At 71.7% G+C, this 113,801-nt stretch carries 109 protein-coding genes and 2 tRNA genes (2 of these 111 running past the window's edge); 65 read left to right on the top strand and 46 right to left on the bottom strand.

Annotated elements, in window-relative coordinates; all coding sequences use genetic code 11:
• The 5 genes in view from nuoK to Q6348_RS10515 are tightly spaced (each overlapping or abutting the next) and all read right to left on the bottom strand, a layout consistent with a single transcriptional unit that may run on beyond the window.
• Window positions 1–45, bottom strand: partial view of an NADH-quinone oxidoreductase subunit NuoK gene (gene nuoK, locus Q6348_RS10495; protein WP_304601242.1) — the 5' end (the start) only. It extends 258 nt beyond the left edge of the window; the window shows 45 of its 303 coding nt (coding positions 1–45); the start codon lies at window positions 43–45; the stop codon falls past the left edge of the window.
• The gene (locus Q6348_RS10500; RefSeq protein WP_304601243.1) at window positions 42–605 is read right to left on the bottom strand and encodes an NADH-quinone oxidoreductase subunit J; all 564 of its coding nucleotides are present in this window, start codon (window positions 603–605) and stop codon (window positions 42–44) included. Before Q6348_RS10500 ends, nuoK begins: the two co-directional genes overlap by 4 nt.
• Window positions 602–1,528, bottom strand: a complete 927-nt coding sequence (locus Q6348_RS10505; protein WP_304601244.1) for an NADH-quinone oxidoreductase subunit H — start codon at window positions 1,526–1,528, stop codon at window positions 602–604. The genes Q6348_RS10500 and Q6348_RS10505 overlap by 4 nt, the downstream gene beginning before the upstream one ends.
• Window positions 1,521–2,615, bottom strand: coding sequence for a hypothetical protein (locus Q6348_RS10510; RefSeq protein WP_304601245.1), 1,095 nt, complete (start codon window positions 2,613–2,615; stop codon window positions 1,521–1,523). Before Q6348_RS10510 ends, Q6348_RS10505 begins: the two co-directional genes overlap by 8 nt.
• Window positions 2,606–2,953 (bottom strand): NADH-quinone oxidoreductase subunit A, encoded by a 348-nt coding sequence (locus Q6348_RS10515; protein ID WP_304601246.1) that lies wholly within the window; start codon window positions 2,951–2,953, stop codon window positions 2,606–2,608. Before Q6348_RS10515 ends, Q6348_RS10510 begins: the two co-directional genes overlap by 10 nt.
• A 181-nt stretch (window positions 2,954–3,134) precedes the next feature.
• Between Q6348_RS10515 and Q6348_RS10520 the strand changes: the two genes are divergently transcribed.
• The 3 genes from Q6348_RS10520 to Q6348_RS10530 all read left to right on the top strand — a co-directional run bounded on the left by Q6348_RS10520 (window position 3,135) and on the right by Q6348_RS10530 (window position 4,857).
• Window positions 3,135–3,395, top strand: coding sequence for an SHOCT domain-containing protein (locus tag Q6348_RS10520; protein WP_304601247.1), 261 nt, complete (start codon window positions 3,135–3,137; stop codon window positions 3,393–3,395).
• 239 nt (window positions 3,396–3,634) lie between these two features.
• A complete protein-coding gene (locus Q6348_RS10525; protein ID WP_304601248.1) occupies window positions 3,635–4,063 on the top strand; it encodes a multicopper oxidase domain-containing protein in 429 nt (142 codons plus the stop codon).
• The gene (locus Q6348_RS10530) at window positions 3,976–4,857 is read left to right on the top strand and encodes a multicopper oxidase family protein (RefSeq protein ID WP_304601249.1); all 882 of its coding nucleotides are present in this window, start codon (window positions 3,976–3,978) and stop codon (window positions 4,855–4,857) included. Before Q6348_RS10525 ends, Q6348_RS10530 begins: the two co-directional genes overlap by 88 nt.
• A gap of 36 nt (window positions 4,858–4,893) precedes the next feature.
• Here the strand turns inward: Q6348_RS10530 and Q6348_RS10535 are convergent, their stop codons facing one another.
• Entirely contained in the window at window positions 4,894–5,574 is a 681-nt protein-coding gene (locus Q6348_RS10535; RefSeq protein WP_304601250.1) for a vitamin K epoxide reductase family protein, read from the bottom strand.
• 221 nt (window positions 5,575–5,795) lie between these two features.
• On the opposite strand from Q6348_RS10535, the gene Q6348_RS10540 reads away from it, so the two are divergent.
• Both Q6348_RS10540 and Q6348_RS10545 read left to right on the top strand, forming a co-directional pair.
• Window positions 5,796–6,077 carry an SHOCT domain-containing protein gene (locus Q6348_RS10540; RefSeq protein WP_304601251.1) on the top strand — a complete coding sequence of 94 codons (282 nt, stop codon included), beginning with the start codon at window positions 5,796–5,798 and terminating at the stop codon, window positions 6,075–6,077.
• Window positions 6,074–6,679 (top strand): sulfocyanin-like copper-binding protein, encoded by a 606-nt coding sequence (locus tag Q6348_RS10545; RefSeq protein WP_304601252.1) that lies wholly within the window; start codon window positions 6,074–6,076, stop codon window positions 6,677–6,679. Before Q6348_RS10540 ends, Q6348_RS10545 begins: the two co-directional genes overlap by 4 nt.
• Window positions 6,680–6,716: 37 nt before the next feature.
• Here Q6348_RS10545 and gad read toward each other — a convergent pair whose 3' ends face one another.
• The 3 genes from gad to Q6348_RS10560 all read right to left on the bottom strand — a co-directional run bounded on the left by gad (window position 6,717) and on the right by Q6348_RS10560 (window position 9,139).
• A complete protein-coding gene (gad, locus tag Q6348_RS10550; RefSeq protein ID WP_304601253.1) occupies window positions 6,717–8,090 on the bottom strand; it encodes a glutamate decarboxylase in 1,374 nt (457 codons plus the stop codon).
• Between the two features lie 66 nt (window positions 8,091–8,156).
• Complete coding sequence (locus Q6348_RS10555) at window positions 8,157–8,486, bottom strand: YciI family protein (protein WP_304601254.1); 330 nt, start codon at window positions 8,484–8,486, stop codon at window positions 8,157–8,159.
• 44 nt (window positions 8,487–8,530) lie between these two features.
• Complete coding sequence (locus tag Q6348_RS10560; protein ID WP_304601255.1) at window positions 8,531–9,139, bottom strand: dihydrofolate reductase family protein; 609 nt, start codon at window positions 9,137–9,139, stop codon at window positions 8,531–8,533.
• A gap of 166 nt (window positions 9,140–9,305) precedes the next feature.
• Here Q6348_RS10560 and Q6348_RS10565 point away from each other — a divergent pair, with 166 nt between their 5' ends.
• Complete coding sequence (locus tag Q6348_RS10565) at window positions 9,306–10,220, top strand: polysaccharide deacetylase family protein (RefSeq protein ID WP_304601256.1); 915 nt, start codon at window positions 9,306–9,308, stop codon at window positions 10,218–10,220.
• Between the two features lie 68 nt (window positions 10,221–10,288).
• Here Q6348_RS10565 and Q6348_RS10570 read toward each other — a convergent pair whose 3' ends face one another.
• Complete coding sequence (locus Q6348_RS10570; RefSeq protein WP_304601257.1) at window positions 10,289–10,933, bottom strand: Pr6Pr family membrane protein; 645 nt, start codon at window positions 10,931–10,933, stop codon at window positions 10,289–10,291.
• 302 nt (window positions 10,934–11,235) lie between these two features.
• Between Q6348_RS10570 and Q6348_RS10575 the strand changes: the two genes are divergently transcribed.
• From Q6348_RS10575 to Q6348_RS10585, 3 genes are all read left to right on the top strand, one after another.
• Window positions 11,236–11,442, top strand: coding sequence for a hypothetical protein (locus Q6348_RS10575; protein WP_304601258.1), 207 nt, complete (start codon window positions 11,236–11,238; stop codon window positions 11,440–11,442).
• A gap of 102 nt (window positions 11,443–11,544) precedes the next feature.
• Window positions 11,545–12,096 (top strand): methyltransferase family protein, encoded by a 552-nt coding sequence (locus Q6348_RS10580; RefSeq protein WP_304601259.1) that lies wholly within the window; start codon window positions 11,545–11,547, stop codon window positions 12,094–12,096.
• Window positions 12,097–12,333: 237 nt separating this feature from the next.
• Entirely contained in the window at window positions 12,334–12,579 is a 246-nt protein-coding gene (locus tag Q6348_RS10585; RefSeq protein ID WP_304601260.1) for a hypothetical protein, read from the top strand.
• A 26-nt stretch (window positions 12,580–12,605) separates the two neighbouring features.
• Here the strand turns inward: Q6348_RS10585 and Q6348_RS10590 are convergent, their stop codons facing one another.
• A complete protein-coding gene (locus Q6348_RS10590) occupies window positions 12,606–13,055 on the bottom strand; it encodes a hypothetical protein (RefSeq protein WP_304601261.1) in 450 nt (149 codons plus the stop codon).
• 39 nt (window positions 13,056–13,094) lie between these two features.
• On the opposite strand from Q6348_RS10590, the gene Q6348_RS10595 reads away from it, so the two are divergent.
• Window positions 13,095–13,340, top strand: coding sequence for a HepT-like ribonuclease domain-containing protein (locus Q6348_RS10595; protein WP_304601262.1), 246 nt, complete (start codon window positions 13,095–13,097; stop codon window positions 13,338–13,340).
• Window positions 13,341–13,919: 579 nt separating this feature from the next.
• Here Q6348_RS10595 and Q6348_RS10600 read toward each other — a convergent pair.
• Window positions 13,920–13,993: transfer RNA gene (locus tag Q6348_RS10600), tRNA-Leu, on the bottom strand.
• A gap of 185 nt (window positions 13,994–14,178) precedes the next feature.
• On the opposite strand from Q6348_RS10600, the gene Q6348_RS10605 reads away from it, so the two are divergent.
• Both Q6348_RS10605 and Q6348_RS10610 read left to right on the top strand, forming a co-directional pair.
• Complete coding sequence (locus tag Q6348_RS10605; RefSeq protein ID WP_304601958.1) at window positions 14,179–14,802, top strand: ANTAR domain-containing response regulator; 624 nt, start codon at window positions 14,179–14,181, stop codon at window positions 14,800–14,802.
• A gap of 241 nt (window positions 14,803–15,043) precedes the next feature.
• A complete protein-coding gene (locus tag Q6348_RS10610; RefSeq protein WP_304601263.1) occupies window positions 15,044–16,333 on the top strand; it encodes an ABC transporter substrate-binding protein in 1,290 nt (429 codons plus the stop codon).
• Between the two features lie 100 nt (window positions 16,334–16,433).
• On the opposite strand, the gene Q6348_RS10615 is transcribed toward Q6348_RS10610, so the two are convergent.
• Genes Q6348_RS10615 through Q6348_RS10630 form a run of 4 tightly spaced genes read right to left on the bottom strand, consistent with a single transcriptional unit; the run spans window position 16,434 to window position 20,389 of the window.
• Window positions 16,434–17,261, bottom strand: coding sequence for an ABC transporter ATP-binding protein (locus tag Q6348_RS10615; protein WP_304601264.1), 828 nt, complete (start codon window positions 17,259–17,261; stop codon window positions 16,434–16,436).
• A complete protein-coding gene (locus Q6348_RS10620) occupies window positions 17,258–18,202 on the bottom strand; it encodes an ABC transporter ATP-binding protein (protein ID WP_304601265.1) in 945 nt (314 codons plus the stop codon). Before Q6348_RS10620 ends, Q6348_RS10615 begins: the two co-directional genes overlap by 4 nt.
• Window positions 18,192–19,175 (bottom strand): branched-chain amino acid ABC transporter permease, encoded by a 984-nt coding sequence (locus Q6348_RS10625; RefSeq protein ID WP_304601266.1) that lies wholly within the window; start codon window positions 19,173–19,175, stop codon window positions 18,192–18,194. Before Q6348_RS10625 ends, Q6348_RS10620 begins: the two co-directional genes overlap by 11 nt.
• 17 nt (window positions 19,176–19,192) lie before the next feature.
• Window positions 19,193–20,389 (bottom strand): branched-chain amino acid ABC transporter permease, encoded by a 1,197-nt coding sequence (locus tag Q6348_RS10630; protein ID WP_350339662.1) that lies wholly within the window; start codon window positions 20,387–20,389, stop codon window positions 19,193–19,195.
• Between the two features lie 479 nt (window positions 20,390–20,868).
• Here Q6348_RS10630 and Q6348_RS10635 point away from each other — a divergent pair, with 479 nt between their 5' ends.
• On the top strand, window positions 20,869–21,555 hold the full coding sequence (locus Q6348_RS10635; RefSeq protein ID WP_304601267.1) for a GNAT family N-acetyltransferase: 687 nt from the start codon (window positions 20,869–20,871) through the stop codon (window positions 21,553–21,555).
• Here Q6348_RS10635 and Q6348_RS10640 read toward each other — a convergent pair.
• Window positions 21,468–21,860 carry a hotdog fold thioesterase gene (locus tag Q6348_RS10640; protein WP_304601268.1) on the bottom strand — a complete coding sequence of 131 codons (393 nt, stop codon included), beginning with the start codon at window positions 21,858–21,860 and terminating at the stop codon, window positions 21,468–21,470. The two genes, Q6348_RS10635 and Q6348_RS10640, sit on opposite strands and share 88 nt — an antisense overlap.
• On the opposite strand from Q6348_RS10640, the gene polA reads away from it, so the two are divergent.
• Window positions 21,814–24,552: a DNA polymerase I gene (gene polA, locus Q6348_RS10645; protein ID WP_304601269.1), complete on the top strand. Its 2,739-nt coding sequence runs from the start codon at window positions 21,814–21,816 to the stop codon at window positions 24,550–24,552. The genes Q6348_RS10640 and polA overlap by 47 nt on opposite strands.
• A 4-nt stretch (window positions 24,553–24,556) precedes the next feature.
• Here polA and Q6348_RS10650 read toward each other — a convergent pair whose 3' ends face one another.
• Window positions 24,557–25,387: a class I SAM-dependent methyltransferase gene (locus tag Q6348_RS10650; RefSeq protein WP_304601270.1), complete on the bottom strand. Its 831-nt coding sequence runs from the start codon at window positions 25,385–25,387 to the stop codon at window positions 24,557–24,559.
• A gap of 9 nt (window positions 25,388–25,396) precedes the next feature.
• Between Q6348_RS10650 and Q6348_RS10655 the strand changes: the two genes are divergently transcribed.
• Window positions 25,397–26,350 carry an FUSC family protein gene (locus Q6348_RS10655; RefSeq protein ID WP_304601271.1) on the top strand — a complete coding sequence of 318 codons (954 nt, stop codon included), beginning with the start codon at window positions 25,397–25,399 and terminating at the stop codon, window positions 26,348–26,350.
• Between the two features lie 35 nt (window positions 26,351–26,385).
• Here Q6348_RS10655 and Q6348_RS10660 read toward each other — a convergent pair whose 3' ends face one another.
• A complete protein-coding gene (locus Q6348_RS10660) occupies window positions 26,386–28,611 on the bottom strand; it encodes a 6-phosphofructokinase (RefSeq protein ID WP_304601272.1) in 2,226 nt (741 codons plus the stop codon).
• 209 nt (window positions 28,612–28,820) lie between these two features.
• On the opposite strand from Q6348_RS10660, the gene rpsA reads away from it, so the two are divergent.
• Entirely contained in the window at window positions 28,821–30,281 is a 1,461-nt protein-coding gene (gene rpsA, locus Q6348_RS10665; protein WP_304601273.1) for a 30S ribosomal protein S1, read from the top strand.
• Window positions 30,282–30,353: 72 nt separating this feature from the next.
• Here rpsA and gnd read toward each other — a convergent pair whose 3' ends face one another.
• Window positions 30,354–31,796 (bottom strand): NADP-dependent phosphogluconate dehydrogenase, encoded by a 1,443-nt coding sequence (gene gnd / locus Q6348_RS10670; RefSeq protein ID WP_304601274.1) that lies wholly within the window; start codon window positions 31,794–31,796, stop codon window positions 30,354–30,356.
• A gap of 123 nt (window positions 31,797–31,919) precedes the next feature.
• Between gnd and coaE the strand changes: the two genes are divergently transcribed.
• The 3 genes from coaE to uvrB are packed head-to-tail and all read left to right on the top strand — an operon-like array spanning window position 31,920 to window position 35,293.
• Window positions 31,920–32,549 carry a dephospho-CoA kinase gene (coaE, locus tag Q6348_RS10675; RefSeq protein WP_350339663.1) on the top strand — a complete coding sequence of 210 codons (630 nt, stop codon included), beginning with the start codon at window positions 31,920–31,922 and terminating at the stop codon, window positions 32,547–32,549.
• Window positions 32,546–33,154, top strand: coding sequence for a pyroglutamyl-peptidase I (locus Q6348_RS10680; RefSeq protein WP_304601275.1), 609 nt, complete (start codon window positions 32,546–32,548; stop codon window positions 33,152–33,154). Before coaE ends, Q6348_RS10680 begins: the two co-directional genes overlap by 4 nt.
• A 45-nt stretch (window positions 33,155–33,199) precedes the next feature.
• Complete coding sequence (gene uvrB / locus Q6348_RS10685) at window positions 33,200–35,293, top strand: excinuclease ABC subunit UvrB (RefSeq protein ID WP_304601276.1); 2,094 nt, start codon at window positions 33,200–33,202, stop codon at window positions 35,291–35,293.
• Between the two features lie 23 nt (window positions 35,294–35,316).
• Here the strand turns inward: uvrB and Q6348_RS10690 are convergent, their stop codons facing one another.
• Complete coding sequence (locus Q6348_RS10690) at window positions 35,317–35,718, bottom strand: SRPBCC family protein (protein ID WP_304601277.1); 402 nt, start codon at window positions 35,716–35,718, stop codon at window positions 35,317–35,319.
• A gap of 281 nt (window positions 35,719–35,999) precedes the next feature.
• Here Q6348_RS10690 and Q6348_RS10695 point away from each other — a divergent pair, with 281 nt between their 5' ends.
• A complete protein-coding gene (locus Q6348_RS10695; RefSeq protein WP_304601278.1) occupies window positions 36,000–37,013 on the top strand; it encodes a TerC family protein in 1,014 nt (337 codons plus the stop codon).
• A gap of 93 nt (window positions 37,014–37,106) precedes the next feature.
• Complete coding sequence (uvrA, locus tag Q6348_RS10700; protein ID WP_304601279.1) at window positions 37,107–39,965, top strand: excinuclease ABC subunit UvrA; 2,859 nt, start codon at window positions 37,107–37,109, stop codon at window positions 39,963–39,965.
• A 46-nt stretch (window positions 39,966–40,011) separates the two neighbouring features.
• Here uvrA and Q6348_RS10705 read toward each other — a convergent pair whose 3' ends face one another.
• Complete coding sequence (locus Q6348_RS10705) at window positions 40,012–40,512, bottom strand: OsmC family protein (protein ID WP_304601280.1); 501 nt, start codon at window positions 40,510–40,512, stop codon at window positions 40,012–40,014.
• 103 nt (window positions 40,513–40,615) lie between these two features.
• On the opposite strand from Q6348_RS10705, the gene uvrC reads away from it, so the two are divergent.
• The 11 genes from uvrC to hypB all read left to right on the top strand — a co-directional run bounded on the left by uvrC (window position 40,616) and on the right by hypB (window position 50,873).
• Window positions 40,616–42,598 (top strand): excinuclease ABC subunit UvrC, encoded by a 1,983-nt coding sequence (gene uvrC / locus Q6348_RS10710; protein ID WP_304601281.1) that lies wholly within the window; start codon window positions 40,616–40,618, stop codon window positions 42,596–42,598.
• Between the two features lie 74 nt (window positions 42,599–42,672).
• Entirely contained in the window at window positions 42,673–43,608 is a 936-nt protein-coding gene (gene rapZ, locus Q6348_RS10715) for an RNase adapter RapZ (RefSeq protein WP_304601282.1), read from the top strand.
• Window positions 43,601–44,590, top strand: coding sequence for a gluconeogenesis factor YvcK family protein (locus Q6348_RS10720; RefSeq protein WP_304601283.1), 990 nt, complete (start codon window positions 43,601–43,603; stop codon window positions 44,588–44,590). Before rapZ ends, Q6348_RS10720 begins: the two co-directional genes overlap by 8 nt.
• A 5-nt stretch (window positions 44,591–44,595) precedes the next feature.
• Window positions 44,596–45,576, top strand: coding sequence for a DNA-binding protein WhiA (whiA, locus tag Q6348_RS10725; protein ID WP_304601284.1), 981 nt, complete (start codon window positions 44,596–44,598; stop codon window positions 45,574–45,576).
• Window positions 45,577–45,779: 203 nt separating this feature from the next.
• Window positions 45,780–46,784, top strand: a complete 1,005-nt coding sequence (gap, locus tag Q6348_RS10730) for a type I glyceraldehyde-3-phosphate dehydrogenase (RefSeq protein ID WP_304601285.1) — start codon at window positions 45,780–45,782, stop codon at window positions 46,782–46,784.
• Window positions 46,785–46,897: 113 nt separating this feature from the next.
• On the top strand, window positions 46,898–48,079 hold the full coding sequence (locus tag Q6348_RS10735; protein ID WP_304601286.1) for a phosphoglycerate kinase: 1,182 nt from the start codon (window positions 46,898–46,900) through the stop codon (window positions 48,077–48,079).
• Window positions 48,076–48,870 carry a triose-phosphate isomerase gene (tpiA, locus tag Q6348_RS10740; protein WP_434062017.1) on the top strand — a complete coding sequence of 265 codons (795 nt, stop codon included), beginning with the start codon at window positions 48,076–48,078 and terminating at the stop codon, window positions 48,868–48,870. Before Q6348_RS10735 ends, tpiA begins: the two co-directional genes overlap by 4 nt.
• A 140-nt stretch (window positions 48,871–49,010) precedes the next feature.
• The gene (gene secG / locus Q6348_RS10745) at window positions 49,011–49,256 is read left to right on the top strand and encodes a preprotein translocase subunit SecG (protein ID WP_304601288.1); all 246 of its coding nucleotides are present in this window, start codon (window positions 49,011–49,013) and stop codon (window positions 49,254–49,256) included.
• Window positions 49,257–49,270: 14 nt separating this feature from the next.
• Complete coding sequence (locus Q6348_RS10750; RefSeq protein ID WP_304601289.1) at window positions 49,271–49,618, top strand: RNA polymerase-binding protein RbpA; 348 nt, start codon at window positions 49,271–49,273, stop codon at window positions 49,616–49,618.
• A gap of 70 nt (window positions 49,619–49,688) precedes the next feature.
• Complete coding sequence (locus tag Q6348_RS10755; protein WP_304601290.1) at window positions 49,689–50,018, top strand: hydrogenase maturation nickel metallochaperone HypA/HybF; 330 nt, start codon at window positions 49,689–49,691, stop codon at window positions 50,016–50,018.
• Window positions 50,019–50,873 carry a hydrogenase nickel incorporation protein HypB gene (gene hypB / locus Q6348_RS10760; protein WP_304601291.1) on the top strand — a complete coding sequence of 285 codons (855 nt, stop codon included), beginning with the start codon at window positions 50,019–50,021 and terminating at the stop codon, window positions 50,871–50,873.
• Between the two features lie 29 nt (window positions 50,874–50,902).
• On the opposite strand, the gene pgl is transcribed toward hypB, so the two are convergent.
• From pgl to tkt (Q6348_RS10785), 5 genes are read right to left on the bottom strand one after another with little or no spacing between them, the layout of a single operon-like run.
• A complete protein-coding gene (gene pgl / locus Q6348_RS10765; RefSeq protein WP_304601292.1) occupies window positions 50,903–51,643 on the bottom strand; it encodes a 6-phosphogluconolactonase in 741 nt (246 codons plus the stop codon).
• Window positions 51,640–52,557 carry a glucose-6-phosphate dehydrogenase assembly protein OpcA gene (locus Q6348_RS10770; protein ID WP_304601293.1) on the bottom strand — a complete coding sequence of 306 codons (918 nt, stop codon included), beginning with the start codon at window positions 52,555–52,557 and terminating at the stop codon, window positions 51,640–51,642. The genes pgl and Q6348_RS10770 overlap by 4 nt, the downstream gene beginning before the upstream one ends.
• A gap of 10 nt (window positions 52,558–52,567) precedes the next feature.
• Window positions 52,568–54,106 carry a glucose-6-phosphate dehydrogenase gene (gene zwf / locus Q6348_RS10775; protein ID WP_304601294.1) on the bottom strand — a complete coding sequence of 513 codons (1,539 nt, stop codon included), beginning with the start codon at window positions 54,104–54,106 and terminating at the stop codon, window positions 52,568–52,570.
• A complete protein-coding gene (gene tal / locus Q6348_RS10780; protein ID WP_304601295.1) occupies window positions 54,103–55,230 on the bottom strand; it encodes a transaldolase in 1,128 nt (375 codons plus the stop codon). Before tal ends, zwf begins: the two co-directional genes overlap by 4 nt.
• A gap of 40 nt (window positions 55,231–55,270) precedes the next feature.
• On the bottom strand, window positions 55,271–57,415 hold the full coding sequence (gene tkt / locus Q6348_RS10785) for a transketolase (RefSeq protein ID WP_304601296.1): 2,145 nt from the start codon (window positions 57,413–57,415) through the stop codon (window positions 55,271–55,273).
• Between the two features lie 278 nt (window positions 57,416–57,693).
• On the opposite strand from tkt (Q6348_RS10785), the gene Q6348_RS10790 reads away from it, so the two are divergent.
• The 20 genes from Q6348_RS10790 (at window position 57,694) to Q6348_RS10885 (ending at window position 74,843) form a co-directional block, all read left to right on the top strand.
• Complete coding sequence (locus Q6348_RS10790) at window positions 57,694–58,653, top strand: heme o synthase (protein WP_434061991.1); 960 nt, start codon at window positions 57,694–57,696, stop codon at window positions 58,651–58,653.
• Between the two features lies 1 nt (window position 58,654).
• Window positions 58,655–59,587, top strand: coding sequence for a site-specific tyrosine recombinase XerD (gene xerD, locus Q6348_RS10795; protein WP_304601297.1), 933 nt, complete (start codon window positions 58,655–58,657; stop codon window positions 59,585–59,587).
• A gap of 102 nt (window positions 59,588–59,689) precedes the next feature.
• Entirely contained in the window at window positions 59,690–60,505 is an 816-nt protein-coding gene (locus Q6348_RS10800; RefSeq protein ID WP_304601962.1) for a ParA family protein, read from the top strand.
• On the top strand, window positions 60,495–61,343 hold the full coding sequence (locus Q6348_RS10805) for a segregation and condensation protein A (RefSeq protein ID WP_304601963.1): 849 nt from the start codon (window positions 60,495–60,497) through the stop codon (window positions 61,341–61,343). Before Q6348_RS10800 ends, Q6348_RS10805 begins: the two co-directional genes overlap by 11 nt.
• Window positions 61,340–61,975 (top strand): SMC-Scp complex subunit ScpB, encoded by a 636-nt coding sequence (gene scpB / locus Q6348_RS10810; RefSeq protein ID WP_304605307.1) that lies wholly within the window; start codon window positions 61,340–61,342, stop codon window positions 61,973–61,975. The genes Q6348_RS10805 and scpB overlap by 4 nt, the downstream gene beginning before the upstream one ends.
• Window positions 61,972–62,697 carry a pseudouridine synthase gene (locus tag Q6348_RS10815; protein ID WP_304601298.1) on the top strand — a complete coding sequence of 242 codons (726 nt, stop codon included), beginning with the start codon at window positions 61,972–61,974 and terminating at the stop codon, window positions 62,695–62,697. The genes scpB and Q6348_RS10815 overlap by 4 nt, the downstream gene beginning before the upstream one ends.
• A gap of 55 nt (window positions 62,698–62,752) precedes the next feature.
• A complete protein-coding gene (locus Q6348_RS10820) occupies window positions 62,753–63,868 on the top strand; it encodes a prephenate dehydrogenase (protein WP_304601299.1) in 1,116 nt (371 codons plus the stop codon).
• The gene (cmk, locus tag Q6348_RS10825) at window positions 63,865–64,572 is read left to right on the top strand and encodes a (d)CMP kinase (protein WP_304601300.1); all 708 of its coding nucleotides are present in this window, start codon (window positions 63,865–63,867) and stop codon (window positions 64,570–64,572) included. Before Q6348_RS10820 ends, cmk begins: the two co-directional genes overlap by 4 nt.
• Complete coding sequence (locus Q6348_RS10830) at window positions 64,569–65,255, top strand: lysophospholipid acyltransferase family protein (protein WP_304601301.1); 687 nt, start codon at window positions 64,569–64,571, stop codon at window positions 65,253–65,255. The genes cmk and Q6348_RS10830 overlap by 4 nt, the downstream gene beginning before the upstream one ends.
• Window positions 65,256–65,304: 49 nt before the next feature.
• On the top strand, window positions 65,305–66,747 hold the full coding sequence (gene der, locus Q6348_RS10835) for a ribosome biogenesis GTPase Der (RefSeq protein WP_350339664.1): 1,443 nt from the start codon (window positions 65,305–65,307) through the stop codon (window positions 66,745–66,747).
• A gap of 64 nt (window positions 66,748–66,811) precedes the next feature.
• Window positions 66,812–66,885: transfer RNA gene (locus Q6348_RS10840), tRNA-Pro, on the top strand.
• Window positions 66,886–67,442: 557 nt separating this feature from the next.
• Window positions 67,443–67,922 (top strand): PTS sugar transporter subunit IIA, encoded by a 480-nt coding sequence (locus Q6348_RS10845; RefSeq protein WP_304601303.1) that lies wholly within the window; start codon window positions 67,443–67,445, stop codon window positions 67,920–67,922.
• Window positions 67,923–67,974: 52 nt separating this feature from the next.
• Complete coding sequence (locus Q6348_RS10850; protein WP_304601304.1) at window positions 67,975–68,250, top strand: PTS sugar transporter subunit IIB; 276 nt, start codon at window positions 67,975–67,977, stop codon at window positions 68,248–68,250.
• Window positions 68,251–68,281: 31 nt separating this feature from the next.
• A complete protein-coding gene (gene ulaA, locus Q6348_RS10855) occupies window positions 68,282–69,769 on the top strand; it encodes a PTS ascorbate transporter subunit IIC (protein ID WP_304601305.1) in 1,488 nt (495 codons plus the stop codon).
• Window positions 69,770–69,883: 114 nt separating this feature from the next.
• Window positions 69,884–71,992, top strand: coding sequence for a transketolase (gene tkt / locus Q6348_RS10860; RefSeq protein WP_304601306.1), 2,109 nt, complete (start codon window positions 69,884–69,886; stop codon window positions 71,990–71,992).
• Window positions 71,993–72,103: 111 nt separating this feature from the next.
• Window positions 72,104–73,402, top strand: coding sequence for an ROK family transcriptional regulator (locus Q6348_RS10865; protein ID WP_304601307.1), 1,299 nt, complete (start codon window positions 72,104–72,106; stop codon window positions 73,400–73,402).
• A 91-nt stretch (window positions 73,403–73,493) separates the two neighbouring features.
• A complete protein-coding gene (locus tag Q6348_RS10870; protein ID WP_304601308.1) occupies window positions 73,494–73,784 on the top strand; it encodes a PTS sugar transporter subunit IIB in 291 nt (96 codons plus the stop codon).
• A gap of 31 nt (window positions 73,785–73,815) precedes the next feature.
• Window positions 73,816–74,223: a YidH family protein gene (locus Q6348_RS10875; RefSeq protein ID WP_304601309.1), complete on the top strand. Its 408-nt coding sequence runs from the start codon at window positions 73,816–73,818 to the stop codon at window positions 74,221–74,223.
• Between the two features lie 3 nt (window positions 74,224–74,226).
• Window positions 74,227–74,541 carry a hypothetical protein gene (locus tag Q6348_RS10880; protein ID WP_304601310.1) on the top strand — a complete coding sequence of 105 codons (315 nt, stop codon included), beginning with the start codon at window positions 74,227–74,229 and terminating at the stop codon, window positions 74,539–74,541.
• A gap of 80 nt (window positions 74,542–74,621) precedes the next feature.
• A complete protein-coding gene (locus tag Q6348_RS10885) occupies window positions 74,622–74,843 on the top strand; it encodes a hypothetical protein (protein ID WP_304601311.1) in 222 nt (73 codons plus the stop codon).
• On the opposite strand, the gene Q6348_RS10890 is transcribed toward Q6348_RS10885, so the two are convergent.
• From Q6348_RS10890 to Q6348_RS10920, 7 genes are all read right to left on the bottom strand, one after another.
• The gene (locus Q6348_RS10890; RefSeq protein ID WP_304601312.1) at window positions 74,824–76,326 is read right to left on the bottom strand and encodes a sensor domain-containing diguanylate cyclase; all 1,503 of its coding nucleotides are present in this window, start codon (window positions 76,324–76,326) and stop codon (window positions 74,824–74,826) included. The genes Q6348_RS10885 and Q6348_RS10890 overlap by 20 nt on opposite strands.
• 126 nt (window positions 76,327–76,452) lie before the next feature.
• Window positions 76,453–77,313 (bottom strand): MurR/RpiR family transcriptional regulator, encoded by an 861-nt coding sequence (locus Q6348_RS10895; protein WP_304601313.1) that lies wholly within the window; start codon window positions 77,311–77,313, stop codon window positions 76,453–76,455.
• Window positions 77,291–78,136: a phosphonate ABC transporter, permease protein PhnE gene (gene phnE, locus Q6348_RS10900; protein ID WP_304601314.1), complete on the bottom strand. Its 846-nt coding sequence runs from the start codon at window positions 78,134–78,136 to the stop codon at window positions 77,291–77,293. Before phnE (Q6348_RS10900) ends, Q6348_RS10895 begins: the two co-directional genes overlap by 23 nt.
• Window positions 78,133–78,927, bottom strand: a complete 795-nt coding sequence (gene phnE / locus Q6348_RS10905; protein WP_304601315.1) for a phosphonate ABC transporter, permease protein PhnE — start codon at window positions 78,925–78,927, stop codon at window positions 78,133–78,135. Before phnE (Q6348_RS10905) ends, phnE (Q6348_RS10900) begins: the two co-directional genes overlap by 4 nt.
• A gap of 1 nt (window position 78,928) precedes the next feature.
• The gene (gene phnC / locus Q6348_RS10910) at window positions 78,929–79,744 is read right to left on the bottom strand and encodes a phosphonate ABC transporter ATP-binding protein (RefSeq protein ID WP_304601316.1); all 816 of its coding nucleotides are present in this window, start codon (window positions 79,742–79,744) and stop codon (window positions 78,929–78,931) included.
• Window positions 79,745–79,755: 11 nt separating this feature from the next.
• Window positions 79,756–80,790: a phosphate/phosphite/phosphonate ABC transporter substrate-binding protein gene (locus tag Q6348_RS10915; protein WP_304601317.1), complete on the bottom strand. Its 1,035-nt coding sequence runs from the start codon at window positions 80,788–80,790 to the stop codon at window positions 79,756–79,758.
• A gap of 5 nt (window positions 80,791–80,795) precedes the next feature.
• Window positions 80,796–81,506 carry an HAD family hydrolase gene (locus tag Q6348_RS10920; RefSeq protein WP_304601318.1) on the bottom strand — a complete coding sequence of 237 codons (711 nt, stop codon included), beginning with the start codon at window positions 81,504–81,506 and terminating at the stop codon, window positions 80,796–80,798.
• Window positions 81,507–81,711: 205 nt separating this feature from the next.
• Between Q6348_RS10920 and Q6348_RS10925 the strand changes: the two genes are divergently transcribed.
• Window positions 81,712–81,942, top strand: coding sequence for a hypothetical protein (locus Q6348_RS10925; RefSeq protein ID WP_304601319.1), 231 nt, complete (start codon window positions 81,712–81,714; stop codon window positions 81,940–81,942).
• An 86-nt stretch (window positions 81,943–82,028) separates the two neighbouring features.
• On the opposite strand, the gene Q6348_RS10930 is transcribed toward Q6348_RS10925, so the two are convergent.
• Window positions 82,029–83,693, bottom strand: a complete 1,665-nt coding sequence (locus Q6348_RS10930; protein ID WP_304601320.1) for an ABC1 kinase family protein — start codon at window positions 83,691–83,693, stop codon at window positions 82,029–82,031.
• A 70-nt stretch (window positions 83,694–83,763) separates the two neighbouring features.
• Window positions 83,764–85,815 (bottom strand): thioredoxin domain-containing protein, encoded by a 2,052-nt coding sequence (locus Q6348_RS10935; protein ID WP_304601321.1) that lies wholly within the window; start codon window positions 85,813–85,815, stop codon window positions 83,764–83,766.
• A 126-nt stretch (window positions 85,816–85,941) separates the two neighbouring features.
• On the opposite strand from Q6348_RS10935, the gene arfB reads away from it, so the two are divergent.
• The gene (gene arfB / locus Q6348_RS10940; protein ID WP_304601322.1) at window positions 85,942–86,364 is read left to right on the top strand and encodes an alternative ribosome rescue aminoacyl-tRNA hydrolase ArfB; all 423 of its coding nucleotides are present in this window, start codon (window positions 85,942–85,944) and stop codon (window positions 86,362–86,364) included.
• A gap of 27 nt (window positions 86,365–86,391) precedes the next feature.
• Here the strand turns inward: arfB and Q6348_RS10945 are convergent, their stop codons facing one another.
• Together Q6348_RS10945 and Q6348_RS10950 are read right to left on the bottom strand one after the other, a co-directional pair.
• Entirely contained in the window at window positions 86,392–87,573 is a 1,182-nt protein-coding gene (locus Q6348_RS10945) for an MFS transporter (protein ID WP_304601323.1), read from the bottom strand.
• On the bottom strand, window positions 87,570–88,094 hold the full coding sequence (locus Q6348_RS10950) for a MarR family winged helix-turn-helix transcriptional regulator (RefSeq protein WP_304601324.1): 525 nt from the start codon (window positions 88,092–88,094) through the stop codon (window positions 87,570–87,572). The genes Q6348_RS10945 and Q6348_RS10950 overlap by 4 nt, the downstream gene beginning before the upstream one ends.
• Before the next feature lie 443 nt (window positions 88,095–88,537).
• On the opposite strand from Q6348_RS10950, the gene Q6348_RS10955 reads away from it, so the two are divergent.
• From Q6348_RS10955 to Q6348_RS10965, 3 genes are all read left to right on the top strand, one after another.
• Window positions 88,538–93,532 carry a 2-oxoacid:acceptor oxidoreductase family protein gene (locus tag Q6348_RS10955; RefSeq protein WP_304601325.1) on the top strand — a complete coding sequence of 1,665 codons (4,995 nt, stop codon included), beginning with the start codon at window positions 88,538–88,540 and terminating at the stop codon, window positions 93,530–93,532.
• Window positions 93,529–96,387: a sulfide/dihydroorotate dehydrogenase-like FAD/NAD-binding protein gene (locus Q6348_RS10960; protein ID WP_304601326.1), complete on the top strand. Its 2,859-nt coding sequence runs from the start codon at window positions 93,529–93,531 to the stop codon at window positions 96,385–96,387. The genes Q6348_RS10955 and Q6348_RS10960 overlap by 4 nt, the downstream gene beginning before the upstream one ends.
• Window positions 96,388–96,481: 94 nt before the next feature.
• On the top strand, window positions 96,482–97,228 hold the full coding sequence (locus tag Q6348_RS10965) for a dienelactone hydrolase family protein (protein ID WP_304601327.1): 747 nt from the start codon (window positions 96,482–96,484) through the stop codon (window positions 97,226–97,228).
• 3 nt (window positions 97,229–97,231) lie between these two features.
• Here the strand turns inward: Q6348_RS10965 and Q6348_RS10970 are convergent, their stop codons facing one another.
• Entirely contained in the window at window positions 97,232–97,666 is a 435-nt protein-coding gene (locus Q6348_RS10970) for a hypothetical protein (RefSeq protein ID WP_304601328.1), read from the bottom strand.
• Between the two features lie 271 nt (window positions 97,667–97,937).
• Here Q6348_RS10970 and Q6348_RS10975 point away from each other — a divergent pair, with 271 nt between their 5' ends.
• Genes Q6348_RS10975 through Q6348_RS10985 form a run of 3 tightly spaced genes read left to right on the top strand, consistent with a single transcriptional unit; the run spans window position 97,938 to window position 99,928 of the window.
• Entirely contained in the window at window positions 97,938–98,264 is a 327-nt protein-coding gene (locus Q6348_RS10975) for a rhodanese-like domain-containing protein (RefSeq protein ID WP_304601329.1), read from the top strand.
• Window positions 98,265–98,274: 10 nt separating this feature from the next.
• Window positions 98,275–99,627 (top strand): MBL fold metallo-hydrolase, encoded by a 1,353-nt coding sequence (locus Q6348_RS10980; RefSeq protein WP_304601330.1) that lies wholly within the window; start codon window positions 98,275–98,277, stop codon window positions 99,625–99,627.
• Window positions 99,628–99,655: 28 nt separating this feature from the next.
• Window positions 99,656–99,928, top strand: coding sequence for a hypothetical protein (locus tag Q6348_RS10985; RefSeq protein WP_304601331.1), 273 nt, complete (start codon window positions 99,656–99,658; stop codon window positions 99,926–99,928).
• Window positions 99,929–100,195: 267 nt separating this feature from the next.
• Here the strand turns inward: Q6348_RS10985 and Q6348_RS10990 are convergent, their stop codons facing one another.
• The 6 genes from Q6348_RS10990 to Q6348_RS11015 all read right to left on the bottom strand — a co-directional run bounded on the left by Q6348_RS10990 (window position 100,196) and on the right by Q6348_RS11015 (window position 109,138).
• Window positions 100,196–101,683 carry a D-alanyl-D-alanine carboxypeptidase family protein gene (locus Q6348_RS10990; RefSeq protein ID WP_304601332.1) on the bottom strand — a complete coding sequence of 496 codons (1,488 nt, stop codon included), beginning with the start codon at window positions 101,681–101,683 and terminating at the stop codon, window positions 100,196–100,198.
• Window positions 101,684–101,879: 196 nt separating this feature from the next.
• Window positions 101,880–104,696 carry a vitamin B12-dependent ribonucleotide reductase gene (locus Q6348_RS10995; protein ID WP_304601333.1) on the bottom strand — a complete coding sequence of 939 codons (2,817 nt, stop codon included), beginning with the start codon at window positions 104,694–104,696 and terminating at the stop codon, window positions 101,880–101,882.
• 336 nt (window positions 104,697–105,032) lie between these two features.
• The gene (locus Q6348_RS11000) at window positions 105,033–105,905 is read right to left on the bottom strand and encodes an ECF transporter S component (RefSeq protein WP_304601334.1); all 873 of its coding nucleotides are present in this window, start codon (window positions 105,903–105,905) and stop codon (window positions 105,033–105,035) included.
• Window positions 105,902–107,518, bottom strand: a complete 1,617-nt coding sequence (locus Q6348_RS11005) for an ABC transporter ATP-binding protein (RefSeq protein ID WP_304601335.1) — start codon at window positions 107,516–107,518, stop codon at window positions 105,902–105,904. The genes Q6348_RS11000 and Q6348_RS11005 overlap by 4 nt, the downstream gene beginning before the upstream one ends.
• Window positions 107,515–108,495, bottom strand: coding sequence for a CbiQ family ECF transporter T component (locus Q6348_RS11010; RefSeq protein ID WP_304601336.1), 981 nt, complete (start codon window positions 108,493–108,495; stop codon window positions 107,515–107,517). The genes Q6348_RS11005 and Q6348_RS11010 overlap by 4 nt, the downstream gene beginning before the upstream one ends.
• Before the next feature lies 1 nt (window position 108,496).
• Window positions 108,497–109,138: an SCO2322-related protein gene (locus tag Q6348_RS11015; RefSeq protein WP_304601337.1), complete on the bottom strand. Its 642-nt coding sequence runs from the start codon at window positions 109,136–109,138 to the stop codon at window positions 108,497–108,499.
• A 315-nt stretch (window positions 109,139–109,453) separates the two neighbouring features.
• On the opposite strand from Q6348_RS11015, the gene Q6348_RS11020 reads away from it, so the two are divergent.
• Genes Q6348_RS11020 through Q6348_RS11030 form a run of 3 tightly spaced genes read left to right on the top strand, consistent with a single transcriptional unit; the run spans window position 109,454 to window position 111,773 of the window.
• The gene (locus Q6348_RS11020) at window positions 109,454–109,999 is read left to right on the top strand and encodes a cob(I)yrinic acid a,c-diamide adenosyltransferase (RefSeq protein WP_304601338.1); all 546 of its coding nucleotides are present in this window, start codon (window positions 109,454–109,456) and stop codon (window positions 109,997–109,999) included.
• Between the two features lie 48 nt (window positions 110,000–110,047).
• On the top strand, window positions 110,048–110,716 hold the full coding sequence (locus tag Q6348_RS11025; RefSeq protein ID WP_304601339.1) for a PilZ domain-containing protein: 669 nt from the start codon (window positions 110,048–110,050) through the stop codon (window positions 110,714–110,716).
• 4 nt (window positions 110,717–110,720) lie between these two features.
• Window positions 110,721–111,773 (top strand): threonine aldolase family protein, encoded by a 1,053-nt coding sequence (locus Q6348_RS11030; RefSeq protein ID WP_434061990.1) that lies wholly within the window; start codon window positions 110,721–110,723, stop codon window positions 111,771–111,773.
• A 59-nt stretch (window positions 111,774–111,832) separates the two neighbouring features.
• On the opposite strand, the gene Q6348_RS11035 is transcribed toward Q6348_RS11030, so the two are convergent.
• Entirely contained in the window at window positions 111,833–112,876 is a 1,044-nt protein-coding gene (locus tag Q6348_RS11035) for an App1 family protein phosphatidate phosphatase (protein ID WP_304601340.1), read from the bottom strand.
• 143 nt (window positions 112,877–113,019) lie between these two features.
• Between Q6348_RS11035 and Q6348_RS11040 the strand changes: the two genes are divergently transcribed.
• Window positions 113,020–113,595 (top strand): CDP-alcohol phosphatidyltransferase family protein, encoded by a 576-nt coding sequence (locus Q6348_RS11040; protein WP_304601341.1) that lies wholly within the window; start codon window positions 113,020–113,022, stop codon window positions 113,593–113,595.
• Window positions 113,592–113,801, top strand: partial view of a DUF881 domain-containing protein gene (locus Q6348_RS11045; RefSeq protein ID WP_304601342.1) — the beginning only. 660 nt of this gene lie beyond the right edge of the window; only the first 210 of its 870 coding nucleotides appear in the window; it begins with the start codon at window positions 113,592–113,594; its stop codon lies beyond the right edge, outside the window. Before Q6348_RS11040 ends, Q6348_RS11045 begins: the two co-directional genes overlap by 4 nt.

Here is a 113,801-nt window from a genome sequence, read left to right on the forward strand (position 1 = left end):
GGCGAACAACGCGGCGGCCACCACGAGCACGAGGGACAGGGTCATCGGCCGACACCGCCCTGGATCGGGTCGTCCGGATGGTCGCGCTCGAGGTCGTCGCCGTATCGCTGGTAACGGTCCCGGGGGTGCCCCAGCACCAGCGCACCGATGATCGTGGCGAACAGCACCGGGCTGACGGTGAGCATCACGAGCATCTTCGAGCCCATGACGGCGTCCCCCAGGCTTCGCGTGAGGTCGGCCGCGGGGGCACCGGCCCTGTCGGGCCACGGGATCAGGAGGGCCGCGGCCGCGAGACCCACGAACACCACGGCGGCGACCACGGTCGCGGTGCGCTTGCCGTGCACCATGGACATGGGCATCAGCGCTGGATTCATGCCCATCAGCATGATCATGAACAGCGCCATGATCGCCATCTCCATGACCATCATGAGGATGACGATCACGCCCAGGTAGTCCAGCTCGAAGGCGAGGAGCATCACCCCGACCGCCACGAAGGATGCGGCGAGCGCGTAGGAGGCGCGGGCCATGGAGTCGGTGCGGAACACCTCGACCCCGGCGGCCACCGCGACCAGCGCCGCGACCCAGAACACGATCGTCCCGATCACGACGCACCTCCCGCTGCCACGAGCATCTGCAGCACCGTGGCCGGGAGCAGCACCATCCAGCCGACCTCCGCGAAGCGCTCCGGCCGGATCATCGGCGCCCGTCCGGCGCTGAGCTCGAGCACGGCGAGCACGACCAGCGCCTTGACCAGCGTCCACGCCACGGGGCCGAGCACGGGCCCGGCCCCGCCGCCCAGGAACAGCGGGACCGCCACGAGCGCGGCGGCGGCCAGCACCAGGTGACGCCCGGCGAGCACCAGCCATCGGTCCACCCCGGACGTCTCCGCGAGCACGCCGCCGGCCAGGTCGCTGTGCGCGGCGACGGCGAACGGCCCCCACGAGCTGAACGCCACGGCGGAGAGCAGGTACACCCCGAAAGCCACCGGCATCCAGACGGCGAACCACAGGCCCTGCTGGGCGGACGCCACGTCCGCCAGTCGCAGGCTGTGCGCCGCGATCGCAGGCGAGGTCAGCGCGAACATGAGCGGCAGCTCGTAGGCCAGTGCCAGTCCCAGGAAGCGGTGGCCGGCGACCAGCGAGTGCGTGCTGTTCGGGCCCCAGCCTGCGAGCCACCACAACGCCCAGAGCATGACGTCCATCGCGTTGAACCACACGACGCCGACGGGGCTGTCGACGAGCACCACCGAGCCCAGCGGGACGACGACCGCCATCAGGACCGCGACCACGGGCAGGCCACCGACGGCCACGTGCCACAGGACGCGGTCCGCAGCGACCGGGACCCGGCGGCGCTGGCGCAGCAGCCGCCAGGTCTCGGTCAGTGGCGTCGTGGCAGCGACGAGCGGGCCGTCGCCGCGGCGTCGCGCGGTCTGTGCGCCGGCCATCGCCGCACCCGCCGCGGCGAGCGTGAGCAGCGTCACGGGAGCCAGGGCAGCCCACCAGGGCTGGAGCGTCGTCACCTCAGGCATCTGCAGCCACCCCGGCGTCCAGTGCCATGCTCGCGACGAGCAGCCGCAGGCTCGCCAGCTCCTGGCCTTCCGCAAGCTCCGGCAGCAGCGCGAGATCGTCGCCGAGCGGCACGTGTGCCGGACCCTGCGGGTCGGCGAGGGTCGTCGCGGCGGCCTCGAGCAGGGCGATGAGTCGTCGGCGTACGACGCTGCCCGGGGCGGGAGACGACGGAGCACGGTGCCCGGGGCCCTCCAGGGACCAGCGCAGCAGCACCGAGCGGCGAACCCGTCGGGTGAGCCGGGCGACATCGGCGGCTGCGATGCGCGTGGCACCGGCGGCGTCCATCAGGTCGTCCCGGGCTCGGCGCGCGGAGTCGGCGGCAGCCGACCAGCCGGCCAGGTCCAGCACGCCGGCCGCGGCGTCCACCAGGAGGGCAGCCCGTACGGCCGGGTCGGAGAGCGACGGCGGGGCGGGGGAGGCGAGCACCTCGACTCCCGTCACCACGTCCCCGTGCAGCGTCGCCCGTAGCACGAGGCCGGCGGGCCAGCCGGGCAGCCCCGCCCCCAGGATCACGTGCCCGACGTCCATCTCGAGCCCGTCCCGGTCGTCGTCGGAGCTCCCGGCAAGCGCGATCCCACCCGGCCCGGTCATCGACATGTCCCCGTGGTCCATGTCCCCGTGGTCCATGTCGCCGTGGTCCATGTCGCCGTGGTCCATGTCGCCGTGGTCCATGCCCGCGTGGTCCATGTCCTCGTGGTCCATGCCCATCGGGGCGGAGGCGTCCGCCTCCTGGGCCAACGTCGCCTGGAGCTCATGGTCCTCGAGCGCCGATGCGGCCTGGCTGAGCAGCTCGCCGAGGGCCTCGGTGCTGGTCACCTCGACGCGGGCGCGCGGGCCGGGTAGCTGTCGCCAGATCTGCTCGATCGCGTCGCGCTCCTGGTCAGCCGGCGTCCCGCACACCGCCAGCAGGTCGGCGTCGGCCGGGGACGATGCCGGGACCCATCCCAAGGTGCGCAGCGCGCGCTCCACGCTCAGCCGCACCAGCGCTCCGCCGCGCGCCGCGACCACCAGGACGTGGATTCCGCGCCGTACGCCCGTCACACCCACCGCAGCACTCCCTCGCGCCATGCCCACACGACGCCCGCGAGCAGCACGCCGAGGAAGGCGAACATCTCGACGATCGCCGCGGTGCCTCGGGCGGCGACCACGAGGGCCCACGGGTACATGAACAACATCTCGACGTCGAACGCCAGGAAGAGCAGGGTCATGGGATACCAGCGCGCGTGGTACCGGGACAGCGCGTGCTCGTCCGGACTGTGCCCTGACTGGAACGGCAGCGTCGTCAGCGGCGGTCGGCCCGCGGCGAGCCGGGAGGCGAGTCGCACCAGCACCACGAGCCCGGCCGTGGCCAGACCCGCGACGCCCAGACCTGCCCACGCGGTCATGGCTCCCCTCCGGCGCTCGGCGCAGCTACGGACGCCGACGACGCTACTGACCGGCCGCGACGTCGGCACGGTGAGGGTCGGCTTCAGGGTGTTCTTCGGGGTTTCTTCATCGACACCGCCGGTTTATCTCCACTCGGAACGGCGAAGGTGGTCCCTCAGCCGACACGGAGGGGAGCGCAGGATGAGCGATCTGGCGGGCGCGGACGTCTGGACGTACGTGCTGTGGACCTTGGTGCTCGTCGGTGCCGCCACGGTGACGTACGTGGGCCTGCGGTCGTCGTCCCGGGCGGGACGCCGGCTGCGGCCCGACACCGGGGGCGGCCGGCTCCCTGGACGGCGCACCGGCCCTGCGGGCCCCGAGCTGCTCGAGCAGCGCCTCGCTCGGGGCGAGATCGACATCGACGAGTTCACCTCCCGGCTGCGAGCCCTGGAGGACCGGTGAGTCAGATGTCACGACGTCAGGCCCTGACCCTGGGGGCGGCAGGGGCCGGGAGCCTCGCAGTCGGCCCGGCCGGCCTGGGGGCGCGGGGTTGGCCACCGTTCGGCACGGAGCCGGCTGCCACGGCGTCGCCGGGCCCCGCGTGGTCCGAGCCCCGGGTGATCACTGCGACCGCAGGAGTGCTCGACGTGGACCTGACGGTCGCCAGGACGGAGGTGACGATCGACGGCCGACGCGTGAGCATGGTCACCTACAACGGCACCGTGCCCGGTCCCACGCTGCGCATGCGTCCCGGCGATCGCCTTCGGGTGCACCTGGCCAATGAGCTCGACGAGCCGACCAACCTGCACACCCACGGGTTGCTCGTCTCTCGGACGGACAACGGCGACAACCCCTTCCTCCGGGTCGCACCGGGGGAGACCTTCGACTACGAGATCACGCTGCCGGCGGACCATCCCCCCGGTCTGTTCTGGTATCACCCGCACCACCACGGACAGTGGCGGACCAGGTGTTCGCCGGCCTCTACGGAGCGATCCTCATCGACGACGACGGCCCGGGCCGGCCCGCACCGCGCGTGGTGGTCGTGTCTGACACCACATTCTCCTCCGGTCGTGTCGCGGAAGCCTCGGCGCAGGACCGGATGCGCGGACGGGTCGGTGAGACGCTCCTGACCAACGGTCTCGTGGCCCCTGAGCTCGTGGCGACACCGGGGTCGACGCAGCGGCTGCTCGTGGTCAACGCCTGCACCAGTCGCTACCTGGATCTCTCCGTGGCCGGTCAGGAGATGCGCCTGCATGGCGTCGACTCGGGAGTGTTCTCGCCACCGTTGACGCGGCAGCGTGTGGTGCTCGCACCCGGGAACCGTGCCGACCTGGAGATCCAGGTGCCCGGCCGGCGCACGGGCGTCACAGCCCGCGCGTACCCGCGGGGGGCGGCAGGCATGGGGATGATGGGCTCGGACTCGTTCGACGGGCAGGACGCTCCCGTCCTCACCCTGCGGCCCGGCGGCCGTGAGGTCTCCGGCACGACCCCCTCGACGCAGGCGGGACGTCCGCACCCCGCCCCACGTGACCTGCGCGGGGCCCGCGTGGACCGGACCCGCACCCTGACCTTCACGATGGGCATGGGCGGCATGGGCGGCATGCAGTTCCTCATCGATGGGCGTGCGTTCGACGCGGACCGGGTCGACCAGCGCGTGGAGCTCGGCACCGTCGAGGAGTGGACCATCCGGAACGCGACGATGATGGATCACCCGTTCCACCTGCACGTGTGGCCGATGCAGGTCGTCGACGGGACCGACGCGGCGCGCGAGCGGGTCGACGTGCGCGACGTCGTCGACGTACCGGCCGGAGGCCAGGTCGTGGTCAGGATCGCGTTCGCCCGTCATGCCGGCGCGACGGTCTACCACTGCCACATCCTCGACCACGAGGACCTCGGGATGATGGGCGTCGTCGTCGTTCGGTAGCCCGCGCGTGCCGGCATGCGCAGCCCAGGCGTGTGGTCAGCCGAAGAGCGCGACTCCGTACCGGGCGAGGATCGCCGCCGCCAGGAAGACCAGCCACGCGGCGACCCCGATGGCGTCGACGTCGGCGGCGATGAGGGCTCGGGCCTGGGAGAGCATCCGTGGGGGCAGGGGGAGGTTGCCGTCACGGATGTTGACGTGCGTGAGCGAGGTGAACACCAGCGTCGTCGAGACGGTGACCAGGAGGCACCACGGGCAGAGTGCATGGATGACGAACATCGACTGGACGAACAGCCAGTAGGCGAAGATCACGCCGAGCGTGTAGACCGTCTGCGCGGACACCATGAACCAGCGGGGGAAGCGCACCCCACCCAACGCCGCGACCGCGATGGTGATGACGACCGGCTCCGCGATCAGGCCGAGGAACGCGTTGGGGAACCCGAGGAGCTGGGCCTGCCACGACTGGGCGACGGTGCCACAGCTCAGGGTGCTGGAGATGTCGCAGCTGAGCTGGGTGCCGGGGTCGGCGGCCAGGCGCAGCGCATCCACCGACAGCACGAACGACGCGACCAGGCTTGCGCACGCCGAGACGAGCATCGTGACGAAGATGAAGCGATCGTGCTGCCGGATGCGGTGCACGGTGGCCCAGAAGCCGCCGGGTCGCCGCTCGCCGGCCTCGGTGAGGTCGGTCTGGGAGTCACGCGCGGTGTCCAGGCTCATCGGATGCTCCTCGGGTTCGGTGCGATCACCATCGGCATCCAGGCCGAAGAACCCGTCGAGCCACGGTCAAGAAACGGTGAAGACCCCGTCCGGTCGGCCCCTGCCCGGCGAGCGACCGGCCGGTCGCCAGGCCTTCTTGACGGATTCTTCGTCGTTGCGCCGGCAGCCCGCACATCTGCGTCACCCACGCTGGAGACGACGACGAGGGAAAGGATCCGATCATGATGGGGATGTACGGCGGCATGGGCGGCGCAGGCTGGTTGGGCATGGGCCTGTTCTGGTTGGTGCTCATCGGCCTGGTGGTCTGGTTGGTCATTCGGCTGCTGCCCGAACGGGGCCACCGGTCAGATGCGCCGACGCCCCCGCCGCCCACCGGCGCGTCGACTCCGAGCGGGTCCGCGCTGGAGGTGCTGGACCAGCGCCTGGCCCGCGGTGAGGTGGACGTCGAGACCTACCGGAGCACGCGTGCGGCGATCCTGGATGCGCGCGGGGGTGGCCGGTGACCAAGGCGGCGCGCGGCTGGACGATCGCCGCCCTTGTCGCCACCGTCGCGCTGCTGGCCACGTCCCTCGCTTGGGCGGTGGGAGGCGGCGTCACGCTGTCCACCCAGCGGGGCGCGTGGCCGATGTTCCGTGCGGGCGCGCCCGGTGAAGGTCTGGCGGACCTGCCCGGGACGGTTGTCGACGTGGTCGCGGCGGACATGGCGATGATGGGCGGCTCCGGGATGATGGGCGGCCGGTCCGCCGACGCGGGGTCGTGGCCCAGCGGGTGGATGTCGCTGACCGCCCACCGTGCGGACGTCCCTGCCGGCACCGTGACGCTCAGGGTGGTCAACGGGGGCAGCGTCGACCACGAGCTCGTGGTCCTGCCCCTGCCTGACGGTCAGCGAGTCGGTCAACGCGACGTCGGCGCCGACGGGACGGTCGACGAGTCGACGAGCCTCGGGGAGGCCTCGGCGACCAACGCCGAGGGCGAGGGCGAGGGCATCGCACCCGGCGCGCAGGGTTGGGTCACACTCGACCTGAAGCCAGGGCGCTACGAGCTGGTCTGCAACCTTCCGGGGCACTACGCCGCGGGGATGGAGACGCTGCTCGTCGTGCGCTGAGGTCACCCCCGGCGACCGTGCCGGTAGGGGTCGAGGCTCAGGTGTGGCGGAAGGAGCTGGCGGGGCTGAACCCGCCGGGCGGGTACTCCGACAGGTGTCGCACTGCGTCCTCGAGGGCGGCGAGCAGCATGTCGGCGAGGTCGAACGTGAAGCCCTCGCGCACCACGACGCGGAGGACCGCGACGTCGGTGGCGTCGGCGGGCAACGTGTACGCCGGAACCTGCCACCCGCCCTTGCGCAGCTCGTCGGAGACGTGGAAGACGGTGAACGGCGCGTGCGGGGTCGTGCGGAAGGCCAGGACCGGGATGTCCGTTCCGTCGCTGACCAGCTCGAACATCTCCATCGCGGCGATCCGCGCGGCGAGATGATGAGCGACGTCGCGCAGCCGCTCCATGATGCGCCGGTACCCGTCGCGGCCCAGCCGCACGAAGTTGTAGTACTGGCCCACGAGCTGGTTGCCGGGGCGGGAGAAGTTCAGCGTGAACGTCGGCATGTCGCCGCCCAGGTAGTTGACGTGGAACACCAGGTCCCCGGGCAGCTCCTCGGCCGAGCGCCACACCACGAAACCGATCCCGGGATAGGTGAGGCCGTACTTGTGGCCGGACACGTTGATCGAGCGGACCTGCGGCAGGCGGAAGTCCCACTCGAGGTCCGGGTGCAGGAAGGGCGCGACGAACCCCCCGCTCGCGGCGTCGACGTGCAGCGGGACGTCGGCATCGTGCTCCGCGTTCCAGGCGACCACCCGGTCGTGGATCTCCTTGATCGGCTCGAACTCGCCGGTGTACGTGGTGCCGAGGATCGGGATCACGCCGATGGTGTTGTCATCCAGCCGGGCGACGACGTCCTCGGGCGTGACCACGTAGCGGTCATGGGCGACGGGGACGTACCGCGGTTCGACGTCCCAGTAGCGACAGAACTTCTCCCAGACGACCTGGACGTTGGAGCCCAGCACCAGGTTCGGGCGGGCGGCGGGGAGCCCGGCTGCCTCGCGCCGCTGACGCCAGCGCCACTTCATCGCCAGGCCGCCGAGCATGACCGCCTCGCTCGACCCGATCGTCGAGACCCCGACGGCGTCCCCGCCGGCCGGGGCGTGGAACAGGTCGGCGACGATGTTCACGCAGCGCCGCTCGATCTCGGCGGTCTGCGGGTACTCGTCCTTGTCGATCATGTTCTTGTCGAACGCCTCCGCCATGAGTACCTGGGCCTGCGGCTCCATCCAGGTGGTCACGAACGTCGCGAGGTTGAGGCGCGAGCTGCCATCCAGCAGGAGCTCGTCGTGGATCAGCCGGTAGACGGAGTCGGGCGGGGACTCCGACGCCGGCATGCGGTTCTTGGGGATGGGACCACCGAAGAGCCGTCCGGCGTAGGCGGGGAAGAGGCTGGCGTCGTCGTTCGTGTGCCGGTGGACCATCGAGACCTCCTTGGCGTCGTGTGTGACGCCCGTTGATAGAAGCACACACCGGCGACCGCAGATCGGTCAGGGGACCGCGAGCGGGCGCACCTCGATCTTTCGGTGGCAGGCCCGCGACGCGTCCGCGCCGAGCTCGAGAGCGACGTCCAGATCCCGGGCCTCGAGGACCCAGAAGCCGGCGAGATACTCCTTGGACTCGACGAAGGGGCCGTCCGTGACGAGTGCCTCACCGTGCCGGTTGTCGATGACGGTTGCGGTGGTGGGCGACGCCAGGCCGCCGACGAAGACCCAGTGGCCTCCGGCCCGGAGCCGGTCGTTGAACGCGTCGATGGCGGCGTCCTCCGTCGGCGTGGCCGGCCCGGTGCCGTCGTCGATGACGGAGACGAGGAACTGCATCGGATGATCCTTCCGGTGGGGTGCGCGTCCTTCGCGCACGGGGCTCAGGCGGTGGCGTACTGCGGACGCCCGGCCGGGCGGTAGACCTGGACGCTCACGCCTTTCGTGTCGACGTGCGACTCGACCAGATCGAGTGCGAGGTCCGGCCCGCTGTCCGGGAAGAGTCTCACGCCCTGGCCGAGGATCACGGGGACCACGATCAGTGTCATCTGGTCGACCAGGTCGTTCTCCAGCAGCCACCGGGTCAGCGTGCCGCTGCCGTGCACCTGCAGCTCACCGCCCGGCTCGGCCTTGAGCGTCCGGATGGCGGTGCGCAGGTCCCCGTGGAGAACAACGCTGCCTCGCCACCGGGGCTCGGTGAGCGTGGTCGAGGCGACGTACTTCGTCGCATCGTTCAGGGCTATCCCCACGGGGTGCGCGCGCATCTGGTCGATCGATCCCCACGAACCGGCGAAGAGCTCGTAGGTGTGCCGGCCGAACAGGAACGCCTGGGCTCGCTGGTAGGTCTCCGTGATGAGCGTCCGGGTCTCGTCGTCCCCTCGGCCCCTCGCCCAGCCGCCCCGCTCGAACCCGCCCCGGCGGTCATCGGAGACAGCGCCGTTTCCCTGCATCACCCCGTCCAGCGTGACCTGCGTCATGGTCGTCAGCTTCACGACTCGTGCTCCTTCGCTCGGTGCTGCCCCGGGCGGGCGGCCTTGTCCCTGCCACGAACGCGACCACGCGAATACGACAGCGGACGCTCGACGAGCGCCCTCGAGCCCGCTGCTCTGGGACTGCGGGCCCTCGCGGGGGTGTCCGCAGCGGAGCGACCATGACGTCATGAGGCGCGCATCCCCGCGCTGGCTTGCGACCATCGTCGCGCTCGGCGCGCTGACGGGCTGCTGGACGAGCACGGCCCCGTCCGCCTCGCCCCTGCCGAGCCCCATGACGTGCACGACGGGGGCTGCCTCCCCGGGGGAGTCCACGTGCACGTCCCGCCCGTCGACGTCGCCGGTTCCGGCCACCCCGACCCCGACGGTCACCCCGACCCCCACGGTCACCCCGACACCGACGGTCACGCCCAAGCCGACGGTCATGCCGACCGCCAGCCCGACGCCGGCGCTTGATGACCTGTTCGGCACCGACTGGACGCTGCTGCCGACCTCCGCCGTCGCACTGACCTTCGACTGCGGTGCGTCCGACGCCGCCGTCGCCTCGATCCTCGCCACGCTGGCGGCCGACGGCGTTCAGGGCACCTTCTTCGTGACGGGGCAGTTCGCCCGGACCTACCCGGCGGAGGTCGCCGCGATCGCAGCCCGAGGGCACGTCGTGGGCAACCACAGCGACACCCACGAGCACTACCCGCAGCTCACGAACGCAGCGATCGCAGCCGACCTGGCCGCCGCTCGGGCGGCCATCGAGGCGGCCGGCGCCCGTCCAGGGCCCTGGTTCCGGTTCCCCTATGGTGACCGCACCGACGCGGACGTCGCCGCGGTCAACACCGCCGGCTACGTCACGATCCGCTGGACGGTCGACACCCTCGGTTGGCAGGGCACCAGCGGCGGCCGCTCCGCAGCCGAGGTCGTCGACAGGGTCCTCGACGCCGCGAGGCCGGGCGAGATCGTCCTGATGCACGTCGGGGCGAACCCCGACGACGGCAGCACCCTCGACGCAGACGCTCTGCCGGACGTGATCGCCGGGCTGCGCGCCGCTGGTTACACCTTCACAACGGTCGAGGCCCTGCTGGGCCGCTGAGGACCGCGGCGGCGCGGGCTCGCGGCCGGACGTCGTGCGTGCGGGTCAGGCGCCGCAGCCCCGGGCGGTCACGCGTTCGTGGGGCGCGGGCCGAGAAGTCCCTCGAGCTGGCGGACCAGGGCGCCGAGGGCGATGAAGAGGAGGCTCGCGAGTCCGACGTTGCCCAGCACGGCCCGGTACCCGTGCCACGCCGGGTCGAAGAACGGGTAGGGGTACCAGGCGTTCAGCGCTCCGTTGCCGACGACGTACGCCGCGTAGGCGAGGGGCGGGACGAGGGACCACGCGACCGCAGCCCATGACAGGCGGATGCGAGGACCGGCGACGAACCAGGCGAGGACCGTGGCGACCGGTGTGACGGTGTGGAGCAGGAGATCGGAGACGACCGAGGCGAACGAGGGGTGCGGCATCGACCCGACGCCGGTGTGATAGAGGATGCCCGTGACGGCGACGCACACGACCGCGTCGAGCCTGAGCACCCGGAAGACCGGCCCACCACGCGAGGGCCGCAGCGCGAGCAGCGCGGACACCCCACCGACCAGGATGTTGGACTGGATCGTGAAGTAGCTGGCCCCGCGCGCGAGGCGTCCGGCCAAGCCCGACTCCGGGCCCGCGGTGACCGCCAGCACCAGCTCGATGGCCACACCACCGAGCGCCAGGACCGCCACCAGGGCGTGCACGAACGGCACCGGAACTTTGTCGGTCACACGAGGCATGCGAGTCACATCCTGACGGGCGGGGGTCGGCTGACGCCGGGCGGTAGCGCGGCCCCGGTCCCCACCCCGGGGACCAGAGCCGTCGGCGGACCGTTACCATTCTGTTATCAAAGTCGTGCTTCAGCGACCCGAGTGGCTTCCGCACCGCGCGGTCCCGCGGGTGGGTTGGCGGTGTGGGGAGGGTGCCGTGGAGAAGCGGTGGAGAGGGGTCCAACCGGCGTGGACGCCGCGGTGCGCCGATGACAACGTGGCCGCCATGCCGGTTGTGGAGCCCTTGCGGTCTCGTCATCTCGGGAGGCGCCGTGCCAGCTGAACGGTGGTGGCCGGAGCCCGACCCGCGCGATGACGCCGACGCGCTGCTGCGTGAGCTCATGGACGAGCGGATTCGCACGCGCGACCAGGTGCGCCGCGACGCGTGCGGGGCGGCCATCGAGCTGATCCTCGACTCCGGGATGCGCAGGACAGGACCGGAGAGTCTCCGCACACCGGGTCCCGTGGCGAAGATGTAGGAGCGCGACCACTTCGCCGCGATGCCGACGGCCTGAGAGTGGGATCCCGCACCGTGCGGTGGACGGGGCGTCATGATGGGGGGAGCGGGCTGGAGGTCGACCGTGCACCGATACCTGGACTGGGCGAGCCACGAGTACCCGCTCCGGCGCCGGCTGGTGGTCCTATCGCTCCTCGCCGTGGTCTTCCTCGGCGTCCTGCCGACCCTCCTGGTTCGCGGCGCTACCAGGCTGGACGGCCGGCTCCGGCTTCGCCGCATCCGGGCCGGGATCGTCAACCCGGTCGCCGGGGGCGGACTCGTGGCGGTGGGTGCATGCCTGGCCCTGACCTCGATCCGCGCACAGGTGGACGCCGGGTCCGGCACACCGCTGCCGATGATGCCTACCCAGCGGCTCGTGGTGCAGCCGCCGTTCAGCTACAGCCGTAACCCGATGACCCTCGGCACCCTTCTCGGCTACGGCGGCATCGGGGTGTGGCTCGGCTCGATATCGGCCCTCGGGATCGTCGCGTCGGCCGGTGTGGTGCTCCTGACGTACCTGCATGTCGTCGAGGAGAAGGAGCTCGAGGCGCGCTTCGGCGCGGACTACCTGGTGTACAAGCGCGCCACGCCGTTCCTCATCCCGAGGCTGAGCGCGCGACGGCCTACCGTGCGATGACGTCCTCGGCGCCCGGACTGCGTGGTGCGGGCGTCACTCACCCTGTGCGCCCGCCAGGCGATGAGTGAACATGCCCCGATCCGTTGACGCGATCCTCGCCCACGCCGCGCGCCAGGCTGGGCTGTCCTGGTCGGCGATCGGCGTCGTGGTTGGCGTCACCGGGGAAGCCGCCCGGCAGCGGTACGGCCGCGGGCCTACCTTGGCCTGGGGAGGGGAGTGAGGTCCGTGATCCCGAGCATGATCGTCTTGGGGCTCGTCTTCGGACGCTGGTGGCGCTCCGCACTCGTGCTTGCTGCGGTGATCTGGGACGTGCTGCTGGTCGCCGACGGCGTGATGGGCTTCGAGCTGGGCCTGCTGGGTGCGGCCCTGCTGGCCGCGGCGAACGCCGCGATCGGCGTCCTCGTGCATCAGGGAGTGCTCCAGGCCTATCGGTGGCTCCGCCGGCGGCGGCTTCGCCGAGGGCGGGTTGGCGCTGAGGTCTGAACCGGACGTCGCCCGAGCTTCCTGGACTACGTGGCGGGTCCTACGGCGTCTGACGCGTTGTTGAAGAAGGCGACTTCGCCGTCGCTGTTGTCGACGCAGCGCTGCGCGAGCTGGGAGGCCTCCGCGCCGAGGACCTGCTCGACGTCCGCGAGGGAGAGGTAACCGCCGCCGCCGGACACGTCTGTACCCACGGGGAGCACCGCCCCGTTCGGGCTCACGACCGCAGATCGCTCGCCGTCCCACGTCGCTCCTGCCGGCCAGACGACCGGGTACCGCTCCTCGCCGTCGAGGTAGAGGCAGTCACCCTCCAGCACCAGCCTTCCCCGGACCAGCGCATCCATGCCGCCGCGCGCCGACCGCTCCGTGTAGCGCATCACTGGTCCATCCAGCGGGGTCAGCGCGGGCCCACCGCCGATCGCGGCGCACGCGCTGAGCGCGGCGATCAGCGGGAGAACCACGAGACGGGCCGGATTCACGTGGCCCAACCTAGCCCGCGTCACGCGTCAGCGGACTGGGTGTGGCCCACCTCGCACGCGATCGGCGAGGCCGTCAAGGCACTCTCGGCCGACCTGACCGGCGGCCACCCTGAGGTGCCCTGGTCGGACATTGCCCGGATGCGCGACCTGATCGGCCACCACTACTACAAGCTCGACGCCCAGATCGTCCGCGCGACCATCGGCGCGCCCCTCGGCGCCCTGCGCAACGCCTGCCACGCCCTGCTCTCCGAACTCGAGCCAATCTCGGAGCCTGACGCTGACTGACGGCCGCCGCTACACCGATGACGCAGGGGAGACTCTTGCACGCTGTGCGATGAGGGGCCTCGGAGGGAGAGCATCAGGCGCACCACTCGGCCGTCGTCGGGACCACGAGCGGCTGGGAGAACAGTCCGGAGCCCATCCGGTCATGGCCGATGTGCGCGCACGCTCCCCCCCTTCAGTTCCATGATCGTCAGTCTCGGCCGGATCTGGCGCGATCGACGCCGATCCGCGCCGAGAACCGGCGATCTTGGACGGCCTGATCCCACGCTCCCCCCCGCCGCATACGGCGCGCAACAGGCCTTCCACCCACCAACGTGGAAACTCCGGCACGGATCACGTGCCGGAAGCTCCACGATCCGGCCCGGCCGGGTGGTACCGACCCTGCCTGCTGCAGCTCCCGCGCCAACACCCGCTCATGCCGCAGATGGCATGGCGCCATAGCGTCGTCCGCGTAGCCGCGCGCGGGAGTGTCCGGCGGCTGCGTTCGAGGACTCGGCCCTCGCTCGAGTTCTCGAGATCGGCTGGCTGCGACACGTCTGTGACACGGTCTTGACTGCAAGCCGTCGAACTGCGCAAACGTCGTGCCCCGAGTGGGATTCGAACCCACACTGGATCGGGTTTGAGCCGAACGCCTCTGCCAATTGGGCTATCGGGGCCGTGCCACGCGGTGAAGCCTCCCACACCGTCCGGGGGGCGGGCCTGGGCGACCGCCCGGTGGGCTGACCCGGGCTCCGCGTCGCAACGTGACTAGGCTAGCGCCGTGACGACGAAGGAACCCGCAGCCGGGAACGCGAAGCAGTCGGCCGACGCCGAGGGCCAGGACGCGACGAAGACGCTCGAGCTGCCTGAGGAGGGCACCAAGCCCGAGCCCGGCCCCCCGTCAGCGAGCCCGCGCCGTGCGGTGGTCGCCGAGGACGAGGCGCTCATCCGTATGGACGTGGCCGAGACGCTGCGCGAGGCAGGGTTCGAGGTCGTCGGCGAGGCCGCCAACGGCGAGGAGGCCGTCGCTCTGGCGATGGAGCTGCGTCCGGACGTCATCGTGATGGACGTGAAGATGCCCGTGATGGATGGCATCACGGCCGCGGAGAAGATCGTCAAGGAGCACGCCGCACCGGTCGTGCTGCTCACGGCCTTCTCGCAGTCCGAGCTCGTCGAGCGTGCGCGCGACGCCGGTGCGATGGCCTACGTCATCAAGCCCTTCACGCCGGCGGACCTGCTCCCCGCCGTCGAGATCGCGATCTCCCGGTACCGGCAGATCCTCGCGCTCGAGGACGAGATCGCCGATCTCGGTGAGCGGTTCGAGACCCGCAAGCGCGTGGACCGGGCCAAGGGTCTCCTGATGACCAAGATGGGTCTGTCCGAGCCGGAGTCGTTCCGGTGGATCCAGAAGACCTCGATGGACCGTCGCCTCACCATGCGCGAGGTCGCAGACGCCGTGATCGAGCAGGTGGGCGGCGCGTCGTAGAGGGGCAGCACATTCCACAGGGCCGGTGAGCGGCGGGTGACCGCCGCTCACCGGCCCTTGTCGTCCAGCATGCGGGCATTTTCACGGCCGTTGGTGTCAGTGCGGTCACGAAACGGCATCGACAACAGTATGATACGTGACATTTCACATTCCGGACACATCGGGTGGTTACGGTGCCCAGCACAGTTCCCCGGGTGATGGTCTGTGCCCGGGGTCGGTGAACACCGGAGGGGTGCCACACATGAGGAAGACCACCTACGCGGCACGGGCGGGAGCGCTGCTCGGAGCAGCAGCCCTGGCCCTGACCGCCTGCAGCAGCGCCAGCGGCTCGGGAAGCTCGAGCAGCAGCTCGGACGGCGCGGCCGCGTCGAGCAGCGGGTCGAGCATGTCCAGCGACGGGCTGAAGATCGGCTCGTTGCTCCCACAGACCGGGTCGCTCGCGTTCCTGGGCCCGCCCGAGATCGCAGGCGTCAACCTCGCGGTCAAGGAGATCAACGACAACGGTGGCGTCCTGGGCGCCGACGTGGAGCACGTGGCAGCGGACTCCTCGGACGCCGATCACGCTGACGTCGCTCCGCAGTCGTGGTCCGACCTGCAGAGCAAGGGGGTCTCCGCCGTCGTCGGCGCCGCGTCGTCCTCGGTGACCAAGCTCGTGGTGGACGACATCACCAACTCCAAGACCGTCATGGTCTCGCCGGCGAACACCGCCACGTCGCTGTCCGGCTACAGCCCGTACTACTTCCGCACCGCGCCGCCGGACACCGTCCAGGGATCGGCACTGGGCAATCTGATCGTCCAGGACGGCATCACGGACCTGGGCATCCTGGTGTTCAACGAGGAGTACGGGACCTCGCTGCGTGACGTCGTGAAGTCGACGGTCGAGGCGGCCGGCGTCAACGTGACCTACGGCGACAAGGGCCAGGAGTTCGACCCGGCCGCCGCGTCGTTCACCGACGCCGTGACCTCGATCCTGGCGACCAACCCGCAGGCGATCGCGCTCATCGCGTTCGACCAGACCAAGTCGATCGTTCCCGAGCTCGTCGCGCAGGGTTTCCAGGGCAAGCTCTACATGGTCGACGGCAACACGGCCGACTACTCCAAGGACTTCGACCCGGGCACGCTCAGCGCGTGGGACACGCAGGGGACCATCCCCGGTGCCTACCCCGATGACGCCTTCAAGAAGCGACTGCTGGGCGTCGACCCCAAGCTGGACAACTTCTCCTACGCCGCCGAGTCCTACGACGCGACCATGCTGATCGCCCTGGCGGCCCTCAAGGGAGGCGCGACCGACGGCGCGACCATCCAGGCCAACATGGCTGCGGTGTCCGGCGCCAACGGTGGCACCGAGTGCACCGGCTTCCAGGACTGCGCCGACCTGATCAAGAAGGGTGAGGAGATCAACTACCAGACGGTCTCCGGGGCCGGCCCGTTCAACGCCGACAACGACCCGTCGTCGGCCTTCGTGGGCATCTACAAGTACAACGACGACAACACCTACACCTGGGTGAAGGCGATCGAGGGCAAGGCCTGAGCCTCGAGCCCGAGACGACGGGGCCCGGCTGCCGCAGCAGCCGGGCCCCGTTGCTCTGGTCGGGAGGGCTCGGAGGCGTTCCCGCCTTCCCCCGGCCGGTCTACTGGGAGGCGCCGCCCTCGGCCGTACCCTCCTGGGCGGCGCGGCGCTCGGCGTCGGCCGCCTCGACGTCGGTGGCCAGGGTGCCCAGGTAGAGCTCGATGACCTTGGGGTCGTTCATCATCTCCCGGCCCGGGCCGGAATAGGCGTTCGCGCCCTGGTCCAGGACGTAGCCCCGGTCGCAGATCTGCAGCGCACGCCGCGCGTTCTGCTCCACGATGATGATCGACACTCCCGCCTTGTTGATCCTCCGGGTCCGGATGAACGTTTCGTCCTGTCGCACAGGCGACAGGCCGGCGGACGGCTCGTCGAGCAGCAGCACCTTGGGGTCCATCATCAGGGCCCGGGCCATCGCGACCATCTGGCGCTCACCCCCGGAGAGCGAGCCGGCGCGCTGCTTGCGCCGGTCACCGAGGGTCGGGAACAGGTCGACGATCTGCTCGAACCGGGACGCGAACTTCTTCGGGTCCTGGAAGACGCCCATCTGCATGTTCTCCTCGATGGTCAGCGAGGGGAACACGTTGTTGGTCTGGGGCACGAAGCCCACGCCCCGGTGCACGAGCTTGTCCGCGCGCAGGTTGGTGATCTCCTCGCCGTGCAGGGTCACCGCGCCCGAGCGGATCGGCACGAGGCCGAACAGCGCCTTGAGGAGGGTCGACTTGCCGGCGCCGTTGGGGCCGATGATGCCCACCAGCTCGCCGGGGTGCAGCACCAGGTTGCAGGCGTTGAGGATGTCCACGCCCGGCAGGTACCCGGCATACAGGTCCTTGGCCTCCAGGAGCGGCTCGCCGGACGGCGCGCCGCGGTGCACCTGGGTCGTCGCGGTCATGCGTCCTCCTGCGTCCGGTGCTCCTGCGCCTCCGCCTCGGCCTCGAGCTCGTCCAGCACGTCGTCCCCGAGCAGCGAGTCGTCGCCCAGGTCGGTGTCGTGGTGCGCGCCGAGGTAGGCGTCGACGACGGCCTCGTCCTGCATGATCGTGGTGGGCGGACCCTCGGCCACCACTCGGCCCTCCGCCATGACGACCACCCAGTCGGAGATGTGCCGCACCATGTGCATGTCGTGCTCGACGAACAGCACGGTCATGCCCTCGTCGCGCAGGTCCTGGATGTGGCCGAGCAACGACTGCGTCAGTGCGGGGTTCACGCCGGCCATCGGCTCGTCGAGCATCACGGTGGACGGCTTGGTCATCAGCGCCCTGGCCATCTCCAGAAGCTTGCGCTGACCACCGGACAGGCTGCCGGCGAAGTCGTCGCGCTTGGTGTCGAGCTTGAAGCGCGCCAGGAGCTCCTCGGCCTGCTCGGTGATCTCCTTCTCCCGGTGCCGCCACAGCGGGGGGAAGAGGCTGGGCACCAGACGCTCACCGCCCTGGTCCGTCGCCCCGAGCCGCATGTTCTCCATCACGGTCATCCGCGACAGCGCCTTGGTGAGCTGGAAGGTGCGGACCATCCCCGCGCGCGCCACCTTTGCGGCGGACAGCTGGGACAGTGGGCGACCGTCGAAGGACCACTCGCCGCTGTTGGGCCGGTCGAAGCCCGTGAGCAGGTTGAACAGGGTCGTCTTGCCCGCCCCGTTGGGTCCGATGAGTGCCGTGATCGCGCCGCGCTGGATCTCCAGGTGATGCACGTCCACGGCGGTCATGCCGCCGAACCGGCGGGTGACGTGGTCCGCGACGATGATCGCGTCCGGCTTGGCCGAGCCGGGCCTACGGGGCACGGCCTCGAGATCCTTCGCGATCCGGTCACGGGGGGTGGCGAGGTCCTCAGCGGCCATCGAGCATCACCTCCTTGCGGTCGCCGAGGATGCCCTGTGGTCGGAAGATCACCAGCAGCATCAGGGTCACGCCCACCAGGACCCAGGAGAACGCCTCGGCCTGCGTGCTGGAGAAGACGCCGCCGGGCATGTCACGCAGCGTGGACTTGATGAACATGAGCACCGTCCACATCAGGATCGAGCCGAGCACCGGCCCGAACACCGTCGCTGCGCCGCCGAGCAGCAGGATGGTCCAGACGTTGAAGGTCAGGGTGCGGCCGAGCGCGTCGGCCTGCACCGCGGAGGGCAGGACGTAGATCATCCCGCCGAGTGCTCCGAACAGCCCGCCGAGGACGAGGGCCTGCATCTTGTAGCCGTACACGTTCTTGCCGAGGGAACGAACGGCGTCCTCGTCCTCCCGGATGCCTTTGAGCACCCGGCCCCACGGACTCTTCATCCAGCGCCACACCAGCACGATCCCGATCGCCACGAGGCCCCAGCCGACGATGCGCAGCCACCAGCTGTTCGACAGGCAGTTCGAGTACTGGAACGGTCCGAGCGACCACGAGCCCTCGGGCAACGGGCAGAGCTGCTGGAACGAGCCCTTGAAGTCGTTGCCCGCGATGCCCGCGTTCCCGCCCGTGATCGAGGTCAGGGACGAGGACCGCACGGTATATCGCGCGATCTCCGCGGCGGCGATGGTCACGATCGCGAGGTAGTCGCCCCGCAGCGAGAGCGTCGGGATGCCGAGGATCACGGCGAACACGGCTGCGGCCGCCATTCCGGCGGCGACTGCCGCCCACACCGGCCAGCCGTTCATCGTGGCGATGGCGAACCCGTAGGCGCCCATCAGCATGAAGCCCGCTTGCCCCATGTTGATCAGGCCCGTCATGCCGAAGTGGATGTTCAGGCCGATCGCGGCGAGCGCGTAGGCGGCAGTGGCCGGCGCAAACACCTCGCCGGCGACGTTGATGAGGATCCGAGTCCATTCCATGGTGTGCCCTTCCCCGTTCAGCCGACCCGGTCCGCGCGCCCGAGGATGCCCTGGGGCCTCACGAGCAGGACGAGGATGAGGATGATGAGCGCGGCCGCGTAGCGCATGTCGGACGGCATGACCAGGCTGGCCATCTCCGAGACGATCCCGATCACCAGCGAGCCGGCGAGTGCCCCGAACGCAGTACCCAGACCACCGAGCGTCACGGACGCGAACATCAGCAGCAGGATCGTTCCGCCCATGTTCCAGGTCGTGGCCTGGAAGTAGAGGCCGGTGAGCACACCGCCCAGCGCGGCCAGTGCCGCGGCACCGACCCACACCGTGCGGATCACCGACTCCACGCCGATCCCCGAGGCGGCCGCGAGCGCGGGGTTGTCGGACACCGCGCGGGTCGCGCGGCCCGTGCGCGTGAAGAGCAGGAAGTACGCCACGGCGGCGAGCACCACGATCGCGATCGCGGCGGACGCCAGGGTCTGGACGGACAGGACCACGGGGCCGATGTGCACGGGCGAGGACGACGCCGTCAGGATCCGCAGTCGTCCCCCGCCGAACAGGAACTGGAAGAAGTACTGCAGGGCCATCGACAGCCCGATCGTGACGATCATCTGCTGGGTCGTGCCGACGCGGCGTCTGCGCAGCTGGCGCCAGATGCCGGCGTTCTGCAGCCAGCCGGTGATCCCGCCGACCACGACGGCGAGCACCGCGGCCGGGACGATCGACAGGCCGACGCTCTGGGTGAACACGTAGGCCGTCACGGCCCCGAGCGTGACCTGTTCGCCGTGCGAGAAGCTCGACAGCCCGGTGGTGCCGTACACGAGCGACAGGCCCACCGATGCGAGCGCGAGGAGCAGGCCGAACACGATCCCGTTGGCGAGCTGCTGGGCGACCCGGTTGCTGTCGGGCGCGGGCGACGGCGTGCCCGAGTCGGAGCCCGACGGCGTTGGCGTCCCTGCACTGTTCGGGGGGCCGAGGCGGAAGATCGCCCCGCCCTGGCGGCCGAGCTCGACGGTGACGGTCCGGGAGGTCACGTCGGGGTTCGTCAATGTCTCGCCGGCGGGCAGGGTCGCGACGTCCAGCGTGACCGTGTAGTCACCCGCCTCGTGCACGGCCACGGTCCATCGCCCGTCCTGCCCGGTGGTGACCGTGCTGGATCCGTCCGGTCCGGAGACCTCGAGCTGCACGCCGACGGCCGGATCGCCCGCGGCGGTACGCATCGTCCCGGCGATGCACGCGGTCTGCGGATCGGGCGTGCAGGGGCCGTCCGTCGCGGCGGCCGCAGCGGCGGCCGTCGTCACGAGGCCCGCGAGAGCGAGCAGCAGGGCGGCGACCAGGCGTGGTCGGGGCCTCCGGCGGTGCCCTGCCGCTGGCGGGCTGGCGCCCCGGCGATGTCGCGGGCGGGGGCCCGTCGGCGAAGGGTGGACCGTCTGCTGCACCGTGTGCCTCCGTGCGGATCGAGCGCATCCGAACGTCGGCCGCGCCGACGTGGTGCCCATGGGCCGGGGTGAGGCGACGATAGGCAAGTCATGTGTCCTGCGGGTTTCGCAGGGGTTCACCTTGGCATCGTTGGCGCCGGGACCCAAGAGCTTGGCGCACACCGGCCGGGTTGCAGCAGGTTTCGCGGCGGCCTCCGGGTGGCTATGGTGCCTTCAGGCCACCAGGGGGCGGCGAGGCCTGCGAGCACAGGAGGGTGAGCGTGCGTCCCACGCAGGTGCGTCCCATCGAACCGGCCGACGTGCCCGAGCTGGTCGAGCTGTGCATCGCGGCACGGCGCGAGTCGACGGTCGGCAACCAGGTCTGCGCAGCCGACCCTGAGGTCATCGGCCGTCAGCTGCGCACCCTGGCCGGTGCGCCCGACTCGCTGGTGCTCGTCGCTCGCGGTGAGGACGGTGCCGTCGGGCTGCTGCTCGGTCGGGTCGTGGGGCCGAGCCCGTTCACGGACCACACGAGCCTCGCGGTGGAGGCCGTGTACGTCGCCGCCGATCAACGCCGACGCGGCGTCGGGCATGCGCTGATGGCCGGCGCGGCCGACCTCGCCGACCAGGCGGGTGCGCGCGACGTGTACGCCACCCCGATCCCGGGTGCGCGGGGGATGCAGCGCTTCTTCGTCCAGCTCGGGTTCAGCCCGGCTGCCGCGCACCGCACCACGACGCTCGCAGCGCTGCGGCGCCGGCTCTCTCCGGGCACGTCGGGAGGCGGCCGACGGTTCGGCCGTCGCGGACTGGACGACCTGATCGCGCACCGGCGGCAGAGCAGGATTCCGACGGGGGAGCTCCCGGTCCTCGACCCGGCCGTTCAGGACCCGTCGGCCGCCAAGAGGAGGCAGGTGAGTCTCGCGGTGCACAGCCGGCGGGCCGCGGAGTCCTCGACGACGATCTCGTAGGACGCCGTCGTCCGTCCCAGGTGCAGCGCGGTCGCCGTGCCGGTGACCAGGCCGTCCCGCGCGGAGCGGTGATGGGTCGCGTTCAGCTCGATCCCCACGGCCGTGCGCCCGGGACCGGCGTGCGCCGCGGCGGCGTAGGACCCGAGAGTCTCCGCGAGCGCGGCGGACGCACCGCCGTGCAGCAGCCCGTACGGCTGGGTGTTGCCCGCCACCGGCATGGTGGCGACGGCGCGTTCGGCGCTGATCTCGAGGATCTGGATGCCGAGGCGCTCGACGAGCTCGCTGCGGGCGGGGGTGTCGGTCACGCCGGATAGGTTGGCACCTGTGACCGACCCCGCGCGACCTCGCCTGCTGCTCGTCGACGGCCACTCGATGGCCTATCGGGCGTTCTTCGCCCTCCCGGTGGAGAACTTCGCGACCACTACCGGCGAGCCGACCAACGCCGTCTACGGCTTCACGGCGATGCTCGCGAACCTGCTTCGCGACGAGGCGCCGACGCACGTGGCCGTCGCGTTCGACGCCGGACGGACCACGTTCCGCACCGAGCGTTACCCGGAGTACAAGGCGACCCGGGACGTCACCCCTCAGGAGTTCCGCGGTCAGGTGCCGCTCATCAAGGAGATCTGCGACTCGATGCGGATCACCACGCTCGAGCGGGCCGGCATCGAGGCCGACGACATCATCGCGACGCTCACCGCACAGGCCGTCGCTGCCGGGATGGAGGTCCTGGTGTGCTCCGGGGACCGGGACGCCCTGCAGCTCGTGCGGTCCGAGGTGACGCTCCTGTATCCCCGCAAGGGCGTCTCGGACCTCGTCCGCTACACCCCCGACGCGGTGCAGGAGAAGTACGGCGTCCCGCCCGAGCGGTACCCGGACGTCGCGGCGCTGGTGGGAGAGACGAGCGACAACCTGCCCGGCGTCCCGGGGGTCGGACCCAAGACGGCGGCCAAGTGGGTCACCGCGTACGGGGACCTGGACGGCGTGATCGCCGCGGCGCCGGGGATCGGCGGCAAGGCGGGGGAGAACCTGCGGGCGCACCTGGACCAGGTCCGGCTGAACCGCGAGCTGAACGCCGCGCTGGTCGACGTCGACCTGCCCGTCGGTGCCGCCGACCTGGCAGTGCGGGCGTGGGACCGCGAGGCGATGCACCGGGTGTTCGACGCGCTGCAGTTCAAGGTCCTGCGCGAGCGGCTGTTCGCCATGGTCGGGGAGGAGGCGCCCGACGCGCCGGCGCTCACGCTCGAGGTGCGTGCGGCGAGCCGGGGGGAGCTGGGCCCGTGGCTGACCGCCCGCGCAGGTCGCCGGCTCGCCGTGGACGTCGAGGGCCGCGGGACGCCGGCGGGCGGCGACGCGTGGGCCGTCGCGGTGTCCGACGGCACAGAGGCACTCACGCTCGACCTGGCGGAGATCGGGCCGCAGGACGAGCGTGACCTCGCGGCGTGGCTTGCCGACGCCGGGGCGCCCAAGACGGTGCACGGGGCGAAGGACGCCTGGCACGCCCTGGGCGGTCGGGGGCTCGTGCTGGACGGCGTCACCTTCGACACCCTGCTGGCCGCCTATCTGTGCCACCCGGACCAGCGTTCCTACGACCTGGCGGACCTGACCATCCGGCACCTGCACCGCGAGCTGCGGGCCGAGACCGCCCCCGGCGACGGCCAGGGAGCGCTCGACCTCGCCCTGGACGGCGGCGCCTCGCAGGCCGGCGGGGTGCGGGCGGGCGCGGTCGCGGAGCTGACGGACGTCCTCGGCGAGGACCTGGTGGACCGCGGCGCCCGGAGCCTGCTGGACGACGTCGAGCTGCCACTGGTCGGGGTCCTGGCTCGGATGGAGGCGGCCGGGATCGCGGCCGACGTCCCCGAGCTGACCGAGCTCGAGCGGTCCTTCGCCGCCCAGGTGACCGACGCGGCCGCCGAGGCGTACGCCGTGATCGGGCGGGAGGTGAACCTCGGTTCGCCCAAGCAGCTCCAGGAGGTGCTGTTCGACCAGCTCGGCATGCCGAAGACCAAGAAGATCAAGACCGGGTACACCACCGACGCGGCGTCCCTGACGGACCTGTTCGACCGCACCGGGCATCCCTTCCTGGCGCACCTGCTCGCGCACCGGGACGCTGCGCGCCTGCGCCAGACCGTCGAGGGCTTGCTGCGTTCGGTGGCGGACGACGGCCGCATCCACACCACGTTCCAGCAGACGATCGCCGCGACGGGCCGGCTGAGCTCCACCGAGCCGAACCTGCAGAACATCCCGATCCGTACGGAGGCCGGCCGGCGGATCCGGCGTGCGTTCGTCGTGGGCGAGGGCTTCGAGACGCTGCTCACCGCGGACTACAGCCAGATCGAGATGCGGATCATGGCGCACCTCTCCGGAGACGCGGGGTTGATCGACGCGTTCCGTTCCGGCGAGGACCTGCACGCGTACGTCGGATCGCGGGTGTTCGGCGTCCCCACGGACCAGGTCACGCCCGAGATGCGCTCGAAGATCAAGGCGATGTCCTACGGCCTCGCGTACGGGCTGTCCTCGTTCGGGCTGTCCAAGCAGCTGTCCATCTCGGTGGCCGAGGCCTCCGACCTCATGACGGACTACTTCGACCGGTTCGGTGGGGTTCGCGACTACCTGTCGGGCGTCGTGGAGGAGGCTCGCCGGACCGGCTGGACCGCGACCATCCTCGGGCGCCGTCGCTACCTGCCCGACCTGACCAGCGACAACCGTCAGCGTCGGGAGATGGCCGAGCGGATGGCGCTCAACGCTCCCATCCAGGGCAGCGCCGCAGACCTGATCAAGGTGGCGATGCTCGGGGTCGACGCCGGGCTGCGCACCCAAGGGCTCGCATCACGGATGCTGCTCCAGGTGCACGACGAGCTCGTGCTCGAGGTGGCCCCGGGGGAGCGGGACGCCGTCGAGCGACTGGTCCGTGACCAGATGGGCGGCGCCGCCGACCTCGCCGTGCCCCTGGACGTGTCGGTAGGTACCGGAGCCTCGTGGCACGAGGCCGCGCACTGACCCGCTAGCGCGCCGCGGGCTTGCGCGTGCACAGGATGAGCGTGCCGGGCAGGAACGCACCGCGGACCGGCCCCCACCCGCCCCACACCTCGGTGCGACCGGGCGGCCACTGCGGCTCCACGAGCCGTTCCAGCTGAAGGCCGGCCGCGACGACGTCAGCGACGTGGTCCCCGAGGGTCCGGTGGTGCTCGGCGTACTCGACCTGCCCGGCGTCATCGGTCTCGACGTAGGGCGTGCGGTCGAAGTACGAGCGCTGCGCCGTCAGGCCTCGCTCGCCCGGGTCGTCGGGGAACGCCCACCGGATGGGGTGCACCACGGAGCACACCCATCGGCCGCCGGGACGCAGCACGCGGGCGACCTCGCGGTGCACGCGGTCGGCGTCCGGGACGAAGGGCAGCGCTCCGAAGGCCGTGAAGGCGACGTCGAAGGCCGCATCGGCGAACGGCAGGGCACGCGCGTCGGCGGCCACGAGCGGCACGGGCGTCGGGGACGATGCGTTGAGCCGGGCTGCCTGCGCCAGCATCCCGATGGCGATGTCCGTCGCCACCGCCCTGGCACCCTGCGCCGCGCACCACCGGGACCCTTGCGCTGCGCCGGCACCCACCTCGAGGACGTCGAGCCCGGCCACCGCTCCGAGCAGGTGCGCGTCGCGCTCGTACAGCCCTTCCGGGCACCACAGCAGCTCGTCATCGCCCAGGGCGCCGGAGTGCTCGGCCAGGTACTCGGCGGCATGGGTGCTCCACCACCGGTGTGCCGCCCCTCCCGGCGGGAGCGGCTGGTAGCCCGCAGTCCGCGACACCGTCGACCCCTTCCTCTCGGCCGGCTCGGGGGGCATCCTCCCAGCATGACCGGCACGCTCCCACCGCCGGTGACGCGGGTGGGCAAGGCGCTCGCGCTGCTCGCCGTCGCCGTGGTGCTGCCCGCGGTGCTCGTCGGCGAGCTGCTCGGCCTCGACGCCGCCCGCGGGATCGTGCTGGGCGTGCTCGGCGGCCTGCTGGCGACCAGTGCGGCGGGGCCGCGGGCCGCGACCTTGGTGGGGACGGTCCTGGTGATCGGAGGGGTCGCGGTGTCGGCGGCGGCAGGCACCTGGGTCTGGGTCGTGCTCCTGGGGGTCCTGGGCGTCGCGGTCGGCGTGCTCGCCGTGCGCGCAGCCGGCTCGCCGCTGCTCGAGGTGGCCGTGGTCCTGTGCGTGGTGCCGGCCGTCAACGATCACACCCGCCTGGCGGTCGGCCTTGCCCTCGGGGACGCCCTGGGGATCCTGGCGGCCCGCACGGCCGGGGGCAGCGCTCGGGGCGCGCGGGAGTCGGGCTCCGGCGTGGGCGTGACCGTGGGGCTCGGGGTGCTCGGCGGGGTCGCGGTAGGAGGGGGCGCGGCCATCGGGCTCGCGGCCGGGTGGGAGCACGCCGGGTGGTTGCCCGTGACCGTGCTGCTCGTCGGGCAGGCACGCCTCGCGGACGACGACCGTGGTCGTGCCCGGATCCGGGCACGACTCGTGGGCACGCTCGTGGGGCTCGCCGTCCTGGTGCCCGTGGTGCTCCTGCTGCCCCCGGTCTGGCGACTCGCGGGAACGGTCGTGCTGCTGGGCGTGGCGCTCTCGGAGATCCGGGTGCGCTACTGGCTGTCGCTCGCCGCCGGTACGGCTGCCGTCGTGCTCGTCGGCTCCGGGTCGGTCGAGGAGACTGCGGGGGAGCGGCTGGGCGCGGTGCTGCTCGGCGCCCTGGTGGTGGGGGTGATCTCGGCCGGCGTCGGCTGGGTTGCGGAGAGGCGGCCGCGGGCCGTCCCCGACGGCTCCGTGTGACGTCGTGGGCGGTCGGGGCGGGGGGCCCGGCTCGCTCAGCGCGCGTCGGGCTCGGTCGCGAGCGCCGCCATCACCGGGCGCAGATCGAGCCACCACTGCTCGCGCGGCCGGGCGAGAGCGCTGTCGACCAGGTCCGCCATGGTCCGGATCGGCTCGGCCGTCGGCCGGCCCTCATCGCTCCCGACGAACGCCCACTGCCCGGTGCGGGCGGAGATCTGCGCGGAGAGCCAGTCGACGCAGAACGCGGCGAGCCGAGTCGCGTGCACGCGGTCGAACGGGGTGGGGTTCCCGCCCTGCTGCAGGTGCCCCAGCACCATGGGCCGCACGTCGAACTCGCCCGCGGACTCCTCGGCGAACAGTCGGCACATGACCTCGGTCGTGTAGCCCTCGCTCGCCGCCTCGTTCCGGATCGCCAGATGGAACCGTCGGCCGGCACGGAAGCTGGCCACCATCCGCGCGACGTCGTCCGACAGGTCGGCGAGGGTGACGCCCTCCTCGTGCAGATAGACGCGTTCCGCGCCGGTCGACAAGGCACCCATCAGGGCGAGGTACCCGCAGTACCGCCCCATCACCTCGACGACGAACGCGCGCTGGGACGCCATGGCGGACTGCTTGAGCCGGTCCACGGCCGTGACGATCTCGTTCAGTGCGGTGTCCGCGCCGATCGTGGTCTCCCAGCCGGGCAAGTTGTTGTCGATCGTCGCCGGCAGGCAGATGACCGGCAGGCCGAAGCCCGGGTAGCGGTCGCGCTCGGCGTGCATGTCGTGCACCGCCTGGTAGGCGCGGTGGCCCCCGACGACGAGCAGGGCGTCGATCTCGTTGTTCTCGAGCGCCCGGGACACGGCGTAGTACTGCTCCATGCGGGGCATCGCCCGGCGGGTGCCGAGCTCGGCGCCGCCGCTGCCCACCCAGCCGTCCACGTCACCCCAGGCGAGCTCGTCGATCCGTCCGTCGACCAGCCCCAGGAACGACCCCTGGACCCCGAGCATCGTGTGCCCGCGGGACTGACCGAAACGCACTGCCGCGCGGACCGCCGTGTTCATCCCCGGCGCGAGCCCGCCGCCGTGCACGACGGCGATCCGAGCGCCCCCGCTCGGCTCGTCGTTCGCCTGGGCGATCCGGTCGAACACCTCGACCATGTCGGTGAACGACGACCCGCGCGCCGCCATCGCCGCGCGGTAGTCCCCGGCCTGGATCAACCCGGGGATCTGTCGGGTGCGCTCGACGGCGCTCATGAGCGGCGTGCGGTGCACGCGGTTGTTGCGCACGCCGATCAGCTGAGGCTCGTGGTCGGGCCCGGCGTGCACGACCTCCAGGGCTGCCGCGTGGCCCAGCAGGGTGGGCATCCAGCGGTCGTATGCGCTCGGTGCGCCGCCGCGCTGGACGTGTCCCAGGATCGTGACCCGGACGTCCTCGGCAAGCCTCTCGGCGAGGACGTCACGCACGTGGCCCGACGTGATGGGGTTGCCGTGCCGATCCGTGGCCCCCTCGGCGACGACGACGATCGACTCCCGGCGACCCGCGGCACGGCCGGCCCGCAGCCGCTCGCACATCTCGTCCTCCCAGCCGTCGGCGGGGGGGTTCTCCGGGATCAGGACGTAGTCCGCCCCACCGGCGATCGCGCTCATCAGCGCGAGGTACCCGCAGTGCCGCCCCATGACCTCGACCACGAACGAGCGCTGGTGGCTGGCTGCCGTGCTGGCGAGGGCGTCGATCGCGTCCACGATCCTGTGCAGGGCGGTGTCGGCGCCCACGGTCATGTCCGTGCCCACCATGTCGTTGTCGATCGAGCCGACCACGCCGGCGATGACGAGGTGGCCGTGACGGGCGGCGATCTCGGCGGGGACCTCACCCGCCTCGACCAGCTCGTCCAGGAGGTCGGGCCACTCGGAGCGGAACACGTCGGTCCCGGTCAGCGAGCCGTCGCCACCCACCACGACGAGCCGGTCGATCCCGCGCTCGAGCAGGTGCAGTGCCGCCCGGCGGCGTCCCTCACGCGTGCGGAAGTCGGCCGACCGCGCCGTGCCGATCACCGTCCCGCCGCGGTGCTGGACCGACCCGACCGAGCTCCACCCGAAGCGCTCGATGCGCTGCCCGCCGTCCACCAGACCCTGCAGCCCCTCGTAGACGGCGAACACGTCCGCGCCCGCGCCGATCGCCGTGCGGACGACCGCCCGGACCACCGCGTTCATGCCCGGCGCGTCGCCGCCGGAGGTCAGCACCGCGATGGCGGGTCGGTGCGTGGGCGGTGCAGTCGTCATCCTCAGTCCCCTCGTGCGCGGTCCGGGCACGAGCGTAGGGGTCGGCGCGCGGCCTTTGACCGGCCTTCCGGCCACTGCCTAAGATGACCGAGGCGCAGTCCGCCTTCGGGCGGGTGCGGCGGTCGCGCGCGATCGTCCGGCGCCGAGCACAATCCCAGCACGTCACCAGTCCGCACTACGTCCCTGTCCGCATCGGAGTCCCACACCACATGACCACCTCTCCCACCACGACGACGCCGCAGGTCGCGATCAACGACGTCGGCACCAGCGAGGAGCTCCTCGCCGCGATCGACGCGACCATCAAGTACTTCAACGACGGCGACATCGTCGAGGGCACCGTCGTCAAGGTCGACCGCGACGAGGTCCTCCTTGACATCGGCTACAAGACCGAGGGGGTCATCCCCTCCCGCGAGCTGTCGATCAAGCACGACATCGACCCGGACGAGGTCGTCCAGGTCGGCGACGCGGTCGAGGCCCTCGTCCTCCAGAAGGAGGACAAGGAAGGCCGGCTCATCCTGTCCAAGAAGCGCGCCCAGTACGAGCGCGCCTGGGGCACGATCGAGAAGATCAAGGAGTCCGACGGCGTGGTCACCGGAACGGTGATCGAGGTCGTCAAGGGCGGCCTCATCCTGGACATCGGCCTGCGCGGCTTCCTGCCCGCGTCGCTGGTCGAGATGCGTCGCGTCCGCGACCTCCAGCCGTACGTCGGCCGCGAGATCGAGGCCAAGATCATCGAGCTGGACAAGAACCGCAACAACGTGGTGCTGTCCCGCCGCGCGTGGCTCGAGCAGACCCAGTCCGAGGTGCGGTCGACCTTCCTGCAGACCCTGCAGAAGGGCCAGGTCCGCGAGGGCGTCGTCTCCTCGATCGTCAACTTCGGTGCCTTCGTGGACCTCGGTGGCGTCGACGGCCTGGTGCACGTCTCGGAGCTGTCCTGGAAGCACATCGACCACCCGAGCGAGGTCGTCGAGGTGGGGCAGCCGGTCACCGTCGAGGTGCTCGACGTCGACTTCGACCGCGAGCGGGTCTCGCTGTCGCTCAAGGCGACGCAGGAGGACCCGTGGCAGGCGTTCGCCCGGACGCACGCCATCGGCCAGGTCGTGCCCGGCAAGGTCACCAAGCTCGTCCCGTTCGGCGCGTTCGTGCGTGTCGAGGACGGCATCGAGGGCCTGGTGCACATCTCGGAGCTCGCCGTGCGCCACGTCGAGCTGCCCGAGCAGGTCGTCAACGTGGGTGACGACACGTTCGTCAAGGTGATCGACATCGACCTCGAGCGCCGGCGGATCTCGCTGTCGCTCAAGCAGGCGAACGAGGGACTGGACCCGAGCTCGGAGGACTTCGACCCCGCGCTGTACGGCATGGCGGCCGAGTACGACGAGAAGGGCAACTACAAGTACCCCGAGGGCTTCGACCCGGAGACCAACGAGTGGCTCGAGGGCTTCGAGGCGCAGCGCGAGGCGTGGGAGGCCCAGTACGCGGCCGCGCACGCCCGCTGGGAGGCGCACAAGAAGCAGGTCGCCGAGGCCATGGCGGCGGACGCCGAGACGGCGGCCGGCCCCGGCACCGAGGCGAACTACTCCTCGGCCGCTCCGGCCGCCCCCGAGGCCGCCGGCACGCTGGCGTCCGACGAGGCGCTGGCCGCGCTGCGGGAGAAGCTCACCGGCAACTGAGCCGCGGAGCACGAAGGGCCGGCACCCCGCGGGTGCCGGCCCTTCGTCGCGTCGGGCCCCGGCGGAACCAGCTCAGGCGTCGTGCTCGACGTGGTCGCCGGACCAGTCGGTGTGGAAGACGCCGTCGGTGTCGGTGCGGTGGTAGGTGTGTGCGCCGAAGTAGTCCCGTAGTCCTTGGATGAGGTTGGCCGGGAGCCGTTCGGCGCGGATCGCGTCGTAGTAGGCCAGGGACGAGGCGAACGCGGGGGTGGGGACCCCGTGCGCGGCGGCCAGGCCCACGATCCGCCGCCAGGCGTCCAGCCCGTCACCGACGGCGTCGGCGAAGTACGGGTCGGCGATGAGGAGCGGCAGGTCGGGGGTGCGCTCATACGCCTGGGTGATGCGGTCCAGGAACTTGGCGCGGATGATGCATCCGCCGCGCCAGATCCGGGCCATCGCGCCGCGGTCGATGTCCCAGCCGTACTCCGCCGAGGCCGCGGCGATCTGGTCGAAGCCCTGGGAGTAGGCCACGACCTTCGAGGCGTACAGCGCCTTGCGCACGTCAGTGATGAACGCCTCCCGGTCGGTCACGTCCCACCGCGCGGCATGGCCGGGAAGGGCCTGCCCGGCGGTGCGCTGGGGGACCGAGCCCGACAGCGCCCGGGCGAAGGTCGCCTCGGCGATCCCGGTCACCGGGACCCCCAGGTCAAGGGCCGACTGCACGGTCCAGCGCCCGGTGCCCTTCTGCTCGGCCCGGTCGGCCACGACGTCCACGAACGCGGACCCGGTGACCGGGTCGGTGTGTTCGAGGACCTTGGCGGTGATCTCGATCAGGTAGGACTCCAGGTCGCCGGCGTTCCACTCGGCGAAGACCTGGGCCAGCTCGCTCGGCGTGGCACCCAGGGCATGGCGCATCAGGTCGTACGCCTCGGCGATGAGCTGCATGTCGGCGTACTCGATGCCGTTGTGCACCATCTTCACGAAGTGCCCGGCGCCGCCCGGCCCCACGTGCGTGCAGCACGGCACCCCGTCCACGTGCGCCGAGATCGCCTCGAGCATCGGCCCCAACGTGGCGTAGGACTGCGCGGAGCCGCCCGGCATGATGGACGGGCCGTTCAGCGCACCCTCTTCACCACCCGAGACCCCGCAGCCCACGAAGTGCAGCCCGTGCTCGCGAAGCGCCGCCTCTCGGCGCATCGTGTCGGGGAAGTGCGCGTTACCGGCGTCCACCACGATGTCACCCGGCTCCAGCAGCCCGACCAGCTCCTCGATCACCGCGTCGGTGGGACCACCCGCCTTGACCATCACCACCACCGTGCGTGGGGTGGCCAGGCTCGCCACGAAGTCCGCCGTCGACTCGGAGGGCACGAAGGTCCCCTCGTCGCCGTGGTCCTCCATCAGCTGCTGGGTGCGGGCGTAGGTGCGGTTGTGCACCGCGACCGTGTACCCGTGCCGCGCCAGGTTCCGCGCGAGGTTGCGCCCCATCACCCCCAACCCCGTGACCCCGATGTGAGCGGCGGTCGACGATCCGGTCATCGCTGTCCTCTCGTGCGTGAACGGGCGGGGGAGTCCCTGTCCCGGGGCCGGTGTTCCCGGCACGTTCTCACCTTCCCGCCCGGGCGCCCGGGCGGCAAACCGATGGCTCGGTACGCTGCGAGGGTGACGACGACGTGGCCCGTGCGGCCTGGTCTGCGCCGGGTCGGGCTCACTGGTGGGATCGCAGCCGGCAAGTCGGTCGCGGCCGCGCGCTTCGCCGAGCTCGGCATACCCGTGATCGACCACGACCGGCTGGCCCGGGCCGTGGTCGCGCCCGGAAGTCCCGGTCTGGACGCCGTGGAACGTGAGTTCCCGGGCGTGGTGGTCGCCGGCGTGCTGGACAGGGAGGCGCTGGGGGCTCTCGTGTTCGGGGACCCGCAGGCGCGCGAGCGGCTCAACGCGGTCGTCCACCCGCTCGTGCACCAGGCGGCCATGGCGGCGGAGGCGGAGCAGGTGGACGCCGGTGTGCACGTCGTGGTGCACGACATCCCCTTGCTGGTCGAGACCGGCCAAGCCGGTCACTTCTCTCCGGTGATCGTGGTCGACGCCCCTGCGGAGCTCCGGGTGGCGCGCCTGGGCGAGCGGGGGCTCACGGCTCAGCAGGCGTGGGACCGCCTGGCCGCACAGGCGGACGACGAGGCGCGGCTCGAGGCGGCGGACGTGGTCCTCGACGGCTCGGGCGACGCGGCCGACCTGCGAGCGAGGGTGGACGCGCTGGTGGGCTCGTGGGGCGCCGCCCAGGGGCACGCATGAGCGCGGCGCAGTCCGCGCCGGTGCTGCTGACCGGGTTCGCCCCGTTCGACGGCCAGGCCATGAACGCGTCCTGGCTGGCCGTGCAGGAGGTGGCCCGGACCTGGGGTGAGGATGCGCCGCTCGTGGTCGAGCGCCTGCCCGTGTCGTTCGAACGCGGTCCGGACCGCCTGCTGGAGCGCGTCGAGCGGTACCGCCCACGGCTCGTCGTCGCGGTCGGTGAGGCCGGCGGCCGCTCCGCGGTGAGCCTGGAGCGGGTCGCCGTGAACGTGCTGGACTCTGCCATCCCCGACGCGGACGGCCGCCAGCCTGTCGACGAGCCGGTCGAGCCGGACGGTCCGGTCGGGAGGTTCAGCGGACTGCCGCTGCGGCGTTGCCTGGCGGCGGTCCAGCGCACCGGTGTCCCGGCGGAGATCTCCGGGACGGCCGGGGCCTACGTGTGCAACGCCACGTTCTTCCGGTTGATGGGTGCCGTCGGGCCGGGCACCGCCGCCGGCTTCGTCCATGTGCCGCGGACCCCGGCGCAGGTCGAGCCGGGTGCGCCCGCGATGGTCACGGTGGACGCCGCGCTCGCCCTGACCGCGGTGCTGCGCGCTGCCCTGGCCTGAGGGACCCGGCGCGAGCGTGTCAGGGGATGGCCGTACCGTGGTCGTATGCGTCCCGTGACCGACCTGCAGCGGCAGGCGAAGCCGTTCGAGGTGGTCTCCGAGTACCGACCCTCGGGTGATCAGCCCGCCGCGATCGACGACCTCGCGGCGCGGATCCAGGCGGGAGAGAAGGACGTCGTGCTGCTCGGGGCCACCGGGACCGGCAAGTCGGCGACCACCGCCTGGCTGGTGGAGCGGCTGCAGCGCCCGACCCTCGTGATGGCCCCCAACAAGACCCTGGCGGCCCAGCTGGCGACGGAGTTCCGCGAGCTGCTGCCGAACAACGCGGTGGAGTACTTCGTCTCGTACTACGACTACTACCAGCCCGAGGCGTACATCGCGCAGACGGACACCTACATCGAGAAGGACTCCTCGATCAACGACGAGGTGGAGCGCCTGCGGCACTCGGCGACGACGTCGCTCCTGACGCGCCGCGACGTCGTGGTGGTCGCGTCCGTCTCCTGCATCTACGGCCTGGGCACACCGCAGGAGTACGTCGACCGCATGGTGCGGCTCGCGGTCGGCGACGAGATCGAGCGCGACCAGCTGCTGCGGCGGTTCGTCGCGATGCAGTACACCCGCAACGACATGGCGTTCACGCGCGGCACGTTCCGGGTGCGCGGTGACACCGTCGAGATCATCCCGGTGTACGAGGAGCTCGCGATCCGCATCGAGTTCTTCGGCGACGAGATCGAGGCGATCACCTCGCTGCACCCCGTGACGGGCGACGCGATCCGCTCCGAGCCGGAGGTCTTCCTGTTCCCTGCGAGCCACTACGTCGCGGGACCGGAGCGGATGGAGCGCGCGATCTCGTCGATCGAGGCGGAGCTCGCGGAGCGCCTCGAGACCCTGGAACGCCAGAACAAGCTGCTCGAGGCGCAGCGGCTGCGCATGCGCACCACGTACGACATCGAGATGATGCGTCAGGTCGGCAGCTGCTCGGGGATCGAGAACTACTCCCGCCACATCGACGGTCGTGGCCCCGGGACCCCGCCCAACACGCTGCTGGACTACTTCCCCGAGGACTTCCTGCTGGTCATCGACGAGTCGCACGTCACAGTCCCGCAGATCGGTGCGATGTTCGAGGGCGACATGTCCCGCAAGCGGGCGCTCGTGGACCACGGGTTCCGTCTGCCGAGCGCGATGGACAACCGTCCGCTGAGGTGGGAGGAGTTCGTCGAGCGCATCGGACAGACCGTGTACCTGTCGGCGACCCCGGGACCGTACGAGCTCTCGCAGTCCGACGGCGTCGTGGAGCAGATCATCCGACCCACCGGGCTGGTGGACCCGAAGGTCGTGGTCAAGCCCACGACGGGCCAGATCGACGACCTCCTCGGGCAGATCAGGGACCGTGTCGAGCGCAACGAGCGCGTCCTGGTGACCACCCTGACCAAGAAGATGGCCGAGGACCTCACCGACTACCTCCTCGAGCGCGGCATCCGCGTGCAGTACCTGCACTCCGAGGTCGACACCCTGCGTCGCGTCGAGCTGCTGCGTGAGCTGCGGCAAGGTCATGTCGACGTGCTGGTCGGCATCAACCTGCTGCGAGAGGGGCTCGACCTTCCCGAGGTGTCGCTGGTGAGCATCCTGGACGCGGACAAGGAAGGGTTCCTGCGGTCCGGGACCTCGCTGATCCAGACCATCGGGCGTGCGGCTCGCAACGTGTCCGGTGAGGTGCACATGTACGCCGACCAGGTCACACCGGCCATGGCGTCGGCGATCGAGGAGACCGAGCGTCGCCGCGAGAAGCAGATCGCGTACAACACCGCGAACGGGATCGACCCCACCCCGCTGCGCAAGCGCATCAGCGACGTGACGGACATGCTCGCCCGCGAGGACGTCGACACCCAGGAGCTGCTCGCCGGCGGGTACCGCAAGCCGACCGCGGGGCGTGCCCCCGCTCCGGCGTCGAAGGAGCGGCCAGCGCGTCCCGAGACCGGCGGGATGGCGGCGACCGAGCTCGCCGGGCTCATCCACGAGCTGGACGAGCAGATGCACGCAGCGGCGGCGGAGCTCCAGTTCGAGCTTGCCGCGCGCCTGCGCGACGAGATCGCAGACCTGAAGAAGGAGCTCCGCCAGATGCGCGCCGCCACCGCCTGAGGCGCTCGCTCGATCAGGCGGGATCAGACACCGTTGGGGCTCGTCTCGAGGGCGCTCTTGATCGAGTGCAACGCATCGGTGATCGCGGCCTGCACGTCCGGGTCCTCGTCGTGCGGGGTGTGCAGGTGGAGCTCGACCTTGGTGCCGTCGGGATGGCCGTGCAGGGAGATCCGACCGCGGTAGCCACTGCCGTCCTCCGCGCCCCACTCGACCCGACGGTGCACCTCGTCCGTGCGCCACCACGCGTCGCCCTGCACCTGGTGCCCATCCGGCAAGGTCGCCGTGGTGTGGACCTCCTGCGCCCCGGTCGGATGGGCCTCGGTCATGCGTGCGAAGTAGGCCGGCAGGTTCTCGACGTCGCTGAGGTAGTCGAAGATGAGGTCGACCGGATTGCCGATCTGGATCGTGCCCGCGTAGTCCGCCATGGTCCCTCCTCAGTCGGCCGTGGTTCTCCCAGTGTCGGCCGTGTCAGACCTCGACGCGCGGTGGGGCTGCGACCGCGGTGCCCCGAGCCGCCGAGCAGCGCGGGGCGCGGGGGAGAGGCCCGCGTCCCCTATGCTGCACGCGGAGGGGAGTACTCCCACTGCGGTGGTGTCGTCATCACGGACGGATCGCTTCGTCCCGGTGCCACCGGTCCCCGAGGGGCGGAGGAGACCTCCGGTACCCCGACGCGCCGTTGGACGGCGCCTGACGTGCCGGAGGTCCTGTGAACGTTCCGCTGTGGGTGTGGGGCGCCACCGTGCTGGGCGTGCTGCTGCTCGTCGCCCTGGACTTCTTCGTGCACCTGCGCACCGCGCACATGCCCACCTTCCGCGAGTCGGCACGATGGTCCGCGGCGTACATCGGCGTGGCGGTGCTGTTCGGGGTCGGCGTGCTGGTGCTGGCCGGTCCGGACCGCGGCACCGAGTTCTTCGCGGGGTACCTCACCGAGTGGAGCCTGTCCGTCGACAACCTCTTCGTCTTCCTGCTGATCCTGACGCGCTTCGGGGTGCCGCGCGAGCATCAGCAGAAGGTGCTCCTGGTGGGGATCGCGATCGCTCTGCTGCTGCGCGGCGGGTTCATCGCGGTCGGGGCAGTGGTGATCGCCCAGTTCAGCTGGGTGTTCTACGTGTTCGGGGCGTTCCTGGTGTACGCGGCGGTGCAGGTCGCGCGGGAGGACCACGACAGCGCGCAGGATGCGGAGTTCCACGAGAACCTCGCGCTCCGGCTCGTCCGGCGGGTCGTGCCCGCGACCACTCGCTACCACGGTGACCGCCTCACGGTCGTGGAGCACGGTCGCCGGCTCGTGACGCCGATGCTCGTCGTGATGGTGGCGATCGGCACGACGGACGTGATCTTCGCGCTGGACTCGATCCCGGCGATCTTCGGCCTGACCAAGGAGCCCTACATCGTCTTCACCGCCAACGCGTTCGCCCTGCTGGGTCTGCGCCAGCTGTTCTTCCTCATCGGTGGGCTGCTCGAGCGGCTGGTGTACCTCTCGGAAGGCATCGCGGTGGTGCTGGGCTTCATCGGTGTGAAGCTGGTGCTCGAGGCGCTGCACGGCAACGACCTGCCGTTCGTCAACGCGGGCGAACCCGTCGCGTGGGCCCCCGAGATCCCCACGCTCGCGTCCCTCGGGGTGATCGTCGCGGTGCTCGCAGTCGCCGCCGGCGCCAGCCTGGTGCACACCCGCCGGCGCCGGGACGACAGCTCGGTGGCCGGCGCCGACGACGCGGAGTAGTCGTCGGCGCCAGGATCGGGCAGACGTCGTCGAGCCGCCCTGTGCTCGGTTCGAACAGTTGTACGCGTCGGACAAGCCGCCTACCATGGCCCGGTGAACGACCGACTGCGCGTCCAGGGGGCGCGAGAGCACAACCTGCGCAACGTCGACATCGACCTCCCGCGGGACGCCCTGATCGTCTTCACGGGCCTGTCGGGCTCGGGCAAGTCCTCGCTGGCGTTCGACACCATCTTCGCCGAGGGGCAGCGCCGGTACGTCGAGTCGCTGTCCGCGTACGCCCGCCAGTTCCTGGGCCAGATGGACAAGCCGGACGTGGACTTCATCGAGGGTCTGTCCCCGGCCGTCTCGATCGACCAGAAGTCGACCAGCCGTAACCCGCGTTCCACCGTCGGCACGATCACCGAGGTCTACGACTACCTGCGGCTGCTCTACGCCCGAGCGGGTACCCAGTACTGCCCGGTCTGCGGCGAGCAGATCTCCCGGCAGACGCCGCAGCAGATCGTCGACCGGCTGCTGGACCTGCCCGAGGGCACGCGTTACCAGGTGCTCGCGCCCGTGGTGCGCGGCCGCAAGGGCGAGTACGCGGACCTGTTCGCGGACCTGCAGTCCAAGGGCTTCGCCCGGGCCCGCGTGGACGGAGCGGTCGTGGCCCTCACCGAGGTGCCGCCGCTGGAGAAGAAGCTCAAGCACACCATCGAGGTCGTCGTCGACCGGCTCGTCGCCAAGGAGGGGGTCCGCCGGCGCCTGACCGACTCCGTGGAGACCGCGCTGGGCCTGGCAGGCGGCCTGCTCGTGGTCGAGCTCGTGGACGCCGACCCCGAGGACCCCGGCAAGGAGCGGCGCTTCTCGGAGAACCGGGCCTGCCCGAACGAGCACGAGCTCGCGCTCGACGAGATCGAGCCCCGCACGTTCTCCTTCAACGCGCCGTACGGCGCGTGCCCGGAGTGCACCGGGATCGGCAGCCGGCTCGAGGTCGACCCCGAGCTGGTCGTCCCCGACGAGGAGGCCACCCTCGCCGACGGTGCCGTCGCGCCCTGGTCGCAGACCTCCTCCGACTACTTCCAGCGGGTGCTGTCCGCGCTGGCGGACGAGCTCGGGTTCGGCATGGACGTGCCCTGGCGGGCGCTGCCCCAGCGTGCGAAGGACGCGATCCTGCACGGACGGAACCATCAGGTGCACGTGCGCTACCGCAACCGATGGGGTCGCGAGCGGCAGTACTCCACCGGGTTCGAGGGCGTGATCTCGTTCATCGAGCGGCGGCACGCCGAGACCGAGTCGGACTGGTCGAAGGAGCGCTACGAGGCGTACATGCGCGAGGTCCCGTGCCCCGCGTGCGACGGTGCACGGCTCAAGCCCGAGGTCCTCGCGGTCCGGATCGGGGAGCTGTCGATCGCTGACCTGTGCCGCCTGCCGATCGACCAGGCCAAGCACTTCCTGGACCGGCTTGAGCTGGGGGAGCGCGAGCGTGCGATCGCGGCGCAGGTGCTCAAGGAGATCCAGGCGCGACTCGGGTTCCTGCTCGACGTGGGTCTCGACTACCTCTCCTTGGAACGGCCTGCCGGGACGCTGTCCGGTGGTGAGGCCCAGCGCATCCGGCTGGCGACCCAGATCGGCTCGGGCCTGGTAGGCGTGCTCTACGTGCTCGACGAACCCTCGATCGGCCTGCACCAGCGGGACAACCGACGGCTCATCGAGACCCTCACCCGACTGCGCGACCTGGGCAACACGCTCATCGTGGTGGAGCACGACGAGGAGACCATCCGCGCCGCAGACTGGATCGTCGACATCGGCCCCGGCGCGGGCGAGCACGGCGGACGCGTCGTGCACTCGGGGGACCTGCCCGGCCTGCTCCGGTCCCAGGAGTCCGTCACGGGTGCGTACCTGGCGGGGCGGCGTGAGATCCCGCTGCCCGGGGTGCGGCGACCCGTAGACCCCGACCGCCAGCTGCGCGTGATCGGTGCTCGTGAGCACAACCTGCGCAACATCGACGTCGACGTCCCGCTGGGACTCTTCGTCGCTGTCACCGGGGTGTCGGGCTCCGGGAAGTCCACCCTGGTCAACTCGATCCTCTACACGGTCCTGGCGAACGAGCTGAACGGCGCCCGCCAGGTCGCCGGCCGGCACACGCGTGTGACGGGCCTGGACCACCTGGACAAGGTCGTGCACGTCGACCAGGGCCCGATCGGCCGCACCCCGCGCTCCAACCCGGCCACCTACACGGGTGTCTGGGACCACGTGCGCAAGCTCTTCGCCGAGACCACCGAGGCCAAGGTTCGCGGGTACACGCCCGGCCGGTTCTCCTTCAACGTCAAGGGCGGCCGGTGCGACGCGTGCAACGGCGACGGAACGATCAAGATCGAGATGAACTTCTTGCCGGACGTGTACGTCCCGTGCGAGGTCTGCCACGGCGCGCGGTACAACCGCGAGACGCTCGAGGTGCACTTCAAGGGCAAGACGGTCGCCGACGTGCTGGACATGCCGATCGAGGAGGCGTCTGAGTTCTTCGCCGCCGTGCCGGCGATCTCCCGCCACCTGAAGACGCTCGTCGACGTCGGCCTCGGCTACGTGCGGCTCGGGCAGCCCGCTCCCACTCTCTCCGGTGGCGAGGCGCAGCGCGTGAAGCTGGCGTCCGAGCTCCAGCGGCGCTCGACCGGTCGGACCATCTACGTCCTGGACGAGCCGACCACCGGGCTGCACTTCGAGGACATCCGCAAGCTCCTGGGTGTCCTGCAGTCGTTGGTCGACAAGGGCAACTCGGTCGTGGTGATCGAGCACAACCTCGACGTGATCAAGAACGCGGACTGGGTCATCGACCTCGGGCCGGAGGGTGGCGGGGGAGGGGGCACCGTGGTCGCCGAGGGCACCCCCGAGGACGTCGCCCGGGTTTCGGGCTCCTACACGGGGCAGTTCATCGCCGAGCTGATCGACAGCCCGGTCGCGGTCGGCGCGTAGCAGGGGCGACCGGCGTCACGGCACCGCGCGGAGGTGGCCTCGGCCGTCAGGGGATGGCGTCGGCCGGCGCCGCACGCCCCACCGCGTGCTGCGTGGGCTCGCAGCGCACCGGGAAGTTGACCGACTGCTTGATGAAGCAGTACTCGCCGGCTCGTTCGTGCAGCTCGCCGAGCACGGCGTCCGGCACCTCGTCACGGACGGTCACGCGTGGGTGCAGCACGACCTCGGTGAAGCGGCCCATGCCGCCCGAGCGCACCCGCATGGTTCCCGCGGCGTCGTCGTGGTAGGCGGTCACCACCACCCCCGCGTCGGCCGCCAGGTGCAGGAACCACAGCATGTGGCACTGTGCGAGGGCGGCCACCAGGAGCTCCTCAGGGTTGTACCGGGAGGCGTCGCCCCGGAACGTCGGCTCGGCGGATCCGAGCAGCGGCGGCTTGCCGGGGAACTCGACCTCGTGGTCGCGGCTGTAGGACGCGTAGCCGGCGGTCCCGGTGCCTCCGGCTCCGGTCCAGGTCACCGCCGCGGAGTAGCTGTGCAGGATGCCCATGCCTCACCGTACCCAGCCCGCTCCCCCGTGCGGCAGGGGGTGTCCGGTGCGTCAGCGGCGGCCGAGTGCGCAGGCCGTCGGCGTGGCGGCCTACCCTCGCACCATGGCCGACCCGAGCACCTACCGCCCCCGACCCGGCCAGGTCCCCGACTCACCGGGCGTCTACCGGTTCCGGGACGAGCACGGACGGGTCATCTACGTGGGCAAGGCGAAGTCGCTGCGGTCCCGGCTGTCCAACTACTTCCAGGACCTGTCGGCCCTGCACCCGCGAACCCAGCAGATGGTGACCACCGCGGCATCAGTCGAGTGGACCGTCGTGGGCACCGAGGTCGAGGCGCTCGCCCTGGAGTACTCCTGGATCAAGGAGTACGACCCACGCTTCAACGTGAAGTACCGGGACGACAAGTCCTACCCGTACCTCGCCGTGACCCTGGGTGAGGAGATCCCGCGCGTCCAGGTGATGCGGGGCAGGAAGCGCCCCGGGACCCGCTACTTCGGGCCGTACGGGCACGCCTGGGCGATCCGGGAGACGGTCGACCTGCTGCTGCGGGTCTTCCCGGTGCGGACCTGCTCGTCCGGCGTCTACCGGCGGGCCCAGCAGGCCGGCAGGCCGTGCCTGCTGGGGTACATCGACAAGTGCTCCGCTCCGTGCGTCGGGCGGATATCCCCCGACGCACACCACGCACTGGCCGAGGACTTCTGCGACTTCATGGCCGGCGACACCCAGAAGTTCGTGCGGCGCCTGGAGAAGGAGATGGCCCGTGCGTCGCAGAACCTCGAGTTCGAGCTCGCGGCCAAGCTCCGCGACGACCTCGGCGCACTGACCCGGGCGACCGAGAAGAACGCCGTCGTGCTGGGGGACGGCACCGACGCCGACGTGTTCGCGATGAGCGGTGACGAGCTCGAGGCCGCGGTCCAGGTGTTCCACGTCCGCGGCGGCCGCATCCGGGGGCAGCGCGGCTGGGTGGTCGAGAAGGTCGAGGACCTCCAGGAGGCCGACCTGGTCGAGCACCTGCTCCAGCAGGTCTACGGCGAGGAGGCGCCGGCCGTCGAGCGTGCCTCGCAGGGCTCCAGCCGCCCCGAGCGGTCCGTCGCTGCGACGAGTCCCGTTCCTCGGGAGGTCCTGGTCCCGGTGCTGCCGGCCGACGTCGAGCAGGTCGAGGCCTGGCTGAGCGGGCTGCGCGGGTCCAAGGTGCGCGTCCGCGTGCCCCAGCGCGGCGACAAGAAGGCCCTCGCGCAGACCGTGCTCCGCAATGCGGAGCAGGCCCTCGCCCTGCACCGCACCAAGCGCGCCGGGGACCTGACCACCCGCAGCCAGGCGCTCCAGGAGATCACCGACGCGCTCGGCCTGGACTCCGCGCCGCTGCGGATCGAGTGCTACGACATCTCCACCACCCAGGGCACGTACCAGGTCGGCTCGATGGTCGTGTTCGAGGATGGCCTGCCGCGCAAGTCCGAGTACCGGCACTTCTCCGTGCGCGGTGAGGACGGCGACGGGGCGCGCGACGACACGGCTGCGATCCACGAGGTGCTGACCCGTCGGTTCCGGCGGTACCTGGAGGACTCGGCGCGGATGGGCACGCCGGAGCTTGGCGCCGGCGGCGAGGTTCCCGCCACGGATGGGCATGCCCCGGGGCGATTCGCCTACCCACCCCAGCTGGTGGTGGTCGACGGCGGGCCCCCGCAGGTGGCGGCGGCCGCCCGCGCGATGTCGGAGCTCGGGGTGGACGACGTGGCACTGTGCGGTCTGGCCAAGCGACTGGAGGAGGTCTGGCTGCCTGGCGACGAGCACCCGGTGATCCTGCGGCGCGGCTCCCAGGGCCTGTACCTGCTCCAGCGCGTGCGCGACGAGGCCCACCGGTTCGCGCTCCGCGGGCACCGCACGCGCCGCAGCGCCGGGATGACCACGTCCGCGCTGGACGGCGTTCCCGGCCTCGGGCCGACGCGTGCCGCGGCCCTCCTGGACCACTTCGGTTCGGTGGCGCGGCTGCGGCAGGCCAGCGTCGAGGACATCGCAGCGGTCAAGGGCATCGGTCCGGCGACCGCGGCGGCGGTCGCCGAGGCGCTCGGTGTCGGCGCTCGGTGAGCGCGCCCGACGTGCTGCGGCGCGCTGGACGGCTCCCGCGCGTCCGGTTCGCCCCGGGCTGGCATGCTGGTGCCATGCAGGAGCCGCCCCCGATCACCGTGCCGTCCGGCATCCCGGCGTTGGAGGCCGCGACCTCCTCTCCGCGTGCTGAGCTTCCCGAGCTCCTGGTCGTCACCGGGATGTCCGGCGCCGGCCGCAGCCGCGCCGCCGCCGTGCTCGAGGACCTCGGCTGGTACGTGGTCGACAACCTGCCCGCCCCGCTGCTGAGCCAGCTCGCGGGGATGCTGTCGTCGGGGCCGGGAGGCGTGCACCGGCTCGCCGCCGTGGTCGACGTCCGTGCCCGCGAGCTGTCCGGCGACCTCGTCGGTGTGCTCGACGTGCTGCGCGAGGCCGGCTACGACTTCCGGATCGTGTTCATGGACGCCTCGGACGAGGTGCTCGTCCGGCGGTTCGAGACGGTACGTCGCCCGCACCCGCTGCAGGAAGGCCGCCGCATCCTCGACGGGATCGCGGAGGAGCGGGAGATGCTGCATGGGGTACGCGACCGGGCGGACGTCGTGATCGACACCACCGAGCTCAACGTGCACGACCTGGCCAGGGAGATCACGCTGGCGGTCGCGGGTGGCCAGGAGCAGGACATGCGCGTCAACGTGGTCTCGTTCGGCTTCAAGTACGGGCTGCCGATGGATGCCGATCACGTCGCGGACGTCCGCTTCCTCGCCAACCCGTACTGGATCACCGAGCTGCGGCACCTGACCGGCCGTGACGTCCCGGTGCGCGACTACGTGCTGGGCCTGCCCGGGGCGCGGCTGTTCGTGGATCGGTACGTGGAGGCCCTCGAGCCCGTGCTCGCCGGGTACGCCAACGAGGACAAGCGCTACGCAACGGTGGCGATCGGGTGCACCGGCGGCAAGCATCGCTCGGTGGCGATCGCCGAGGCGATCGCGGCCGCCCTGCGGGAGCAGGGGTCGCGTGTCGTGGTCACCCATCGGGACCTCGGGCGTGAGTGAGGTAGCCGAGCGCCAGAACGCAGGACGTTCGCCCGCCGTGGTCGCCCTGGGGGGCGGGCACGGGCTAGCGGCGAGCCTGTCCGCGCTGCGTCTCATGACCTCGAGACTGACCGCTGTCGTCACGGTCGCGGACGACGGCGGCTCGTCCGGTCGCCTACGCGAGGAGCTCGACATCCTGCCGCCGGGCGACCTGCGGATGGCGCTGTCCGCGCTGTGCGACGACTCCGAGTGGGGCCGTACGTGGCGCGACGTGCTGCAGCACCGGTTCAGCACCGAGGGCCCGCTGGACCGGCACGCCGTGGGCAACCTCCTGATCGCGGCGCTGTGGGAGCTGCTCGGCGACCCCGTCGCGGGGCTGGACTGGGTGGGTCGGCTGCTCGGCGCCCGCGGCCGGGTGCTGCCGATGTCGTGCACTCCGCTCGCGATCGAGGCCGACATCGAGGTGGACGGCCGGCTCAGGACCGTGGTCGGTCAGAGCCGCGTCGCCGTCACACCCGGCCGGGTCGCGGAGGTGCGACTCACCCCAGCTGGAGCGGCCGCGTGCGAGGAGGCCGTCCAGGCCGTCGACGAGGCGGACTGGGTGGTGCTCGGTCCGGGGTCGTGGTTCACGTCGGTCCTGCCGCACGTGCTGGTCCCGGAGCTGAGCGCGGCGCTGCACCGGACCGCGGCCAGGCGATGCGTGACCCTCAACCTGCGCCCGGACGAGCCGACCGCCATGACCAACCTGGAGCACCTGCGGGCCCTGGCCGAGCACGCGCCCGACCTGCGGGTGGACGTGGTGGTCGCGGACCCGGGCGCGGTGATCCATCTGGACGAGCTGGCCGCGCAGGCCGAGTCGATGGGAGCGCGGTTGATGCTGCGGCAGGTCGGGGTCGGGGACGGGACCGCACGGCACGACGGGCTCCGCCTGGCGGGGGCCTACCGCGATGCGTTCGAGGGCTTCTGGGGCGACCTGGGCACCGGCCGGGGGATGGCAGGATGACCCCCATGGCGCTGACGGCACAGGTGAAGGACGAGCTCGCCCGGTTGCCGGTCGACAAGACGTCGTGGCGCAGGGCGGAGGTCTCCTCGACGCTGCGCTTCGCGGGCGGCCTGCACATCATCTCGGGGCGCATCGTCATCGAGGCGGAGCTGGACACGGGTATCGCGGCGCGACGCCTGCGGCAGTTCATCTCCGAGGTCTACGGCCACACGAGCGACGTGGTCGTGGTGTCGGGCGGGGGCCTGCGCAAGGGCACGCGATACGTGGTCCGTGTGGTGCGGGACGGTGAGTCGCTGGCCCGCCAGACCGGTCTGCTCGACGCCCGCGGACGTCCCGTGCGTGGCCTTCCGCCGCAGGTGGTCAGTGCGGGTGTCGGAGAGGCGGAAGCGGCGTGGCGGGGCGCGTTCCTCGCGCACGGGTCGCTGACCGAGCCAGGACGCTCGGCCGCGCTCGAGGTCACCTGCCCGGGCCCCGAGGCCGCCCTCGCGCTCGTGGGGGCAGCCCGGCGGCTGGGCATCGGGGCGAAGGCGCGTGAGGTGCGCGGGGTGGACCGCGTGGTGCTGCGCGACGGCGACGCGATCGGTGCGATGCTGACCCGCCTCGGTGCGCACGACGCCCGCCTGGTGTGGGAGGAGCGTCGGATGCGCCGGGAGGTGCGGGGCACGGCGAACCGGCTGGCGAACTTCGACGACGCGAACCTGCGCCGTTCGGCTCGCGCCGCCGTGGCCGCGGGTGCTCGGGTGCAGCGCGCGTTCGAGATCCTCGGCGAGGACGTCCCGGACCACCTGCGCGAAGCCGGCACGCTGCGGCTCGAGCACAAGCAGGCGTCGCTCGAGGAGCTGGGCCAGCTGGCCGACCCCCCGCTGACCAAGGACGCGGTCGCCGGGCGGATCCGGCGCCTGCTGGCGACGGCGGACAAGCGCGCCCAGGAGCTCGGGATCCCGGACACCGAGGCCGGTCTGACCCCCGACATGCTGGACGTCTAGGACCTGGCTTCCGGGGCCCGCGGCCGCACGCCCGAGACGGCGGCTCGCCTGCTGGACGAACGTCCTAGCGGGAGTGTGTCCGCCGTGTAACCTGAGTCTCACTGGCACTCTCAGGACGACGATGCCAGGCGCGTACAGCGCCGTACGCAACCCGTTCACGATCCAGCCGCGTGCCGGCCCCCGGCGCGCTCCGAGGAGGCACAGTGACCATCCGCGTCGGCATCAACGGCTTCGGCCGCATCGGCCGCAACTACTACCGGGCGATCGTGGCGTCCGGCGCCGACATCGAGGTCGTCGGCGTCAACGACCTCACCGACAACAAGACCCTCGCCCACCTGCTGAAGTACGACACCGTGCTGGGCCGGTTCCCGCTGAGCGTGGACTACGACGACGAGAACATCGTCGTCGACGGCAAGAAGATCCGGGTGCTCGCCGAGCGCGACCCCTCGGCCCTGCCGTGGGCCGAGCTGGGTGCCGACATCGTCATCGAGTCGACCGGCTTCTTCACGGACGCCACCAAGGCCAAGGCGCACATCGACGGTGGCGCGAAGAAGGTCATCATCTCCGCTCCCGCGAAGAACGAGGACGCCACCTTCGTGATGGGTGTCAACCACACGCAGTACGACGCCGCGTCGCACCACATCATCTCGAACGCGTCGTGCACGACGAACTGCCTCGCGCCGCTGGCGAAGGCCGTCAACGACGCGATCGGCATCGAGCGTGGCCTCATGACCACGATCCACGCCTACACCGGGGACCAGAACCTGCAGGACGGCCCGCACCGCGACCTGCGTCGCGCCCGCGCCGCCGCGCAGAACATCGTCCCGACCACGACCGGTGCCGCCAAGGCCGTCGCCCTCGTGCTCCCCGAGCTCAAGGGCAAGCTGGACGGGTACGCGCTGCGCGTGCCGGTCATCACCGGTTCGGCCACGGACCTGACCTTCACCGCCTCCAAGGAGGTCACGGTGGAGGAGGTCAACGCCGCGGTCAAGGCTGCCGCCGAGGGGCCGCTCAAGGGCGTCCTGGAGTACGTGGACGAGCCGATCGTGTCGACCGACATCGTCACCAACCCGCACCAGAGCATCTTCGACGCGGGCCTGACCAAGGTGATCGGCGACCAGGTGAAGGTCGTCTCCTGGTACGACAACGAGTGGGGTTACTCCAACAGCCTGGTCGCCCTGACCTCGTACGTGGGCGAGCGCCTCTGATCGTCCCGAGCATCCGCTCATGACCGACGTCCGCGTGACCGGCGACCCCGTCGTCCGGGCACGCGGACGTCGTCGTGTCACCCCCTGATCCATCTCGACCCGAGGACTCAGCCATGAAGACCATCGAGGACCTGGGCGACCTGCGCGGCAAGCGCGTGCTCGTCCGTTCCGACTTCAACGTGCCGCTCGACGGCACCACCATCACCGACGACGGCCGCATCCGCGCCGCGCTGCCCACCCTCACGGCTCTTCTCGATGCGGGCGCCCGCGTGATCGTCACGGCGCACCTGGGTCGGCCGAAGGGCGAGCCCGACCCCAAGTACTCGCTGGCGCCCGTCGCGACCCGGCTCGGCGAGCTGCTGGGCAAGCCGGTGGCGCTCGCGCAGGACGTGGTCGGCGAGTCCGCCCGGGCGACCGTCGCCGCCCTCGCGGACGGCGAGATCGCCCTGCTCGAGAACATCCGGTTCGACGCGCGTGAGACGTCCAAGGACGAGGCCGAGCGCGGGGCGCTGGCCGACGAGCTCGCCGCGCTGGCCGACGCCTTCGTGTCCGACGGGTTCGGTGTGGTGCACCGCAAGCAGGCGTCCGTCTACGACGTGGCCCTGCGTCTCCCGCACGCCGCGGGCCAGCTGGTCCTGACCGAGGTCCAGGCGCTGCGCCGGGCGACCGAGAACCCCGAGCGGCCGTACGTCGTGGTGCTTGGCGGCGCGAAGGTCTCCGACAAGCTGGGCGTGATCGCGAACCTGCTGACCAAGGCCGACACCCTGCTCATCGGGGGCGGCATGGTCTACACGTTCCTGGCCGCCCAGGGCCACGAGGTCGGGTCGTCGCTGCTCGAGGCCGACCAGGTGGACACCGTCAAGGGCTACCTGACCGAGGCCGGGGACAAGATCGTCCTCCCGGTCGACATCGTCGCGGCGGACTCGTTCGCCGCGGACGCCCCGCACGAGACCGTCGCGATCGACGCGATCCCTGCGGACAAGATGGGCCTGGACATCGGCCGGAGGTCGGCCGAGCTGTTCGCCGACGCGATCAGGGGCGCCAGGACGATCGCCTGGAACGGCCCGATGGGCGTCTTCGAGTTCCCGGCGTTCGCGGCTGGCACCAAGGCCGTGGCTCAGGCCCTGGTCGACACCGAGGGCTTCTCGATCGTCGGCGGCGGCGACTCCGCCGCGGCGGTGCGGCTCCTCGGCTTCGACGAGGACGGCTTCGGCCACATCTCGACCGGCGGCGGGGCGTCCCTCGAGCTGCTCGAGGGCAAGACCCTTCCCGGCATCGCAGTTCTGGAGGACTGATGGCACGCACTCCGCTCATGGCGGGCAACTGGAAGATGAACCTCGACCACCACGAGGCCACCCATCTGGTCCAGAAGCTCGCCTGGACGCTCAAGGACGCCAAGCACGACTACAGTCAGGTCGAGGTCGCGGTGCTGCCGCCCTTCACCGACCTGCGATCCGTGCAGACCCTGGTCGACGCCGACAAGCTCGACATCCGCTACGGCGGCCAGGACCTGTCGATGCACACCGCGGGCGCCTACACCGGCGAGATCTCCCCGGTGTTCCTGGCCAAGCTCGGCTGCACCTACGTTGCCGTGGGCCACTCGGAGCGTCGGCAGTACCACGGCGAGGACGAGGCCGTGACGAACGCCAAGGTGAAGAACGCCTTGGCCCACGACCTGGTGCCTATCCTGTGCGTGGGTGAGGAGCTCGAGGTCCGCAAGGCGGGCAACCACGTGTCCCACACCCTGGCCCAGCTCGACGGTGGCCTGCAGGGACTGACCGCCGAGCAGGTCGCCGGCCTCGTCATCGCCTACGAGCCCGTGTGGGCCATCGGCACCGGGGAGGTGGCCACACCTGACGACGCGCAGGAGCTGTGTGGCGCGATCCGCGCGCGGATCGCGGAACTGTACGACCAGTCCACGGCCGACGCCGTGCGGGTGCTGTACGGCGGGTCCGTGAAGTCCGGCAACGTCGCTGCGATCATGGCCAAGCCCGACGTGGACGGGGCCCTCGTCGGCGGTGCGAGCCTGGACGCCGAGGAGTTCGCGAAGATCGTGCGGTTCCAGTCGCACCAGGTGGGTGCGTGAGCGATCGCTGATCGCGCTGCGGGCCCGGCCACGGCCGGGCCCGCAGCGCGACCGACGCGGGTTCGGTCGTCCGGGCCCGCGTCGCCTATCCTTGACCGGGCGCCGCTGCACGGTGCCCGACCCGAACGAGAGACGTACACATGGACGCGCTGCGCATCATCCTCCAGGTCCTGCTGGTCCTGACGAGCTTCCTCGTGGTCGTGCTGGTCCTGCTCCACAAGGGCAAGGGCGGCGGCCTGTCGGACATGTTCGGCGGGGGGATCTCGAGCAGCGCCGGGAGCTCCGGGGTCGCCGAGCGCAACCTCAACAGGATCACGGTCGGCCTGGTGCTGGTCTGGACGGCCGTGGTGATCCTGCTCGGTCTCATCCAGCGTGTCAGCGGCTGAGGAAGGTTCAGGTAATGGCGAGCGGTAGCGCGATCCGAGGTTCCCGGGTGGGTGCCGGTCCGATGGGTGAGGCGGAGCGTGGTGACTCGGCCCCCCGCGTGTGGGTGTCGTTCTGGTGCGCGAACGGGCACGAGACCCGACCCAGCTTCTCCGAGGAGGCCGGGATCGACATCCCGGAGACCTGGGACTGCCCCCGGTGCGGCTTCCCGGCCGGTCAGGACCGCGAGAACCCTCCGGCGCCGGCCCGCAACGAGCCGTACAAGACGCACCTGGCCTACGTGAAGGAACGGCGCTCGGACGAGGACGGCGCCGCCATCCTCGACGAGGCGCTGGCTGCGCTGCGCGCCCGCCGCGGGGGCTGAGCCGACCGTCCCCGGCTGAGGTCCCGGGTCGGCGTCCCGGCCGCTGGTTAGGCTGGCGCGGAGGACGCTGATGCACGAGTTGTCGATCACCCAGGACGTCGTCCGGACCGTGGTGGAGCACACCGAAGGCCGGACGGTGACAGGCGTGCGGCTGCGGATCGGCGTCCTCGCGGGGATCGTCCCCGACGCGGTCCGGTTCTGCTTTGACCTCGCCACCCAGGGCACGACGCTCGAGGGAGCGTGGCTCGAGGTCACTGACGAACCGGGACGAGGCCGGTGCCGGACCTGCGGGAACGAGTTCGACATGCCGGACCTGCTGCCCCGGTGCCCGTGCGGGAGCACGGATGCGGAGGTGGTGGCCGGCCGGTCGCTGGTGGTCACGTCGGTGGAGGTGGTCTAGGTGTGCGACACCTGCGGGTGCGGTGCGACGGATGTCCGGGTCGTGGACCCGGGCAGCGGTGCGGTCACGCACACGCACGACGGGGTGACGCACACCCACCAGTCCGGTGAGGCACACAGCCACGACGGTGGTCTCACCGTCCACACGCACGAGGCGACTCCCGTGGACGTCGCCCAGCCGGACGAGACCCACGAGCACCCGCGCACCGGCTCCACCACGGTCGAGCTCGAGCTGGACGTCCTGGGCAAGAATGACGCGTTGGCTGCGGAGACGCGCGCCTGGCTGGCGGCCCGCGACCTGGTCGCGGTCAACCTCATGAGCTCGCCGGGCTCGGGCAAGACCACGCTCCTCGAGCGCACCATCCGGGAGGCCACCGACCGTCCGGTCGTCGTGGTCGAGGGCGACCAGGAGACGCTGCTGGACGCCGAACGGATCCGCGCCGCCGGTGCGCGCGCCGTGCAGGTCAACACCGGGGCAGGTTGCCACCTGGACGCGGAGATGTTCAGCGCAGCCCTGGACTCGCTGGCCCCAGAGCCGGGTTCGCTGGTCATGGTGGAGAATGTCGGGAACCTCGTGTGCCCGGCGCTGTTCGACCTTGGTGAGCGGGCGCGGGTCGTGGTGATCTCCGTCACCGAGGGCGACGACAAGCCGCTGAAGTACCCGCACATGTTCTCCGCCGCGGACCTCGTCGTACTGAACAAGATCGATCTCCTGCCCTACGTCGACTTTGACGTCCACGCGCTGATGCGGCATGCCCGTGCGCTGCGACCGGGGGTGCGGGTGCTGCCGGTGTCGGCACGCACCGGCGAAGGTCTCGGCGCCTGGTACGGCTGGCTCGCCGGCCTGCACTCCTGACCGGCCGGGCGGCGCCCGACCGGCCGACGTCAGCCCGCGGAGCCGGCGGCGGCCAGGTCGACCAGCCAGAGCGTCCGGACCCGTGCCTGAAGGGCCGCGGCCGGGGTCGCGTGCCAGTCGTCCCCGGCGAGGGCCCGGCGCACCGCGTCCGCCTTCTGCTCGCCGGCGGCGACCACCCACGTCTCCGTGGCGTGGTTGAGCGCCGGAAGCGTCAGAGAGACCCGGTCCGGCGGGGGCTTGGGGGAGTCGTGCACGCCGACCACGGTGCGGTCGGTGACGTCGAGCGTGGCCTGGTGCGGGAACAGCGAGGCGACGTGGCCGTCCGGCCCGATCCCCAGGAGCATCACGTCGAACACCGGGGACGCCGATCCCGGCGACGCGAACCGGGCGAGCTCGTCGGCGTAACGAGCGGCGGCCGTCTCCGCGTCGGCGACCTCGTCCGGACCTGCCACGGTGTGCACCTGCTCGGCGGGGATCGGCAGGTCGTCGAGCAGGGCGGTGCGCGCACCGGTGTCGTTGCGCTCCTCGTGCCCGGCCGGCAGGAAGCGCTCGTCGCCCCACCACAGGTGCACCCCGGACCAGTCCACGGCATCGCGCAGCGGTGAGGCCGCGACGGCCGCCAGGGTGGCGATGCCCACCCCGCCGCCGGTCAGCGACACGTGGGCGGGTCGGCGCACCGACTGGGTGTCGAGCAGGTGCAGCAGGAGCCGGGCGGCCGTCGCTCGGGCGACGGCGTCGGCGTCGGGATGGACCACCACGCCGCCGGTCATGCCACACCCACCCGGGCCAGGCCGTCGCGGAGGACTTCGCCGTACACCTCGTCGGGGTCCATCCGGCGCAGCTCCTCCGCCAGGCACTCGGTGAGGGTGCGCAGGGGCATGGCGATGTGCCGGTCGGGCTGCCCCGGTTGGTGCAGGGTCGCGACACGGGCATCGGGGCGGTCCAGCACGATCGGTCCGGACTCGCGATCCAGCCGCACGGAGGTCACACCCTGGGCGTCGGCCGAGAGCTCCAGGTCCACCGGGCAGCGCAGCGCCTGCGCCAGCCAGGCGGCGAGCAGCGGCACCGAGGGGTGCACGTCGTTGCCCGCCACGACGGCCCGGGAGACGCGTTCGTACGGTGGCTGGTCCAGCGCGGCCGCGAGCAGTCCACGCCACACCGTCAGTCGCGTCCACGCCAGATCGGTGTCGCCCTCGGCGTAGGCCGCACGCAGTCCGCGCAGGCTGTCCAGCGGGTTCGCACAGGCGAGGGAGTCGGAGATCCGTCGGCCGGCCATCACCCCGATCGGGTCCGACGACGGCTCTTCGGGGACCTCGTACGGCCACCAGGCGACGATCGGGGCGTCGGGGAGCATCAGCGGCGTGATGAGGGTGTCGGCATGGCCCAGGAGCTCGGGTCCGGCTCGCAGGACGATGACCTCGCTGGCTCCGGCGTCCCCGCCGACGCGGATCTGGGCGTCGAGCTGGTCGCCGGTGCTCCCGCAGCGGCACACCACGACGATGCGGCAGGGGTGCTCGCGGCTGGCGACGTTCGCCGCCTCGATCGCAGGCTCGGGATCGCCGTCGGCGGCGTCGACGACGAGCGTCAGGACGCGGCCCAGCGCCACGGCGCCCCCTTCGTCGCGCACCTGGACCAGCGCCCTCGCCACGGCACCCGTGGTGGTGTCAGGCAACTCGATGATCATCGGTTCCTCCTCACGGCCGTCGCCAGGCGCGCCCGTCGCGGGCCATCATCGCGTCGGCGGACGGCGGTCCCCACGAGCCGGACGGGTAGGACTCCGGCGCCCCGTGCCGGGACCAGTAGTTGATGATGGGGTCGAGGATCTGCCAGGAGAGCTCGACCTCCTGCTGCCGGGGGAAGAGCGGCGGATCACCCAGCAGCACGTCCAGGATGAGGCGTTCATAGGCCTCGGGGGACGACTCGGTGAAGGCGTGGCCGTAGCCGAAGTCCATCGTGACGTCCCGGACCTCCATGGAGGTGCCCGGAACCTTGGAGCCGAACCGCAACGTCACGCCCTCGTCCGGCTGCACCCGGATCACCAGCGCGTTCTTGCCCAGCTCCTCGGTGGCGGTCGACTCGAACGGCAGGTGCGGCGCGCGCTTGAACACGACCGCGACCTCGGTGACCCGACGGCCCAGGCGCTTGCCGGTCCGCAGGTAGAAGGGCACGCCGGCCCAGCGGCGGGTGTCGATGTCGAGCCGGACCGCGGCGAAGGTCTCCGTGGTCGAGCTGGGCGCCACACCGGCCTCGTCCAGGTAGCCGACCACGCGTTCGCCGCCCTGCCATCCTGCGGCGTACCTTCCGCGCGCGGTGTGCCGCCCCAGGTCCTTGGGCAGGCGCACGGCTGAGAGCACCTTCTCCTTCTCGGCGCGCAGGTCCTGGGCGTCGAAGGAGACCGGCTCCTCCATCGCCGTCAGGGCGAGGAGCTGGAGGAGGTGGTTCTGGATCACGTCCCGCGCCGCGCCGATCCCGTCGTAGTACCCCGCGCGGCCCGCGATGCCGATGTCCTCGGCCATCGTGATCTGCACGTGGTCGACGTAGTTGGAGTTCCAGATCGGCTCGAACAGCTGGTTGGCGAACCGCAGCGCCAGCAGGTTCTGGACGGTCTCCTTGCCCAGGTAGTGGTCGATGCGGAAGACCGCCTCGGGGGCGAACACCTGGGACACCACGTCGTTGAGCTCGCGCGAGGACGCCAGGTCGTGACCGAAGGGCTTCTCGATGACGACCCGCCGCCACGCCCCGTTCTCCTGCGCCGCGAGCCCGGACCGGGAGAGCTGCTCGAGGACCAGCGGGAAGGCCTTGGGCGGCACGGACAGATAGAAGGCGTGGTTGCCGTTGGTGCCCTGGTCCGCGTCGAGCTCCGCCACCGTGGCACTGAGCCGGTCGAAGGCGTCGTCGTCGGAGAACTCGCCCTGGACGAAGCGGATCCCCTCGGCGAGCTGCCGCCAGGTGTCCTCGCGGAACGGCGTGCGCGCGTGCTCACGCACGGCGTCGTGCACGACCTGTGCGAAGTCCTGGTCCTCCCAGTCCCGCCGGGCGAACCCGGTCAGCGCGAACCCCGGGGGGAGCAGGCCGCGGTTGGCCAGGTCGTACACGGCCGGCATGAGCTTCTTACGGGCGAGGTCGCCGGTGACGCCGAAGATCACCAGGCCGCAGGGGCCGGCGATGCGGGGCAGCCGACGGTCGCGGACGTCACGGAGCGGGTTGCGCTCCGCCGTCACCGCCCGGCTCACCGGTGCGCCTTCAGGGCCTCGTCGACCGTGCCGAGCAGGTCCTGCCAGCTGTCGATGAACTTCTGCACGCCCTGGGCCTCGAGCTCGTCGGTGACCTCGGCCATGTCCACCCCGACGTCCGCCAGGGACGCCATGACCCGGTCGGCGTCGTCGAACGCCCGTGCGGTGTCACCCGTCACCTGGCCGTGGTCGCCGACCTGCTCCAGGGTGCTGCCCGGCATGGTGTTGACGGTGTGCGGAGCGACCAGCTCGTCGACGTAGCGGGTGTCGGGGTAGGCCGGGTTCTTCACGCTCGTGGACGCCCACAGCGGCCGCTGGGTCAGCGCCCCCGCGGCGGCGAGCTCGGTCCAGCGGGGATCGTCCTGGTACTGCTCCCACAACCGGTACGCGAGTCGCGCGTTGGCGATCGCCGCTGTGCCGAGCAGCGCCTCGGCGGCGTCCCCACCGATCTCCTCCAGGCGGCCGTCCACCGCGGTGTCGACCCGGGAGACGAAGAAGGAGGCGACCGACGCGAGCCTGGACAGGTCATGCCCGGCAGCCTTCGCCTGGGCGAGGCCGTCGAGGTGGGCCTCGATCACCTCGCGGTAGCGCTCGAGGGAGAAGATCAGCGTGACGTTGACGCTGATGCCCGCGGCGAGGGTGCGGGTGATCGCCGGCAGGCCCTCGACGGTGGCCGGGATCTTGATGAACAGGTTGGGCCGGTCGACGGTGTCCCAGAGCTCCCTGGCCTGCGCGACGGTGGCCTCCGTGTCGTGCGCGAGCCGGGGGTCGACCTCGATCGAGACGCGCCCGTCGACGCCGTCCGTCGAGGCGTACACCTCGGCAAGCACGTCGCAGGCATCGCGCACGTCGTCCGTGGTCAGGGTTCGCACGGCCGCCTCGGCGTCCCGGCCGGCGTTGGCCAGCTGTGCGAGCTGCGGGGTGTAGGCGTCCGTCCCGGCGACGGACGTCGCGAAGATCGAGGGGTTGGACGTGACCCCGATCACGCCCCTGGTGCGCACCAGGTCGGCGAGGCCGCCCTGACGCACCAGGGGCCGTGACAGGTCGTCGAGCCACACCGCGACCCCGGCCTCCGCGAGGTCGACGAGCGCACGTGGGGTGTCGATGGGTACGGGCAGCGTCATGACGCACTCCCTCCTGGGGCGGGCGTCGTGCGCCCGTCCGTCAGCGGTCCCCGGCGCCGCTCTCTGTCGGCACCGCGGCGCTGCCCGGGACGTCGGTGGACCCTGCCGCGGTCAGGGACTCGCGGGCCGCGTTGACCACGGCCTCCGCGGTGAGCCCGAACTCCCGGTAGAGGGTCCCGTAGTCCGCCGAGGCCCCGTAGTGCTCGAGTGAGATCGAGCGGCCGGCGTCGCCGACCAGACGGGCCCACGGCATGGCGATCCCGGCCTCGACAGAGACCCTGGCGCGCACCGACGGGGGCAGCACCTGATCACGGTAGGCACGATCCTGCCGATCGAACCACTCGAGACACGGAGCTGAGACGACCCGGGTCGCGATCCCGGCCTCTTCCAGGTGTGTCCGCGCCTCCACGGCGATCTGGACCTCGGAGCCCGTCGCGATGAGGATGACGTCCGGCGACCCGGTTCCGGCCTCGAGCAGGACGTAGGCGCCCTTGGCCACACCGTCGGTGGTCGCGAAGCCGTCCTCGCCGCGCGGGAACGTCGGCACGTTCTGTCGGGTGAGGACCAGGCCGGCGGGGTTGTCGGTGTTCTCCAGGATCACGCGCCAGGCCGCCGCGGTCTCGTTGGCGTCGGCCGGCCGCACCACGTCGAGACCGGGGATCGCGCGCACGGCGGCGAGGTGCTCGACCGGCTGGTGCGTCGGACCGTCCTCGCCCAGACCGATCGAGTCGTGGGTCCACACGAAGGTCGACGGGATACCCATCAGCGCGGCCAGGCGCACGGACGCCCGCATGTAGTCACTGAACGTGAAGAACGTCCCGCCGTAGGGCCGGGTCAAGCCGTGCAGCACGATCCCGTTGAGGATCGCCCCCATGGCGTGCTCCCGGATGCCGAAGTGCAGGGTCCGGCCGTACCAGGAGCCCGAGAACTCCTCGGTGGAGTGCTGTGGCGGCAGGAACGACGGCTCGCCCTTCATGGTCGTGTTGTTCGAGCCAGCGAGGTCGGCGGAGCCACCCCACAGCTCGGGCAGCACGGGTGCCAGCGCGGACAGCACGTTGCCCGACGCCGCGCGGGTCGCCATCGACTGGCCGGCCTCGAAGGTCGGCAGAGCGTCGGTCCACCCCTCGGGGAGCTGCTTGGCGCGCAGCCGGTCCAGCAGGGCTGCACGCTGCGGGTTCGCCTCGCGCCACGCACGGTAGGCCTCGTCCCACTCGGCACGCGCTGCGCCACCGCGACGGACGACCGCACGGGTGTGCGTGATCACCTCGGGGGAGACCTCGAAGGTGGCCTCCGGGTCGAAGCCGAGGACCTTCTTGAGCCCGGCGACCTCCTCGGCGCCGAGCTTCGAGCCGTGGGCGCCGTGGGTGTCCTGCTTGGTCGGAGCCGGCCAGGCGATGATCGTGCGCAGCCGGATGAACGACGGCTTGTCGGTCACGGCCTTGGCCTGCTCGATCGCGGTGAGCAGCTCCTCGACGTCCTCGCGGTACTCGGTGCCGCCGTGCGTCCAGTCGACGGACTGGGTGTGCCAGCCGTAGGCCTCGTACCGGCCCAGCACGTCCTCGTTGAACGCGACATCGGTGTGGCCCTCGATCGAGATCTTGTTGTCGTCCCAGATCACGATGAGGTTGCCCAGCTGCTGGGTACCGGCGATCGAGGACGCCTCGGAGCTCACGCCCTCCTCGAGGTCACCGTCCGAGGCGATCACGTACACGTGGTGGTCGAAGGGGCTCGTGCCGGGTGCGGCGTCGGGGTCGAGCAGCCCGCGCTCCCGGCGCGACGCGATCGCGAACCCGACCGAGCTCGCGATCCCCTGCCCCAAGGGGCCGGTGCTGATCTCGATCCCGCGGGTGTGGCCGTACTCCGGGTGGCCGGGGGTCTTCGACCCCCAGGTGCGCAGCGCTTCGAGGTCGGAGAGCTCCAGGCCGTAGCCGGACATGTAGAGCTGGATGTACTGCGTCAGGCTCGAGTGGCCCGCGGAGAGGATGAACCGGTCACGGCCCAGCCACTCCGGGTCGCTCGGGTCATGGCGCATCACCCGCTGGTAGAGGAGGTAGGCGAGCGGCGCCAGGCTGATCGCGGTCCCTGGGTGGCCGTTGCCCACCTTCTCCACAGCGTCGGCAGCCAGGACACGCACGGTGTCGACCGCGCGACGGTCCAGGTCGGTCCACTCGAGGGGGGTGTTCACGTCAGCACGTTCCTTCCCGGCCCGGCCAGGCCGTGGGAGCGAGGGCAGGCGGCCCGCACGGGGCGCGTCGCAGGCACGCCGGTACGCCGTCGGTGGCGCCCGGGCCGAGCCTATCGCCGTCGTGGACCTGCGCGCGGGCCCGCGGCCGGCGGCGGCGGGGGCGCAGCCCCGTTCGCCTGGGCGCCCGCCGCCCTGTCGCCTACCATGGGCATGCGCCGGAGGCCTAGGACCCGGCACATCCATCGGACGGTGAACGGAGTCTGCCCACAGTGCGCAGCGTGACGACGGATCCCTCAGCGGTCGTCGAGGGTCCCGCCGCGGTGGCGCGCGACACGTCGCGGGACCGGCTGGCGCGGGTCGGCCGCACCCTCGGGGCGTACGTCGCGCTGACCAAGCCCCGCATCATCGAGCTCCTGCTCGTCACCACCGTGCCGACGATGGTCCTGGCCGCCCGCGGGCTGCCGTCCCTGACGCTCGTGCTCGCGACCCTGGTCGGTGGCACCGCGGCGGCCGGCTCGGCGAACACCCTGAACTGCGTGCTCGACCGGGACATCGACAGCGTGATGAACCGCACCCGGCGTCGGCCGTTGGTGACCGGGGAGATCAGCCCGCGAGCCGGTGTGATCTTCGGACTCGTCCTCGGGGCCGCGGCGGTCGCGTGGTTCGCGCTGCTGGTCAACGTGGTCTCTGCCGTGCTGGCACTGGCCGCGATCCTGCTCTACGTCGTGGGCTACACGATGCTGCTCAAGCGCCGGACGCCGCAGAACATCGTGTGGGGCGGTGTGGCGGGGTGCATGCCCGTGCTGATCGGCTGGTCCGCGGTCACCGGATCCGTGGCGTGGGCGCCCGTGGCGCTGTTCGCGGTGGTGTTCTTCTGGACCCCGCCGCACTACTGGCCGTTGTCGATGAAGTTCCGCCGCGACTACGCCACCGCCGGGGTGCCGATGCTGCCCGTCGTCGCGGGCGACGTCCGGGTGGCGGTCGAGATGATGGGCTACACCGTCGCGATGGTGGCGGCGTCCCTCGCACTCGTGCCGCTGGCCGGGATGAGCTGGGTCTACGCACTGGCCGCCGGCGCGCTCGGGGCGTGGTTCGGCGGGCACGTCGTGGCGCTGTGGGTGCGGGCGCGACGGCCCGGGCGGGCCAAGCTCGGGGAGATGCGGGTGTTCCACCACTCGATCACGTACCTGACGCTGCTGTTCGTCGCAGTGGCGGTCGACCCGTTCCTGCCGGTGTGAGGTGGCGGGCGCGGACGGCCTGACACCGGCGGCGACGGCGTTCCTCGACCACCTCGCCGTCGAGCGCGGCCTCGCCGCGCACACCGTGGCCGCCTATCGACGGGACCTGGCCCGCTACTGCGCCTTCCTGACGGAGCACGGCCGCGACGATCTCGCCGACGTGACGGCCCCGGACGTGCGTGACTACGTCCTGGCCGTGCGGACCGGGTCTGACGGACGTCCTGCGCTGGCCGCGTCGTCCACCGCGCGCATGGTCGCGGCGGTCCGGGGCTGGCACCGGTTCGCGGCCGTGGAGGGCTGGACGCCCGGCGACCCAGCGGCGTCCGTGAAGCCGCCGAGCCGGCCACGCCGGCTCCCCAAGGCGCTGCGCATCGAGCAGGTGGGTGCGCTGCTGGACGCCGCGGGGCAGGGGGACGGGCCCGTCCCTGTGCGCGACCGCGCCCTTCTCGAGCTGCTCTACTCGACCGGCGCGCGCATCAGCGAGGTCGTCGGGCTGGACGTGGACGACCTCGACCTGGAGACCTGCCAGGTGCTGCTGCGCGGCAAGGGGGACAAGCAGCGGGTCGTCCCGGTCGGGTCCTACGCGGTCGATGCCGTGCAGGCCTACCTGGTGCGGGCCCGCCCGGCCCTCGCCTCGCGCGGCCGTGGCACGCCCGCGCTGTTCTGCAACACGCTCGGGCGCCGGCTCAGCCGGCAGTCCGCCTGGGCGGTGCTGCGCAGCGCCGCGGGACGCGCCGGGCTCACGGTCGCCGTGTCACCGCACACCCTTCGGCACTCCTTCGCCACCCACCTGCTGGCCGGGGGAGCGGACGTCCGCGTGGTCCAGGAGCTGCTGGGACACGCGTCCGTGACGACCACCCAGATCTACACCCAGGTCACCCCCGAGACCCTTCGCGAGGTCTACGTCGCCGCGCACCCCCGCGCCATCGGATGAGCCCGGTGAGGCACCGCTGACGGACGGCCCCGCTGGGGTAACCTCGGGCGCGTGACGAGCCAGGACACCGAGCACGCTGCCACCGACCTGGTCGGGCGCCCGATGCCGGAGTTCGGCGAGCCGGCACCGCTGGCCACCACGGGTCCGGCACGGATCATCGCGCTGTGCAACCAGAAGGGTGGCGTCGGCAAGACCACGACGACCATCAACCTGGGCGCGGCGCTGGCGGCGTACGGGCGCAAGGTGCTCGTGGTGGATTTCGACCCGCAAGGTGCCGCCTCGGTCGGGCTGGGCGTCAACCCGCACGAGCTCGACCGCACGGTCTACAACCTCGTGATGGAGCGCAACGCGTCGCTCGCCGAGATCGCGCGGCCCACCGGTGTGCCCGGTCTGGACCTGGTGCCTGCCAACATCGACCTGTCGGCCGCGGAGGTGCAGCTGGTCGGCGAGGTGGCCCGCGAGTCGGTGCTGTCCCGGGCGCTGCGTGAGGCCGAGGACTCCTACGACGTCATCCTCATCGACTGCCAGCCGTCCTTGGGTCTGCTGACCGTCAACGCGCTGACCGCCGCGCACGGTGTCCTCATCCCGCTGGAGTGCGAGTTCTTCGCGCTGCGGGGGGTGGCGCTGCTCATCGAGACGGTGGAGAAGGTGCGCGACCGCCTCAACCCCCGGCTGCAGATCGACGGAATCCTGGCGACCATGCACGACTCGCGCACGCTGCACTCGCGCGAGGTGCTGGCTCGGGTGCACGAGGCGTTCGGGGACCAGCTGCTGCACACCGTCATCGGGCGCACGGTGAAGTTCCCGGACGCGTCGGTCGCGGCCGAACCGATCACCAGCTACGCACCGACGCACGCCGGGGCCCTGGCATACCTCCAGCTGGCCCGTGAGCTGGTCGCCCGCGGCGATGCCGCCTGACGCGGGCGGCGTACCCGTCCGGCCAGGTCCGTTCGAGGTGCACCTGGAGAACTTCTCCGGGCCCTTCGACCTCCTGCTCGGGCTGATCGCCCGACACAAGCTCGACATCACGGAGGTGGCGATCGCCCAGGTCACCGACGAGTTCATCGCAGCGGTGCGGGCTGCTGAGGAGTCCGACGCGCCGTGGCCGCTGAGTCAGATCAGCGAGTTCCTCGTGGTCGCTGCCACGCTGCTCGACCTCAAGGCCGCCCGGTTGCTGCCCGGCGAGGTGGACGCCGGTGAGGACCTCGAGCTCCTTGAGGCGCGGGACCTGCTGTTCGCGCGTCTGCTGCAGTACCGCGCCTTCAAGGAGGCCGCTGCGGATCTCGCCGCCCGCTACACCGCGCAGTCGCGTCAGCTGCCTCGGGCGGTCTCGCTGGAGCCGCACCTCGCCGCGCTGCTGCCCGAGCTGGTGCTGGCCGTCGGGCCGGAGCAGCTGGCGGTGATGGCCGCGGCAGCCCTCGCGCCCAAACCCGTGCCCGTCGTCTCACTGAGCCATCTGCACGCCCCCACCGTGAGCGTGCGCGAGCAGGCCGCCGTGCTGGTGGACAGGCTGCGGCGCGCCGGGTCGGCGTCCTTCCGATCCCTGGTGGCCGACGCGGGTTCCACCCCGGTGGTGGTTGCCCGCTTCCTGGGTGTGTTGGAGCTCTTCCGGGAAGGGATGGTCGGTCTGGAGCAGGTCGACCCGTTGGGCGAGCTGACCGTGCGATGGACGGGTGCGGCCGAAGGCGACGTCCGGGTGAACGACGACTACGACGAGGCGGTCGCCGCGCCCGCGCCCGCCGAGGAGGACCGTTGAGCGATCACGAGGACCTGTCCCGTCCGGTGGACGACGCACGACCGCCGGCCGCCCCGGACGAGCTCGCCTTCGACGTCGCCGCCCTGCCGGGTGGAGCGCGCGCGGCACTCGAGGCCGTGCTCATGGTGGCCGACGAGCCGATCGCCGCCGTGCGGCTCGCCGCGGCGTTGGGCGTCCCGACCGCCGAGGTCGAGGACACCCTCGCGGTGCTGGCCCAGGAGTACCGGGCCCAGGAGCGCGGCTTCGAGCTGCGCGAGGTCGCGGGGGGGTGGCGGTTCTACTCGGCGGCGGCCCATGCGGACGTCGTGGGTCGGTTCGTGCTCGACGGGCAGACGGCACGGCTCACCCAGGCTGCGCTGGAGACCCTCGCGGTCATCGCATACCGCCAGCCCGTGACGCGTGGCCAGGTGTCCGCGGTACGTGGGGTGAACGTGGACTCGGTGGTGCGTACCCTCGCGGCACGCGGACTGGTGCAGGAGGCGGGCACCGAGCCCTCCGGGGCGGTCCTCTACGTCACGACCGCGTACTTCCTGGAGCGTATGGGGTTGACGAGCCTGGACGAGCTGCCGCCGCTCGCCCCCTACCTGCCGGACCTGGCGCACCTTGACCTGGACGCGGAGGCGGGGATGTGAGCGACGACGGTGTGCGGCTTCAGAAGGTCCTGGCGCAGGCCGGCCTCGGCTCGCGGCGTGCGTGCGAGGCTCTGATCGCGGCGGGCCGCGTTCAGGTGGACGGTGAGGTGGTGCGTGAGCAGGGCACGCGCGTCGACCCGGCCACTGCCGTGCTGCACGTGGATGGGTTGCGCGTCCAGCTCGACACCGAGAAGGTGACGATCGCCCTGCACAAGCCCGCCGGCGTCGTCTCGACGATGCACGACCCGAGCGGGCGTCCGGATCTGTCCTCGGTGGTCGCCGACCGTCGCCTGTTCCACGTGGGCCGGCTGGACGCCGACAGCGAGGGGCTGCTGCTGCTCACCAACGACGGCGAGCTGGCGCATCGGCTGGCGCACCCGTCGCACGAGGTGACCAAGACGTACGTCGTGACCGTCCAGGGGCGCGTCAAGCCGGCCGTCGGGGTTCGTCTGCGTCGCGGCGTCGAGCTCGAGGACGGGCCCGCTGCCGTGGACGAGTACCGCCTGCTCGACGCGACGTCGCAGCGCAGCCTCGTGGAGGTCGCGCTGCACTCCGGACGCAACCGGGTCGTGCGCCGGATGTTCGACACGGTCGGCTACCCCGTGATCCGGCTCGTACGGACCCGCATCGGCCCGGTGCGCCTGGGCGACCTCAAGCCGGGGGCCACCCGGCCCGTCGAGGGTGCCGAGCTCGGGGCGCTGATGGCCGCCGTCGGGCTGTGAGCCGGTACGCTCGCTGGCCGGCGAGGAGGAGCAGCGTGCGACACGAGGACGTCCGATGACAGGCTCCGGCGAGCACCCCGCGGCCACGGTGGGACCGGTGCGGGTGGTCGGCACCGGGCTGCTGGGGACCAGCGTCGGGCTCGCCCTGCGTGCCGGCGGTGTCGACGTGGTCCTGGCGGACCCGTCCCGGACCACCGTGCTGCTCTCGCGCGACGTCGGAGCGGGCAGGCTGCCGCGCGCCGACGAGGCCGAGCCTGCGCTCGTCGTGGTGGCCGCACCGCCGGACGTGACCGGGCAGGTCGTGCTCGCGGAGCTGGCGGCCCACCCGGGCGCGGTCGTCACGGACGTCGCCTCGGTGAAGGCCCCGGTCGCCGCGGAGGTGGCCGCGGGGGGCGGCGACCTGAGCCGCTACGTCGGGTCGCACCCGATGGCGGGTGCGGAGCGGTCCGGTCCGACGGCGGCGCGACCGGACCTGTTCGCGGGACGCCCGTGGGTGGTGTGCGCCGGGTCCGCGGAGCCGGCGTCGGTGCTTGCGGTCCGGGCGTTGGCGGTGGATGTCGCCGCCACGCCCGTGATGCTCGACGCGGCCGAGCACGACGCGGCGGTCGCGCTCGTCTCGCACCTCCCGCAGGTTGCGGCCTCCCTGGTGGCCGCGCGGCTGCGGGACGCGCCCGCGACGGCGCTCGAGCTCGCCGGGCAGGGCCTGCGGGACGTCACACGGATAGCGGCGAGCGAGCCGGGACTGTGGACGTCGATCCTGGCCGCGAACGCCGGCTCGGTGGCACCCGTGCTGCGCGAGGTCCGCCGTGACCTGGACGAGGTGATCGGAGCCCTGGAGCGCGCAGCGGTGGCGGGGGCCGAGCCCGCGGGTGTGCACGGGTCGCTGGCCGGGGCGATCGCGGCCGGGAACGCGGGAGTGGGTCGCATCCCCGGCAAGCACGGAGGCTCGCACGCGACCTACGACGTGGTCACCGTGCTCGTACCGGACCGTCCCGGCGAGCTCGGACGGCTGCTCGTGGACATGGGGCACGCCGGGGTGAACCTCGAGGAGCTGGCCATCGACCACGCGCCTCGCCAGGCAGTGGGACTCGCGTCCCTGTCGGTGCTTCCGGGCCTGGGCACCACGCTCGAGCAGGAGCTGACCGCACGGGGCTGGAGGGTGGCGGGATGACACGCACACCGCTGGTGGTGGCCGTGGACGGGCCCTCCGGCTCGGGCAAGTCCAGCGTGAGCCGACAGGTCGCGGCACAGCTGGACCTGGCCTACCTGGACACCGGTGCGATGTACCGGGCCGCGACGTGGCGGTGCGTGCAGCGCGGGGTCGACCTCATGGACACGGCACTGGTCGCGGACACGGTGCGGTCGATGGTGCTGCAGCTCGACCTCAACCCGCGGTTCCCCAGCTTCGTGGTCGACGGCGTCGACGTGGGCGTCGCCATCCGGGCCCCGGAGATCTCCGCCGTGGTCTCCCAGGTGGCCACGAACCTCGAGGTCCGGGCCGACCTCGGTGAGCGCCAGCGCAGGGTGATCGCGGTGGAGCGCACGCCGGACGGGTTCAGCGGGGGTCGGGGCATCGTCGTGGAGGGCCGCGACATCACCACGGTGATCGCGCCGGATGCGGACGTGCGGCTCCTGCTGACCGCCAGCGAGGAGGCCCGCCTCGCGCGCCGGGCTCGTGAGGTGCACGGGACCGACGACGCGGCAGCTCTGGAGGCGACTCGCGAGCACGTCGTGGACCGTGACGCCCGCGACTCCACGGTCGTCGAGTTCCGGACCGCCGCGGACGGTGTGGTGACCGTGGACTCCTCCGGACTGGACCTGGAGCAGACCGTGCAGGCGGTGCTGGCGCTCGTCGAGGACGTGGCCGGCCGGTGAACGGCGCGGGGGTACCTGGCCGGGCAGGGCCGGTCTGGTCACGCCGGGTCGGTTGGTTCCTCGGGCACGTGGTGTGGAACACGCGCGTCGTGGGCGCGGAGCACGTGCCGGCCTCAGGCCCGGTCGTCATCGCCGCCAACCATGTGTCGATCATCGACGGGCCGCTGGTGCACGGGGTGCTGCCTCGGGGGACGCACATCCTGGTCAAGCAGGAGATGTTCCACGGTCCCGTGGGCGGCATCCTGCGCGCCGCCGGCCAGATCCCGGTTGACCGGAACTCGGGACGCCGCGCGCTCGAGGCCGCGCTCGGCGTGCTGCGCCGCGGGGGGGCGGTGGGGATCTTCCCGGAAGGGAACCGTGGTCGCGGCGACGTGTCCGGAGTGCGCGCCGGGGTCGCATGGCTCGCGGTGCACGGTGCGGCGCCCGTGGTGCCCGCGGCGGTCCTCGGGACGCGTCGGACCGGTGAGCCGCTGGGGCACGTCCCCGGGCTGCGGCGCCGCCTGGTGGTCGAGCTCGGGCCGCCGATCCAGGTAGCCCTGCCTCCTGACGAACCGCGCCGACAGGCGGTGGGTCGGACCGCCGAGGTGGTGGCCGAAGCGCTCTCCGCGCACGTGCGGCAGGCCGCTGCGCGCCACGGGCTGCCGCTTCCGCTGGACGATCCCCGGGCCCTGCCGGGCTCGTGACCTGAGCCCGGTTCGGCAGCAGGGGGTGCTCCGGGGGAGGATGTCCGCCATGGAGACTTCCGACGAGACCGCACGCGAGCAGGCGCTGCGCGCCGGTCTGGCCGAGTACGACCTGGGCGAGGAGGACCTCGCGCTGCTCGACGGGGGCACCGAGGCGCGGAGCGCCGCCGTCGTCCCGCCGGCGACGGTCGCCGTGGTCGGGCGACCGAACGTCGGCAAGTCGACTCTGGTCAACCGCATCCTGGGCCGGCGCGAGGCGGTGGTGCTGGACACCCCGGGCGTGACCCGCGACCGGGTCAGCTACCCGGCTGAGTGGTCAGGTCACGCCTTCACGCTCGTGGACACCGGGGGGTGGGAGACCGACGTCGCCGGGCTGGACGCCAGGGTCGCCGAGCAGGCCGAGGTCGCGATCGACCTGGCCGACGTCGTGATGTTCGTCGTGGATGCGAGCGTCGGTGCGACGGCGACCGACGAGCGCGTCGTGCGGCTGCTGCGCAAGGCCGGCAAGCCCGTGGTCCTGGTGGCCAACAAGGTCGACGGACCGAGCGGCGAGGCTGACGCCCTGGCGTTGTGGAACCTGGGGCTGGGCGAGCCGCACCCGGTGTCCGCGCTGCACGGGCGCGGGACGGGCGACCTGCTGGACGCCGTGATCGACGCCCTGCCGGTGCGTGCTGCGGTGCCCGAGGGGGATCGTGAGGGTGGTCCGCGCCGGGTGGCGCTCGTCGGCAGGCCCAACGTCGGCAAGTCGTCGCTGCTCAACGCGCTGGCCGGGACGCAGCGCGTCGTGGTCGACGAGGTGGCCGGGACCACGCGGGATCCGGTCGACGAGCTGGTCGAGCTGGGGGACAGGCCGTGGTGGTTCGTGGACACCGCCGGGATCCGGCGGCGGGTGCACCAGACCAGCGGGGCCGACTTCTATGCCTCGCTGCGCACCCAGGCCGCGATCGAGAAGGCCGAGGTCGCCGTCGTCCTGGTCGATGCGAGCGCCCCGTTGACCGAGCAGGACACCCGGGTCATCTCCCAGGTCGTCGAGGCCGGGCGAGCCCTCGTCATCGCCTACAACAAGTGGGACCTGATGGACGAGGAGCGCCGGTTCTACCTCGAGCGGGAGATCGAACGGGACCTCGTGCAGGTGCAGTGGGCGCCCCGGGTCAACCTCTCGGCCCGCACCGGTTGGCACCGTGCGAAGCTCGTCCCAGCCCTGGAGACGGCGCTGGCGTCGTGGGACGCCCGCATACCCACCGGGCGGCTGAACGCCTTCCTGGGGGAGCTGGTGGCCGCCCACCCGCACCCGCTGCGCGGCGGCAAGCAGCCCCGGATCCTGTTCGCGACCCAGGCGTCGACCCGGCCCCCGCGCTTCGTCGTGTTCGCGACCGGGTTCCTCGAGGCGGGCTACCGTCGCTTCATCGAGCGGCGCTTGCGGGAGACCTTCGGGTTCGAAGGGACCCCGATCGAGATCTCCGTGCGGGTGCGCGAGAAGCGCAAGCGCTGAGTGGCGCCGCGGACGTGAGCGCACCGGCATCGCTGCGGTAGGATCGTCGTCGGCTTCGGCCGATCGGGATGTGGCGCAGCTTGGTAGCGCACTTGACTGGGGGTCAAGGGGTCGTGGGTTCGAATCCCGCCATCCCGACAGATGAAGGAGCAGGTCAGGGGCCGTTTCTGGGAGACCGGGAACGGCCCCTGAGCCGTGTGCGGGACTCGTCGCACGAGCGCTGAGCGAGCCGCGTCCGAGCTGCCCTCTCACGCCGGGGTCGCCGAACTGCTGGCGGTGACCGCCCCGGCTCCAGCCTGAGCGTCCCGCCTGGCTCGTTCGCGGTCACCGAGGCTGCCAGCTGCGGGACGCCGCTGTGCCCACAGCGTCCTGCCACCGGCTCGCACCCGGGCGTGCGTGCTGCCAGGCAATTCCAAGCAAACTTCGTCCAGGACTGAGCAGATATCGCTTCGTGGTGGGCCCTGCCTCCGTCGGCAGACAGTCCCTCGAGTTGCCGGGGCAGCCGGGCGGTGGTGGCCGCGAGGCCGGCATGCCGCAGAAATGATGGGATCTTTCGGGCGTTCGCGTGAGTGACCGCGACCGCCTCGCGCTGGTCAGACGCGCCGACGCCACGGGTCTAGCCAAACCAATGAGTTCTGTTCTACTCTAGGCGAAAATCGGGCCGAGCACGGCCTACGACGACGCGAGGAGGCGTCATGACCGGATCGACCGGCTCCCCTGCATCGCTCGGCGACCTGCTGCCTTCCGAGGCGGTCGCTGCCCACGTCGAGGTGGAGACCTGGGAGGAGGCGGTGCGCGCGTCGGGCGACCTCCTGGTCGCCACGGGCTCGGCGACCCCCGAGTACACCGACCAGATGATCGCCGCCATCCACCGCTACGGCCCCTACATCGTGATCGCCCCGGGCTTCGCCCTGGCTCACGCGCAGGCGTCCGACGACGTGCTGAACACCGGCATGTCCTTCATGCAGCTCGCCCACCCGGTCCGGTTCGGCCACGAGAAGAACGACCCGGTCCGGCTGGTCGCAGGACTCGCGAGCACCGACCACTCCGCGCACATGGAGGCGCTCCAGCAGCTCGCTCTGGTGCTGTCGTCCCCCGAGACCATGGAGCAGCTGCTCGACGCCGGCACGGTCGACGAGCTGTGCGCGGTGCTGGGCATCCCCCCGTCCAAGTGACCCCGCCGACGGCACCGACGCCGTCAGCGGATCCGCCACCCCAAGGAGAGAGATGAAGATCATCGCGGTATGTGGAATGGGCATCGGTACGTCCATCCTGCTCAAGATGAACACCGACAAGGCGCTCGACCAGCTGGGCGTGGCGGGAGATGTCGAAGCTGCCGACATCGGAACCGCGAAGGGCGCGGCGAGCCTGGCCGACCTCGTCCTGACCAGCGCCGAGCTCGCCGAGGAGCTCGAGGGCATCCCCACCCCCGTGCGCGTCATCGACAACTTCATGAACGTCGACGAGATCTCGGCAGCCATCAAGGACGCCCTCGACCTGTGACGGTTCTCCCCTCGAAAGGTTGTGCTGGACCATGCCTGTACTGAACTTCATCGTCAACCAGATACTGTCCGTGCCGGCCTACCTGGTCGGCCTGATCGTGGCGATCGGCCTGATCGCCATGCGCAAGAGCGCGGGACAGGTGGTCGGGGGAGCGCTCAAGGCCACCCTCGGCTTCCTGATCCTCGGGGCCGGCGCCAATGTCGTGGTCGCCTCGCTGACTCCGCTCGGTGACCTGATCCTCAAGGCCACCGGGGCCCAGGGCGTCGTTCCCACCAACGAGGCGATCGTCTCGATCGCCGCCGCTCAGTTCGGCGCCCAGGTCGCCTGGGTGATGGTCGCCGGCTTCGCCGTGAGCCTTGTGATCGCGCGCTTCACCCCGCTGAAGTACGTGTTCCTGACCGGCCACCACATCTTCTTCATGGCGACGATGCTCACCGTCGTGCTCTCCGTCGCGGACATGAGCGTGGGTATGACCGTCCTGGTCGGCGCCCTGCTGCTGGGCACGATCATGCAGATCATGCCCGCCTTCGCGCAGCCCTTCACGCGTCGCGTCACGGGCAACAACACCCTGGCCATCGGGCACTTCGGCACGTTGGGCTACATCTCCGCCGGTGCGATCGGCGCACTGACCGGGAAGAAGTCGCACTCCACCGAGGACCTCAAGGTGCCCGAGGGGCTCCGCTTCCTGCGCGACTCGATGGTCGCGACCGCTCTGTCGATGGTCCTCTTCTACATCGTCTTCACGATCTGGACCTGGGCAAAGCTCGGGAGCGCTGCGGCGTTCGACATCCTGGGCGCCACCGACGGTGGCGACTTCGTGATGAAGGGTGTCGCGCTCGGGCTGCAGTTCGGTATCGGTGTCTCGATCATCCTCTACGGCGTTCGCACCATCCTCGCCGAGCTCGTGCCCGCCTTCGAAGGCATCTCCCGCAAGGTGGTCCCGGGTGCCGTTCCCGCGCTGGACTGCCCGATCGTCTTCCCCTTCGCCCCCAACGCCGTGCTGGTCGGCTTCATCGCGTCGTTCGTGGGCGGCCTGGTGTCGTTCGGCCTCCTGGCGTGGATCTTCGGACCGGTCTTCGGCCTCGCGCTCATCCTCCCGGGGATGGTCCCGCACTTCTTCACCGGTGGTGCGGCGGGCGTGTACGGCAACGCGACAGGTGGGCGCCGTGGCGCCGTGTTCGGTGCCTTCACCAACGGCGTGGTCATCACCTTCTTCTCGGCGTTCCTGCTGAAGGTGCTCGGGTCGCTGGGCTTCCAGAACACCACCTTCGGCGACGCGGACTTCGGGTGGTTCGGGACCGTGGTCGGCAACATCGTCAAGCTCGGGCCCGTGGGTGGCCTGATCGGACTCGCCGTCCTGATCTTCGTCCTGCTGGTGGCGGCCAGCCGCTACCAGCGCAAGCTCGTCGACGCGGACTGGGTGCCCGGTCGGACCCACGCCGAGTGGATCGCGGAGCAGAAGGCCGCGGAGAAGAGTGCCGCGCCGCAGCACTCCCGCGGTGGCGAAGCGACCGTCTAGCACGGCCGGTGCGGGCGCCTCGGTGACCGGGGCGCCCGCACCGTGCGCGGCGGGTGGACCCGCTCAGTCATCCCGTCGCGAGTCCCCCGACAGCACCGCCAGGAAAGGGCAGGCATGACCACCTCGCTCGAGTGGACCGAGCTCGACAGCAGGGCCGTGGACACCGCACGGATCCTTGCCGCCGACGCCGTGGAAAGGGCCGGCAGCGGACATCCCGGCACGGCGATCTCCTTGGCCCCGCTCGCCTATCTCCTTTACCAGAAGGTGATGACGGGCGATCCGAGCGACCCCGGCTGGCGCGGTCGCGACCGGTTCGTGCTCTCGGCCGGGCACGCGTCGTTGGTGCAGTACGCGCAGCTGTTCCTCGCCGGGTACGGGCTGGAGGTCGAGGATCTCGCTGCCACGCGAACCGAAGGGGGCAGGACACCTGCGCACCCCGAGTACGGGCACACCGCGGGTGTCGAGTGCACGACGGGGCCGCTGGGCGCCGGGGTTGCGAATGCTGTCGGCTTCGCGATGGCGGCGCGCCGAGATCGGGCCCTGCTCGACCCCGACGCGGCGGACGGCACCTCGGTGTTCGACCGGACGGTGTACTGCGTGGCCGGTGACGGCTGCATGCAGGAGGGAGTGGCGGCCGAGGCGTCGTCCCTTGCCGGGACTCAGAAGCTCGGGAACCTGATCCTGATCTACGACGACAACCGGATCACGATCGAGGGCGGGACGCAGATCTCGTTCACCGAGGATGTGATGGCCCGATACGCGGCGTACGGCTGGGACGTGCACCACGTGGACTGGACCCACGGCGGGCAGGGCTACGCCGAGGACCTCGAGGCGCTCTACGCGGCCCTCCGGGCCGCGAAGCAGGTCACGGACCGCCCGTCGTTCATCCGGCTGACGACCGTGATCGGCTGGTCGCTGCCCACCAAGGCGGGCCATCACTCGATCCATGGTGCACGACTCGGTGCCGAGGAGCTCGCGGGCCTGAAGGTTGCGCTCGGTTTCGACCCGACGCGGTCGTTCCAGGTGGACCCCGAGGTCCTCGCGCACACGCGCCGGAACGCGGCGGACCGCGCGGCCGCCGCTCGCCAGGTGTGGGACGCACGGTTCGACTCCTGGCGTCAGGAGCATCCCGACAAGGCCGTGCTGCTCGACCGGCTGACCTCCGGCGGGCTGCCTGATGAGCTGCCGGCGGCGCTGCCGTCCTTCCCGGTGGGCATGATGTCGACCCGAGCGGCCTCGGGCGCGGTCCTGACGGCCATCGCTGACGCCGTACCGGAGCTCTGGGGTGGCTCGGCCGACCTCGCCGGGTCGAACCACACCTCCATGCGGGGACAGTCGTCCTTCCTGCCGCCGGAGCGTTCCAACGAGGAGTTCACCGGCGACTACAACGGCCGGACGCTGCACTTCGGCATCCGCGAGCATGCGATGGGGAACATCCTCAACGGCATAGCGATGTCGGGGACCACCCGTCCCTACGGCGGGACCTATCTGGTGTTCTCCGACTACATGCGTGCGGCTGTCCGACTGGCCGCCCTGCAGAAGGCGCCGAGCATCTTCGTCTGGACGCACGACAGCATCGCGGTCGGCGAGGACGGCCCCACGCACCAACCGGTGGAGCAGATCGCGGCGCTCAGGGCCATCCCGGGACTCGACGTGATCCGCCCGATGGATGCCAACGAGACCGCGCACGCGTGGGCGCAGGCGCTGGCGAACGACGACCGACCCAGCGCGATCATCCTGTCGCGGCAGGATCTGCCGACGGTCGACCGGGGACCGGGCGCATGTGCCCCTGCCGAGCACATGGCGCGAGGCGGCTACACCCTGCTCGAGGCGTCGACGGGCAGCCCGCAGGTCGTCCTGATCGGCACCGGCTCGGAGGTCGACATCGCGCTGTCAGCTCGGGACCGCCTGGAGGAGGACGGGGTGCCGACCAGAGTGGTCTCGATGCCCTGCCTGGAGTGGTTCGACAACCAGCCCCAGGAGTACCGGGCGGAGGTTCTGCCCCAGGGGACCCTCCGGGTCGCCATCGAGGCAGGCGTGCGGATGGGCTGGCGCGAGTACGTCGGCGACGGCGGCGCGATCGTGTCGGTCGACCGCTTCGGTGAGTCCGCGCCGGGGCCGCGGCTCTACGAGAAGTACGGCATCACGCCGGATGCCGTCGTCGACACGGTCCGCACTGCGCTGGGTGAGGTGACGTATGACGTCCGACCGTCGCGTGCGTGACCGGTCGGGCGTCGAGCTGGAGGGCGCCGATCCACGGATATGCTCACCGGGAGGTTCCCGTCGTGGGTTCCCGCGCGTCGTGGAGGATCGCCGACCTGGAGGGGAGGCACGATGTCGGCGTTCGCCGACGGAAGCCAGCCGTCGACCCGCGGTCGCCTGGCCGCCGGCGTCCCGGGCCGTGGTGACGGTCCCGGAGCGTTGTTGTCGTTGATCCGCACGATGGGTGGCGCGACGCGCCGTGATCTCATGCGTGCGACGAACCTGGCTCGCGCCACCGTGGATGCGCGGCTGGACATGCTTGCCTCGCACGGCTACGTCGTGCACCGCGAGGTCCCACGTGCCAAGGGGCGCCCGCCCCAGATGTTCGAGTTCAACGAGTCCGGCGGCTATCTGCTGTGCATCGACATGGGCTCGAGCCACACCAGGCTGGGCATCGCGGACCTGGGCGGCCGGCTCGTGGCGCACACGTCGGCCGAGCTCGACCTGAGCATGGGACCGGGCGTGACGCTCGGCAAGGTCGGCACGCTGCTGCGAGAGCTGGTCCGGGCGGAGGGCATCGACCCTCGCTACGTGCTCGGCGTGGGGGTGGGCGTGCCCGGCCCGGTCGAGCTCACGGGGCACATGGTCCGGCTGCCGTTCGACGCCACCGCACTGGCGCCCTGGACGGAGATGGTGATCTCCCAGGAGATCCGTGCCTTCCTGCCCGCGATTGGCGTCGGCGACGTCCCGGTCGAGGTCGACAAGGACGCGAACAACATGGCACTGGGCGAGTGGCGCACCTCCTGGCCCGAGGTACGTGACCTGGTTGTCCTCAAGGTCGGCATGACGCTCACCTGCGGCATCGTGGCGAACGCGGAGACGGTGCGGGGAACGATCGGGATGGCCGGGGACCTCGAGCACATCCCGGACGGGACGAGCGACGTCATGTGCCGGTGCGGCCAGCGCGGTTGCGCGGAGGCCACGGCGAGCGGCCGGGGCATCGTCAGGCTGCTCGGTCCGGCCGCGGGGTCGATCCACACGAGCCGTGAGCTCGTCGCGCTGCAGAACGCGGGCCGGCAGGACGTCATCCAGCTCATGAGGGAGGCAGGGCGTCGGCTCGGCGTCCTCATCGGGACCGCGATCTCGACGCTCAACCCACAGCTCGTGGTGATCGGCGGGAACCTCGCGGAAGCGAACACCCTGCTGCTGGACGAGATCCGTTCGGTGGCCATGTCCCGGGTGCACCCGCTCATCGCGTCGAGCACCACGATCATCGGTTCGAAGATCTCCGACCAGGCCGGGCTCTACGGCGCGGCACATCTCGCCCTGCGCGCGGTCCTGGACCCGGCGTCGGTCGACGTAGGGATATCCAACGGCCGAACGCTGAGCGTCGACCGGTCGCCCGCGCATCGTCGGGTCCTGGCCCGGTGAGCGGGGCCGCACGCCGGGTCTGCATTGTGCCCGCGCGCAGCACGCGGGACGATGAGGCGTCCACGACGGTCATGCGCGGTGAGGAGGCGCCATGAAGATCATCACCGTCTGTGGGATGGGTATCGGTACCTCGATCCTGTTGAAGATGAACGCGGACCGTGCGTTGGAGCGGCTCGGGCTCATCGGTGACGTGGAGGCCGTGGACCTGGGCGCCGCCCGGGGGGCGGCGGCCGGCGCGGATCTGATCCTCACCAGTGCCGAGGTGGCGGACGCCCTGGTCGACGTCCCGGCGCAGGTGCGTGTGGTCCACGACTTCATGGACATCGACGAGATCTGCCGGGCGATCACGCAGGCACCGGACCTGCGGACCGCCGGCGGGTGAGGTCGCCCCGCCTCGGAGATACCGTGGCGGGGTGGCCGACAACGAGGTGATGGAGTTCGAGGAAGGCCCACCTGGCAGGAGGCGTGTCCCCCGGGGGGTGTTCGAGCGGGGTTCAGAGCCCGACCCGCTGTACTCGTTGGCCAACGAGCGCACCTACCTCGCGTGGTTACGGCTGGCCATCACGCTGTTGGCAGGCGCGGTCGCCGTGGACCGCCTGTTCCGTGAGCACCCCTGGTATGCCAGCGAGGCCGTGGCGCTCGGCCTCGTCGTGGTCGCGGTCGGCGTGTGCGTCCTCGGGGTGCGACGGTGGTGGACCACCGAACGCGCCCTTCGCCTGCGGCAGCCGATCCCCGGTTTCGGCGTGCCGCTGCTGGGAGTGCTTGCCGTGCTGCTGGTTGCCGCAGGCGTGTGCGTGCTGGTCATCGTCCCGGAGAGCTGACGCGTGCCCGTCTGGGGTCGCCAGCAGGCGTTCGAGCGGCAGCACCTGCAACGAGCCCTGACGCTGCTGGGCCTGACGAGTGTGCTGGGTGCGATCCTGATCATCCTGGCCGGGACCGACCCGGTCCGCGCCGTGGGTGCGACGCTGGTGGGCCTGGGCGTGATCGTCGCTCTCGCCGCGATGTCCCGCCGCCGCTACGAGACCGACGCGCGCGCAGGGTTCGCGGTGCTGCGGTCCCGCGACGGCACGTTCGTGCTGGGGTCCGCGGTCGCGTTCCTGGTCGTCGCGGCCCTGGCGGCCGTGCTGATGCTGTCCTGACGCCGCGCCGTGCCGGGCGGGGCCGGCACGGGTAGCGTGCGGCCGGCGGCCCAACCCGCGGTCGGACCACAGGAGGGTGCATGCGTCGGCTCCACCAGCTCGGCTGGCTGCTGTTCTTGCTCAGCGCGGTCCTGTACGCATGGGCGGGTGCGCGGGCGGGAGACCTCCTCGTGGTGGCGGGCAGCGTCGTGTTCGGGGGAGCGTGCGTGCTCTTCCTGGTGCCGGAGCGCGGCCGGTCCGGCTCTGCGCGACGGCTGTCTGCGCGCCGGAGCCGGGCACGGCCTACTCGACGCGCACCGTGATCGCGCGGTTGCGGCCCATCAGCTTCGCCGTCCGCAGCGCGACGTCGGCGGCGTCGTAGAGGCGACGCGCGGCGTGCGGCGCACCGTCGTCGAGCCACGCTCCGCCGACGCTGGCGGTCACGCGTAGCGGCCCGGCGGGCGTGTCGAGCGGCTCGCCGGCGATCGCGTTCCGGAAGCGTTCCGCAGCCAGGCTCACGGAGCGGGGATCCGTCACGGGGAGGACCACGGCGAACTCCTCGCCGCCGATGCGCGCCGAGAGCTCCTCCTGCCGGGTGTGCAGGGCGAGCATCGCCCCCATGAGTCGCAGCACCGCGTCGCCGATCCGGTGTCCGTGCACATCGTTGATCGACTTGAAGTGATCAAGGTCGATCATCAGTAGCCCGACGACGCCTGGGACGTCCCGCCGACCGCGCTCGGCGAGCGCCTGCGTCATGAAGTCCTCGAACGCCCGACGGTTGGGCAGCGCCGTGAGGGTGTCCGTGGTGGCCTGCTCGGCGAGCCTGCGGTTCTCGGACTCGAGCATCAGCGCGCGGCGCTCCTCGCTGGACAGCGCCGCCACCGTGGCCAGGCTGAGCCGCGCGAGGGAGTCCTTCGCCCGGAGGAGGAGGAGGTCGATCGGGACGTCGTGCGGGTTCTCGGAGCGGAACATCGCTGCGATCTCCTCGAGCGTCGGTGCGGCCTCGACCAGGAGCGCCTCCGACTCCTTCTCCGTGAGAGCCAGGTGCCTGCCGGCCATGCGGCGGTATGCCTGGAGGGCCGCGCCGGCGTGCGCGGGGTCCGCGATCACGAGCCGGGCTGCGGAGCTGGCCACGGCGAGCACGGTGGCGATGGTCGCCGTCGGCCCGCTGACCACGGCCGGATCGCAGCGGTGACGGATCGCGTCGCCGAGGACGCCAGGCAAGCCCCAGCCGGCGAGGACGCGCGCGGTGACCTCGTCGCTCGTGCACCCGACGGCCGCGAGCTCGTCCTCGGGTTCGAGCCAGACCGGATCGCCATGCGCCGCGCGGGCGTAGGCGCCATACTCCGCGAGCGCGAGGCGTCCGAGGTTGCCCAGCAGCCCTGCGGCGAAGCACTCGTCGGCGAGCCTCGGCGCCAGGCGTGTCGAGATCACGCGGGCCATCGCGCTCGTCACCAGGGTGTGCCGCCAGACGAGCGTGGCGCCAGGGTCCGAGCCGTCGGGCCTGGTGACGACGGAGAAGCTCAACGACAGCAGCTTGACCGTGCGCAGTCCGAGGATGCTGGCGGCACGGGTCAGGCTCGTGGTCGTCGTGGCCATGCCGAACAGCGCGGAGTTCGCGACGCGAAGCAGCTGGGCGGCCAGAGCCGGGTCGCGGCTGATCACGCGGGCGATGTCGTCCAGACTCGCACGCTCGTCGTCGGCCAGCCGCAGCAGCTGCGCCGCCACGGGCGCCAGGGTGGGCAGGACGCCGAACGACTCGGCGACCTGGCCGGGGTCGAGGAGGCCGACCTCAGCAGCTGGCATGTGACGCAACCTCCTCCGGAACGGTCCTGCACGGTCCGGATCTGTCCGGATCTGGGACTGTCGACATCCTGATCGGCAGATCCGTCCGGTTCGTGAGGGGTCGTGGGCGCGCGGTCCAGCGGCGTCCTACTCGCGCAGGCTCTGGCTCAGCACGGCGAGCACGGCCGTGTGGGCGTTCCTGGCGCGCTCCCCGCGGCGGTCGAGGAGGAGCTCGACCAGCTGCTCGAGGACCAGGGTCAACGTGGCTCGGGACGTGTGCAGCAGCTCGTCCCGGAAGGAGTCGGTGACCGGCGGGATGACCAGGGCCGTGTCCGCGAGCCCGACGAGTGGGGCGTTGGCGAACGACGTGAGGGCCAGGACCCTCGCTCCGGAGTCGCGGGCCGCCGATGCGACCGTGAGGGTGGGTTGGTTGGCCCCGGAGCCGGACAGGGCCAGGCATACGGCTGACGGGCCGAGCTGACGGGCGGCGATCTGCTGGGCCAGCGTGTCCGGCACGTACTCGGCCGGCCGCCCGGCTGCACCGAGCCGCATCGCGGCGTCCAGCCCGAGCGGCGCGGACAGGCCGTTCGCGGCGATCAGAACGCGGTCCGCCTCGTCGAGCGTGCGGACGAAGTCCTGCACACCGCTCTCGGTCAGGGCGGCGGTCACCCGCGGCAGGCTCGCCGCGAACGTCTCCACCGCGGCTCGGAGCATCCCCACGGCCGTGCCGTCGCCCTCGACGGGTCGACCGGGGGCGAACGCGATCTCGCGCGCCAGCGCGACCCGCAGCTGGGGGTAGCCGTCATACCCGAGGGTCTGGGCCGTCCGGATCACGGATGCGCGACCGACACCGACCTGGTCGGCGAGCTGTTGTGCGGTGGACTCGACCGCATCGGAGAGGTCCGCGGCGATCGCGTCAGCCACCCGGCGCTCGCTCGGCTGGAGCGAGGGGGCCAGGGTCGCTATCCGCACCGAGGGGGGTGCGTCAGACGGTCCGGTCCAGGTCACGAGCGCGTGCTCCCCTCATGATGCGTCGCCGGATCGCCCCGGAGATCGCGTCGATGGTCATGGTCACGGCGATGACCACGATGATGAGCACCCCGACGCTGTCCCACTGACGGTACTGGGTGTACCCGGTGAGCATGTCTCCGACGCCGCCGACCCCGATGAGGCCGAGGATCGCCGAGGTGCGCACGTTGATCTCGAACCGGTACAGGGCGAGCGACATGAGCTCGGGGGCGGCGGCCGGCCACAGACCCCAGCGCGCGACCTCGAGCACGTTGCCGCCCGCGGCCCGCACGGCCTCGGCCGTGCCCGCGGGCACGGCCTCGATCGTCTCGTACGTCCACTTGCCGTGCGTGCCGATCCCGCCGACGGCGAGCGCCAGCGCACCGGTGAACGGCGTCAGCCCGGTGACGGTCAGCAGGATGATCGCGATGATCACCTCGGGGACCGCGCGGAGCACGGCGAACAGGCCGCGCAGCGGCAGCCTGACCCACAGCGGTGCGACGCCCTGCGCGGCCGGGATCCCGAGGATGGTCGATGCGACCACGCCGAGCACCGCGCCCACCCAGGCCATCGAGACCGAGACCCACGTCTGGTAGAACGCGGCGGGCAGTCGGCTCCAGTCCGGGTGGGCGAACATCAGGTCCAGGTAGTGCCGCAGGTCCGCGGGCAGCTCGGCGAGGTCGGACCAGCCGATGTCCAGGTGCAGGACCGCGGCCAGGACCACCAGGCCGACCGTGAGCTTGGCGGCGCGCACGCCGAGCCTGCGGGGCTTGACGGGGGCGGCTGCACGGGTCGCTGACAGGGACAGGGTCGCGGTGGTCATCGGAGCCTCTTGCGCAGGTAGTTCGAGGCGACCTCGATCGCGATGACCACGACCAGGATCTCGAGGATGATCATGGACAGGGCGCCGTAGCGGTAGAAGCCCCGGACCTCGTCGATGAGCCGGCCCAACCCGCCGGCTCCCACGAGGCCCAGGATGGAGGAGACGCGCACGTTGAGCTCGAGGGAGTACAGCACCTGGCTGGCGTAGACCGGCCAGGTCTGGGGGAGTGCGGTGAGGCGGTTGATCTGGGTCTGGGTGCCACCGGCCGCGTGGCCGGCCTCCATGTAGGAGGCGTCGGCGGAGTCGATCGCCTCGGAGACCAGCTTCACCACGATCCCCAGGTCGAAGAGCACCAGGGTGATGACGCCGGGCAGGGCGCCGACGCCCACCATGGCCACCAGGATCGTGGCGTACACCAGGTCAGGGACGGCCCGGACCACGTTGAGCACCGCACGCACGCCGGCCCGGCTGCGCGTCGGGTTGCTCGGACGCGCCGCCCACAGGGACAGCGGCAGCGCCAGGAGGGCGGAGAGCGCCGCGCCGACGACGGCCATCTCGAGCGTCTCGAGCAGCGGCTTCCAGGTCCGCGGCAGGATCGACGGGTCGGGGTGGAAGAGCTTGGCGATCCGTTCGGAGCCGTTGGCCCAGTTGCGCGCGATCGCTCCGAGGTCGATGTGCACGCCCCCGAGCGCGGGCAGGGTCGTGATCACCGTGATCGCGATCAGGACGACCACGATCACGGCGACGCGGGGCCACGCGCGTGGCCGAGGCGGGATGCGCAGCTCTGTCACGTCACTGCCCCAGGGTGTCGCGGCTCTGGATGGGTCGACCGTAGATGGCCTCGAAGTCCGCGTCGGTCGCCGAGGACGCGGGCCCGTCGTAGACCACCTCGCCGGCGCGCAGGCCGATCATCCGGGTGGTGTACTGCCGGGCGAGGTCCATCAGGTGCAGGTTGACCAGCACGGTCAGTCCGCGTTCGGTGTTGACCCGCTTGAGGTCCGACATGACCGAGTGCGCCGTCGGGGGGTCGAGGCTTGCGACGGGCTCGTCCGCGAGCATCACCTCGGGCTCCTGGCTGAGTGCGCGCGCGATGGCCACGCGCTGCTTCTGGCCGCCGGACAGCGCCCCGGCCCGGCCCCAGACCTTCTCGAGCATGCCCACCGAGTCGAGCGCCCGCATGACGATCTCGCGATCGGTGTGGCTGGCCACGCCCAGCAGCGTCTTCCAGGTCGGGGTGTGGGAGAAGCGACCCACGAGCACGTTGTGGTAGATGCTCGCGCGGTCGGCCAGGTTGAAGCCCTGGAAGATCATGCCGATGCCGCCGCGCACCTGCCGCAGACGGCGGCCGCCCAGCTCGTTGACCGTGTAGGGGCCCACCCGCACGGTCCCGGAGGTGGCAGGCACCAGGCCGTTGATGGTCCGGATCATGGTCGACTTCCCGGAGCCGGACAGGCCCACCACCGACACCATCTCGCCGGCGGCGATCGACAGGGACACGCCGCGCAGTCCCACCACGCCGTTGGGGTAGCGGACGATCACGTCCTCGAGGTGGATGGGCCACGCCCCGGAGGCGGGGATCCCCTCCGGGGCGTGGTCGCCACTACCCATGTGCGTCGTCGTCACTGACCCGAGAAGCGCTTGTTGACCTGGCGGGCGACGTCGATCGCGGCCGGGTCGGCCGGCACCCACGCGGTCTGGCCGAAGATGTTCTTCAGGGTGTCGGGGTCCACCTTGGAGAATCCTGCCATCAGGTCGGTGATCTTCTGGCGCAGGTCGGCGGGCACGTCCTTGCCGATCACGACGCCGCCGTTGGGGTACATCTGCGACAGGCCGAACACGACGACCTTCTTGCCGATGTCCGGGACCTCGGAGGTCTTGATCGACGAGCGCGCGTCCCAGTAGGCGAAGCCCACCTCGGCGTCGCCGTTGTAGACCGCCATGATCAGGTTGTCGTTGCCGGTCACGGGCACCTGGTCGAGGTCGTCGATCTTGATGCCCTCCTTCTCCAGGGCCAGGACGGGGAGCTGGTAGCCGGCGGGGGAGGTGGTGTTGCCGAAGGCGACCTTGGTTCCCGGCTTGATGTTCTTCAGGGCGTCCACCGCGACGGGGCCGACGCCGGTGTTCTTGTCGCCGGAGGCCACGCCGTTGCAGTACAGGTACTTCTCACCGTTCGCCGGGTAGGTGGCCTCGACGGGCGTGTCGGTGCAGTACTTGCTCGCGTTGTCGATGTTCGTGAAGAACTCCGACGCGTACTGGGAGGCGCCGTACCGGACGTCCTGCAGCACCGGGTACGCGCCGCACTGGTCCTGCGCGGCTGCGAGCGAGCCCGCGTCCGCGATGGCGATCTGGGCCTGGCCCGCGCAGATCGCCTCGACGGCCGCCTGGTAGTCCTTGGTCACCACGCCCTTGACCGTGATGCCGAGCTCCTTGGAGAGGTAGTCGGTCAGCGGTGCCGCCGAGGTCACCAGGTCGTTGACCTGCTCGTTGGGGATCAGGGCGAGGGTGATCTCCGACGGCCAGCTCTCGGTGCCCGACGCCGAGGCGCTCGCGGAACCGGACGGGGTGTCGGCCGAGCCGCTCGCGCTCGAGCTGCACCCCGCCAGGGCGAAGGCGGCGACGGCAAGCACAGCCGGCGCGATGAGTGTCTTGCGCATGTCAGTCATGCCTTTCCATGGGGGTGGACGGCGCCGGTGGACGCCGTCGGTCCGGTGACCGCGGTCGCGGCCCAGCTCGTGATCTCGCCGTAGAGGTCGGCGAGGGTGGACCCACGCATGGTGGGGTCCGCGTCGGTGCTGCGCGCGGTGGCGCCGACGAGCGCGGTGTCGGCGCCCAGCACGGCCGCGGGGGCGAGGTCGTTCATCCAGATGTCCCCGACGGCCAGCACGGGCCCGTGCGTGACGTGCTGGGCGACGACCGCGGTGAGGCCGTCCGGCTTGCCGATCGAGAAGTGGCGTTCGGCAAGGAGGTGCGTGACCCCGGCCTGGTCCAGGACCCGGTCGACACCGATCTCGGGTGCGTTGGTGGCCAGGACGAGCAGTGCATGCTGGGCGAGTGCTGCGAGGAAGTCCCGCAGGCCGACGGGCGCGCTGACCGGTGCGTCCTGGGTGCCCAGTTCCTGACGGCTCGCCAGGTACGCCGGTCCGAGGGCCGTCTCGGGCACGCCCCGTGCGAGTGCGACCCGGCGGACGGCGTCGTAGCCGTCGCGGTACCGACCGTCGCCCGCGTCGAGCCGCTCCAGCGCGGCGCGGGCGTCGTCCACCAGACCGGGGTCCTGGGCGGCCAGCCCGACGTGCTTGGCGTAGGCGATGACCGGGCCGTGGCCGAGCGCGAGCGTGCCGTCGAAGTCGAAGACGATCGTGGGCTGGGGCATGGACCCGCTTCCGTGTCGTGGACGATGCGGCCAAGGTATACGACCTGACTGGACGCTTGGGCCACGGTCAGGTGAACACTGGGTGACGGAGAGATCACGATCGACATCGGCCTGCGTCGGTCGAGGGTCCCCGGATCGGCGTCCGGGACCGCGACAACCGCCGTCGACCGACCTACTCTGGAAGCAGCACGAGCGAGGAGCTGCGATGACCGAGACCAGGACCCGCCGAGACTTCCGCGGGTACGTGCCCGAGGATGTGCGCGAGCACCTCGAGACTGCACGCCAGGAGATGCGCAAGGGCGTGGAGACGTTCCTGCCACCCGAGTTCTTCACGCACCGGAACGCGGCCCGCCGGGAGATGCTCCTCGCGTGGCGCGGTGTGCTCGACGCCGCACTGCGCCGGATGGACGAGAAGGGCGCGGACGCGGAGGTCTAGCCGCGCCCCGGCGTGCGCTCGTTCGAGCCGGAGACGGTGACGCCCAGCGGCCGACGGCTCCGATCACGGAATGGGCCGCCCGGCGGCTACCGTCGGGCTCCTGAAGCCGCCGCCCACAGGAACACGGCTCCGGCGACGGCCATCAGCGCGATCCCCACGCCGTCGTCGGCGGCTGCCACGAGGACTGCGCCCGCAACGAGCAGGGCGGCCCCGGCGACCGTCGTGGACAGGCGGTCCACCGAGCGCCGCAGCGTGCGCAACGAGCGGGTGGCCTGCTCGTCCCGCACAGCGAGTCCGCGGCTCTCGATCTGCGTGAGCACCCGGGTGGCCTGCCCGGGCAGCGCAACGGCCGCCATGAGCGTGTCGCCGAGCTGGTCCAGCCAGCGGTCCAGTCCGGAGGACGTCTCGTCGGCGACCAGCTTGCGCGCGAAGGGGCCGAGCTGGCTCCACAGGTTGAAGTCCGGGTCGAGCCCCGTGCACATGCCCGACAGGATCGCCACCGTGCGAACCACGTACAGCAGGTTCTGCGGCACCTGGAACGGCATGTCCAGCAACAGGTCACGGTACTGGTGGGCGAACTCGCGGACCTCCTGCGGGTCGATGTTGCGCAGCTCGTTCATGGACAGGCCCCAGTACCGGTCGAAGACCTGGGCCTCGGCGCGTTCGATGGCGGCCAGGTCGGCCCCAGGCAGGAGCATGTCGAGCATCTGGTAGGCCCGGACCACGCGGCCGGCGTCGCGGGTGCCCACCGCGATGAGCAGCTCGCGGAGACTGTCGCGGACCGAGTCGGGGATGCGCGAGACCATGCCGAAGTCGACGAACGTCAGCTTCCACCGGGTGGGCCCGTCCCCGTCGACGGGCGTCACGAACAGGTTGCCGGGATGCGGGTCCGCGTGCACGAAGCCGTCCTCGAAGATCTGCTGGAGGTAGGTCGCCAGGAGCCGTCGGGCCACGTCGCCACGGTCGATGCCCGCCGCGGTGATGGCGTCGTAGTCGGTGATCTTGATGGCGGAGACGTCCTCGAGGGTGAGCACGCGCATCGCGCTGAGCTCGCGCACGACGCGTGGCACCCGCACCTCGGGGTGATCCGCGAAGTTGGCCAGGAACGTCGCCGCGTTCTCGGCCTCCAGCTGGTAGTCGATCTCCTCGTGCAACGTCACGGAGAACTCCCGCAGCAGGGCGGGCACGTCCGAGTGCGTACGGATCGGGCGGTAGCGCATCAGCCAGCGGGCGACCCTGGCCAGCGCCGCCAGATCGGTCTCCACCACGGCGGCGATCCCCGGGCGCTGCACCTTGATGACCACGTCGACGAACTCGGTGCCGTGACCCGGCCCCAGCCGGGCACGGTGCACCTGCCCGAGGGAGGCGGCGGCGAGCGGCTCGGGGTCGACGTGTGCGAAGAGCCTGGTGATCGGCGCGCCGAGCTCCTCCTGCGCGAGGGCGGCGATGGCCGAGAAGTCCTCGGCGGGCACCTCGTCCTGGAGGTTGGCGAGCTCGTCCGTGATCTCCCGGGGCAGCACGTCCAGACGGGAGGACAGGAACTGGCCGATCTTGATCATCACCCCGCCCATCCGGATGGCGAGGGCGCGGAACCGAGCGGCTTCGCGACGGTAGCGCTCCGGCCGGGTGCGCAGCACACGCCGTCGCAGCCCCACGCGGCGCAGCACGACGTCCCACCAGAGGAACCGGGCGATCACACCGGCGAAGAACCGGAGGATGTGGCGGTACCGGCCACGTAGGGACGACGTCATCGGACCTCCTGCCGGACGGGTGGGGGCAGCATCCCATGTCTCGCGGCCGCCGGCCGGGTGGGCGGACCGCTCACCGGGCGAGCTGGGCGGCGAGCTCGTCAGGGGAGACCGTCGGGCGGTCGCAGACGAACCCACGGCACGCGTAGGCGGTCGGGCGCCGGTCGATCGGCGCGCGGTCCGCGAGGAGTGGCAGGTCGTCCCCGGACGGCCCGACGGCGAGCACCAGCCCGGGTGCCGGGGACGCCAGGGCGGTGCGCCTCAGGGCATGTGTGGCCGGGTCGTCCGTCGGCCCGATGACGGCGACCTCACGCGGGCCGTCCAGGTACGCCTCGAGCACCGCCAGGGCCCAGCCGGCCGTGGTGGGTCGTTCCGGCGCGGCCTGCAGCGCGGCGGCCAGGGCCTGCTCGGCCGCGCGGCGGTGGCGCGCGGAGCCGGTCAGGGCGGCGTGGTGCAGCAGGGCCCCGGCCGCGGCGGACGTTCCGGACGGCGCGGGAGCGTCTGTGAGCTCGCGGGACGGCCCGAGCGTGGCGAGCATCGGGTCGGCCTCGTCGGTGGCCGTGTCGCGCAGCGCACCGTCCGGCGCGCCGGTGAACCGGTCGAGCACCGCGTCGAGCAGGTCGCCGGCCGCGTCCAGGTAGCGGCGCTCCCCGCTGATCCCGCCGAGGCTGAGCAGGCCCTCCGCCAGGTCGGCGTAGTCCTCCAGGAGGCCTGGAGCGGAGCCGGCGACGCCGTCCCGCGAGGTGCGCGCGAGCCGGACGGTGCCTCCGTCACGCCTGACGTGAACAGCAAGGAGCAGGTCGGCAGCACCGGAGGCGGCGTCGAGCCAGTCGGGTCGGTCGAGCAGCCCACCCGCCTCGGCGAGAGCAGCAATGGCCAGACCGTTCCATGCCGCGACGACCTTGTCGTCGCGGGCCGGAGCGGGTCGGGTGTCCCGGGCGCGCCGCAGCCGGTCTCGCACGTCAGCCCAGCGCTCCGGGTCGTCGGGGTCGGCCGGCAGCCGGAGCACGGACGTCCCGGCCTCGAACGACCCGCCCTCGAACACCCGCAGGAGATCGGTCGCCCAGCGGCCGTCCTGGTCGCCCAGCACCTCCCGGACCTGTCCCGGTGTCCACACGTAGTACGCACCTTCGGTGAGGGTGCCGTCCGGGGCGGGGGAGTCGGCGTCCAGCGACGAGGCGAATGCCCCCTCCGCGGTGCGCAGCTCCCGGATGAGCCAGTCTGCCGTCTGGGCGACGACGCGGCGCGCGAGCGGCTGATCGGACGCACGCCACCAGTGCAGGTACACCCGGAGCAGCTGGGCGTTGTCGACGAGCATCTTCTCGAAGTGGGGCACGGTCCACGTCGCGTCCACGGCGTACCGCGCGAAGCCGCCACCGAGCTGGTCGTAGATGCCCCCGCGCGCCATGGCCTCGAGCGTTGTCTGAGCCATGGCCCCCGCGGTGCTCGCGCGTCGGTCACCCCCGCGAGCGGCGCGCCGCAGCAACCACTCCAGGACCGCCGACGGCGGGAACTTGGGTGCACCACCGAAGCCACCGTGCCTGGTGTCGTGCAGCGTCTGCGCCGCTGCCAGCGCGGTGTCAGAGACCGTGGCGTGCAGCGGTGCTCCCGGGCCTGGCGGCGGGGTGAGGTTGCGCAGGGCGTCGCCGATCTGGGCGGCGCTGCGGATGACGTCACCGCGGCGCTCCGCCCAGGCCGATGTGACGGCCTCGACGACCTGACGGAAGGACGGCATCCCGGCCAGCGGGCGGGAGGGGTGGTACGTGCCGGCGAAGAACGGCCGGCCCTCGGGCGTGAGCCACACGGTCATCGGCCAGCCGCCTTGGCCGGTGAGCGCCTGCGTGGCGGCCATGTACGTCGCGTCGACGTCGGGGCGCTCCTCCCGGTCCACCTTGACCGCGACGGCGGTGCGGTTCAGCAGATCGGCGATCACCGGGTCCTCGAACGACTCGTGCGCCATCACGTGGCACCAGTGGCAGGCCGCGTAGCCCACGGAGAGCATCACCGGGACGTCGCGGCGGCGAGCCTCGGCGAACGCCTCGGGGCCCCACTCCCACCAGTCGACCGGGTTGTCGGCATGCTGGCGCAGGTAGGGGCTGGTGCTGGTCCTCAGGCGTTCGGCCACGGCCGGGTCACCTTCTCCCTCCGCCGGATCGGTTCGGCAGCAGCACCTGCCGTCGTCGCCACCGTGGCACACCTGCGCGGTGCCCGCCTCAGCACCTGCGGAGGGTGGCGTGGCACCATCGAGGTCATGGCGATCAGCGTCGGGCCGACCCTGGTGATCCCCCGGGCCGAGCTCAGCGTGCGGTTCTCGCGCTCGTCCGGTCCGGGCGGTCAAGGCGTCAACACGACGGACTCCCGGGTGGAGCTGTCGTGGGACCTGGGGTCGTCAGCGGTCCTGACCGAGACGCAGCGCGCCAGGCTGCTCGAGCGCCTCCGGGGTCGACTCGTGGACGGCGTGCTGACCGTGACCGCATCCGAGCACCGTGGGCAGCGGCGTAACCGCGCCGCGGCGGAGAGCAGACTCGCCGCGCTCGTGGCGGACGGGATCCGCCCACCCGGGCCACAGCGCCGCCCGACCCGCCCGACCCGTGGCTCCCAGGAGCGCCGGCTGGCTGCCAAGCGTGCCCGCTCCGACCTCAAGCGCCGGCGCTCGTCGCGGCACGGCGACTGACTCGCGGCACCGCATGGTGCGGCCCGGTCAGTGCATGAGGGAACGGGGGAACGCCAGGGCGACTCCTGCGGACAGGACGCTGAGCGTGGCCACCACCCAGAACACCGGCATGACGTCGGCGTCCGTCACCAGGAAGCCGATGACCAGGACCAGCAGGGCGCCGACGCCGTTCGCCAAGCCCAGCGCGATGCCGGAGCCCATGGAGCGGTTCTCCGGGAAGATGTCCTGGCCGATCAGCACGCTCGGTGAGGCGGTCAGGAACAGCACAGGTCCGAGGACGGCCGCGGCGACCCAGACCACGGGGCCGTGCAGGTACACCACCGGGAAGATCAGAGCCGCCGTCGCCAGGGAGGACACCACGAGAACCGGCCTGCGGCCCAGCCGGTCGGCCAGGTGGCCGCCGAGCAGGTTCCCGGCCACGCCTGCGACCACGATGGTCGTGATCACCGATGCGCCTGTCACCAGGCCGGCGCCACGTACGTGCCACAGGATCGGGATGAAGGCCACCAGTGCCGCGGTCGTCAGGGCGCGGATGGACCGGTAGCCGAGCAGGAGCGTCAGCGGACGACGGTGCTCGCGCCACCGGAGGGCCGCGCCGGTGCGGCGGCGCGGCGCCAGGTCCGGAGCCCAACGGACGACGAGGGCGACGGTGGCGAGTCCGGGCACCGCCACGATCCAGAGATAGGTCAGGCCCAGGTGGGTTGCCACCAGGCTCGCTGCCGTGGGCCAGATCCCGCGCCCCAGCTCGCCGCCGACGAGGAACACCGAGGTCATCAGGCCACGCCTGTCCTGGAGGATGCTGCGTACCCCCGCCAGCGCCTGGGGGTGGAACAGCGCACTGCCCAGTCCGATCATGAGCAGCAGCACGACGAGCAGAGCGAGGTTCCGGGTGACCCCCAGGAGGCCTCCTCCGAGCGAGCTGAGCAGCAACCCGGCCGCGACCATGCGTCGCCCACCGACCCGGTCCGCCACCCAGCCGGTCAACGGCTGGAGCGCCTGGCCGATCGTCAGCGCCGCGATGAGCACACCGGCCATCTGCACGGGTTCGTCGACCGCGACGAGCACGGCGGGCAGGACACCCGGGAGGTAGTTGGCGGCGCCGTCGTTGAGCAGGTGTGCCCAGGACAGTGCGACCAGCCGCCGGACCGGGGTACGTGCGCCGGGCGCGCCTTTCGTCCCCGGTCGGGACGCCATGGTCGGTCCGGTCATCGTCGTGCTCTCCCGGTCGGGTCGTCGTTCGTGGTGGGGGCGCGGTGCCGCTCGGCGTGCCCGGCGTCGTCCGCCAGGACCGTCTCGAGGCGGGAGAGCAGGGCGAGGAGGTGGTCGAGGTCGTCGCGGCCGAGCCGTCGCGACAACCGGTGACGCCACGCGGCGGAGAGCTGCGCGATCCGGAGCGCCATGGCCTCGCCGGACGGCGTGGGCTCGACCCCGCGCCGCTGCCGGTGCGACGGGTCCGGGCCCGACCTGACCAGCCCGGCCCGCTCCAGGTGGTCGACCAGCCGCTTGGCGTTCATCGGATCGGTCCCGGTCCGTCGGGCGAGCTCGCGGACGCCCGAGCCGGGCTCCTCGACGACGGTGCGCAGGGTCGCCGCCTGGGGCGCGCTCAGGCCCAGCTCTAAGAGCTGCCGCTCCCACCCGTCGCGCAGCGCCCGGTGAGTGCGGCCCATCCGGAAGCCGAGCTCCGCGTCCAGCGGTGCCGGGCGGGGGTGCGGGCTACCGCCGTCGACCATCATCACCTCCTGCGTCGTGCGGCAAGAACTGTAGCCATGTCTACAGATCTGGCGCAGCCGGTGGCTGCCGCGCGGTCGGGAGCCCGTGTCAATCGGGACGGCGACGGTGCGGCGATCCGACGCCGGTGGCGGGGCGCGCGCCACGCCGCACGGGTGTTCCGGGCCTTGTCATCGGTCCGTCGGCGGCGTCGCTGCCCACCACTTGGGCGCGCCGTGCCTCGAATCTCACGCGATTCAGCCCTGCTGACCAGGAATTGTGCCGGTCCGGGCCACAACGTAGGACGAATGGGCCGCAGAGGGCCCGAGAGCGCGACCTACCCTGCCAGCAACGGGCACGAGGACCAGCAGGATGCCTCCGCCACGGCGACGTTGCCGCCGCCGAGACGGGTCAGCGCTGACCCTCTTCCCTGGACACCCGACCGCACACACCACGGGACAGGCAGATGACCTCACAGCAGCCCCAGTTCCCCGGCATCCCCAGCGTCATCAATGGCAACGGTGCCGTGGCCTACGTCATGCGCCATGTCTGCGGTGGCGTGATCGGATACCCCATCACCCCCTCCACCGAGATCTCCGAGCTCTTCGAAGCCGCTCGCGCAGAGGGCAACGTCAACGTCTGGGGCAAGCACCCGTTCTTCTTCGAGGCCGAGGGCGAGCACTCGGCGCAGAGCGGCGCGCTCGGCGCCGCCCTGACCGGCGGGCAGTACGTCTCCAACGCGTCGTCGAGCCAGGGCATCCTGTACGCGCTCGAGTCGCACTACGTCAGCGTCGGCAAGAAGATCGGCGGGTTCGTGCTGCAGTGCGCGGCGCGTGTGGTCTCCAAGCACTCCCTGAACGTCATGGCGGGGCACGACGACGTCTACGCACTGCTGCCCTCCGGCTACACGATCATGTTCGGCTCGAACCCGCAGGAGGCGGCCGACCTCGCCGCGATCTCCTACCGGACCGCCGCGCTGTCGCTCATCCCGGTGACCAACGCGATGGATGGCTTCGCGACGAGCCACATGATGAGCGAGATGCTGCTGCCCGAGCCGGAGCTGCTGCGCGACTACCTCGGCGACCCGACCAGCTACGTCCCGTGCCCGACCGTCGCCCAGGAGGTCCTGTTCGGCGCCCGCGGTCGCGTCGCGCAGCTGATCTCGTGGCTCGAGCGCCACCGCGAGGACGTCGTGGAGGCGGACGCCGCCGCGCTCCGGGCGCACCTGGAGGGCAACGTCGACGCCATCGAGGCCGACGGGGCCGGCGCTCTCGTCGAGCCCACCCTCGCGTGGTTGCCCGAAGAGCTGCACGGCGCCTGGTCGCGCCAGTGGCGCAACGCCGCGAGCAAGGGCACCCGCCAGCTGGTGCCGGCACTCGTCGACGTCGACAACCCCGGCCTCACCGGTCCGGTCCAGAACCAGCCCGACTTCCAGGCCGGTGCGGTCGACCACCGCACGCACTTCGCGTCCGAGGTCCCGAGGTTGGCGCGCCAGGCCATGGCCGAGTACTCCGAGCTCACCGGGCGCAGCTACTCGCCGGTGATGACCTACGACGTCGAGGACGCCGACTACGTCATCGTCGGTCTCGGCTCGATCACCGACGACGTGCGCGCGGTGCTCCCGTACCTGCGCGCCCAGGGCCACAAGGTCGGCGTGGTGTCGGTCAAGCTCCTCTCGCCGTTCCCCGAGGCCGAGCTGGTCGAGGCGCTGGCCGGCAAGAAGGCCGTCACGGTGCTCGAGCGCTCCGACAACACGGCGCTGACCTCGCTCGTCACCTCGGCGCTCTTCAAGGCCCGCCAGAACGCCGACGGCTCGTCGCACGAGCTGCCCGCGTTGTCCGCGCTGCCGCGGCTGACCACCGCGATCTTCGGCCTGGGTGGTCACGACGTGCAGCCGCGCCACATCATCGCGACGTTCCAGCACATGATCGACGGCAAGACCGCCCCGCTCGTCTACCTCGGCTCGCAGTTCTTCTCGGCCAACCCGGCCCCGGAGATGGCGGACATCGAGGCACGGCTGCGGGCCGCGTACCCGACCACCGAGCACATGGCTCTCGAGACCAAGCCGAACCCGCTCGGCCTGCTTCCCGAGTCGGCGATGCGCATCCGGTTCCACTCGGTCGGCGGGTACGGCACGATCGCGACCGGCAAGCTGCTCACCGACATCCTGTCCGGGGTGCTCGGCATGCACTCGAAGTCTGCCCCCAAGTACGGCTCGGAGAAGTCCGGTGCGCCGACGAACTACTACATCACCCTGAGCCCGGACCCCGTCCTGATCACCAATGCCGAGCTCGAGGACGTCGAGGTCGTGCTGGCGCCGGACCACAAGGCGTTCGTGCACACGAACCCGCTCAAGGGCCTCGGTGACGGTGGCACGATGATCATCCAGTCCGACCTCAGCCCGGCGGAGTTCTGGCGACAGCTGCCCAAGTACGCACGCACCGCGATCCGCGAGCGCAAGATCCGACTCATGATCATCGACGCCTTCGCCGTCGCGAAGGAGCATGCGCCCAAGCCCGAGCTCGAGACCCGCATGATGGGCATCGCCTTCATCGGTGCGGTGGCAGGGCACGTCGACCGGGTCGCCAAGGGCGCCACGCGCGAGGCGATCCTGGACAAGGTGCGCGCCCAGATCTCGAAGAAGTTCGGGTCCAAGGGCGAGGCCGTCGTCGAGGGCAACATGGCGGTGATCCGCGACGCGATCGACGCGGTGGTCCCGGTGGACTACGACGCGCCCGAGCTCGTGTCGATCGACGCCGAGGGCGGACCGGCACGCCTCATGCGGCCGATCACGGTGTCGCAGGAGATGTGCACGGCGAGCAACCCGACCGCGGCCGCGCTGTTCGACCCGGGGTACTACGAGAACATCGTCGCCCGGCCCTTCCGGGAGGGCACGATCGGTGAGGCACCCGTGCTGCCCGGCTCCGGCCTGTTCATGCCGGCCGGTTCCGCAGGGTCCAAGGACAAGGGCCTGTTCCGGCGGACGGTGCCGGCGTTCAACGCCGACCTGTGCACGGGCTGCCTGGAGTGCGCGCTCGTCTGCCCGGACGCCGCGATCCCCAACACGGTGCACGAGCTGCACACCCTGCTCCTGACCACCATCGACACGCTGGACCTGCCCGAGTCGCAGCGCGCCCTGCTGCGGGCGCAGGTGTACCCCCTCGCCGAGGGTGTGCGGGAGCGGTTCCGCGCCGAGAAGGAGACGCCGGCGTTCCACGACCTGGTGGCTCAGGTGGGCGCCGCCCTCGAGGTGGGCAGCGCGATGTTCTCGCGCAGCCTGTCCGCGTTGGTCGAGAAGCTCGCCACGTTCCCCGTGGCGCGCACCCGGCCGTACTTCGACGCGATGGAGAAGGAGACCCCCGGCTCGGGCGGGCTGTTCAGCGCGACGATCGATCCCTGGAAGTGCACCGGCTGCCTGGAGTGCACCGAGGTCTGCGGCCCCGGCGCGCTCACGCCGATCGACCAGACCGACGACGTCCTCACCACCCTGCAGGACCGGTTCGAGCTGCTCTCGCAGCTTCCGAACACGCCCCCGCGGTTCCACGACGGCGCCACGTCGGGCGAGGGTGACCTCAAGCGGCTGCTCCTGGACCACGACAACTACTACGCCACGACCGGCGGCCACGGCGCGTGCCGCGGCTGCGGCGAGGTCACCGCCATCCGCCTGGTGATGTCGATGAGCCACGCCCTCGGCGAGGAGCGCCGCGAGGCGCACGAGGCGGCCCTGGCGCAGATCCTGCGGGACCTGGAGGCCAAGCTGGCCACGCTCGAGGAGGCCGAGACCGAGCGCCGTGCGCGGATCGAGGGCCTGGTCGCCACTCTCGAGCGCCGCCTGTACCTGGTCGAGTCCGGCCCGACCGGTGAGGGCCCCGCCTCGACGATCGTCGCCAACTCGACCGGCTGCTCGAGCGTCTACGCCTCGACGATGCCCTACAACAACTACCTCGACCCGTGGGTGAACAGCCTGTTCCAGGACGCTCAGCCGTTGGCCAAGGGCATCTTCGAAGGAGTGGCCCACGAGCTGGTCGACGAGGTGCGCGCGATGCGCACCGCACGGCTGGAGCTGGACGACGCGTACGACCCGGCCCGGCACCTGCCGATCATGCAGCGACTGACCTGGGAGAGACTGACCAAGGACGAGCTCGCCCTGATGCCCACGATCATGACGATCGGTGGCGACGGCGCCAGCTACGACATCGGCTTCGGAGCCCTCAGCCGCGTGCTGGCCTCCGACACGCCGATCAAGGTGATGGTGCTGAACTCGGGTGCGTACTCCAACACGGGTGGCCAGACGTCCACCGCGTCGTTCACGGGTCAGGACTCCGACCTGTCCCGGTTCGGCGGGGCGCACGCCGGCAAGCACGAGTCCCGCAAGGAGCTCGGCCTGATCGCCTCGTTCCACCCGAACGTGTACGTCGCGTCGACGTCGACGGCTCTGCACGGACACTTCCTCAAGTGCTCGATGGACTACCTCAGCTACGCCGAGGGCCCCGCGGTGATGGACACCTACACACCGTGCGGCTCCGAGCACGGGATCGCCGAGGCCGCCTCGGCCGCCCGGGCGCGCCTCGCGGTGGAATCCCGCATGAGCCCGCTGTTCGTGCACGACCCGCGGCGCGGCAAGACGTTGTACGAGTGGTTCAGCCTGGAGGGCAACCCCGACCCGGAGAAGACGTGGACCACGACGACGCTGCAGTACGTCGACGAGGCCGGTCAGATCCAGCTCATGACCACGCCGCTCACCCCCGCGGAGTTCGCGCTCGGTGAGACGCGGTTCAAGAAGCAGTTCAGGCCCCTCAAGCCGGCGGACGAGGAGACCGCGGTGCCGATCGACGAGTATGTCGAGCTCGACCTCGGCGACAGGGAGGGCAGGACCCCGTTCATCTATGCGACGGACGACGACCAGCGCCTCATGAAGGTGCAGTGCTCGCACCAGGTCGTCGCCCTGGTGGAGGACCGCAAGCGGTACTGGCAGATCCTGCAGTACCTCTCCGGCCTGCACGAGGAGGAGCTCGGCGCGGTCTACGCCGACGACCTCGCGTCGATCACCGCGCGCTACGACGAGGCCATGACGCTGCGCGAGTCGTCGCTGGACGACATCGCGCGGGCCATGGCGGAGCTGGCCACCTCGAGCAAGGCGCCCGCGGGTCTGTCCGCACCGGTGCCGATGCGCAACGGGGCTGCGGGTGCGACGGCGCCGGCAGCGGCCCCGGCGGCCACCGCGGTGGCCGACCGCGCGGTCTGGCTGGACCCGGCCGATGTCGCGAAGTGCACCGACTGCGGCACCTGCTACCAGGAGCTGCCGATGCTCTTCGAGAAGACGACCCAGGTCATCGACGGCGAGGCGCGGACGGTGGCGCGGATGAAGGAAGGGGCCCTCGACAAGGTCGAGATCACCCCGGAGATCGCCGCACGCATCGAACGGGTCAAGGCCACGTGCGACTCGGAGATCATCAAGTGACTGCCACCCTGCCCCCCACGGGGCCCGCGACCGGAGCCCGCGAGGACCTTCAGCGGTACCTCGCAGCCCAGGGCTCGCTCGAGGCGAGCCGCAGCGAGCTGACCCAGCTCGAGCACTCCGAGGAGGTGGAGCAGTTCCACCAGCAGATGGAGCTGCTACGCCGCCGACTGCTCGCCGAGCCCACGGCGTTCCGGGAGATGTTCATCTCCGACGGCATGGCCGCGGTGGCCTGGGAGTTCTCCCAGCCTGAGCTGGGCAAGCAGTTCACGGAGACGCTGTGGGGCCTGCTGCGCCGCGGCGACGATGTGAGCGTGCTGTTCATGCGCTTCCTGTGGAACCTGCCGCTGGGCAAGAAGCGGATGTTCATCCGGGCGATCGATGCGCACCTGTCCGACCGGTACCCGATGTTCGACGGCCTGTCGAAGGGCTGGCCGGCGAGCATCAGCATCCCGCCGTACATCCGTACGCCGGAGGAACGGTCCCAGGACTTCGGCCTGGTGAACCAGGGTTATCTCGGCTACATGAACATCGGCTTCTCCCGCGAGGACGTGGACCTGTTCATCTGGCTCGAGGCGATGCGCGACAAGCAGTGTGCGGAGAAGCCGTGCGAGCTGGGCATCTTCCTGGCCAACCACAAGGAGCCGGTGGGCGGCTGCCCGGTCAAGATCCATATCCCCGACATGCTCGAGCTGATCGGGGAAGGGCGGTTCCGCGACGCCCTCGAGCTGATCGAGGGCGCGAACCCGCTGCCCGACGTCACCGGCCGGGTGTGCCCGCAGGAGCTCCAGTGCCAGGGCAACTGCCTGCACAAGGAGAGCCCGATCCAGATCGGCCAGGTCGAGTGGTTCCTGCCCGAGCGGGAGAAGCTGATCAACCCCGACAGCCTCGTGGCGAAGTTCGCCGGGCGCCCGTCACCGTGGGATGTCGCGGACAAGCCACCGGTGGCGATCGTGGGCTCCGGGCCTTCGGGCTTGATCAACGCCTATCTGCTGGCTGCGGAGGGCTTCCCGGTGACCGTCTTCGAGGCGTTCCACGCCCTGGGTGGTGTGCTGCGCTACGGCATCCCGGAGTTCCGGCTGCCGAACGAGCTGATCGACGACGTGGTCAACAAGATCACGCTGCTCGGTGGCAAGTTCGTGCCGAACTTCGTGGTGGGCAAGACCGCGACGCTGCAGGACCTCAAGGACGCCGGGTTCTGGAAGATCTTCGTCGGCTCGGGAGCCGGCCTGCCGCGCTTCATGAACGTGCCGGGTGAGCACCTGCTCAACGTGATGTCCGCCAACGAGTTCCTCACCCGCGTGAATCTCATGCAGGGTCTTCGGGAGGACTACGAGACGCCCCTGCCGGAGACCGCCGGAAGGCAGGTGCTGGTCATCGGTGGCGGCAACACGGCGATGGATGCGGCGCGCACGGCGCGTCGCCTGGGTGGCAACGTCACGATCGTGTACCGCCGCACGCAGTCCGAGATGCCTGCGCGTGTCGAGGAGCTGCACCACGCGCTCGAGGAGGGCATCGCCCTTCAGGTGCTGCGTTCACCCTCGGAGTTCCTCGGCGACGCAGAGACCGGCTTCGTCTCGGCGGCCACGCTCGACGTCATGGAGCTCGGCGAGCCGGACGACTCCGGCCGGCGGCGCCCCAAGGCGACCGGTGCCACGGAGACGGTGAAGGCGGACCTGGTGATCATGGCGCTGGGGAACGCCGCCAACCCGATCATCAAGGACTCCGAGCCGCGCCTGCACACCTCCAAGTGGGGCACGATCGACCTCGACCACGACGGCTCGCAGGAGACCACGCTCGGTGGCGTGTACACCGGTGGCGATGCCGCCCGCGGCGGTTCGACCGCGATCCGCGCGGCCGGGGACGGCCAGGCGGCGGCACGCGAGATCGTCGGTGCCATCGACGTGCCGGGCGACGCCGTGTCCGCGATGGTCGCGTCGGCGCACGAGTACACCGAGAAGGCCGCGACCGCCCAGAAGATCGTGAGCACTGCCGAGCTGAGCGACGGCATCCACGAGTTCGTCGTGCACTCCCCGGTCATCGCGGAGTCCGCGAAGGCGGGTCAGTTCGTGCGCGTCCTGCCTCGGCCGGACGGCGAGCTCATCCCGCTGACGCTGGCGGACTGGGACGCCGAGGCCGGCACGATCTGCCTCGTGGTCCAGGGTGTCGGCACCTCATCGCTGGAGATCAACCAGATGGAGGTGGGCGAGGCGTTCGCCGGGATCGCGGGCCCGCTGGGCCGGCCGAGCGACGTCCACGAGTACCCGACGGGGTCGACCGTGGTCTTCACGGCCGGTGGCCTGGGCCTCCCGCCCGTGTTCCCGATCATGCGCGAGCACCTGCGCGTGGGGAACCACGTGACGTTGATCGCCGGCTTCCGCAGTGGCGACCTGATGTTCTGGGTGGGCGACGACGAGAGGGTCGGCCGTCTCAAGGCCGAGTACGGCGACCAGCTCGAGATCGTGTACGCGACGAACGACGGCTCGGTGGGCTACCACGGCTTCGTGACCGGACCGCTGGAGGAGATGCTCGAGGCGAACAAGCGGGGAGAGGGGCGCACGATCGCCGAGGTCGTGACCATCGGCCCCCCGCTGATGATGCGCGCGGTCAGCGACCTGACCAAGCCCTACGGCGTTCCGTGCGTGGCGAGCCTCAACTCGATCATGGTGGACGCCACGGGCATGTGCGGAGCCTGCATGGTGCCGGTGGTGGTCGATGGGAAGCTGGTGCGCAAGCACGCGTGCATCGACGGTCCGGAGATCGACTCCCACCTCATCGACTGGGACAAGTTCCTGCCGCGGTTCCGGCTGTTCAAGACCCAGGAGCAGCGCAGCCGCGTGGCGCACGGGCTCGCCTGACCCACGACGAAGGGTCGCCTCGCGCGGGGCGACCCTTCGTCGTCCAGTGGCGCGCGGCGTCCCGCCTGACCACGATGGGGCGCGGAGGTCGCCCATGCCGCAGATCGAGCTCAGCACCGCACGCGGGTCCCTGCCGGCCCTCCTCGCGCGCCCCTCGGGCGACGGGCCGTGGCCGGGCGTCGTGCTCCTGCACGACGCCTTCGGCATGACCACCCAGCTCCGCCGGCACGCCGAGTGGCTCGCGGCGGCGGGCTACCGGGTCCTGGCACCGGACCTGATGTCGTGGGCGGGCCGGACACGCTGCCTGTGGTCCTTGTTCGGGTCGATGCGGAGCCGGCGCGGTCGTGTCTTCGAGGAGATCGAGGCGGCGCGCTCGTGGTTGGCCGGGCACCCCGACGGCACCGGGCAGGTGGGTGTCATCGGGTTCTGCATGGGTGGGGGCTTCGCCCTCCTCGTCGTGCCAGGAGGCGCCTTCGACGTCGCCAGCGTGAACTACGGCGTCGGGGTCGGCACGCCGGATCCGTACGGGACGGACTTCCTGGCGGGCGCGTGCCCCGTGGTCGGTAGCTACGGAGGTGCGGATCGGTCCCTGCGCGGTGCCGCCGGACGTCTGGCGGGGTCGCTCGGGGAGCTCGGAGTCGCGCACGACGTCAAGGAGTACCCGGACGCGGGCCACTCGTTCATGGACGCGCACGTGCCCTCCGAGGTACCCGGCCTGGTGCGCCTGGCCACGCGGGCGATGGGTCCCGGGTATGTCCCGGACGCGGCCGATGACGCACGCGCGCGGATCGTGGGGTTCTTTGCCGAGCACCTGCGGGGGCCGGAACGGTCCTGGCCCTGAGCCTCAACGCCGACGAGGGCGTGGGATCCGGCGGTCTCGGCCGGCCTGGCGCGGCACCTCCGGATCGGTGGTGAGTGCCTCGAGCAACGCGTCGAGATCCGGGCCTCCCGGGCCACGGCGCGGCAGCGCCAGGAGGTCGCGGTAGGCGGAACCGGCCAGTTCCCACCGCGGATCGACGTGCCGGTGCGCGGACCGCGGACGGGCGTGGCGGCGGCCCGCCTCGGCCAACGCGTGGACGTATGCCAGGAGCGCTGCGCGCCGTTCCTCGCCGGACGGCGGGGCCTCGGGGACGTGGACGTCGTGGTCGGCGACCAGCATCACGAGGGCGGAGTGCTCGCCGAAGGCCGACGAGTCGACCCGAGCCCGGACGCGGGCGGCGTCGGCCCGCGACCCGACCAGCCTGAGGAGGAGCTCCTCGCGCGCTACGTCGCGGTCCATCCGCGTGTCCCCTCCGTCCGGGCCGGGGTGGTGCCCGGGAGCCTGCCACCCACCGGGTCGGGCGGCGGGCAGTCCCAGTGTCCCGCGCCGTCGCCGCCCCGTCCGGTCTGGGCAGCGGGTGAATCCGTGCCGACGAGGCCGACGGCACCCGTTCGGCCCACCTCGCGGCCGACGGCCGTTCGGCTCGACTCGGGACGAGGTGCGGAATGCGGTGGCTCGGGAGATGGTTGTGCATACCCCAGGGGGTATACACGACCGAGAAGGAGGACCTGTGCAGGAGATCGACCTGGAGACCTTCGCCCGCGCTCATGCCGCGGGCGCCTATGTGCTGGATGTGCGTGAACCTGGTGAGTACGTCAGCGGACACGTCCCCGGGGCCGTGCTGATGCCCGTGGGGGCCGTGGCGGACCGGGCAGCCGAGCTGCCGACCGACGCACGCATCCACGTCATCTGTGCGAGCGGCAACCGGAGCCTGGCCGTGACCGGCGCCCTGCAGCGGGCCGGCTACGACGCGGTCTCCGTGTCCGGCGGGACGTCGGCGTGGCGTCTGTCCGGCAGGGCTGTCGCGACCGGCACCGGTGCCGCCCGATCCGCCTGAGGAGGCGACGATGACCGCAACGATCCTGACCCTGGCAACCGAGTCCCTGGGGGACCGCAGCTACCTGGTGCACGACGGCGAGGTCGCGTTCGTCGTCGACCCGCAGCGCGACGTCGACCGCGTGCTCGCCATGGCTGACGAGGCGGGCGTGCGGATCACCCACGTCCTGGAGACCCACATCCACAACGACTACGTCACCGGCGGCTTCGGCCTGGCGCAGCGGACCGGGGCGAGCTACCACGTGAATGCCGACGACCCGGTGTCGTACGAGCGTGTTCCGACCCGCGACGGAGACCTCATCCAGGTGGGCAGCATGACCGTGCGGGCCGTGCACACACCCGGACACACGTTCACCCACCTGTCCTACGTGCTGGAGGGGGAGCGACCCGCGGTGTTCTCCGGCGGCTCGCTGCTGTACGGCTCCACGGGGCGGCCGGACCTGCTGGGCGCAGAGCACGCCCCAGTCCTCGCCCGGCACCAGCACGCCTCGGCGCACCGGCTCGCGGAGCTCCCGCACCAGACGGTGGTCATGCCGACGCACGGGTTCGGCAGCTTCTGCTCGGCGACGGCGACCACGGCCGACGCCACAGGCTCGACCATCGGGCAGGAGCTGCGGATCAACCCCGCCCTGACGCAGGACGAGGAGGAGTTCGTCGAGGCGATTCTTGCCGGGCTGGACGACTATCCGGCCTACTACGTCCACATGGGGCCGCGGAACCTCGAGGGCCCGGCCGAGCCCGACCTGTCCTCGCCGGCGCGCGCCGACAAGGCGGAGCTGCGCCGACGGCTGGACGCGGGGGAGTGGCTGGTCGACCTGCGGACCCGGACCGCCTTCGCGGCCGGCCACGTACCGGGGACGATCAACCTCGGGCTGGACGGCCAGTTCTCGACCTACCTCGGATGGCTCATTCCCTGGGGCGCGCCCCTCACGCTCCTGGGGTCGACGCCCGAGGACGTGGCGGAGGCACAGCGTGAGCTGGTCCGCATCGGGATCGACCGCCCTGCGGCCGCGGCCACCGGCGAGCCCCGCGAATGGACCGACGGTCCGTTGGCGACCACCCCACGGGCGACGTTCGGCGACCTCGCGCTGGTCCGCCACCACCGCCCGGTGGTGGTGCTGGACGTGCGCCGCGCCTCGGAGTGGCGCGACGGTCACGTGGCCGGTGCGACGAACATCCCGCTGCACGAGCTCGTGGACCGGATCGAGGAGCTGCCCGAAGGCGAGGTCTGGGTGCACTGCGCCGCCGGCTACCGAGCGTCGGCAGCCGCATCGTTGCTCGCCCGGAACGGACGCCGTGTCGTGCACGTCGACGAGGCGTTCACGGAGGCTGCGACCTCCGGACTGGAGCTCGAAGCAGCCTGATCGAACGACTGTTCGATAGGCTGACCCGGTGGAGTCCCGCCGGGTGGTGAACCGCGAGCAGCCGGCGCGCGCGCCGGTCGCGCCCTCCGGGGACGTCCCCGTCATCGTCCGCCTGGTCTGGTCGGACGGCCTGGAGGAGTGGCGGCCGGCGCGCGCCGTGCGCTGGACCAGCACGCACGTGATGGTCGGCTGGCGTGCGGGACGGGAAGCCGCCTCGGACCAATGGGTCTGGTTGCGGGCCGGCGACGTGATGCGGTCGGTGAGCTGGCTCGTCCCGCCGGGGAAGCAGCGGCCGGGGTGACGACCGCCCCACCGTCGCTTCGACGCCCGGGGTGGCGGGCGTCGAAGGCGACGGCAGGCGGCACCCCTCGGGGCTACCGGACGCACCGGGGACGCCGACGGCGAAGCACCGCCCGTCGAGGTGGACGGCCCCCCTGCGGCGGTCCTTCCGCGGGCTGAACACCATCGGGAGCCGGGTCGGTGCCGACTCGAGCAGGACGCTGGACCGGGTGGGCCCTCCGTCCCCGCCCAACGGTCGCACGACCCGGCGTCTCGCGCGACGCGAGCGTCAGTCGCGGGTGCCGTACTCCCAGTGCCACGGCTCGTACGGTCCTGCGCCGCCGGGCTCCATGTAGGAGGGATGGCGCCACCCCTCGTCGCCTGCGTGAGCCCTGAGCCAGAGGTAGAGCGGAGCGTCGTACTGGCCCAGCGAGCCTGCTCCCGCGAGGTCGATCGCCTGACCGCGTCCGTGGTTCGAGGTGCCTGCGGTCGCAGCCAGGCCGCCCTTCTCCTCGTGCAGCGCCGCCTGCTGCTCGGCGGTGCGGTAGCTGCTGGCGACCTGGAGGGTGCGGCCGGTGTCGCGTCGATAGTCCCGGTTGAGCGCCTCGAGCGCAGCCGCCGCGTCGCAGCGCAGCTGGACGCCCCGCTGGAAGTCGACGCCGCACAGGTACGCCGGGGGGATGCCGCCGTTCGGGAAGGTGTCCGCCGCGGCGGCCCGATCGGCGTTCCGCGCGGCACGTGCTGCGGCCGCGGCGGCCTCCTGCGCCCGGGCGAGCTCCGCGGCCTTCCGGGCCGCGAGGGCCTCGTCGATGCTCGCCTGGACCTGGGCGCTGAGCTCCACGACGCGACCGGCGAGCTCCGTGAGGGCCTGGGAGTCCTGCAGCGAGAGGTCAGCGTTCGCGAGCAACGTCGTGGCCGGGACCGCGGCCGTGGCCGGACCGCTGAGCGCGGTGGGGGTGTCCGCGGCGGCGAGCACGGGCCCGAGGGGTGGCCCGGACGGCGCTCTGCGGGGGTGTGGTGCCAGTGGCAGCACGGTGGGTGCGTCGCCCGTGTCCGACCGGCTCTCGGTCGGGGGCACCACGGGATCCGTGGTCTGCTGGTCAGGAGGCGAGGCCGGGGCGTGCCGTCCGGAGGAGATCAGGCGCACGGCGTCGGCCAGCGGCACGACGGGGAGCGGTTCGGCCACGGCGGCCGGCTCGACGGCCGCCGGCGCCCCGGCCGAGGGTTCGGTGGTCCCCGAGTCCGTGGCGCCGGGCGTCCCCGTGGCACGCGCCGCGTTCGCGGCGGCGGTCAGGGCGACGTCGGCGTCCGGGGTCTGGTCGAGCAGCTGTGCGAGCTCGGCGACCGCGGCGTCCAGGCTGGCGACCTGGTCGGCCGGCGCCAGCTCCAGGGGGCCGGCGGTGACGCCGTCGGCGGTGGCCACTGCCGACAGCGCCGTCTGTCGGGCCACCCGGCGATGATGGGCGAGGTACGCCGTGGCTTGCCCGGAGAGCCGCTCGGTGTCCGCTGCCTGCGCGACCCGACGTCGCTCGGCCGCGGCCACGGCGGCCTGGCGCTGAGCCTCCTCCGCGGCCCGGGTGGCCACCGCAGCCGCGTCGAGCGCGGCCTGGTGGATCGTGAGCTGGGTGACCGAGCCGGCCATCAGCGCGGACGCAGCCACGAGCGCCGCCGCCGGACGGAGCAGGACGCTGAGGAACGACCCCAGGGTGCCGGGGACAGCTGTCCACCAGGGCCCGCGGTGGGCCGCTCGGTGCCATGCGTGACGAGGAGCGGGCATCGCCCTCCTCACCAACCGTCGATCGACACAGCTCTCCCTGGTTGATCGGCGGACCAGGAGTGCACCTGAGTGGTCCGCCCGGCGTGTCGGGACAGAATCACCCGCCTGCCGTAGTGGCTGAGGCAAGCGGGTGAGACACACCGCGGCCCGGTCTCGCGTGCGAGGCCGGGCCGCGGTCGACTAGCTGGTGGACGGCTCAGCTGCAGCCGCTGGTGGAGCCGCAGCCCTCGCACACGTGGCACGAGCCCGAGGGTCGCATCTTGATGCCGCAGTTGAGGCACAGCGGGGCGTCGGCAGCCCGGCCCTGGAACAGGTCCATGAGCTCGGCGGACGAGTGCACCTCGGCCGGTGCCGCGGAGGGCGCGCTCGACGGAGCCGTCTGCAGGGTCGGCGCCTGGCCGTCGTCCTCGGTGTCGAGCTCCTCGGCGGCCACGATCGGCTCGTAGGAACCGGTCTCGAGCTGCCGCTGCCGTTCGGCCGTGGTGTAGATCCCCAGTGAGGCGCGGGTCTCGAAGGGCAGGTAGTCCAGGGCCAACCGACGGAAGATGTAGTCGATCATCGACTGCGCCATCCGCACGTCCGGGTCGTCGGTCATGCCTGCCGGCTCGAAGCGCATGTTGGTGAACTTCTGCACGTACGTCTCCAGCGGTACGCCGTACTGCAGCGCCACGGACACGGCGATGGAGAAGGCGTCCATCACACCGGCGAGGGTCGAACCCTGCTTGCCGAGCTTGAGGAAGACCTCACCGAGCCCGTCGCCGGGGTACGAGCCGGCGGTGATGTACCCGTCGGCACCGCCGACCGTGAACGACGTCGTCTTGGAGTCGCGCTGACGGGGCAGACGCTTGCGCACGGCGCGCCCGGGCCCGGGCACCTCCGGCGAGGGCGCCGGCGCCTTCTTGGCCTTGGCGTCGGAGAGAGGCTGGCCGACCTTGCAGTTGTCGCGATAGATCGCCAGCGCCTTGATGCCCATGGACCAGGCGTCGAAGTAGAGCTTCTCGACGTCCTCGACCGTGGTCTCCTCGGGCATGTTCACCGTCTTGGAGATCGCCCCGGAGATGAACGGCTGAACGGCGGCCATCATCCGCACGTGACCCATCGGCGAGATCGCACGCTCGCCCATCGCGCAGTCGAAGACCTCGTAGTGCTCCGGCTTGAGGCCGGGGGCGTCGATGACGTGGCCGTGCTCGGCGATGTACTCGACGATCGCCTCGGCGGTCTCCGTGGCGTACCCGAGCTTGGCAAGGGCGCGCGGGATCGTCTGGTTGACGATCTGCATGGAGCCGCCGCCCACCAGCTTCTTGAACTTCACCAGCGAGAAGTCGGGCTCCACACCCGTCGTGTCGCAGTCCATCATGAAGCCGATGGTCCCGGTGGGCGCGAGCACGGAGGCCTGGGCGTTGCGCCACCCGTTGCGGGCGCCGAGCTTGTTGCCCTCGGCCCACGCCGTGGTGGCCGCCGCGTGGATCTCCGCGTCCATCACGTGCAGCGTGCGGATGTCGTCGTTCGCCGCAGCGTGCTTGCGCATCACGCGCTGGTGCCCTTCGGCGTTCTGGGCGTACCCGTCGTAGGGACCCACGACCGCGGCGAGCTCGGCCGACCGCTTGTACGCCGTCCCGGTCATGAGCGACGTGATGGCCGCGGCCAGCGCCCGGCCGCCCGCCGAGTCGTAGCCGTGCCCGGTTGCCATGAGCAGTGCGCCGAGGTTCGCGTACCCGATGCCGAGCTGGCGGAACGCGCGCGTGGTCTCGCCGATGGCCTGCGTGGGGAAGTCCGCGAAGCAGATCGAGATGTCCATCGCCGTGATGACGAGCTCGACGGCCTTGACGAAGCGCTCCACGTCGAACGTGTCGTCCTCGCGCAGGAACTTCAGCAGGTTGAGGGAGGCGAGGTTGCACGAGGAGTTGTCCAGGTGCATGTACTCGCTGCACGGGTTCGACGCGTTGATCCGGCCCGACTCGGGGCTCGTGTGCCAGTCGTTGATCGTGGAGTCGTACTGGATGCCAGGATCCGCGCACGCCCACGCGGCCTCGGCGATCTTCCGGAACAGGCCCTTGGCGTGCACCGTGCCGATCACCGAACCGTCGGTGCGCGCGCGCAGCCCGAACTCCGTGCCGTCCGCGACGGCCTGCATGAACTCGTCGGAGACGCGCACCGAGTTGTTCGCGTTCTGGTACTGCACCGACACGATGTCCTTGCCACCCAGGTCCATGTCGAACCCGGCGTCGCGCAGCGCGCGGATCTTGTCCTCTTCGCGCGCCTTGGTCTCGACGAACTCCTCGATGTCGGGGTGGTCCACGTCGAGGACGACCATCTTGGCCGCCCGCCGGGTCGCACCGCCGGACTTGATGGTCCCGGCCGACGCGTCGGCGCCGCGCATGAACGAGATCGGCCCGGAGGCGGTGCCGCCCGAGGACAGCAGCTCCTTCGACGAGCGGATCCGGGAGAGGTTCAGGCCGGCGCCGGAGCCGCCCTTGAAGATCATCCCTTCCTCGCGGTACCAGTTCAGGATCGAGTCCATCGTGTCGTCGACGGAGAGGATGAAGCAGGCCGAGACCTGCTGCGCCGACGGCGTACCGACGTTGAACCAGACAGGGGAGTTGAAGCTGAAGAGCTGGTGCAGCAGCATCCAGGTGAGCTCGTGCTCGAAGACCTCGGCGTCGGCGTCGGTCGCGAAGTACCCGTGCTGCGTGCCGGCCCGGACGTAGCTCAGGACGACGCGGTCGATGAGCTGACGCAGGCTGTGCTCGCGCTGCTCGGTGCCGACGGCACCGCGGAAGTACTTGGTCGTGACGATGGTCGTCGCGTTCATCGACCACCCGGTGGGGAACTCCACGCCACGCTGCTCGAAGATCGTCTCGCCGGTCTTCCAGTTGGTCTGGACGACGTCGCGCCGATCCCAGGTGACCTCGTCGTACGGGTGCACACCGGGCGTGGTGAAGACGCGGTCGATGGTGAGGCCACCCGGCCCCTTGCGGCCCTGCTTGCGGGGCCCGGCGGACGTCTCGGTCATCGCGTGCTTCCTCTCATCTCTCCGGGGGGTGGTGCGGCCCGGAGCCGTCGTGCCTGTCTGTGACGCATCCCCGGGCACATCCCCGGGCGCACTGTCGTCGTGACCGGCCGTAGTGGTCGCCGACCTGTGCAGGGCCCTGTGGGAAACCTGTGGGTGATGCTGTGTATGCCGACCATCTGCTGTGGACAAGTCACCACAACGTGTGCGGGAACTACATCGGTGTGACCACTATATGTTGTGTTCAGACGGACGTCGATACCTGGAGTCGTCGGATGACCGGCGCCGTGCCGGGCGACCGGGAGAAAGCCCAGGTGAGGTGCGCCGTCACCGCCCGTATCACTCGAATGTCGCACCGCTCGCACGGCGTGTCGCGCGATGTTCGGCATGTCGCGGCTCGGGCGTCACGAATCGCGCCCGGGACGCCGCTCGGCGCAGCAGCGCGATGACGGGCGCCCCGACCAGCGCGACCCCCACCGCCGTGGTCACGGCTCGACCCAGGTCCCAGCCGAGCGACGTGGCCGCGGTGAAGGCCAGGAGCCGCCGTAGGTTGTCGCCGAGGGGCGCGCCGGGGACGAACGACAGCGCCGTGTCGGCCCCCAGCGTGAACGGCCAGAAGGACAGGTTCATCGCGGTCCCGTAGGCGAACGCCGCAACGGCGCCGTAGCCCGCCAGCATCGCCACCTCGAGGCGCCCGCGGGGCGCCCGCGGCAGCAGGCCGGCGCCCAGACCCACCCAGGCTGCCCCGAGCATCTGGAACGGGAGCCATGGACCGACCCCCCCGGTCAGGAGTGCCGAGACCCCCAACGTCGTCGCACCCAGGGCGAAGCCGAACCCCGCTCCGAGGACGCGGCCTCCGAGCACCAGGACCGTGAAGACCAGCTCGACGCCGGCCGTCCCCGCGGACAACGGACGCAGCGCCGCGCCCACCGCGGACAGCAGGCCCAGCAGCGCCACGGCCTTGACGTCCATCCCTCCGTCGACCAGCGCAAGGTGCACGACGACGAGCACGCACGCGAGCACGGCCCCGAGGATGAGCGGGGCGTCCGTGGCGTGCGCGAGCCCGGCACCGGGAGCCACGAGCAGCGGCCAGCAGAATGCGGCGAGCCCGACGGCGCAGGACAGCGCCAGGGCCGCGGTGCTCCAGCTCCGCAGCTGGATCGCCGGCTCCGGCCACTGCGCGCGGTCGGGCGCACGTCCGCGCGGGCTCACCGGGCCGCCGCCAGCGCTTCGCGGACCTCGGCCACGGTCAGCAGGGGGACGGGGTGCAGGACCTTTGCCACCTGCGGTGCGAACGTCGGCGAGGCGACGAGCACGTCGCGTGCAGGGCCGTCCGTGACGGTGACGCCGTCGGACATGACGACCACACGGTCGGCGCACTGAGCCACGAACTCGACGTCGTGGCTCGACAGCAGGACAGCGCCTCCGCGTGCGGTGTGCTGGGCCAGCACGGCCACCAGGGCACGCTTGGCGGCGTAGTCGAGGCCCCGCGTGGGCTCGTCGAGGAGCAGGACCAGCGGATCCGCCGCGAGCTGGACGGCCAGCACGAGTGCGAGCCGCTGCCCCTCGGACAGGTCGCGCGGGTGAGCCTGCGCGGGCACGGGCCCGGCGAACCGCTCCAGCAGCTGCGCACACGTGCCGGCCGCCACTGCGGCCTGTGTGTCGCCGGCCCGGCACTCCGCCCCGACCGAGCCGAGGTACAGCAGGTCGGTCGGGTCCTGCGGCACGAGCGCCACGAGCCGGCGCGCCGCCGCCGCGTCGAGGGCAGCCGGGTCCTGGCCGGGCTCAGGTCCGAGGGTCACGCTCCCCGCGCTCCTGGGCCCAGCCCCGGACAGTGCCCACAGCAGCGAGGACTTGCCCGCGCCGTTTCGGCCCATCACCGCCGTGACGCTCGCCGCGGCCAGCGTGAGGTCCACGCCTCGCACCGCGTGTGCGCGCCGGTGACGCACCTGGATCCCCCTGGCGGTCAGCACCGCTCGGCCCGGTCCGGGGAGCACCTCGCGGGTGCGCGCGGCGGTGAGCCGGTCGCGCAGCGGGGCGACGCGACGCCGCGCGTCGCGGACGGACAACGGGACTGGCCGCCACCCGGCGACCGCCGCGAGCTCCACGAGTGGCGGCGCCGCCGAGCCGGGCCCCAGCACGTCACCGGCCGCCCCGTGCGACACGGTGCCGTCGGCGGCCACGGCGACCACCAGGTCCGCGTACTGCACGACGCGTTCCAGGCGGTGCTCGGCGAGCACCACGGTCATGCCCTGGTCGTGCACCAGGCGCGTGAGGGCCGCCAGGACGTCGTCGGCGGCGGGCGGGTCGAGGGCGGAGGTCGGCTCGTCGAGAACCAGCACCTGCGGATGAGCCGTGAGCACGGCTCCGATGGCCACCCGCTGCTGCTCGCCCCCGGACAGGTCCCGAAGCGGAGCGTCGCGCAGGTCGGCCAGGCCGAGCAGGTCCAGCACCTCTTCGGTGCGGGTGCGCATCACGGCCCGCGGCAGGCCCAGCTGCTCCATGGCGTAGACGAGCTCGTCTGTGACGGTCTCGGTGACGAAGCCGCGCGCCGGGTCCTGGAGCACCACCCCGACCGCATCGGCGAGGTCCCGGGGCCGGTGGGTGCGCGTGTCGCGACCCGCCACGACGACCCGGCCGGCCAGGGTCCCGCCGGAGAAGTGCGGCACCAGCCCGCTGATCGTGCGCAGCAGGGTCGACTTGCCCGACCCGGTCGGGCCGACCACCAGGCAGAGCTCGCCCTCGGGGATCTCCAGGTCCACGTCGTGGACGGCCGGGTGGCTCTGCCCGGGGTAGGTGACGCTGACACGTTCCACGCTGATCACACGGACACCTCCGCGGGCAGCCGGGCCGGGAGGAGCGCGAGGAGGCCGAGGAGGGCGATCGCGGTGGCAAGGAGGGGCAACCCGGCCACGCCCGCCACGCCGGTCATGGCCCCGGCCCCCGCAGCGCACCACTCCCGGTACCCCCAGGGGTCCTCGCGGTAGCGGGTGCGCGCCTGACCGCGGGCGGCGAGCGACGCGCCCGCCACCGCGAGCGCGGCGCCGAGGGACAGCGCGGGGACGGCGTACGCGGGCGCCCCCGCGAGCAGGCCGTACGTTCCGACGGCCGCCGCGAGCACGGCGCCGGCCAGGGCAGGCCCCACACGCCGGTCGCCGGGCCCCGAGCGCCGCGCGTAGCCCCGGACCTCCATCGATGCCGCGAGATCCAGGGCCCGGTCCAGCGCATCCGCAAGAACCGGGACCGCGGCGTGCGCGATCGCGCGCGGCCCGCGCGTGGTCAACCCGCGCAACCGCCTCGCGCGTCGCGCCGCGGCCACCGCGGCGACCAGCGAGGGTGCGACGCCCACGGCGATGACCGCCGCGGTCGCGAGGTGGTGCAGCGCAGCAGGCAGCGACCGCAGCAGCCGCGCGGGCGACGAGGCCGTCGCGGCGGCGCCCACGGCCAGCACCATGACGGCCAGGGCGAGCCCCTGGGCGGCAGCGGTGCCGAGCCCGGTCGTCGTCACCGGTCCCAGGAGCTGCACGCCCGGCGCCCAGGCGGGATGCCAGGAGGGCAGGTCCACCAGGACACGCCCGGTCGGCGTCTTGATGCCCACCAGGACGTGGAACACCACCCGCACCGCGACGATGCCGAGCGCGAGCGCGACGTATCCCGCGAAGGACGGGGCCCCCTGCCGCCGCCCGGCCGTTGCGAGCACGCAGGCGGCCACGGCAAGCGCCGCGAGCGCCTGCGGTGCGTGGATCCGGCCGGCGAGCACCACCACGCCCGCCGCCCAGACCCACCACGCCGCCGGGTGCACGTCAGCCGCGGCTGCGTCGGCTCAGCGCGGTCGCCACCACGAGGCCGACCGCGATCAGACCGGCGATGATCGGGAGCCACGGGACGGAGAACCCACCGGACTGCTCCTGCACCGGCCCGGCCGGTCCGATGGTGGCCGCCGGGGTCCCGGTGGGGGTGGCCTGCACGACCGACGGCGATGTCGAGGCGCTCGGGGTCGCGGCGAGGGTCGCAAGGTCGACCTGCGGGCCGGCCGAGCCGTCGGACCACCGCCAGCCCTCCACGGAACCCGGCGCCGGCGCCGCGGTGTCGGAGCCCTCCTGGTAGGCGACCCACGTGCCGTCCTGCGCGTACCAGTAGGACCAGTACTGCCCGGTGAACGTCGCGGGGCAGGGGTCCGGCAGCGCATCGACGGCGCAGATCATCCCCGCGGCGTCTCGTGTGTCGGTGAAGCCCGCCTGCCGCAGGGCGTCTGTGCCCGTGGCGGGCGCTTGGTCGGCGCAGCCGACCTGGACGTCGCCACCTAGGGCGGTGGCATCGACCACGACCGTGACACCGGCGGGATCCGTGCAGGCGCCCGACGGGGTTGCTGCCGCGGCGGGACCTGCCGCGAGCAGGGAGGCCAGAGAAGCGACCGCGACGAGCGCGGCGCGAGCATGAGACACGTGTCCTCTTTCTGAGTGGTCCGTGACGGACCCCGTGTCGCACGCCCCAGGGACGCGACCCGGGCCCCGTCCCGTTCTCCTCGACGGATGTGGAGCCGCTCGTCCTGCCCAGGTGCTCCGGCTCGTGCGGCCCGTGCGGGTCGCACCTACGGTTGCGGGTCAGCGCCGGACTCGGACCGGCTTCCCCTGGACTGCAGGACCGCCACCGGTTGGTGGCACGGCCAACCTACCCCCTCCCGGTCCCTCGCCGATCCGGTCGGCGCCCCCGGTCGTCCCGTGGCACGCTGTCCTCCGCGACGACGGAGGAGGTCGAGGGTGCGCGTCTACACGAAGGCCGGCGATGACGGGACCACGGGTCGGTTCCTGGGCGGACGGCTGTCCAAGGCGGACCTCCTCGTCGAGGCGACGGGCGACGTCGACGAGGCGGTGGCGGTGCTCGGCGTGGTGCGGGCCGGGTGTGCGGACCGCGAGCTGACCGAGACGGTCCTCGCGCGGCAGCGAGAGCTCTTCGTCGTCGCTGCCGACCTGGCGACCAACCCGGCGCGGCGCGACCGGCTGGTCCCCGAGGTGTCCCTCGTGACCGACGCGATGGTCGAGGCTCTCGAAGGCGAGATCGACACGCTGGTCGCGACGCACCCGCTGCGGCCCGTGTTCGTCGTCCCGGGGACCGACCCGACGTCCGCGGCGCTCGATCACGCACGCACGGTGGTCCGCCGCGCGGAGCGGCACGTCGTCGCGGCACGGGGCTCCGGGGCCGAGGTGTCCGAGGTCGCCATCCGCTACCTCAACAGGCTCTCGGACCTGCTGTACGTCCTGGCACGGCGCGCCGCGGGGGACGTCGAGCCCGCCAGTCACGACTGAGCGCCCTACCATGGGGCCCGCTCGAGGCGGCCGGCACCGGGAGGGACGATGGCGTTCGAGGCCGACCCGTGCGAGCTGCGTACCCCGGAGGGCGAGCTGATCGCACGGGGCTTCGTCCGCGAGCACGAGGACGACACCCTCGTGATCGATGCGCAGTCCCTGGGGAACACCTGGTTCGACGAGGGCGACGTCGCGGTGGTGGAGGTCTTCGACGCGGACCGTGGCGCGCTGACGTACCACGGTGCGGTCGAGTTCGCGGCAGCCAAACGGGTCCGGCTGCGCGACCTGCGGTTGCAGGTCGCGCGCCAGCAGCGGTCTGCGGTGCGCGTACCGACCGACCTGCCGGTGCCGATCGTCGCGCAGCTCGGGGTCGAGCCCGGTGAGGAGCCGGGAACCGTGGTCGCCACGGCCGACGTCTCGGCCGTGGTCGAGCTCAGCACGCCGTGGATGGTGACGGTCATCGACCTGTCAGCGCACGGTCTGCGGTTCCTGGCCGAGCAGCGGGTGGATCCGGGCACCCGGTGGCGCGTGGTGCTCCCGGCCCCTCGGCGGTCGCTCGACCTGGTCGTCGAGGTGGTGCGGGCCGACGAGGTCCGTGGTGGGGTCGCGCACGGCGCGCGGTTCGTCGACGCCCATGAGCGGGACCACGACGTGCTGTTCGGCTGGGTGCTCGACCTGCAGCGCCAGCAGCTGGCGCTGCGGGCCGAGCGCCGGTGAGAGGATGGCGATCATGACCCTGCACGACCCCGCACGCCGCACGTTCGCCTCGGACAACTATGCCGGAGCCCACGCGGAGGTCCTGGCCGCTGTCGCCGACGCCTCGGGCGGGCACGAGACGTCCTACGGCGCTGACGCCTACACGACCCGTCTCACCCAGGTGCTCGGCGAGCACTTCGGCCGCCAGGTCGAGGTGTTCCCGGTGTTCACGGGGACGGGTGCCAACGTCGTGGGGCTGTCGGCGATGCTGCCCGCCTGGGGCGCCGTGGTGTGCGCCGCCTCGGCGCACGTGCACACCGACGAGGGCGGCGCGCCGGAGAAGGTGGCCGGCATCAAGCTGCTGCCGGTGCCGACTCCGGACGGTCGGCTCACTCCCGAGCTGCTGGCCACGGAGGCGTGGGGGTACGGCTTCGAGCACCGCGCGCAGCCGTTGGTCGTGAGCCTGACGCAGACGACCGAGCTCGGCACCTGCTACACCCCGGAGCAGATCGCGGCGCTGGCCGACGCGGCGCACGCCCGCGGCATGCGGGTGCACGTGGACGGGGCGCGCCTGGCGAACGCCGCGGCGACGTTGGACCTGCCGCTGCGCGCCTTCACGTCGGACGTGGGCGTCGACGTGGTGTCGCTGGGCGGCACGAAGAACGGTGCGCTGGCGGCCGAGGCGGTGGTGGTGCTGGACCCGGCCGCCGCGGACGGGTTGGCCTACCTCCGCAAGACCCAGATGCAGCTCGCCTCCAAGATGCGATTCGTGTCCGCCCAGCTGCTCGCGCTGTTCGACGGTGACCTCTGGCTGCGATCGGCTCAGCACGCCAACGCGATGGCGCGGCGTCTGCTGGCCGGCGTGCGGGACCTGCCCGGTGTGCAGGTGACTCGTCCCGTCGAGTCGAATGCGGTCTTCGCGATCCTCGCCCGCGACGTCGCCGACCGGATCCGCGAGGACTTCTGGTTCTACGACTGGGACGAGGCGACCGGTGAGGTGCGCTGGATGTGCGCGTTCGACACCACGCCGGCCGACGTCGACGCGTTCGTCGCGGCCGTGGCGAAGGCGGCGGGCTGACTGCCCAGGGTCCGACCAGCCTCGACCTCGCCTCGACCGGAGCTCAGTGCGGCCCGACGTCAGTGCGGCCCGACGGGGGGTAGCAGGCCCTCGTCGACGAGCCGCAGCAGCAGCTCGTGACCGTCCGAGCCCACCGCCACGGCGGGTGCGTCGTCGGCCAGCGCTGCGTGCAGCGGGAGCGGGATGCCGTGGGAGAGCAGCTGCTCGGCCGGGCTCAAGCGGCGGATGGCCACCACCTCGACCCTGCCGGGGTGATCCGCCACGGCCTCGGCGTACAGCTGCGGGTCGTGCTGCCCGTCGTCGCCCACGAGTGCCCAGGTGAGCTGCGGGAGCTCGGTCATGAGCCGGTGCAGCGTCCGACGCTTGTGCTCCGCCCCGCTGCGGAACCACCCGGTGTTCGTCGGCCCCCAGTCGGTGAGCAGCAGCGGTCCGGGTGGGAAGCCGCGACGGTGCAGGAAGCGGCGCAGCGCGGGCGCGACGTTCCAGGCCCCCGTGGACAGGTAGAAGACCGGGGGGTCGCCGTGCGCCGCCTGCCACCGCCGGAACAGCTCCGGCATGCCCGGCACCTCGCGTCGGGCATGCTCGTGCAGGACGAGGGCGTTCCAGGCGGCCAGCAGCGGCCGGGGCAGAGCCGTGACCATGACCGTGTCGTCGATGTCGCTGATCACCGCGGTCGTGGGCTCGGGCCCGACGACGCGCACCGGCGCCGCGACCCACTCGTCGCCGATGCCCAGCCGGATCTCGTGCCAGCCGGGTTCGAGCTCCGCGGGCAGGACCGCGTCGAGGTACCCGCCCCGGTCCGCGACGACCCGGTACCGGTCGTCCGCCACGACGACGTCGACGGGCTGGAAGGGGACCTGGGCCGAGACGAACGACCGCCACCCGCGGACCGGCCGACGGGGGTGGTCCGACTCGGCGACCTGCGCCGACCGGGTCCCCGGCGGGGCCAGCACGGCGCGTGCGAACACCCGCACCCACCCGGTCGTGCCGTAGCCCGTGTACGGCTCGACCCGCGTGACCCAGTGGCGGCGGCGCAGGGTGGCGCCCACCCGCGCGATGACGGCGTCCTCCGCGCGGGCGGCCCAGTGCGGTCGGCTCTCCACGGGGCGCCAGTCTTCCAGCCGACGAGGGGACCGTCCTGTGCGGGCGGCAGGACGGCCCGGTTCCTCCGCACCGGCGACCCCGCACCATAGGATTCGGTCAGGTCCGACGGGCCGTCGCGGCAGACCGGAGAGGGAACACGAGCGTGAGCAGTTCCGAGGTGGCCGTCGGGCGGGTTCTCACCTGGCCCAACGCGATCTCTGCCCTGCGCCTCGTCCTGGTGCCCGTCTTCGCGGTGCTGGCCGTCATGGGGCACGACCTGGCCGCGTTGGGTGTGCTGGCCTTCTCCTCGGCCACCGACTGGCTCGACGGCGTCCTCGCGCGTCGGCTCGGCCAGACCAGCCGGCTCGGAGAGCTGCTCGACCCCGCGGCGGACCGGCTGTTCATCGTGGTCACGCTCCTGGTCCTGGCGGCCCGGGAGGTGGTGCCCTGGTGGCTGGTGGCGACCGTGCTCGGTCGCGACGTGCTGCTCGCGGCGGTCCTGGTGGTCCTGGTGGTTCGCGGGCACGGCCCCTTGCCCGTGCACTTCGTGGGCAAGGCGGGGACGTTCGCGCTGCTGTATGCCTTCCCGCTGCTCCTGCTCGCCGAGTGGTCCGGGACCGTCGGTACCGTCGCGGGAGTGGCCGGCTGGGCGTTCGCCTGGTGGGGGCTCGGACTGTACTGGCTGGCCGGCACCCTGTACGTGCGTCAGGCGGTGGCGGTCCTGCGAGGCACCTCATGACCACGGTCCGGCGCGTCGACGCGTCCATGAGCCTGCTCAACGACCTGATGCGCCAGCCCATCGACGGGGACTACGCGGCTGCGCACGCGGCCCGCGTGGCACGGCCCAGCAGCCGACCCCAGCGCCTGACCCGATCCGGACTCGTGCTCGTGGTGGCCGTCGTGCTGGGGGTCGTGCTGTCCGGCGCAGTGGTCAACCTGCGCGCG

It is taken from the genome of Actinotalea lenta (genome assembly GCF_030586465.1).
Classification (GTDB): Bacteria; Actinomycetota; Actinomycetes; order Actinomycetales; family Cellulomonadaceae; genus Actinotalea; species Actinotalea lenta.

Coding starts and splice junctions, on each gene's coding strand:
- Q6348_RS10735 (WP_304601286.1), top strand. CDS start 46,898: ATGAAGACCATCGAGGACCTGGGCGACCTGCGCGGCAAGCGCGTGCTC.
- gad (WP_304601253.1), bottom strand. CDS start 8,090: ATGGTCCACCGGCACACGAACGACGACGCCAGCCTCTTCCCCGCCTAC.
- Q6348_RS10970 (WP_304601328.1), bottom strand. CDS start 97,666: ATGGACCGCGACGTAGCGCGCGAGGAGCTCCTCCTCAGGCTGGTCGGG.
- uvrB (WP_304601276.1), top strand. CDS start 33,200: ATGCGTCCCGTGACCGACCTGCAGCGGCAGGCGAAGCCGTTCGAGGTG.
- Q6348_RS10620 (WP_304601265.1), bottom strand. CDS start 18,202: ATGGCCGCTGAGGACCTCGCCACCCCCCGTGACCGGATCGCGAAGGAT.
- tal (WP_304601295.1), bottom strand. CDS start 55,230: ATGACGCTGCCCGTACCCATCGACACCCCACGTGCGCTCGTCGACCTC.
- cmk (WP_304601300.1), top strand. CDS start 63,865: ATGACACGCACACCGCTGGTGGTGGCCGTGGACGGGCCCTCCGGCTCG.
- Q6348_RS10615 (WP_304601264.1), bottom strand. CDS start 17,261: ATGACCGCGACGACCCAGGTGCACCGCGGCGCGCCGTCCGGCGAGCCG.
- Q6348_RS10585 (WP_304601260.1), top strand. CDS start 12,334: ATGATCGTCTTGGGGCTCGTCTTCGGACGCTGGTGGCGCTCCGCACTC.
- Q6348_RS10630 (WP_350339662.1), bottom strand. CDS start 20,389: ATGCGTACCGCCGCGGGCGATCCGGCCGTCGGCGTGCAGCTCGAGGTC.
- Q6348_RS10755 (WP_304601290.1), top strand. CDS start 49,689: ATGCACGAGTTGTCGATCACCCAGGACGTCGTCCGGACCGTGGTGGAG.
- gnd (WP_304601274.1), bottom strand. CDS start 31,796: ATGACCGGATCGTCGACCGCCGCTCACATCGGGGTCACGGGGTTGGGG.
- Q6348_RS10930 (WP_304601320.1), bottom strand. CDS start 83,693: ATGACGTCGTCCCTACGTGGCCGGTACCGCCACATCCTCCGGTTCTTC.
- polA (WP_304601269.1), top strand. CDS start 21,814: ATGCCGAGGCGCTCGACGAGCTCGCTGCGGGCGGGGGTGTCGGTCACG.
- arfB (WP_304601322.1), top strand. CDS start 85,942: ATGGCGATCAGCGTCGGGCCGACCCTGGTGATCCCCCGGGCCGAGCTC.
- Q6348_RS10870 (WP_304601308.1), top strand. CDS start 73,494: ATGAAGATCATCACCGTCTGTGGGATGGGTATCGGTACCTCGATCCTG.
- Q6348_RS11025 (WP_304601339.1), top strand. CDS start 110,048: ATGGCGTTCGAGGCCGACCCGTGCGAGCTGCGTACCCCGGAGGGCGAG.
- Q6348_RS10655 (WP_304601271.1), top strand. CDS start 25,397: ATGACCGGCACGCTCCCACCGCCGGTGACGCGGGTGGGCAAGGCGCTC.
- phnC (WP_304601316.1), bottom strand. CDS start 79,744: ATGGGTAGTGGCGACCACGCCCCGGAGGGGATCCCCGCCTCCGGGGCG.
- Q6348_RS10990 (WP_304601332.1), bottom strand. CDS start 101,683: ATGCCCGCTCCTCGTCACGCATGGCACCGAGCGGCCCACCGCGGGCCC.
- Q6348_RS10750 (WP_304601289.1), top strand. CDS start 49,271: ATGGCGAGCGGTAGCGCGATCCGAGGTTCCCGGGTGGGTGCCGGTCCG.
- Q6348_RS10610 (WP_304601263.1), top strand. CDS start 15,044: ATGAGGAAGACCACCTACGCGGCACGGGCGGGAGCGCTGCTCGGAGCA.
- Q6348_RS10920 (WP_304601318.1), bottom strand. CDS start 81,506: ATGCCCCAGCCCACGATCGTCTTCGACTTCGACGGCACGCTCGCGCTC.
- Q6348_RS10800 (WP_304601962.1), top strand. CDS start 59,690: ATGCCGGAGTTCGGCGAGCCGGCACCGCTGGCCACCACGGGTCCGGCA.
- Q6348_RS10945 (WP_304601323.1), bottom strand. CDS start 87,573: ATGACCGGACCGACCATGGCGTCCCGACCGGGGACGAAAGGCGCGCCC.
- Q6348_RS10525 (WP_304601248.1), top strand. CDS start 3,635: ATGGTCACCTACAACGGCACCGTGCCCGGTCCCACGCTGCGCATGCGT.
- Q6348_RS10565 (WP_304601256.1), top strand. CDS start 9,306: ATGAGGCGCGCATCCCCGCGCTGGCTTGCGACCATCGTCGCGCTCGGC.
- rpsA (WP_304601273.1), top strand. CDS start 28,821: ATGACCACCTCTCCCACCACGACGACGCCGCAGGTCGCGATCAACGAC.
- Q6348_RS10980 (WP_304601330.1), top strand. CDS start 98,275: ATGACCGCAACGATCCTGACCCTGGCAACCGAGTCCCTGGGGGACCGC.
- Q6348_RS10965 (WP_304601327.1), top strand. CDS start 96,482: ATGCCGCAGATCGAGCTCAGCACCGCACGCGGGTCCCTGCCGGCCCTC.
- Q6348_RS10540 (WP_304601251.1), top strand. CDS start 5,796: ATGATGGGGATGTACGGCGGCATGGGCGGCGCAGGCTGGTTGGGCATG.
- Q6348_RS10625 (WP_304601266.1), bottom strand. CDS start 19,175: ATGGAATGGACTCGGATCCTCATCAACGTCGCCGGCGAGGTGTTTGCG.
- Q6348_RS10805 (WP_304601963.1), top strand. CDS start 60,495: ATGCCGCCTGACGCGGGCGGCGTACCCGTCCGGCCAGGTCCGTTCGAG.
- der (WP_350339664.1), top strand. CDS start 65,305: ATGGAGACTTCCGACGAGACCGCACGCGAGCAGGCGCTGCGCGCCGGT.
- Q6348_RS10865 (WP_304601307.1), top strand. CDS start 72,104: ATGTCGGCGTTCGCCGACGGAAGCCAGCCGTCGACCCGCGGTCGCCTG.
- Q6348_RS10770 (WP_304601293.1), bottom strand. CDS start 52,557: ATGATCATCGAGTTGCCTGACACCACCACGGGTGCCGTGGCGAGGGCG.
- Q6348_RS10915 (WP_304601317.1), bottom strand. CDS start 80,790: ATGCGCAAGACACTCATCGCGCCGGCTGTGCTTGCCGTCGCCGCCTTC.
- Q6348_RS10690 (WP_304601277.1), bottom strand. CDS start 35,718: ATGGCGGACTACGCGGGCACGATCCAGATCGGCAATCCGGTCGACCTC.
- Q6348_RS10505 (WP_304601244.1), bottom strand. CDS start 1,528: ATGCCTGAGGTGACGACGCTCCAGCCCTGGTGGGCTGCCCTGGCTCCC.
- Q6348_RS10650 (WP_304601270.1), bottom strand. CDS start 25,387: ATGCCCCCCGAGCCGGCCGAGAGGAAGGGGTCGACGGTGTCGCGGACT.
- Q6348_RS10950 (WP_304601324.1), bottom strand. CDS start 88,094: ATGGTCGACGGCGGTAGCCCGCACCCCCGCCCGGCACCGCTGGACGCG.
- Q6348_RS10660 (WP_304601272.1), bottom strand. CDS start 28,611: ATGACGACTGCACCGCCCACGCACCGACCCGCCATCGCGGTGCTGACC.
- Q6348_RS10520 (WP_304601247.1), top strand. CDS start 3,135: ATGAGCGATCTGGCGGGCGCGGACGTCTGGACGTACGTGCTGTGGACC.
- tkt (WP_304601306.1), top strand. CDS start 69,884: ATGACCACCTCGCTCGAGTGGACCGAGCTCGACAGCAGGGCCGTGGAC.
- Q6348_RS10885 (WP_304601311.1), top strand. CDS start 74,622: ATGCGTCGGCTCCACCAGCTCGGCTGGCTGCTGTTCTTGCTCAGCGCG.
- pgl (WP_304601292.1), bottom strand. CDS start 51,643: ATGACCGGCGGCGTGGTGGTCCATCCCGACGCCGACGCCGTCGCCCGA.
- whiA (WP_304601284.1), top strand. CDS start 44,596: ATGGCGCTGACGGCACAGGTGAAGGACGAGCTCGCCCGGTTGCCGGTC.
- Q6348_RS10925 (WP_304601319.1), top strand. CDS start 81,712: ATGACCGAGACCAGGACCCGCCGAGACTTCCGCGGGTACGTGCCCGAG.
- Q6348_RS10705 (WP_304601280.1), bottom strand. CDS start 40,512: ATGGGCATCCTGCACAGCTACTCCGCGGCGGTGACCTGGACCGGAGCC.
- Q6348_RS10845 (WP_304601303.1), top strand. CDS start 67,443: ATGACCGGATCGACCGGCTCCCCTGCATCGCTCGGCGACCTGCTGCCT.
- Q6348_RS11030 (WP_434061990.1), top strand. CDS start 110,721: ATGGCGATCATGACCCTGCACGACCCCGCACGCCGCACGTTCGCCTCG.
- rapZ (WP_304601282.1), top strand. CDS start 42,673: ATGCAGGAGCCGCCCCCGATCACCGTGCCGTCCGGCATCCCGGCGTTG.
- Q6348_RS10955 (WP_304601325.1), top strand. CDS start 88,538: ATGACCTCACAGCAGCCCCAGTTCCCCGGCATCCCCAGCGTCATCAAT.
- Q6348_RS10555 (WP_304601254.1), bottom strand. CDS start 8,486: ATGCAGTTCCTCGTCTCCGTCATCGACGACGGCACCGGGCCGGCCACG.
- Q6348_RS10570 (WP_304601257.1), bottom strand. CDS start 10,933: ATGCCTCGTGTGACCGACAAAGTTCCGGTGCCGTTCGTGCACGCCCTG.
- Q6348_RS10995 (WP_304601333.1), bottom strand. CDS start 104,696: ATGACCGAGACGTCCGCCGGGCCCCGCAAGCAGGGCCGCAAGGGGCCG.
- Q6348_RS10680 (WP_304601275.1), top strand. CDS start 32,546: ATGAGCGCGGCGCAGTCCGCGCCGGTGCTGCTGACCGGGTTCGCCCCG.
- uvrC (WP_304601281.1), top strand. CDS start 40,616: ATGGCCGACCCGAGCACCTACCGCCCCCGACCCGGCCAGGTCCCCGAC.
- Q6348_RS10535 (WP_304601250.1), bottom strand. CDS start 5,574: ATGAGCCTGGACACCGCGCGTGACTCCCAGACCGACCTCACCGAGGCC.
- Q6348_RS10820 (WP_304601299.1), top strand. CDS start 62,753: ATGACAGGCTCCGGCGAGCACCCCGCGGCCACGGTGGGACCGGTGCGG.
- Q6348_RS10850 (WP_304601304.1), top strand. CDS start 67,975: ATGAAGATCATCGCGGTATGTGGAATGGGCATCGGTACGTCCATCCTG.
- secG (WP_304601288.1), top strand. CDS start 49,011: ATGGACGCGCTGCGCATCATCCTCCAGGTCCTGCTGGTCCTGACGAGC.
- Q6348_RS10515 (WP_304601246.1), bottom strand. CDS start 2,953: ATGACCGCGTGGGCAGGTCTGGGCGTCGCGGGTCTGGCCACGGCCGGG.
- ulaA (WP_304601305.1), top strand. CDS start 68,282: ATGCCTGTACTGAACTTCATCGTCAACCAGATACTGTCCGTGCCGGCC.
- phnE (WP_304601314.1), bottom strand. CDS start 78,136: ATGACCACCGCGACCCTGTCCCTGTCAGCGACCCGTGCAGCCGCCCCC.
- Q6348_RS10890 (WP_304601312.1), bottom strand. CDS start 76,326: ATGCCAGCTGCTGAGGTCGGCCTCCTCGACCCCGGCCAGGTCGCCGAG.